The sequence below is a fragment of the Mycolicibacterium agri genome (genome assembly GCF_002553505.1).
Lineage (GTDB): Bacteria > Actinomycetota > Actinomycetes > Mycobacteriales > Mycobacteriaceae > Mycobacterium > Mycobacterium agri.
Map to the genome: position 1 here is coordinate 56,254 of NZ_PDCP01000006.1, position 85,232 is coordinate 141,485.

The following is an 85,232-nucleotide window of genomic DNA, read 5'->3' on the forward strand; positions in this document are numbered from 1 at the left end:
CGCGCCCGCTCCACCTGGGCCGCTAAGTCGCTCAACCGTCGTCGGCACCCTGTTCGGCAGGCAGCGGAGCCGGAAGCGGTGTCGTGGATGTCGGCGTGGCAGGTGCAGGCGCCTGCGGGCCGTGGTAGTCGACCATTGTTTCCTCGCGCACCACCTTGCTGCCCTCGCTGATGACGAGCGACTTCGCGGTGACCATATAGCTGACCGGGCCGTTGTCGGCGACGAAGGTTCCGTCGGTGGACTCCTCGGCGGGCACGATCAGCTTGGCGCCGTCGCTGACACGAACGCCGCGGTACTCGAAATCGCCGTCCGGCGTCTTGCAGATCGCCACCCGTGAATTGCCCGTAGCGCCAAACACCACAACGGATTTCGGCGCGGGGCAGCGTGCCGTCGAATTCACATAACCGCCTTCGTCAGAGGCGGGTGCAGCCGCCGCAGACGGCAGCGCGGCGGCCACCGCTGCGCCAGCCGCCACCATTGCCATCAGGCCATGAAACTTCAAGCTGGACATCGCGTCTCTAGCGCACCACGGCCGCCCCGTACGGCGAAGCACCAACGCCGGGTCACACGAAATCGTTAGCTGGCCGAGACCGAAGGCAGATCCGTCAGCCGGCCGCAGTGATCTCCTTCAACTCGTCGACCGCCTCGCGAATGTACCGCGCGAGGTCATCTGGGTGCTCCTCGGTGGCCCATCGCTCGAACGCCACCCGAAACACGGCGACACCGGCCTCGGCGATCAGCTTTGCCGCGGTCTCGCCGACACCGCGGGCGCGCAGAGCATCGGCCATCGCCGAGGCCATCGCCGCGAGCTTGCTCAATTCCCGCTCGTGCAAGCCGGGGTTGGCCGCGATGACGGCTTGGCGCCGTCGCGCCTGGCGGTGGCGGTCCGCGAACACCGGCGCTGAGGCCTCGAGAGCGGCGGCCACCGCGTCCAGTGGCGCCACCGAGTCCGGAGCCTCGGCGATGGTGGTGACGAACAGTTCGAGCAGTGCGTCCTGCCCGCCGAAGAGCACCTCGCGCTTGTCGGCGAAATGGCGGAAGAACGTCCGCTCGGTCAGGCCCGCCCGTTCGGCGATCTCGGCGACCGTCGTCTGGTCGAAGCCGCGTTCGGTGTACAGGTCGAGCGCGGCCTCCTCCAGACGACCACGAGCGTTCGGCTGCCATCGACCCATGCGCGGGATCCTACGGGATGACAGTAACTGACATCGCGTGTTACCCGTCATGTCAGTCACTGTCATCACAAGGAAGGGTCTGGAAATGCGCATCTTCGTCACCGGCGCGTCGGGTTTCATCGGATCGGCAGTCGTCGCCGAGCTGCTCGGGGCAGGCCACCAGGTCGTCGGGCTGGCCCGGTCCGAGGCGTCGGCACGGGCCATAGCGGAAGCGGGCGCCGAGGTGCACCGCGGCAGCCTTGAAGACACCAACAGCCTGCGTCAAGGCGCCGAATCCACCGACGGCACAATCCATCTGGCGTTCCGTCACGATTTCGAGGATTTCGACATCGCCGCTGGCTCCAAATTCGACCGGCGTGCCATCGAAGCCCTGGGTGACGCGCTGGCTGGGTCCGACCGGCCGCTGGTGGTCGCCGCGGGCATTTTCGGAATCGCGCCGCCAGGGGCCGTCGCCACCGAGGACCAACCCGCCCCGAACGAGTCGTTGCGGGCCTCCGAGCCCGCAACGCTGGCTTTCACCGACCGCGGTGTGCGCACCGCGGTGCTGCGGCTGCCGCCGAGTGTGCACGGCGAGGGTGACCACGGATTCGTGCCGCATCTGATCGGGATCGCCCGCAAGACCGGTGTGTCGGGGTATCCCGGCGACGGAACGAATCGCTGGCCGTCGGTGCACCGCCTCGATGCCGCGCGCGCCATTAGGTTGGCCACGGAATCGGCGCCGCCGGGAACCATCGTCCACCCGATGGACGACGAGGGAATTCCGGTACGGACCATTGCCGAAGTCATCGGCAGGCACCTCGGTCTACCGGTCAAGTCGATCCCCACGGAGGACGTATTCGGCCACTTCGGCTGGATCGGTCCTCTCTTCGCGCTCGACGCCGCGGCGACGAGCCTGCGCACCCGCGAGCTTCTCGGCTGGCAGCCCACGCACGGCGGCCTGCTCGACGACCTCGAGGCCGGCCACTACTTCAAAGAAGCCTGATGGCCTCGGTGCTTTTGCCGACGGTCTGCGCCGCGTCTACGACGTCGCCGCCGTGCTCGAAACCGACTGACTCACAAGGTAACTCTCGAGTCCTTCACGGCCGAGTTCGCGACCGTAGCCGCTCTGCTTCACGCCGCCGAACGGCGCAGCGGGATCCATGATGTAGCCCTGGTTGACGCCGAACGTCCCCGACCGGACCCGGCCCGCGACCTCGAAGCCGCGGTCCAGGTCGGGGGTGAACACCGCACCCGCCAGGCCGTAGTCCGAGTCGTTGGCGATGCGCACCGCATCGTCCTCGCTGTCGTAGGGGATGACGGTCAGCACAGGGCCGAAGATCTCTTCGCGGGCGATCCGCATCCCGTTGTGCGCGTCCGCGAACAACGTCGGCCTCACATACCAGCCCGTGTCGAGCCCGTCGGGCATCCCGGTGCCGCCGGTGACCAGCCGCGCACCCTCGCGCTGACCCTCCTCGATGTAGCCGCGGACCCGGGTCTGCTGTCGCTCGGCGACCAGCGGACCAAGGCGCGTCTCGGGATCGCTGGGATCGCCCACCGACATCGACGCCACTCCGGCGGCCAGCGCGTCGACGAACTCGTCCTGGCGCCGGGCGGGTACGAGGATGCGGCTGAGCGCATTGCACACCTGGCCGCTGTTGGCCAGGCTCGCCGACTGGATGGCCGGTGCGACGAAGGAAGGATCGGCGTCGTCGAGCACGATCGCCGCCGACTTTCCGCCCAGCTCCAGGCTCACCTGCTTGAGCCCCTCGGCGCAGGCCATCGCGACCTGGCGGCCTGCCGCCGTCGACCCGGTGAACGAAACCTTGTCCACCCCTGGGTGTTTCACCAGGGCCTCGCCGACATCTCGATCACCAGGGACGACGTTGAAGACGCCTGGCGGCAAGTCCGCCTTGGCGACCAGGTCGGCGAGCAGCTGGGCGTCGAGCACCGACTCCGGTGACGGCTTCAGCACCACAGCGCAGCCGGCGAGCAGCGCGGGCACGACCTTGCCCACGGTGAGGAACTGCGGCATGTTCCACGGCACCACCGCAGCCACCACACCAACCGGTTGCTTGTTGATGCGAATGTCCTTGCCGTAGAGGCCTGCTCGCGCCTCCTGCCAGTCGAATTTCAGCGCAAGATCGGTGAACGCGGTGAACAGCATTGACGGCAGGCCGACCTGCGCTCGCTTGGAAAACGCTATGGGCGCGCCGATCTCGGCGGTGATCAGTTCCGCCATCGCGTCGCGGTTCTGGTTGTAGTGCTCGGCCAGCCGCTTGACCGCCTCGACGCGCTCGGCCGGCTGCATCCGCGGCCACGGTCCCTCGTCGAACGCCGCCCGCGCGGCGTGCACGGCCCGATCCACGTCCGCAGGCCCGGCCAGGGTGACGGTGCCGATCACCTGCTGGCTGTGCGGCGAGACGACGTCACGCGCGGTGCCGGACTCCGGCGGCGACCACTGCCCGTCGATGAAAAGTTTGTCGCTGATATGCACGCCGTAGAGACTAGCCGATCGGCTAGCAGCTCAGTGCAGCGGACCCACCACGCTTTCCGCGGCCCGCACCAGCGCGCCGGTCCTCGCGAGTTCGACGACGGCGCCGATCTCCGGCGCGAGATAACGGTCGGCACCCGGTCCCCCGGCGTGCTCCCTGACCGCCGTGATGACGGCCGCGGTGCCGGGGGCCGGTGTCAGCGGCGCCCGCATCTCGATGCCGCGTGCGGCGTTGAGCACCTCGATCGCAAGGACCCGGGTCAGCCCGTCGATTCCACGGCGCAGCTTGCGCGCGGCCGACCACCCCATCGACACGTGGTCTTCCTGCATGGCCGACGAAGGGATGGAGTCCGCGCTTGCGGGGGCGGCCAGCCGTTTGAGTTCGGAGACGATGGCGGCCTGGGTGTACTGCGTGATCATCTGACCGCTGTCGACGCCGGGATCGTCGGCGAGAAATGGGTTCAGACCGTGGTTGCGGGCGACGTCGAGGAAGCGGTCGGTGCGCCGTTCGCTGATGCTGGCCAGGTCGGCCACCACTATCGAGAGGAAGTCGAGGACGTAGGCCACCGGCGCACCGTGGAAGTTCCCGTTCGACTCGACCCGCCCGTCGCGGGTGATGACGGGATTGTCGATGACGCTTGCCAATTCACGTTCGGCGACCGCCCGCGCATGATCGGCGGTGTCCCGCGCGGCGCCCGCGACCTGCGGTGAGCATCGCAGCGAGTAGGCGTCTTGTACCCGCGGGCAGTCGTCCCCTCGGTGGCTGGCGACGATCGGCGAGCCGGCCAGCATGCGGGTGATGTTGGCGGCGGAGACGGCCTGGCCGGGATGCGGCCGCAGCCGCTGCAGATCGTCGGCGAAGACGCGGTCTGTGCCGAGTTGGCCCTCGACGCTCATCGCGGCGGCGACGTCGGCCAGCTTGAACAGGTTCTCCAGGTCGGTGAGCGCAAGCACCAGCTGGCCGAGCATCCCGTCGGTTCCGTTGATCAGCGCGAGACCTTCCTTCTCGGCGAAGGTCACCGGCGCGAGCCCGCGCTCGGCCATCGCCTCCCGCGACGGCTTCAGAGTGCCGTCGGCGGTGCGGACGTGCCCTTCACCCATGACGGCGAGCGCGACGTGCGCAAGCGGGGCGAGGTCACCGGAGCAGCCGAGGCTGCCGTACTCGTAGACGACCGGCGTCAGCCCGGCCGACAACAGGTCGGCGTAAAGCTGCGCGGTCTCAGTGCGGACGCCGGTGCGGCCGGTGGCGAGCGTCGAGAGCCGCAACAGCATCATGGCGCGGATCACCTCACGCTCGACCTCGTCGCCTGTGCCCGCCGCGTGTGACCGAATCAGACTGCGCTGCAACTGTGCCCGCTTCTCGTGCGGGATGTGGCGGGTGGCCAGCGCACCGAACCCGGTGGATACCCCGTACACAGGCGTCGCCTGCTCGGCGAGCGCCTCGATGTGAACGCGGCTGGAAGCAACGACCTCGAGGGCTTCGGCGGAGATAACCACCTGGGCATCGCGACGCGCGACGGCGACCACGTCGTCGAAGCTGACCGGGCCAACTCCGACAACGACTTTCGAGTCACTCATTGATTGCTGCTTTCCTTCATTCGGGTGCCACCGACCACGACCGTATCGATGATCGGAACACCGGGCCGGTAAGCGAGGTGGATGTAGGAGGGCGCGTCCAGCCTGACGAAGTCGGCCCGCATCCCCTTAGCGAGGGCGCCGATGTCGTCGCGCCGCAGGGCCGCCGCCCCGCCCGCGGTGGCAGCGCGAAGCGCCTCGGCGGGCGTCAAATGCATATCGCGCACCGCGAGCGCGATGCAGAACGGCATGCTGGTCGTGTAGGACGTTCCGGGATTGCAATCGGTCGCAAGCGCGATCGTCACGCCTGCCGCCACGAACCGCCGCCCGTCCGGCCACCGTGCGCGGGTGCAGAATTCGGCGCCGGGAAGCAGCGTGGCGACGGTCGAACTCGACGCCAGCGCCTCGAGATCGCTGTCGTCGGCGAAGGTGCAGTGGTCCACCGACGCGGCGCCCAACTCGACGGCGAGCTTGATCCCCTGCCCAGGGCCGAGCTGCGAGGCGTGCAGCCGCAGGCCGAGGCCAGCATCCGCGCCCGCTTCGAGGATCGTCCTCGACTCGTCGATGTCGAACGCGCCGCGATCGCAGAACACGTCGATCCACCTTGCCCTCGGCGCACACGCCGCGAGCATGTCGCCGGCCACCAGGTTGACGTAGTCGTCGCGGCGGTCCCGGTATTCGACGGGGACGACGTGCGCGCCGAGGAACGTCGTCTCATCGGTGACGTGGCCCGCGATCTCCAACGCCCGTCGTTCGTCGGCGACGGTCAGGCCGTATCCGCTCTTCGTTTCGAATGTCGTGACACCGCTTCGCAACAGCTCGGCGGCCAGCCTTGCGAGGTTGTCGGCCAGCTTGTCGTCGCCCGCCGCCCTGGTCGCCGACACCGTCGTCGCGATGCCGCCGCCGTCGTACGGCGTCCCGCTCATCCGTGCGGCGAACTCGGCAGACCGGTCGCCGGCGAAGATGAGATGGGCGTGGCTGTCCACGAAACCCGGTATCACGCTTGCCTTTCGGCAGTCCACCCTGTCGTCGACCGCGGGGGCGTGATCCGATGGGCCGATCCAGGCGATGCGATCACCGTCGACGACGATGGCGGCGTCGTCGATGATGCCGAGCGGTGACCCGTCGCCGTGGGACGGATCGTTGGTCACCAGCTCGCCGATGTTGTCGTACACAACGCTCATCGGCACCCCTCGATGGCCGATGCGAGTGCTTTCCCGACATCCGGCACGGCGGTGTGCTGCCGGTCGGCCACCACCCGGTGTCCGTCGACGATCACGTCCGTCACGTCGGCCGCGGACGCCGCGAACACCAGGTTCTCCACGGTCGCTCCCCCTCCTGCGGTCCGTATCGAGCCGATGTCGACGGCCACCAGGTCGGCGCGCGCGCCGACCGTCAACGCACCCGCGTCAGTCCAGCCGAGCGCGCGCTGCCCTGCGCTCGTCGCGGCATCGAGCAGCGTTGTCGCAGAGATGATCCCGCGTTCACGCCGGGCCAGCCGCTCGTCGAGCTCGACCGCGCGGGCCTCCTCGAGCATGTCGATCACGGCGTGACTGTCGGAGCCGAGGCTGAACAGTCCGCGGCCCGCGAGCAGTGCGGTCGCGGGGCCGATACCGTCGCCGAGGTCGCGCTCGGTGGTCGGGCAGAAACAGGTGCCGGTGGCGGTGGCGTCCATGTCGGCGATGTCTTGGTCGGACAGGTGGGTGGCGTGCACGGCCGTGGTCCGTGGGCCGAGGACGCCGTTGTCGCGCAGCAGCGCGGTCGGCGTGCGGCCGTGCACGGCGAGGCATTCGTCGACCTCGGCCGTCTGTTCCGACGAGTGCACGTGCAGGGGTGCTTCGTGGGCGTCGGCCCAGTCGACCACGGCGGCCATCTCGGCGGGCGGCACTGCGCGAACGGAATGTATTGCCGCCCCGACGATTACCTGTTCCGATCGGGCGTCGGAGACGAGCTGGTCGACCCGCTGCGCCCACTGGGCTGCGGTGCCGTCGCCGAACCGCTGCTGCGGCCCCTCGCACAGCGGCGCACCGTTGATGCCGGATCGCAGGTAGCAGGTGTCCAGCAGGGTCAGCCGCACACCGGCGTCGGCTGCCGCGGCGATCAACGCCTTGCCCATCTCGTTGGGGTCCGCATAAGGGCGCCCGCCCGTGTCATGGTGCAGGTAGTGGAACTCACCGACCGCGGTGATTCCGGCCAATGCCATCTCGGCGTACACGGCGGTGGCGAGCGCGCGGTAGCTGTCAGGTGTCAGTTGACCCGCCGCCTCATACATCAGCTTTCGCCACGTCCAGAAGCTGCCGCGGTCCCGCTGCGTGCGCGCCCGCAGCGCTCTGTGGAAGGCGTGCGAGTGCGCATTCGCCAGTCCCGGAATGACCAGCCCGCGAAGCACTTCCGCGGTATCCGCGGGTCGCGTCGATTGCTCGATACCGATGATCCGGCCCTCGTCGACGGTGATCTGCACCCCGTTCGAGACGTCGCCGTCACACCACGCGTGTTCGCACCAGAAGGTCTTGTGAGTCATGGCGCCACCCAGTCGGCCATCACGTCGGCCAGCGCCTCGGCGCCGGTTCGGCAATCGGAGATCTCGGCGTACTCGTCGGGTGAATGCGAGATCCCGGTGGGGTTGCGCACGAACAGCATTGCCGTCGGCACCTTGGCCGACAGGATCCCCGCGTCATGGCCCGCGGCGGTGGCGAGAACCGGGACGTCGCCTAGGCGCGACAGCGCCGCCTGGACTCTGCGCCGAGGGGCGTCCGGGAACGCGACCGTGGGCGTGACGGATTCGGCTTCGAACTCCAGCGTGATGCGGCCGTCGCGGGCGTATTGCGCTGCCGCGTCCCTGACCGCCTCGACGACCGTTGTCAGGGTGGCCTCGTCGGCCGCGCGGGCGTCCAGCCATGCGTCGACGCGGGACGGAATCGCGTTGGCCCCGTTCGGTGTGACCCGGACCTTGCCGAACGTCGCGACGCTGTCGTGCCGCGCGGCCTCGATGCGCGCGGCGTGCACCGCAGAAGCGAACGGCAACATGGGATCCCGCCGGTCGATGAGCCTGGTGGTGCCCGCGTGGTTGGCTTCGCCGCGGAAGGTCAGATGCCATCTGCCGTGCGGCCAGATCGATGATGCGACGGCCACCGGCCGTTTCATGTCGACCAGCGCCCTGCCTTGTTCGACGTGGAGCTCGACGTAAATGCCGACGCGATCGGTGAGTGTGTCGTCGACGCCGAGGTGCTCCGGCCGACGGCCCGCGTCGCGCAGCGCGTCGGCCAGCGTCGTGCCGTCGTTGTCCGTCAACGCGAGCGCGCGCTCCGGGTTCAGCGCACCGGTGCTCAGCTGAGAGCCGACGCAGGCGACGCCGAATCGCGCTCCTTCCTCGTCGGCGAAGGCGACGACGGCGATCGGGACAGCCGGGTCCACACCGCGGGCGCGGAGCAGATCGACGGCGTGAAACGCCGACACCACACCGAGCGGGCCGTCGAAGGCGCCGCCGTCGGGAACGGAGTCGAGATGGCTTCCGGTGACGAACGCGCCCTTCGGGTCTCCGCTCCAGCCGGTTGGCATCCACCAGGCCCATGTGTTGCCGTTGCGGTCCTCCTCGACGGTCATGCCGCGGCTCGCGGCCTCACCTGTGAACCATTCACGCAGCGTCAGGTCCGCGGCGTTCCATGCGAACCGGCGGTAGCCACCGGTGGACGGTTCGCGACCGACGTCAAGGATCGATTCCCATAGCGAGTCGAACGTCGTCATGCGTTCTCTCGCATCGGAATACGCACACCACGCTCAGTGGCCACCTGGGCGGCGTGCTCATAGCCCGCGTCGACGTGGCGGATGACACCCATCCCCGGGTCGTTGATCAGCACCCGTTCCAGCTTCTGCGCCGCGAGCTCGGTGCCATCGGCCACACACACCTGGCCCGCGTGGATCGACCGTCCCATCCCGACGCCGCCGCCGTGATGGATCGACACCCAGGACGCGCCCGACGCGGTGTTCACCAATGCGTTCAGCAGCGGCCAGTCGGCGATGGCGTCCGATCCGTCGGCCATGGCCTCGGTCTCCCGGTAGGGCGATGCGACCGAGCCCGAGTCGAGGTGGTCGCGGCCGATGACGATCGGGGCCGAGAGCTCACCTGATGCCACCATCTCGTTGAATTTCAGACCGGCCCTGTGCCGTTCGCCGTATCCCAGCCAGCAGATCCGGGCGGGTAGGCCCTGATAGGCGACCTTCTCCTCGGCCATCGTGATCCAGCGCCGCAGGTGGTCGTTGTCTCCGAAGAGTTCGAGGATCGCGCGGTCGGTCGCCTCGATGTCCTTCGGGTCACCTGACAGGGCCGCCCACCGGAACGGCCCCAGCCCCTCCTCGAACTGAGGGCGGATGTAGGCGGGAACGAAGCCGGGGAAGTCGAAAGCCCTGTCGTAACCGGCCTTTCGCGCCTCGTCACGAATCGAGTTGCCGTAGTCGAAGACCTCCGCGCCCTTGTCCATGAAACCGACCATCGCCTTCACGTGCCTGGCCATCGACAAGCGCGACTGTTCGGTGAAGTACACCGGATCCTTCTCGGCCATCTTCTTCATGTCCTCGAATGCCACGCCGACAGGCAGGTAGGTCAGCGGGTCGTGCGCCGATGTCTGGTCGGTGACGATGTCGATCGGTGCGTCACGATCGAGCAGTTCGGGAAAGACCTCGGCGGCGTTGCCGACAAGCCCGATCGACAACGCCCGCTTGGCATCTCGGGCATCGACCGCCAGCGCAAGGGCCTCGTCGACGCTGCTTGCCTTGGTGTCGAGGTAGCGGTGCTCGATCCGCCGGTCGATTCGGGACTCGTCGCAGTCGACGCAGATCGCCACCCCCTCGTTCATTGTCACCGCCAGCGGCTGCGCCCCGCCCATGCCGCCGAGCCCCGCCGTCAGTGTGATCGTGCCTGCAAGGGTTCCGCCGAACCGTTTCTTCGCAACGGCACCGAACGTCTCGTACGTGCCCTGCAGGATGCCCTGGGTGCCGATGTAGATCCACGAGCCCGCGGTCATCTGGCCATACATGGTCAGCCCCGCCGCCTCCAGCTCGCGGAACTTCTCCCAGTTCGCCCAGTCGCCGACGAGGTTCGAGTTGGCGATCAGCACGCGGGGCGACCAGACGTGGGTGCGGAACACGCCGACCGGCTTGCCGGACTGCACGAGCAGCGTCTCGTCGTCTTCGAGGGTCCGCAGCGTCGCGACGATCGCGTCGAACGCGGGCCAACTGCGGGCCGCCCGACCGGTGCCGCCGTACACGACGAGGTCCTCCGGGTGTTCGGCGACCTCCGGGTCGAGGTTGTTCATCAGCATGCGCAGCGCCGCTTCCTGCTGCCAGCCCTTGCACGAGAGAGTGGTCCCGCGCGGCGAGCGGACGGTGCGCGGCTCGGTCGTCGAAGTCATGCCATCAGCACACCCGATCACCGATCACCACATCCAGAGCCGGACGGGGAGTAACGTCTCGTATCCGAGACTTCTCCAGTAGGAGGTGCGAATGTCGAGCACCTCGCCGGCCGTCGGGCGGGCTCTGGACGTGCTGTTGTATCTGGCAGGACGCCCCGGCCCGGTGTCAGCCGCCGCGATCATGCGCGATCTCGGGATCCCCCGTTCGTCGGGATATCACCTGCTCGACGTGCTCACCGAGCGCGGGTTCGTGGTGTACGCAGCCGACCAGCGCGCCTACGGGCTCGGGGTGGCGGCGTTCGAGGTGGGCTCGGCATACCTGCGGCACGGGCCGCTCGAACTGCGCGCCCGCCCGATCCTCAAGAAGCTGGTCGCCCAGGTGTACGAGACATCGCACCTCGGGATCCTGCACGGCGCCGAGACGCTGTATCTACTTCGCGAGCTGCCGACAGCGATGCACATGGCGGTGACAGTCACCGGGATCGGCGTCCGGATGCCCGCGCACCTGACCGCCAGCGGCCGTGCGATCCTCGCGCATCTGCCCGCCGCGCAGGTGCGCGGGCTGTTCCCGTCGACTCGGGCGTTCGTGAACCGGACCGGTGAGGGCCCGGCGTCGCTGCCGGAGCTGCGGCGTGTGCTGCAGGCCGAGCGCAACCAGGGCTGGGCCGAAGAGGTCGGGCTCATCACCCCGGGGCTGCGGTCGGTGGCCGCGTGCGCGTTCGACCACACCGGTTATCCGTGTGCGGCGTTCAGCGTCACGCACCGCGTCGAGGGATCCCGCACGCCTGCAACAGAATTGGTGCGCGCGGTGCGCTCGGCGGCCCAGCAGTTGACGTGGGCGTTGTCCGGACGGCCGCCGGACGGATGGTTCGCGACCTAGGCGGGCGGTTCGGCCGGCTGTTCGGCCGGTCGCTCGGCGGGCAGCGGCGGCGGCAACTCCGTCGGCGACGTCGGCGTCGTCTCCTCGGACTCCGACGCACCTGGGCCGTGGAACTCAACCATCGGTTCCTCGCGCAGCACGTCGTTGCCCTCGCTGACCACGAGGGACTTGGGGGTCACCAGGTACTCGATTCCGTCGTTGGCGGCGATGTACCCGTTCGTGGTCTCCTTTGCGGGGGCGATCAGCTTGGCACCGTCGCTGATTCGCACGCCCCGTACTCGAACGTGCCGTCTTCCAGCTTGCAGATCGCGAGGCGGGAGTCCGCAGTGCTTCCGAACATGACCGCCGTCGCGGGCGGGGCGCAGCGGGCCGTCGAGTTCAGATAGCCCGCGTCGTCGGTCTCGGGGGCGGCGCCGGCGTTCGGCATCGTGACGACGGCCGCCGTCGCCATCGCGGCTATCACAAACACCGTGCGAAACACGCGTACAGATTAGCCGGTCGAGACGGCTCCGAGTTCATCGAAGGAGTCGTTGATGACGCACCGTTCTTCGCCGGCACCAACATGTCGCGTCTGAAGGGCAGGCAGGTGGAATTCTTCGCCGCCGCCCTCGGCGGGCCGCTGCCCTACACCGGAGCACCCATGCGTCAGGTGCATCAGGGACGAGGAATCACAATGCACCACTTTGACCTCGTGGCAGGCCATCTCGCCGCCAGCCTGGGCGCCGCGGACGTGTCCGAAGACACCACCGCACAGATCCTGGCCGCGATTGCGCCGCTGGCCGAGGACATTGCGACCAGTGCGGCCTGAATTGCGCTATTGCATTAGCGGCCAGGCCCGTTGGGCCACTTGAGCATCGAGCCGGCATCGACACGGATGTGCTGGCCGGTGATGTAGCGGCTTTCCTCGCTGGCCAGGAACACGGCCAGGTTGGCGATGTCCTCGGGCTCGACGTACGGAATCGGCATGGCGTTGAAGTAGGCGAATGCCGGCTCGGCGTCCTCGCGGGTCGGTTTCTTGCCTTCTGCCGTCATGTCCGGGCGGAACACGCTGTAGATGCCGTCGTTGTGCAGCAGGTGGGTGTTGACGTTGGTCGGGTGCATGGCGTTGACGCGAATCATCTTGGGCGCCACCTGAAGACACAGATGGTCGACGTAGTCGATCAGCACGCGCTTGCTCCAGCCGTAGCCGGCGCCGCCGGGGCCCATCATCGGGTTGTCGCTGGTGCCCTTGATCATGCCCGCGGTCGAACCGGTGATGATGACCGAAGCGCCGTCGGGCAGATGCGGCAGCGAGACCGCGACGGTGTTCATCACGCCGAGGAGGTCGACGTCGGTGGCGTCGACGAAGTGCATCGGGTCGAACTCCTTGCCGAACGCCATCGGCAGAATGCCCGCGTTGGCCACCACGATGTCGAGCTTGCCCATATCGGCGACGCCCGCCTCGAGCGCGTCGCGCAGTTCGTGGCGCTCGCGCACATCAGCAATCCTTGCGAACACCCGCCGGCCGAGCGCCTTGACCTCCCGCTCGACTTCCGCCAGGTCATCGGGGGTGGAGAGCGGGTAGGGGTTCGATTCGATGTTGCGGCAGATGTCGATGACGATGATGTCGGCGCCTTCCTTCGCCATCGCCAGCGCATGTGCGCGCCCCTGCCCACGAGCACCGCCCGTGATGAAAGCAACCTTGCCTTCGAGCCGTCCAGCCATCTGTCCTCCGCGCCAGAATGTGATTCTCTTAAGACGCGAACCTAATTTACGTACCCCGTTTAAGCAACGCTTGGCTCGCGATTCCACAGGTTCTCGCAGCTCATTCCCAGTCCGCGCTCCTACCGTCGGCTTGGGGGATCGCTTAGCGGAGGTAACGAAATGAACATCAAACGAGGCGTCGCAGCCACCCTGATCGCCGGCGCAGTCGGACTGTCCAGCCTGGGGCTGGGCAGCGGCGTCGCCAGCGCTGCCACACCTACGCCGACCTGGGCCGCGAGCCATGCGGTCGATGCGCCGACGGTCCAGACCGTGGGCTGGCACGGCCGAGGAGGATGGGGCCACCACGGGCACGGATTCCGGGGATTCAGAGGATATGGCCCCGCCCACTTCCCGGGCTGGCACCCGTGGGGCTTGCGGCACTGGGGCTGGTAGCCGGGGATACCGCGCTGATCGCCCGGCCTTTTCGGCGTTGCCGCACTGGCATTTTCGCCCCGCAGCGCCACGAGCGTATGGCCTATGGATGTAAAACGGCCGATGCACGTACGTAGCCCATACGCTCGCGGATCAGGGCGCTAAACGACGCTAGGACAGTACAAGTTTGGCGGCTGACCGCACGGCGGCCGTGACACGCTCGACCGTAGGGCTGTCGAGCTTCCAGCACTGCCAGAACAGCGGGACGTCCAGGGTGACGTCCGAGATCTGGACGAACGAGCCCTCATCGAGCTGCGCGGCGGCCAGGGTCGACGGGAACATCCCCCATCCCAACCCGGCGTGGACCGCGGCGGCGAACCCTTCGGCGGTCGGGACGTAGTGCACCGGGCGGGTGACGGCGCGTCGGAATACCTTGCGTACCAGCAGGTCCTGCAGCGCGTCGTCGCGGTTCCATGCCAGCGACGGTGCCGCCGCCACGTCAGCCGCGGTGAAGCCGTCAGGAAGGTAGCGCCGGACGAAGTCCGAGCTGGCCACCGGTACGTAGCGCATGGTCCCGAGCGGTTCGACTCGACACCCGGCCACCGGTGCGCGCTCGGTCGTGACGGCTCCCATCACCGTGCCCTCGCGCAATAGCCGCGCCGAGTGGTCCTGGTCCTCGATGCGGATGTCGAACAGCATGTCGTCGAGGTCGCCGAGGACCGCGGTGAACCAGGTCGCCATCGAATCGGCGTTGACCGCGATGGCGATGCGGGTCCGCTGGCCCGAGCCGCCGCCCATCTCGGCCAGCGTCTCGGCCTCCAGCAGGGCGGTCTGCGCGGCGAGCCGGAGTAGAGGCGCACCCGCCGGCGTCGCCGTACAGGGCTTCTCCCGACGGACCAGGACTTGACCGACACTTTGCTCCAGCGCCTTGATCCGCTGACTGACCGCCGAGGGCGTGACATGCAGGCGCGCCGCCGCCGCGTCGAAGCTGCCGTGCTCGATCACGGCGGCGAAGGCGGAAAGTTGCTGGCCGTCAATCTCCACATTAGAAATGTTAAGCCGCCGTCGATAGTGATTAGCGTCACTTCACGGCAAGCCTGGATGTGGTAAGGCAACAAAACGCGTTGTTCATGTTGTCGGCTCGCTGCAAGCTCAATCTCAGCTGACGGTCGCATCATCGGAAGTGAGCTTGAGCGCGCGCAGGAAGACACAGTCCCCCGCGCGCCAGCGCAAACGATACAGACCATCGCGGATAGGGGATCGTGATGACGACACCACGGCCAGGCGGCAGCGGGGTGAGCGCCGACACAGCGCTCACCGACCCTGCCATGGAAACCTTTGAACTACGTATGCCGGGCGGCGTTCTCGGTCGGTTGTTCGACCGCAACGGGCTGATACGAAGAACCGACCGGATCGAAGCAGCCGTCCTGGCGCTGGTGATGATCATTTCGCTGGTGGCTCTGCCGTTCGCCGCGGCCTTCGGCACCGCGGTCTACGACTCGCGTCGCGACGCCCTACTGTCAGAGGCACAGAGCAGGCACGTCGTCACGGCGACGATCACCGAGGGACAGCCGGACAAGCGGCCCCCGGCCCGTATCGGCGCCGAGCCGACCGACACCAAACCGGTCGAGGCTCGATGGTTCGTCGACGGGATGGAGCGGACGGCGACGGTTTCGGCCCCGGAGACCGCAAAACCCGGCGATCCGATCGACATCTGGGTCAACGATGCCGGTGAGGTCGTCGGTCCCCCGCCGGCCAGCGTCCAGGCTGCTGTGGACGGTGTGACGACGGCGGTCGTGCTCTGGGCGGGCGTCTGTGCCGCAGGGGCGGTGGTGTTCGCGCTCACTCGGATGGTGTGTGACCGCATCCGTTCGGCTGCGTGGGAGCACGACATCGACCGGTTGAGCCAGGCGCTCTAGGGCCGCTTCAAAGGCGTTGTCGCATTCCGACAACCGCGCCGGTGCCGGTTGTGTGAGCCGGGCAAGCCGGCGCATCGCCGCCGCCACCACCATAGAAGACGAAAGGACACGAACATGAGCACCCACAGCGTCGAGATGAGGCGTCGCGCCGGCGTCCGTCGGCGGCGCGACGTGGCCTCGCGGCGTCCTTATCCCGGCATCGAAGTCCCCGACGACTTGATGGATCACCGCCCGAAGGCGGCAGCGCCCGGTTGCCAAACAGCGCGGCGACCGACGGCGCGAGCTCGCCGCCACGGCATGACAGGCACACAGGAGGATCGAATGTCACCTACAGCACCGACTTTGAGCACCCTGCACAGGCGACTGAAAAAGGCGCACAGCAAGATTCGGGAACTGGAGGCGCGGCAGGCCGACCTGCTCGCCCGGCTCAACGCGCTCGATGATGCTGACCGCCCAGCCAACAAGGAGCCCGTCGACGCATAAGCCGTTTCCCGGCCTAACCGGTCATCCCGTGCGCGACCCCACGGTGATGGTCACCTCCTGACGCTGGCCGCCCCGCTCGAGCACGAGCGGCTGCTGCGAGCCAGGGGCAGTCCTACGGAGTGCCGCGAGGAGGTCTTCCACCGACTTGATGGGCTGACCGGCGAACTCGACGATGACGTCGCCGGGCCGGACGCCCGCTTCGGCGGCGGGTGCGGCCCGGTCCAGGGCAAGCACCAGCGCCCCCTCTTCGCTGCGGACGCCAAGGCTGCGCCGCACCGACGGAGTGACCGGGCTGAGCGACAGGCCGAGATATGGATGGGTGGCCACCCCCTTGGCCAGCAGTTGCTCGGCCACATCCAGCACCGTGGCCGACGGGATCGCGAATCCTATCGACACCGCGCCCACTTCGGGCGGGATGTAGGCCTCGTTGATTCCGATCACGCGACCATTCGAATCCAGAAGCGCCCCTCCCGAGTTCCCGGGAGAGATGGACGCGTCGGTCTGAATCAGATCCACCAGCGACGCGCTCTGTGCGGCCGCACCCGGGATATCGCGGTGCAGGCCCGAAACGACACCCACGGTCACCGAATTCTCGAATCCCAGCGGACTGCCGATGGCGATGGCGATTTCGCCCGCCCTCGGCAGCTCAGCGCGGTACTCGGGCACCGGCAGGTTCTTGCGCTCCGAGCGCACCACCGCGAGATCGGTCACGGTGTCGGTGGCCAGCACCTCTCCGCGCGAGCTGGTGCCGTCGGCGAATTCCAGAGTGACCTCGCCGGCGTTGCCGACCACGTGCGCGTTGGTGACGACGACGTCGTCGCGCAGCACGACCGCGCTGCCGACACCCCCATCCCGGCGTACGGTCGCCACGCTGGGGCTGAGCCGCTCCACCAGATCGGCGAAGCCGGCGATCGAAGGCGGGGCGGGCGACGTGGTGGTCGTGGTCGCCTGGCGCTCAGAAGTGGGCTCGGGAGATCCCGAGGGCTGCTCTGCTGTGCTGCACGACGTCACGCCGAGCGCCGTCACCAGCGCGACGGTTGCAAAGTGAATGCGGTTCATGAGCCGTATTTACCCCACCACGACGGCCTTAGACCACCACCTCGCCATTCCGAATGTCGATGCGCAGTCCTACACATAAGAACGGCTAATGATCCTTCAACATCTTTAGCTTTACTGATCAGCGCTTCGTTTTTAACGTCGATGGCATGACCTCGCCGCTGATCGTGGGCTTCATCGCCTCCTTCACGCTGATCGCCGCCATCGGAGCGCAGAACGCCTTCGTGCTGCGTCAGGGCATCCGCGGCGAGCACGTGCTGCCGGTGATCGCGTTGTGCACGGTCAGCGACATCGTGTTGATCTCCGCCGGCATCGCGGGCGTCGGCGCGCTCATCAACGCGCACCCGGGCGCAGTGCACATCGCCAAGTTCGGCGGCGCGCTGTTTCTGTTCGGCTACGGCCTGCTGGCGGCGCGCCGGGCCTGGCGTCCCTCGTCGCTCAAGCCGTCGGACGACGCCCCCGCGCGCCTGACCGGAGTTCTGTTGACCTGTGCGGCAATGACTTTCCTCAACCCGCACGTCTACCTCGACACCGTCGTGCTGCTGGGCACCCTGGCCAACGAACACCAGGACGGCCGCTGGCTGTTCGGCGTCGGGGCGGTCACCGCAAGCGCGGTCTGGTTCTTCAGCCTCGGCCTCGGCGCGCGACGGCTCGCGGGGTTGTTCGCCACACCGATGACATGGCGCATCCTGGACGGGATTATCGCGGCGACGATGGTCGGACTCGGCGTCGCGATGCTCGCCTCGTGATCCGTCAGGGTGTTTCCGGCGGCACTCCGCAGCGATTCCGGAAGTCGACCGACGGCTGCCTGATCGCCTGAAGATCACTTCGGACAGTCGGATTGGCGTCCAGGTAGGTACGCACCTGCTCACCGAGCTGATCCTTCGGTTGTCCCTTGAGGCTGGTGAAGAAGTCGTTGACCTCGGGATGAGTGGTGAGGTAGTTCGACGTCTCGAACGTGACGCCTGACATCACCCGCGCCAGTTCAGCGGCCGTGCAAGGCGGCGGCTCCGGCGGCTGCGCGGAAGCGACGGCGGCGCCGGAAAGCAGCGCGCCGACAACGGCTCCGGTGCCGATCACTCCCGCGATCACGGGGCGTGTTGAGAGCAACATGTTGGCTCCTTCATCGTTTGGTTGACGGTTCGCCGCTTCTCAACGACGCGGTCCAATGCCTCCGCCCCCGCCGGGGCGATCTGGCCTGTCGGGCCGGCCAGGATCCCAGGAGATGTCGAGATCCCATTCGGTGCCGCAGTACCAGTCGTATTCGCATGGATACGGCACGACGGGTGTGGCGGCCCTCGGCACGCCGTCGGCGCCGCGCACGGTGCCCTGCGCACAGACCGTGGACCCGCCCGCGTAGTTACAGTCAGCCGCGGCCGGCGCCGCGCCGACAACAATCGCGATCGGAGCCGCTACCGTAGCCAGCCCCATCGTCATTAGACACCTCGAGGTCCACATCGCGGCCCCCTTTCGGAGCATGGCCGATATCGGCGAACACTATGCGCATGCGTCGGCGGCCGAGGCAAATCCGCAATTTAAGACGTTGCATAGTTTGCATTCATATGGCGGTAATGACAGCCTCTCCTTCCTGTCGTGGCAACGGTTTTGAAGACGGCGAAAATCACCGCTGCCCCTTCGCCAATCGCCATTAATGCACTTGCCCCGGTGCTAACGTCGTGCTCCACATGGGGGCCGAAAAAGGGATGATCATGGCCGCGAATGAAAATGACTGGAGCAAGCCAGCGGCGATGGCCATCCCCGAGGAGGGCTACTTCAAACTCGAGCGGGGACGATACGGTCCCGTCTTCCCAAGGACACCGGCCTGCCACGGGTTCTCGATCATCGCCAAGGTGAAAGAGGGCCGCGAGGAGGCGGTGCGCGCCTACGGCAAGCAGATCGAAGATGCCATCAAAGCCAGCCCTGATGTGCTCGCACCGTTGCGGCTGCACTATCTGCGGTGGGTACTGTTCGACGTCGGCTCGGGCTTGCATTTCCAGTACCAAGGCATCTTCGACACCGACTTCGACAAATACACCGAAGACGCCGTTCAGTTGTTCAGCCAGACCGGAATCACCACGGTGTTCACCAACCTCGAGGGCTTTCCGGAAGATTGGAAGGAAAATCCCGAGGCGTTTATCGCGTTCGTCCGTGACCACCAGGTGCCCAGTTTCCTGGAATACGGCGAATACCCGTATGTGACCGCCGACGAGATCAAGAAGGCGCTTCGCCTGAAGGCAGCCTTCTCCGACATGCTCGACCAGATGCAATGAGCCGGCACCGGTGCTTGAACTCGACGACATCCAGCACATCCTGCTGACGAGAACACCAGCCCTCACAGGCCGCTACGAGTTCCTGTCCTTCGAGACGCCCGCGGGCGGGCAGGCGTGGTTGTCTGAACTGCTCGACAAGACGCAGTCGGCCGCCGACGCCGTTGACACGATGGACGACACCCACCGTTGGGTCACGTTGGCGTTCACCTGGACTGGGCTCAAAGCCCTCGGTGTCCCCGACGAATCGCTGCAGACATTTCCGGAGGAGTTCCGAACCGGCATGGCCTCGCGCGCCGACATCCTCGGCGACACCGGAGCCAGCGCGCCAGAGCACTGGGTCGGCGGCCTCGCAGGAAATGACCTGCACGCGATCGCAATCCTGTTCTCGCGCAGCGAGGAACAATGCCGGCGCTCCGTCGACGAGCACGACAAGCTGCTGGCCAGAACGCCCGGAGTGCGCAGCATCTCGCACCTCGACCTGAACGCGACACCGCCTTTCAACTACGCCCACGACCACTTCGGCTTCCGCGACCGACTGTCCCAGCCGGTGATGAAGGGTTCCGGTGAAGAACCGACTCCCGGCTCGGGGGCGGCGTTGGAACCCGGCGAGTTCATCCTCGGCTATCCCGACGAGAACGGTCCGGTCGCCAATCTTCCCGAGCCAACGGTGTTGTCCCGCAATGGCAGTTACATGGCCTACCGGCGCCTGCAAGAACACGTCGCGGCCTTCCGCGACTATCTCAAACAACACGCCGACACCGCCGAAGACCAGGAACTCCTGGCGGCGAAGTTCATGGGCAGGTGGCGCAGTGGCGCGCCACTGGTCTTGGCGCCGGGCAAAGACGATCCGGTGCTCGGATCGGACCCGTTGCGCAACAACGACTTCAACTACAAGGAGATGGACCCGTTCGGGTACGCGTGCCCGCTCGGTTCGCATGCGCGCAGGCTCAACCCCCGCGACACTGCGCACTACATCAACCGTCGTAGGATGATCCGCCGGGGTGCGACCTACGGGCCCGCACTGCCCGAGGGCGCGCCCGACGATGGCGTCGACCGCGGCATCGCCGCCTTCATCATCTGCGCCGACCTCGTGCGTCAGTTCGAATTCGCGCAGAACGTGTGGATCAACGACAAAGCCTTCCACGAACTCGGCAACGAGCACGACCCGATCTGCGGCACCCAGGACGGCACCCTCGACTTCACCGTTCCCAAACGCCCTATTCGCAAAGTGCACAAAGGCATTCCGGCTTTCACGACACTGCGTGGCGGCGCGTATTTCTTTCTTCCCGGGATGAACGCGATGCGCTACCTGGCCTCGCTGTAGAAACTGAAAGGTCATCATGCGCGCTCGCACCTACAACCAGAGCCATATCCCCCGACCCCACACCGGTGGGCGCCGCGTCAGCATCTACTGGACGTGGAGCTATCCCTGGGAGTCGCAACGCGATCCCGCGGTGATCGAGAACCGCTTCTCCACCATCACCGAGGTCCGCAACGTCTTATGGCCGGCCTACGAAACCCCCGAGTACGACGCCGCCAACTTCCTGCAGGGGATCGCGGGCACGCTCGAGCTGTTTCATCGGTCGACGCTGGCGTTCCAACAACTTGTCGAGGAAGCCACCGGCCAGCCCGTCGCAGTCTTCCAGCGCATCGATCAGGCCGGCTACAAGCTGCCGATCGACGAGCGGATCCTGGCCGACACCGACACGCTCATGGTGTTCGGCCTCGACCATCTGCTCTCCGAACAGGAGGCCTCCCCCGAGGAAGTCGACGCAATCACCGAGTGGCTCAAGCGCGAGGGCACCTGCCTGCTGCTGGCGCCCCACCACGATGTCGGCTTCACCGACGACTTCGCGCAACGGCAGGTCGAGTACGAACACCATGGCGACCGTCTGGTGCCCCGGCAGCAGCGGTTCGGGCAGTACACCCGCTCACTGATGAAGGCGCTGCGCGTGCCCGTGCACAACACGTGGGGATTGCGCCCCGCCGTCGTGGAAGGCACCAAGCAGATCGCGCCGCTGACGGCGATCCGCGACCTCGACACCCCGCGACTGTTGGACAACGTCACCACTTTCAACTTCCACCCCCACCTGCCGCACTACGCGCTCACCGCTCCCGAGGGCGACGGTCTGCACGTGCTCGGCCGCCAACGCGTCGACCCCAACCGGCCTCATCCGTTCACCGACGCGGGTGACACCGAATTCAATGCGCTGATCTGGATGCCGCCGACCGGGCAGCGCGCAGGTGACATCCTGCTCATCGACTCCACCCACTTCACCACGCTGTTCGGCGGCACCGACAGCCTGAAGAGCCTGTGGCAGAACCTGGCCACGATGCGATGATGAGGCATGCCCACCGCCAAGGCTGTCTTCATCACCGGTGCAGCCGCCGGGATCGGCCGCGCCACCGCGCTGACCTACGCCGCAAAGGGTTACACCGTCGGCGGCTATGACATCGACGAGACGGGCCTGCAGTCGTTGGCCGACGACGTCGCCGCGCGCGGCGGGACACCCGTCGTCAGCCATCTCGACGTCACCGATTCACGCGAGATGGCGCAGCGGGTAGGCGAATTCGCCGATGCGGCCGGCAATCGTCTCGACGTGATGATCAACAACGCGGGCATCCTGCGAGCCGGGCGCTTCGAGGACATCGCGCTCGAGGCCCAGCTGGCCGAGATCGACATCAACGCCAAAGGCGTCGTCAACGGGCTGCACGCCGCCTTCCCGTACCTGCGGTCGACGCCCGGCTCGGTGGCCGTCAATCTCGCGTCGGCCTCCGCGATCTACGGGCAGCCCGAACTCGCCACCTACAGCGCCACGAAGTTCTTCGTGCGCGGCATCACCGAGGCGCTCGATCTGGAATGGAGCCGCTACGGCATCCGCGTCATCGCCATCTGGCCGCTGTACGTCAACACCGCAATGACCGAGAACGTCCACACCGGCACCACCGAGTCGCTCGGCATTCGGTTGACCGCCCAGGACGTCGCCGACGCGATCGTCGCCGCCGTCGACCCGCCGCTCCTGCGCCGCGTCATCCATCAGGTGCACTTCCCGGTGGGCGCGCAGACGAAAGCGTCGGCACTGTCCGCCCGGCTCCCGCTGTGGCTGCAGCGGCTGCTCAACAAGCACGTCTCGGGCATGTAGCGCCGTTTCGATTCTGGCTGATCGCAACCCTTCCCGACCGCGGCACGCCTCCCTAGCGTTTGCCCGCATGAATGAGGACTGGCTCGCGGTCATCGTCGGCCTGACGTTGTTGGCGCTGGTGCTTGTCGGCGCGATTCCGGGGAGCGTGATCCCGTGACCGAGCGGACCGACGAGCGGGCCGGCGCGGCCGAAACCACCGAAGGCAAACCCGTCCTCGGATACGCGATCGCAGGCGTGGCCGTCGTTGTCGCGCTCGGCGCGCTGACTCGGTTCCTGGAGGCGCAGGTGCCGGCGTGGGCGGCGGGCACACGGCTTGCGGGCGTCGCCAAGTCGATCGAATTTCCGGTCTACGCCATCGCTTTGGGCCTGCTCGGCAACGTCATCGTGACCAAGCTCGCCCTGCGCGACGCGCTGGCTCGCGGGTTCCGCACGGAATTCTTCATCAAGACGGGTCTGGTGCTGCTCGGCGCGTCGATCAATCTCAAGGTGCTGGTGACCGCGGCAGCACCGGCGATCGTTCAGGCCCTGCTGCTGATCACGATCGTGTTCGGCTTTACGTGGTGGCTCGGTGGGCGGCTCGGGCTCGACGACAAGCTGCGGGCGCTGCTCGCCTCCGCGGTGTCGATCTGCGGGGTGAGCGCCGCGATCGCCGCAGCGGGCGCGGTCCAGGCCAAGAAGGAGCAACTCGCCTACGCGGCGTCGCTGGTGATCGCGTTCGCGCTGCCATCGATCTTCCTGCTGCCATGGCTGGCCGACGTGTTCGGACTGTCCGACGCGGTGGCGGGCGCGTGGATCGGCGGCAACATCGACACCACAGCCGCCGTCGCGGCCTCGGGCGCCATCGCCGGAGAGAACGCGCTGCAGATCGCCACCATCGTCAAGACCACGCAGAACGCCTTAATCGGTGTGGTCGCCATCGCGCTGACGGCGTACTTTGCGTTGAAGGTCGAGCGCCGAAGCGCGCAGGAGGCCCGTCCAACGCTGGGCCAGTTCTGGGACCGATTCCCGAAGTTCGTGCTCGGCTTCATCGCCGCCTCGATCATCGGCACGCTGTATCTGCAGTGGGTCGCCGACGGCAAGGCCCAGATCGCGACGGTCAACGATCTGCGGACGTGGTTCTTGAACTTCGCGTTCGTCTCGATCGGTCTCGAGTTCTCGGTGAAGGGCCTGCGCGAGGCGGGATGGCGGCCGATCGCGCTGTTCGCCTCGGCCACCGTCGTCAACATCGTGGTCGCGCTCGGCCTGGCCACCGTCCTGTTCGGCAACTTCACCGTGGGATAACGGCTACTCCTGGATGTCGAGCACCGGTGTGGGCCGTTGGAATCCGCGAGTCACCGCGAGCAGCCACATGAATCCGGCGGCCAGCCAGATCAGCCCGACCACCAGCGTCACGCTCGAGAGGCTGAACCACAGGTAGGCGGTGAGCAGGAAGCCGATACCCGGAAGCACCACGTTGTTGAACACGCCGGCACCACCGCGCTCGCCCGCCTCGACGAAGTAGTGCTTGATCACCGTCAAGTTCACCGCCGAAAACGCCACCAGCGCACCGAAACTCACGATCTCCGCCAGCCTCGACAGACCGAGGACGAGGGCCAACAGCGAGATGACGGAAACCACCAGGATCGCGTATGCCGGGGTGCCGAACCGCTGCGCGACATAGCCGAAGATCTTGCGCGGCAAAATGCCGTCGCGCCCCATCGCATACAGGATGCGAGCCACCGAAGCCTGCGACGTGATGGCAGAACCCAGCGCGCCCGCCACATACGCCGCGGTGAAGAAGGTGTCCAGGAACTTGCCGCCCGCTGTCATCATGACATCGAGCGATCCGGCGTCGACGTCGGCGAAGTGATTGGACGGGAACACCAGCTGCGAGACGTACGACAGGATGATGAAGATGATCCCGGACGCGACGGTCGCGATCATGATGGCCCGCGGCACCGTCCGTTTCGGATCCTTTGCCTCCTCCGAAAGGGTTGAGACCGCGTCGAATCCGAGGAACGACAGACACAGGATGGCCGCACCCGCAAGGACGGGGTGGAAGCCACCGGCGGTGCCGTCTCCGCGCAGCGGAGCCATGAAATCCACTGTGCCGTACCCGGACAGCTTGATGCAGGCCAGCGCGATGAATACCGCGATGAAGATGGCTTGCACCGCGATGATCACAAAGTTCGCCCGCGCCACGTTGACGATGCCGACGATGTTGAGCACCGTGACGATCAAGATCGTGACGAGGACAATCACCCACTGGGGAATTTCGGGGATCGCAGCGTTGAGATAGATGCCTATGACGAGGTAGTTCAGCATCGGCAGGAGAAGGTAGTCCAACAACAGCGACCACCCGGCGAGGAAGCCGATGGGCGCGCCGAAGGATTTCTGCGTGTAGGTATATGCCGAGCCCGCAATAGGATACGCCGTCGACATGCGGGCATACGAACGCGCCGTGAATACCATCGCGGCCAGGGTGACCACATACGCCAGCGGCACCCGCCCGCCGGTGACCTGCGTGACGATGCCGTAGGTGGTGAACACGGTGAGCGGCACCATGTACACCATCCCGAACAGCACGAGCGACGGTGTGCCGAGGACTCGAAGGAGTTGGCCCTCCTGCTCCGATGACGGCGGCGGGACCGTGGGATCCACTGACGCGGTTGACGACATCGACTCTCCTCTACTTGGTGGCGGTGTACACCGGCCTGCCGCGCAGATACGTGGCACGAACATTCAGCGCCGGGAGTTCCAGCGCTGCAACGGTCCTGGGGTCACGGTCCAGCCAGACCAGATCGGCGCTCGCGCCGCGCACAAGCTCGCCCCACTGCGCGTCGGCGAACGCCTGGTAGGCCACGGCCGCCGAGTAGGCGCTCAGCGCCGGCTCGATCGGCAGTATCTCGTCGGGCGTCCAACCGCCGTCGGGCTCGCCGTCGACGGTCTGCCGCGACACAGCCACCGAGATGCCGTCCAGCGGTGCACCCGACGACACCGGCCAGTCGGAGCCGAATGCCAAAGGCGCGCCGGACTCTTCGAGGCTGCGGATGCGGTACTGCTTGGCGGTGCGTTCGGGGCCGAGCCGCGGCTCCGTCAGCACCGTCATCAACGCGTCGAGCTGCGCCCACAGCGGCTGCATGTTCGGAATGACGCCGAGCGCAGCGAATCTGCCGATGTCGGCGTCGTCGACCAGTTGTGCGTGTGCGATCACGGGTCGGCGGTCGCGCGGGCCGTTGCGTCGCCTGACATGTTCGATCGCGTCCAGCGCTTGACGCACCGCCGCGTCACCGATCGCGTGGATGTGGATCTGGAAGCCCAACTCGTCGACCTGGCGCGCCGCCTCCGCCAGCGAGTCACCCTCCCAGTTCTGCATCCCGTGGTTGTGCAGCGCGGTGCAGTACGGCTGCAGCAGCGCACCTGTCTCGTTCTCGATGACGCCGTCGGCGAAGAACTTCACCGTCTGCGCCGTCAACAGCGGCGATCCGGCCTCGTCGACGCGGCGTCTCGCGTCGGCGAAAGTCGTTACCTGCGAGTCGAAGTAGCGTGGATCGGCATAGAACGCGAGGTTGAACCGCATGCGAAGCGCATCGCGGCGCGCCGCCTCGATGTAGGTGTCGACATCGGCGGGTTCGACCCAGGCGTCCTGCACCCAGGTCACGCCGCGCGCCAGGTAGTAGTCTGCGGCGGTACCCAGCGCCGCGACCCGGACGTTCTCGTCGCGCGCGGGCATGACGGCCTTCATCAAATCCATCGCGCCCCATTCGCGCAGCGTGCCGAGCACCGAACCGTCGTCACGACGCGGAATCTCGCCGAGCACCGGATCGGGCGTGTCCGCGGTGATGCCTGCGCGCTGCAGCGCAACCGAATTGCACCACATCGTGTGGTAGTCCCAGGCCCCCAGCACTACCGGCCGGTCGGGCACCGCGGCGTCCAGCCATCGCGCGTCGAACAGCCCGCCCGGTGCCAGACTGCTTTCGTAGGACGCCCCGATGATCCACTCGTCGTCGGGATGCTCGGCAGCGAATTTGGCTACCGCCGAGACGATTTCGTCGACAGATTGACACGGCCGCACCTCGGGGCCGGCTTTCTCCAGACCGCCGTAGAGCGGATGCGCGTGGCCGTCGCCGAACGACGGTCCCAGAAAGCCGCCGCCGAGATCGATTTCGTCGGCATCCTTGGCCAACGCCACCGCGTCGTCGCCGAGCGCCTGCACCACCCCGTCATCGATCAGCAGCGCGGTCGTGTCGCCGGCCGATCCGGTCCAAATCACACCGTTTTTGAATATCGTCGCGCTCACCAGCGGCACCCTACGTGCGAATCACTTGACGACGCATGTCGGCGCGTGGCCTGTGCCGTACGGCCGGGCCGGATCGACGGGGGCGGTCAACGCGGCGTAGCTGTCGGGCCGGCGGGTCAGCAGGAACGGAAACAGCGCCAGCCAATCGCGACGCTGGTCGAGATCGAGGTCGGCGACGAGGATCGCCTCCTCGTCGCGGGGCACCTGCACCAGCACGCGGCCGTAGGGATCGGAGATGAACGACGAGCCGTAGAAGGACAGCGCGCCCTCGTCACCGGTGCGGTTGGGCACCACCATGAACAGGCCGTTGCTGATGCCGTTGGCCACGATCACCTGCTGCCACAGCGGCTGGGTGTCGAAGCTCGGGAACTTCGGCTCCGAACCGATTGCCGTTGGGTAGGCCACGATTTCGGCGCCGCCGAGCGAGTAACAGCGGGCCACCTCGCCGAACCACTCGTCCCAGCACGTCGGCATGCCGATGCGGGCGTCGAGACCGTCGGGCGCGTACACCGGGTACGGGTCGTCCTCGGCGGGACCCGGGCGGAAGTAGGTGTCTTCGTAGTAGCCGGCCGAGATCGGAATGTGCATCTTGCGGGTGCGGCCGACCAGTTCGCCCGCCGGCGACACCAGGATCGCGGTGTTGTAGCCCAAACCGTCTTCGGCGGGCGCCTTCTCGTAAAGCGAGGCGTGCACGTAGATGCCGTTGGCGACGGCGGCATCGGCGGCAAGCGCGAAGGTCGGGCCGCCGGTCAGGTCCTCGGCCGCGGCGCCGGGATTGGGTCCGGCGGGGCGGTCGGCGGGATAGCGCAGCAGGGTGATTTCGGGCAGGAAGACGATCCGGGCCCCTTCGGCCGCCGCACGGTCGATGCCGCTGCGCAGCGCGTGCGCCAGCTCCTCGGCGTCGGGGCGCCATCGGTGCTGAACGAGTCCGACCCGCAGCGGCGCGCGCTGCGACGACGTGCTGCGCGACAGGGGTTCAGCGGCATCAGACGTCAGTGTGATCACGGATGAACGCTCCTAAAGCGAAAAGGCGTTCGTTAGTTTGACCCCGCATTCTTCCGTTCGCAAGCAGATGCGAAAAACCCCGGCGGTAGCTACCGCCGGGGCCTTCGTCAGAGGAGGTCAGTTGATGCCGACGACGTCCTTGGCGATGTCGGCAAGGCGTGTCTGAGCTGCAGAGATCACTCCCTGCCGGTTCTTGTGCGCCTCTTCGTACGCGATGATCGTGCGGATGTCGGCCGGGTCGTCGAGATCCTTGATGGCGGCCACGGCCTGACCCACGTTCAGGTCGGCGTAGTCGGCGATCGGCAGTTCGTCGGCGTCGAGCACGCCGGTGGCGCTGCGCACGGTGTGCAGTGCATCGGCGGTGCCGTCGGCCCCTTCACCGCGAACAACCTTCTCGGCGGTCTCCAGCGCCGCGTCCCGCGTCGCCGTCAGCGTCTTGCGTGCCACGTCGCGGGCCTGCGCACTGCGGTTCAGCAGCTCGCTGACCGTCGGCGGCCCCGAGCGCACGGTGTCGATGGCCTTGTCCAGTCCGCGCACCGACCACGTCATCGGCACATACGCCAGCCGCACGGCCGCACCGGTCGCGGCCTGCAGCGGCGTGCGTCGCAGCGCGGCAGGGCCACCGAGAGCGTCCTCGGCCAGCACCGTCGTCAGCCACTCAACGGTTGCGCTATGCGCAGTGATCAACCGCTCGGCCAGCGCCTGCACGTCCTTCTTGTCGGCGGCGACCGCGAGCGCCTTCAGGTAGCGGGCGCGGTCGAGCAGCTGGTGCTCGAGCGCCAGATCCCCGAGCAGCGCCTCGTCGAACGGCTGCGCCTGCTCGGTGAGCGCCTTGACCGCCGCGGCCGCACGGCCGATGAACGGCCCGATCACGTCGGGGTAGCCGCCGAGATCGCGGATCGCCTGTTCGATGGCCTCGGCGCGTTCGCGGCCGTTTTCGGCGTTCTGCGAGAGTTCACGTCGCACCGCCTCGGTGCGCGCCTGCACCAATCGCGTTTCGGCGACCTGGATTTCGGTATTCGTCAGATCAAGGATGGCGCGCAACTGCGCCAACAATGTCGATGTCGTGGTTGTCATATACGTCTTTCTTCCTCAGCGTTGACTTGAAGTGTCGGCGCGAGGTGCACCACTGTCTGGCTACCCGAACGGCGTTGGCCGCTAAACGCGTAGACGTGTCGGGTTGGTCACCCCAGCGATCTTGAAAATGTCGGGGATTACGGGGTTTTCGCTGCGCGACGGCTGTCAGACCAGCGCGCGGCGGCGAACAGGACGGCGCCGACGGCCAGCAGGATGGCCGCGAACAGCCACACCTGCGCGCTCTGCTGGCTGAGCAGCAGGAGGCACGAGATGACGCCGAGCACGGGGACGAACGTCCAAACCCGGTAGTGATCATGCTCGACGGTCTGTCGCCGCAGCACCAACACCGCGAGGTTGGTGGCGATGAAGACGAAAAGCAGAAGCAAGACAACGGTTTCGGCGAGCGTGGCCAAACCACTCACAGTGGTGAGCACCATGGCCACCGCGGTCGTCGCGAGGATGGCCACCCATGGCGTGCGCCGGTTCGGCAGCACCCTGCCCAGCACAGCGGGCAGCAAGCGCTGCTCGGCCATGCCGTAGGCCAGCCGGCTGGCCATCACCATCGTCAACAGAGCGCCGTTGGCGACCGCGATCAACGCGATCAAACTGAACGCCCACTCCGGTATTCCCGCCCCGGCCGCGTTCACCACCGCCAGCAGCGGGCCGGACGACGCCGATAACTCACTGGGCGGCAATGCAATTGAGCTGGCCAACCCGACCAGCACGTAGACCGCGCCCGCGGCCGCCAGGCTGCCGAACAGGGCGCGGGGGTAGACCTTGCTGGGCTGACGGATCTCCTCCACGACATTGGCCGAGGTCTCGAAGCCGACGAACGAGTAGTAGGCGATGATGGCGCCGCTGAGAATGGCGATGGCCGGCGCGGTGTCGGTCGGAAACTCGACGACGCGTCCCACGTCGCCTCTGCCGCGGCCGAGCATGATCGCCACCACGACGACGACGAGCATCAGACCGCTGAATTCGATGACGGTCATCACCATGTTGCTGCGCAGAGATTCCTTGATGCCGCGGGCGTTCAGCGCGGCGACCAGCGCGAGGAAGACCAGCGCGGCGGGCACTGCGGGCACGTCGATGAACGTCGCGAGGTACTCGCCCGAGAACGCCAAAGCCAAACCGGCAGCGCTGGTTACGCCGGCGGCCAGCATGCAGAACCCCACGAGGAACGACACGATCGGGAGCTTGAAGGCGCGCTCGGCGAACACCGCGGCGCCACCGGCCTTCGGATACTTGGTCACCAGTTCGGCGTAGGAGCCCGCGGTCAGCAGGGCCAGCAGCAGCGCCAACAACAGCGGCGCCCACAGCGCACCGCCGACCTTCTCCGCGAGCACGCCCATCAACGCATACACGCCCGCGCCCAGGACGTCGCCGAGAATGAACAGGAACAGCAGCGGACCGGTGATGTCCCGCTTGAGCTTGTCTTCGGAAGCCGTCTGAGTCGCGGTCATCGGCCGGTGCGGGGCGGTTGTTTCCTCGGCGCCTTGACGACGCTGACGGCTTTGGAGGCTTTGGTTGCCTTGGTGGCCTTCTTCGCCGCCTTCTTCACGGGCGCCTTACTCGTCTTGCTCGTTGCTTCGTTCTTGATCGGCGCCACCTTGACGGCACCCTTCTTCGCAGGCGCCTTCTTGGCGGCGGCTTTCTTCGCAGGCGCCTTCTTGGCGGCGGCTTTCTTCTCAGGTGCCTTTTTGGCGGGCGCCTTCTTGGCCGGAGCTTTCTTCGCAGGCACCTGCCCGGCTTTCGGCTGCCCGATGCCGATCCGCTCGGCGGCGCGCTCCCCGATGCTGCGGGTAACGCGTACTACGCGGCCGACGACTTTCGCGCCGGACGAGGCCGCCTCCATCGCGCGCTGGCGGGGGTCAGGCATCGTCGGACTCGCTTTGGCGCCGTTGCTTTTCCACGTCGGCCAACTGCTCGGCGCGGTCGGCCTGCGCGATCTTGCTCGCCGCGTCGCTGCGCTTGTCCGCGGCATCAGACGCCTTCGCCTGCGCGACGGCCTCGGCGCTGCGCTCGGACGCCCTGATCCTGTCCTTCTGCTGCTGTTCGGCCGATTCGACGGCCTCCTTGCGCTGCGCGGCGACGTTGTCGGCCTGCTTCTTGGCGGCCCTCTCGCGTTCTTCGGCGTCCTTGATGGCCGCGACTTTCTGATGTGCCGCGGCGACGCGCGCCTGCTTGACGGCTTCCTCCTTCTCGGCAGGAGCCTCCTCGCGCACCTGCGCCGCAGCGGCGCGGGCTTCGTCGAGTTCTTCATCGGCCTGCGCCTCGGCCCGGTCGGCGGCCTCATCCAGCGTGGCGGCCCGCGCCAGTGCATCACTGCGCTGCAGCAGCGCCGAGCCGCGTCGCTCCAGATCCGGAGCGCCCAGCGCACCGCCGACCATCAGATCGAGCTTGCCCATCGAGCGCTCATACAGCAGCCGCGCCGGCGCATCGGAGTCCAACCGGGCTACGACCCGGTCCTCGATCATCTGGAGTGGAAAGCGGGCCAACTCGTATTGCACGCGCAGTACCGCGAACGGAACGTCGGTGATTTTCATCGCTGTGCTCTCCTTTCGCTCTCGTTAACGATCTCGCGGGACGTCGGCAACATCGGACAGTCCGTCGGCCTGCCGCCTGATGCGCTCGGCCTCCGCGCGCGCGGCCGCCGACTCGCGGCCTGCCTGCTGATGTTCGTCGAGAGCTTCGGCGACTTCGACCTGTGCCGCGGCGACCTCGGTGCGCGCCTCGGCTTTCGCCTGCGCTTCCCGCTGCTGCGCCGTCTGCTCGGCCGCCGCCTGGCCCCGCGCGGCGTCCTGCGCCGCGGCCTGCTCGGCCTCGCGCTCGCGGGCCGCCTGGTCGCGGCGGATCTCCTGCTCGCGGGCGCCGGCTTCGGCGGTCACCGCGCTGCGCTCCTGCGCGCCCTCCAGCCGGGCCTCGTCGGCCTGCTGCTTGGCCTCCGCGGCTTCCGCGTCGGCGACAGACTGCAGCCTGCTGGCCTCCTGCCGCTTCTTGGCCTCTTCCTGCTCGATCTGGCCCTCGGCCGTCAGCGAATCGTTCTTGGTCAACGACCCGACGACTTCCTTCGCCTTGCCCTTGACGGCGCCGAACAATCCCCTGCGCGCCTGGTCAGACTTCTTGTGCTCGGTCATCTGGTCCTTTCCGACATGAGCCCGAAACTGGGTTCGGATGTCGGATGTCTCTGTTCCACATATCGGCGTTTTCAAACGTCTTCGCCGGCCGCAGTGGCTGCGCGAGCAGGCGATGTCGGAGGTCGAACTGCCCGACGACGACCCCGACCGGCCCTGGACCGACACCGTCGCCGACATCCTGCGGTCCTACCGCCGCAGCTTCGCCCGCTCCCCGCAGCTGATTCCGCTGCTCACCGCCCACGCCGTGAACAGCAGCCATGCCTTCACGAAGTACAACGCCCTGGCCGCACTCCTGCGTCGCGCCGGTTTCACCCCCGCCGACACGCTGCGCGTCATCACCCTGATGGACTGTTTCGTGCTCGGCTCGGCGTTGGATCTGGCCGCGCCCGTGAAACCGTGGGAGCGCGGCCCCGACGTCGGGGCCGAACTCGCGGCGGCGCTGGCCACCGGCGGACCCAAACCGGCCCGCGCCGACGACGCGTTCGAGTTCGGGCTCAAGGTGCTTCTGCACGGCCTCTCCAGTTAGCCCCGCCGGCTCAAGAGGGCCGGAGCAGGTGCGTATTAGGCTCCACCAGTGCCCAAAGTGTGGTCGCGCCGACGGTTTCTCGCGCTATCGGCGACCGTCGCTACCCTCGCCGCCGCATGCTCGAAAGAGGAGCCAGGAGCGGTGGCCAGGGACGGCTCCGTCACCGTCAAGCACGCCTTCGGTGAGACGAAGGTGCCCGGCCCGCCGCAGCGGGTGGTCAGCGCCGGCTTGACCGGGCAGGATGACCTGCTGGCCGTGGGGATCGTTCCGATCGCGGTGACCAACTGGTTCGGCGATCAGCCGTTCGGCGTCTGGCCGTGGGCGCAGCCCAAACTCGGGCAAGCGCAACCGGAGGTCCTCGACCTGGGCGGCGGCATCCAGATCGACCGGATCGCCGCGCTCAAACCCGATTTGATCGTCGCCACCAACGCCGGCGTCGACCAGGAGACCTACGACAAGCTGACGGAGATCGCGCCGACCATTCCGCAGTCCGGCCAGGACGCCTTCTTCGAGCCGTGGAAGAAGCAGGCCGCCGCCATCAGCCAGGCCGTGTTCAAGTACGACGAAATGGCCGCGATCGTCAAAGGCATCGAGGACAAGTTCAGCGCCGTCGCGGACAACAACCCGCAGTTCTCCGGCAAGAATGCGCTGCTGCTGGAAGGCACGCTGTCCGGCGATGCGGCGCACGTGCTCAACCCCGACTGGCGCAGCGAGTTTCTCACGCAGATGGGCTTCACGATCCCCGACACCGGCGGCAGCGTGATCACCCGCGACCGAATGGAATCGGTGCTCGGCCAGGCCGACGTGCTGATCTGGACGACGGAGGGCGACGACCAACAGGGTGCGCTGCTCGCCGATCCGGTCATCACCAAGCTCGAGCAGCGAAATGTGTTCACCGGCAAGGATTTGGCTGGCGCCATCGCGTTCTCGTCGCCGCTGTCGCTGCCCGTGGTGGCCGACCAGTTACCCCCGATGTTGACGAGGGCGCTCGGGTGACGCAGGAGGCTTCCGCGCGACCGCAGCGCGCGGCGTTCGCCCAGGTCGGGTCCGTCTACTACCCGGTCTTGGCCGCCGTGTTCACCGCACTGATCATCATCTCGAACGTCACCGCGACGAAGGGCGTCGCGTTCGGGCCGATCATCACCGACGGCGGCTTCATCGTCTTCCCGCTGACCTATGTGATCGGCGACGTGCTCAGCGAGGTGTATGGATTCAAGGCAGCACGCCGCGTGATCTACGTCGGCTTCGCCATGAACGCCCTTGCCGCACTGGCGTTCTGGGTCACCGTCTACCTCCCGGCCGCCGACTTCTACACCAACCAGGAACACTTCGAGAACGTCGTCGGCGCCTACACCCAACTGATCGTCGCGGGCCTGGCGGGGTTCATCGTCGGTCAGACCCTCAACGCGTGGGTGGTCGTGTTGATCAAGGAGCGCACGAAGGAAAAGCATCTGTGGGCGCGGCTGGTCGGCTCCACGTTCGTCGGCCAGCTGGGCGACACGGTGGTGTTCTGCAGCATCGCCGCCGGCGCGATCGGCATCACCAGTTTCGCCGACTTCGCCGTCTACACCGCGCTTGGCTGGTTCTACAAGACCGCCATCGAGGTGGTCATGCTGCCGGTGACCTACCGCGTCATCGCCTTCATCAAACGCCGCGAGCCCACGTACGGAGCCGACGTCTGAGGCTTCGGTAAGGCACCTCTGGCAACCCTCACAGAGCAGCGGCGACGCACCTTACTCGGCGGTAGCTTTGGGTTATGACTGTCACAACCGATGCGATGGTGATCGGAACTGTCACCGATTACGGTGACCAGGCGCTGCTGCTGCAGTTCGACAGCTCCGCGGAGGTATTGGCATGGAGCGATGCCGTGCGCGAGGCCGCCCTGCCCGGCGTCGTCGACATCGTTCCCGCTGCTCGCACGGTGCTCGTCAAGCTCGACGGCCCGCGCTATCAGGGTGTCGTCCGGCAACACCTCAGCAAGCTGCGGTTGGCGCCAGAGGCGATCAGAGAGGCCGTGTCACCGGCGGACGGCCACATCGATGTCGTCATCGACGTGGTCTACGACGGGGCCGACCTCGACGAGGTCGCCACGCTGACCGGGCTAACCCCCCAGCAAGTCATCGCCGCACACACCCAGACCCCGTGGCGGGTGGGCTTCGGCGGCTTCTCACCGGGTTTCGCCTACCTGGTCGGCGGTGACGAACGGCTCAACGTGCCGAGGCGCTCGGAACCGCGCACGAAGGTGCCCGCGGGTGCGGTGGGGTTAGCCGGCGAGTTCAGCGGCGTCTATCCCCGTGAGTCGCCCGGGGGTTGGCAACTGATCGGCCACACCGATGCACGCATGTGGGACGTCGACCGCGACCCGCCCGCGCTGCTGCTGCCCGGTCAGTGGGTGCAGTTCCGGGAGGTGACGCGATGACGACGACATTGGAGGTGTTGCGCACCGGCCCGCTGGCGCTCGTCGAAGACCTCGGCCGGGCGGGCATGGCCCACCTCGGCGTGTCGCGATCGGGGGCCGCCGACCGCCGCGCGCACACGCTGGCCAACCGGCTGGTGGCCAACCCGAACGACCGCGCCACCATCGAGGTGACCTTCGGCGGGTTCAGCGCCAGGGTGCGCGGCGGGGACATCGCGATCGCGGTGACGGGCGCCGACACCGACCCTGCCGTCAACGGAGTTCCGTTCGGTATCAACAGCATTCATCACGCCCACGACGGTGAGGTGATTTCGCTTGGCTCGCCGCACGCCGGGCTGCGCTCGTATTTGGCGGTGCGCGGCGGCATCGACGTCGAGCCTGTGCTGGGCTCGCGCAGCTTCGACGTGATGTCGGCGATCGGCCCGAAACCGCTGCAACCGGGCGACGTGCTGCCCATCGGCAACCACACCGAGGAGTTTCCCGAACTCGACCAGGCGCCGGTCGCTGCGATCGAGGACGACATCGTCGAACTGTCGGTGGTGCCCGGGCCGCGCGACGACTGGTTCACCGACCCCGACGTGTTGGTCCGCACCAACTGGCAGGTCACCAACCGCAGCGACCGGGTCGGCATGCGGCTGGTCGGCATGCCGCTGGAGTACCGCTACGGCGACCGGCAGCTGCCAAGCGAAGGCGCCACCCGCGGAGCAATTCAGGTGCCGCCGAACGGTTTTCCCGTCATCCTCGGGCCCGACCATCCGGTCACCGGCGGTTATCCGGTCATCGGGGTGGTCGTCGAGGAGGACATCGACCGGATCGCTCAGATCCGGCCGGGGCAGACCGTGCGGCTGCATTGGTCGCGCCCGCGCCGACCATTCCACAACGGCCTCTGAGCTGGCCACTGAACCGGGCACCGAGCCCGACTTTTGCGACCGGTTTCTGAACCGGCCCGAGTTTGGTAGACACAGGGTGTGCATGCAGCGGATATCACTGCCTCTCGCGTGCGCGGCATTCACACCGCCCGCCTGATCCACACCTCCGACCTCGACGCGGAGTCCCGCGAGGACGCGCGCCGGATGGTCATCGAGGCCTTCGGCGGCGACTTCAGCGACGCCGACTGGGAGCATGCCCTCGGCGGGATGCACGCCCTGATCAGTCACCACGGCGCGCTGATCGGTCACGCCGCGGTGGTGCAACGGCGGCTGCTGTACCGTGGCGCGGCGCTGCGCTGCGGCTACGTCGAAGCCGTCGCGGTGCGCGAGGACTGGCGCGGCCAAGGGCTGGCCACCGCCCTTCTGGACGCCGTCGAACAGGTGGTGCGCGGCGCCTACCAACTCGGCGCGCTCAGCTCCTCGACTGGCGGTAAGCAGATCTACACCGCGCGTGGCTGGCTGCCGTGGCGCGGGCCGACGTCGGTGATCGCCCCCTCCGGCATGCAGCGCACACCCGAGGACGACGGCTCGGTGTACGTCCTGCCGGTCAGCGTCGAACTCGACACCAGCGAGGCGATCGCCTGCGACTGGCGCGACGGCGACGTGTGGTGACGCGCGGGTACGTTAGATGAAATGAGCACGCCCAAGGCATTTCAACCGACACCCGAATCATTCGACAAGCTCTACCGCGGCGAACCGGCGATGGAGGGTGGCCCCAAGCCCGACGGGGTGCCGTGGGACATCGGCCAGGCCCAGCCCCGGGTGATGGAACTCGAGGCGCTCGGCGGCTTCTCCGGCGAAGTGCTCGACATCGGTTGCGGTCTCGGCGACAACGCCATCTATCTGGCCTCGCGCGGACACTCCGTCACCGGCCTCGACGGATCGCCCACCGCGATCGAGCAAGCCCGCAGCCGCGCCGCCCAGGCGGGCGTCTCCGTGACGTTCGCCGTCGCTGACGCCACCAACCTGACCGGTTACGACGGCCACTTCGACACCGTCGTCGACAGCGGGCTCTACCACTGCCTCGACGACGACGGCCGCGAGGCCTACGCCGCGGGCCTGTACCGGGCCACCCGGCCCGGCGCCCGATGGCACCTGTACTGCTTCTCTGATGGCAACGTCAACGGCATCGTGGCGCCCATCAGGTCGGTCACGGAGGCCAGCCTGCGCGACACGCTCACCGCGAACGGGTGGCGGATCGACTTCATCGGCCCGACAACCTATTTGGCGAACACTTCCGCGTTCCGCAGCGCAGACGACCTGCCGGAGGAGATGCAACAGCAATTAGCGCACGAGACGCTGGAGCAGATGCGCGACATGGCGGCCCGCTTCGAAACCATCGCCCCGCTGCTCGACGGCGACCGGGTCCATCTGCCCTTCACCGTCGTACACGCGCACCGGGTGGACTGACGGAACCGACCTCACAGCGGGCCGTCGCCGCGGGTGAGCGGAATTTCACCGGTCCAGTTGCGGCGACATGCCCGGGCAATGGCTGGTTAATCGGCCGGAAACACACACTGCAAAGACTGGACGACATGAGTGCGCCCGACTGGGCACCGCTCACCGGGTTTCGGGTGGCGGTGACCTCCGCCCGCCGCGCCGACGAGCTGAGCGCGCTGCTGCGCAAACGCGGGGCGGCTGTGACCAGCGCGGCGGCCATCGAGATGGTTCCCCTTCCGGACGACCACGAGCTGCGGATGCACACCGAGCGGCTGATCGACGCGCCGCCCGACATCGTCATCGCGACCACCGGCATCGGCTTTCGGGGCTGGGTCGCCGCAGCCGACGGCTGGGGGCTGGCCAACGAGCTGATCGCCTCGCTGCGCGCCGCCCGGATCGTGTCCCGCGGACCGAAGGCCACCGGCGCGCTGCGGGCGGCGGGCCTGCCCGAGGAGTGGTCGCCGGAGTCGGAGTCGTCCCGCGAGCTGCTGCAGTACCTGCTCGAAGGCGGCATCGCAGGTCGGCGCATCGCCGTCCAGCTACACGGCGCCACCGACGACTGGGACCCGTTCCCCGAGTTCCTCGACCGCCTCCGCGCGGCGGGCGCCGACGTGGTGCCGATCAGGGTGTACCGCTGGCATCCCGCGCCCCGCAACGGCGACTTCGACCAGCTGGTGGCCGACATCGCCGAGCAGAAGTTCGACGCCGTCAGCTTCACCTCGGCACCCGCGGTCGCCGCGGTGTTGATGCGCGCTGCCGAAATGGGCATCGAGGATCGGCTGCTGTCGGCGCTGCGCACCAACGTGCACGCCATGTGCGTCGGGCCGGTCACCGCCCGCCCGCTGGTCCGGCTCGGCGTGCCCACCTCGGCGCCGGAGCGGATGCGGCTGGGCGCGCTGGCCCGCCACATCACCGACGAGTTGCCGCTGCTGCAGTCGCGCACCCTGCAGGTCGCCGGCCACAAGCTCGAGATCCGCGGCACCTGCGTGGTGGTCGACGGCGTGGTCAAGGAGCTGTCACCGGCCGGAATGGCCACGATCCGCGCGCTGGCCCACCGGCCGGGCACCGTGGTGTGCCGGGCCGATTTGCTTCGCGCGCTACCCGGCAGCGGCACCGACACCCACGCGGTGGAAACCGCTGTGCTGCGGCTGCGAACGGCGTTGGGCGACAAGAACATCGTCTCGACCGTGGTCAAACGCGGCTACCGGCTGCCCGTCGACGAACCGCTGGCGCGGGCGCAATGACTCATCTGCTGGTCGCCCACGGCACCCGCAAGCCGAACGGCGTGACGATGGTCGGTGACCTGGCCCTGCGGGTGTCGGAATTGCTCGACCAGCAGGTGCGGGTCGCCTTCGTCGACGTGCTGGGGCCGACGCCTGCCGAGGTGCTGACCGCGTCGACGGTCGTCGTGCCCGTGTTCCTGTCGCGGGGCTACCACGTCAACACCGACATCCCGGCCGCCGTCGCGGCCAGCGGCTGCGCCGACGTCGTGCTCACCCCACCGCTCGGCCCCAGCCCGCAGATCGTGCGGGTGCTGGCCGACCGGCTCGTCGAAAGCGGTTGGCTGCCCACTGATTCCGTGCTGTTAGCCGCGGCGGGCACGTCGGATGCGGTGGCGATGGGCGACCTGCACACCACGGCGACGTGGCTGTCGGCGGTGATCGGCTCGCGCGTCGAACTGGCCTTCGCCGCCACCGGCGCCCCTCGGGTGAGCGACGCCGTCGCCGGGCTGCGCAGCCGTGGCGCCGACCGGGTCGTGGTGGCGTCATATCTGCTGTGCGACGGCTTGTTTCAGGACCGGCTTGAGTGCAGCGGCGCCGACGTCGTCACCGCGCCGCTCGGCGCTCACCCGGGCACAGCGCAGCTGATCGCCAGCCGATTCCGACGGGCTCGCGTGCCGCTCGCGGCATGATTCACCCCGCCGGCGGGTACTTCGAAACGATGAATATTCATCGGGTTCTGCAAAGTGTGGAGTCGGTCGAGGCGCTCGACGGCCCGGCCGACGCCGGCGCCGCGGTGGCGAGTCGGCTCGTCGGTGGCGATCGGGTGGCACCGCTGCTGCGCGGCTCGTGGCTCGGCCATCCCGTGCACCCCCTGCTCGTCATGCTGCCGCTGGGGGCGTGGATGAGTTCGCTCGTCTTCGACGTCGGGTTCGGTGACCGGACCACCGCCCGCCGGCTGGTCGGCCTCGGCCTGTTGGCCACACCGCCCACCGTGGTCGCGGGGTGGGCCGACTTCCCACTGCTGACCAAGCGGCAACGGCGGGTCGGCGTCGTGCACGCGGCGAGCAACGTCGTCGGGGTGACGTGCTTCGCGCTGTCGTACCGGGCGCGGCGGCGTGAGCACCATCGCACCGCGACATGGCTGAGCGTGCTCGGCCTGCTGGCGGTCAGCGTCGGCGGCGCGCTCGGCGGCCATCTGTCATATGCCCAGGGCGCTGGGATGTACCGCTGGCAGACCGGACGCGCGCTGACTCACCTTCGCGCGGTCGAGCGGTACCGTTCGGCGGCCTGAGACGGATCAGGCGCCGGGCTACGGTCAGGCGCCGATTTCGACGACACCGTCGACGGTGATCCTGGTGGCATACACCGGCACCGTGACCGCGGGGTCGTCCAGGCAGACGCCGTCGTCGAGGGCGAACGCCTGCTTCTTGATCGGCGACTGCACGACGGCGCGCCCGCCGCGGTCGCCGACGATGCCGCGAGACAACACCGCGGCGCCGGAGAACGGGTCGATGTTGCCGACGGCGTGCACGCTGCCGTCGTCGAGGCGGAACAACGCCGCCTGCTCACCGTCGGGCAACAGCACCCCGACGCCGCGGCAGGGCAGCAGCCGGTCGTAGGCGCACGCCGCGGTCCAGATCTGGATGTCGTGAAGCAGAGTCACTTCTGATGTACCTTTCGAATCTCGGGCATGCCGATCGGAACGATGCGGCCCGATCTCTTGGTGAATTCGACGGTGGGGTCGGGCACTTCGGGCGCGTTGACGAACGACACGAACCGCGACAGCTTGTCGGGGTCCCCCAGCACGCCCTTCCACTCACAGGCGTAGCCGGCGACGTGACGTGCCATCGCCTCTTCGAACTCCGCCGCCAGGCCTAGGGAGTCGCGGCACACGACGTCGCGCACGTGGTCCAGACCGCCGTCGAGGGCCTCGAGCCAGGACGCGGTGCGCTGCAATCGGTCTGCGGTGCGGATGTAGAACATGAGGAAGCGGTCGATGTAGCGGACCAGGGTTTCGCCGTCCAGGTCGCCGGCCAGCAGCTCCGCGTGCCTTGGCGTCATGCCGCCGTTGCCGCCGACGTAGAGGTTCCAGCCGTGTTCGGTGGCAATGACGCCGACGTCCTTGCTTCGCGCTTCGGCGCATTCGCGGGCGCAGCCGGACACTCCCATCTTGATCTTGTGCGGTGCGCGCAGTCCCCGATAGCGCAGCTCGAGGTCGACCGCCATCTGCACGGAATCCTGTTGCCCGTAACGGCACCAGTCGCTGCCGACGCAGCTCTTCACGGTGCGCAGCGCCTTGCCGTAGGCGTGGCCGGACTCCATTCCGCCGTCAACTAACCGCCGCCAGATTTCGGGTAGCTGGTCCACCCGCGCGCCGAACATGTCGATGCGCTGACCGCCGGTGATCTTGGTGTAAAGGTTGAAATCCCTTGCGATCTCCCCGATCAGGATGAGCTGCTCGGGGGTGATGTCGCCGCCGGGCACCCGCGGCACCACCGAGTAGCTGCCGTTGCGCTGGATGTTGGCCAGGAAGTGGTCGTTGCTGTCCTGCAGCGAAGCCTGCTCGCCGTCGAGGATGTGGTCGGAGCTCGTCGACGCCAGGATCGACGCGACGACGGGTTTGCATATGTCGCAACCTTTTCCGCGTCCGAACTTCTGGATCAGTCCGGAGAACGTGCGGACGCGGGTCGCCGAGACGATCTCGAACAACTCGGCCCGCGACTGGTCGAAGTGTTCGCACAGCGCCTTCGACTGTTCGACGCCTTCGGCCTCCAGCAGCTTCTTGAGCAGCGGCACACACGAGCCGCACGAGGTGCCCGCCGCGGTGCAGCGCTTCAGTGCGGGCACGTCGGCGCACCCGTCGGCGATGGCTTTGGTCAGCTGGTCTTTGGTGACGCTGTTGCACGAGCAGATCTGCGCGGCGGGCGGCAGTGCGCCCACACCCAAACCGGCACTGCCGCTGTCGGTTCCGTTCGGGGCGATCAACGCCAGCGGGTCGCCGGGCAGCGGTTCGCCGACCATCGGCCGCAGGATTCCGTACGCCGACGCGTCGCCGACCAGGATGCCGCCCAACAGGGTCGTCGCGTCATCGGAGAGCACCAGCTTGGCGTAAGTCTGGTTGACGGCGTCGTTGACCACCACCTCGAGACAGTCCGGTGTGACTCCTTGCGCGTCACCGAAACTCGCGACGTCGACCCCGAGCAGCTTGAGCTTGGTGGACATGTCGGCCTCGGGGAACTCGGCGGCCCCGCCGAGCAGGCGGTCCGCGACGACCTCTGCGCTGGTGTAGCCCGGCCCGACCAGCCCGTAGCAGCGGCCTTCGATGGCGGCCACCTCGCCGATGGCATAGATGCTGCGATCCTCTGTCGCGCAGGATGTGTCGGTCAGCACCCCGCCGCGTGGCGCGATCTCCAGTCCGGCGTCGCGGGCCAGCTCGTCGCGCGGGCGTACCCCAGCCGCGAAGATCACCAGCCCCGATTCGATGACGGTGTCGTCGGACAACGTCACCGCGACGGTGCCGTCCCCCGTGGCCGCGATCGCCGACGTGCCGACCCCGACGTGGACGTCGATGCCGAGCGCGGTGATCATCCGCCCGAGCAGCGCGCCGCCCGCCTCGTCGAGTTGCTGGGCCATCAACCGGGGCGCCATCTCCACCACGTGCGCGTGCAGGCCGAAGCTGCGCAGCGCGTTGGCGGCCTCCAGGCCCAACAGGCCGCCGCCGATCACGACCCCGACCGGCGCGCTGCCCGCCGACGCGGCGGTGGCGTCGGCCCGAATCGCGTCGAGGTCGTCGAGCGTGCGATAGACGTGGCAGGCGGGCAGGTCGTGGCCGGGCACCGGCGGCACGAACGCATACGAGCCGGTCGCCAGCACCAGCGCGTCGTAGTCGATCCGCTCGCCGTGCGCGGTGACGACGGCCTTGTCGGCCCGGTCGATATGGGTCACCCGCACACCCAGGCGCAGCCGGACCAGGTCGTCGCCGGCGTAGTCGTTGCCGGGTAGGGCGAGCCTGCTGCGGTCCCAGTGCTCGGTGTAGGCGGTCAGGCCCACCCGGTCATAGGCGGCGTCGGCCTCTTCGGCGAGCACGGTGATGCGCCATCGGCCCTCGTTGTCGCGGGACCGCATGGCTTCGACGAACCGGTGCCCGACCATGCCGTGGCCGACCACGACGACGTGCCCGCCCCGGGCTGAATCTGAGCGCATGGCGCGAGGCTAAGCAGCCGATATTGCCGAGATGTCGCGCCGTGTGACGCCGCCATCACGGTGTTCTCACCGGTGCTCGGCGGCCGGTGTGAGCCGTTCTCTGTGGGCGTAGCCACACCCTGGAACACCGCCGGGAATATGAGCGGGGTCGACTCAAGTTTAGAGGGGTAGAAAACCGGCGAAGAGCCGGTGACGACGAAGCGAGGAGGAGGTGAAGACCATGACCAACCTGACGTTGTGGAATCGACCGGCTTTCGACATTGACCGCTGGGTTCGCGACTTCTTCGCCCCGGCCACCGCGGACGACTGGTTCAAGGGTTTCCGACCCGCCGCCGAGATCCTTCGCGACGGCGAGGACGCAGTCATCCGCGTTGAGCTGCCCGGCGTAGACGTCAACAAGGACGTCAATGTCGAGATCGAGAATGGCCAGTTGGTCATTCATGGTGAACGTCGCGACGAGCGGACGGAGGAGCGCAACGGCCGCACCCTGAGCGAGGTGCGCTACGGCTCGTTCCGTCGGTCGTTTGGGCTGCCCGCCCATGTCACCAAGGACGATATCTCGGCGACCTATGAGGCCGGGGTGCTCACCGTTCGGGTGGCCGGTGCCTACAAGGGCGATGAAACCCAGCGGATCGCGATCGAAGCCAAGTAACCGGTCATAACCAACACTCTCGGAATCCGGTGGAGCCCAGACGGTTCCACCGGATTCGTCGCATTCCGGGCCTGTCGGCCTAGTTGATGGCCGTGAGGATCTCGGAAGTGTAGAACTCGCCGCGGATCTGGCCGGGGTCCGGCGGCCCCTCCATGAACACCCACGCGTTCTTGGCCCAGGGCTCGATGGTGTCGGTGACGGTCACCGAGCCGGTGCCGTTGCGGTCGGTGTGCAGCACCGCGCTGGCCACCCCCGGATCGCCCGCAATGCATTTCTGCGTCCCGGGTCGAGGCCCCTGGATCAGCCGCACCTGATAGGCGGTGTTCGGGGTCCCGATCGCGAAATTCACCTGCGCGGTGACGGAGTTGCCGCTGCTGTGGATGGTCGACTGGCCGGAGCCGAATCCGGTTGCCGCGACAAACTGCAGGACGGTGAAGTCGCAGGACCGGTAGAACGCGGTCAGCGGCACCATCACACCGTTGGCGGCCTCGGCGCCCGCGGTTGCGGCGCTCATGCCCGTCATCCCAATTGCGGCGGCAACGGCAGCTGTCATGCGCGTCGAGATGTTCATCGGCCAAGCCTATGTGAGCGGAGCGCCGTTTTCCGGAAGCTGGCTAAGGCGGTGGCAACAACGTCGCCGTCTCGGTGACGGTGCCGGGATCGGGTGTCTCCTCGGTCGTCGTGGGTGGACTCGTCGGGAAAGACGTTTCCGGTGTGGCCGTCGACGACGGCGGCGGCAAATTCTCTTCGGTGGTCTGCACGCTCGGCGTGGGGTAGCTCGTCGTGGTCGTCGACGACGGCGTATAGGTCGCCGACGGGGAGCTGCTCGTCGGCGGCGCCAGCGGTGCCGGCGGGACGGTCGAGTCCTCCGCCGTGCGCAGCACCGCGACGATCAGCACCACCACCAGGACCACTGCGGCGGCGCCCGCCGCGAATACCGTCGCCGGCCGGTTGACCCAGTGTTGGGGGTCGTGTTGGTCCGCGGGCACCCCGGGAATGCTAGGCCCAGCGGGCGAGCAGATCCTTGGCGTGTGCCGAAAGGGCCGCCTGCAGGAAGGGCCCGAAGCTGATGCGCGCGACGCCGAGCGGACCGAACGAGGCCGGGTCGTCGCGATCGGGGAACGCGATCGCGTTGACGGGCCGCGGAAGTTCAGATGTCATGCGGCGCAACGCTTCCGGTTCGTGGAATCCGATCGGGTACAGCACGTCGGCGCCCGCGTCCGCCGCCTCGGTGAGCCGCGCGACGGCCCTGTCGACGCGATCGGCCTCATCGCCGTCCTTACGCAGGAACAGGTCGGTGCGCCCGTTGATCACCACGTGCACCCCTGCGGCGTCGGCCGCGGAGCGCAGCGCGCCGACGAACTCGGCGTGCTCGGACGACGACCGCAGCCTGCCGCCTTCGCCGTGCACGGTGTCTTCGATGTTGAGGCCGACCGCGCCCGCCTCCAGCAGCCCGTCGATCAGCCGGGCGGGGTCCTCGCCGTACCCGGATTCGATGTCGACCGAAATCGGCACGTCGACCGCCGCGGTGATCTGCGCGACGCGGGTCACCACGTCGTCGAACGTCATGCCCTCGCTGTCGGACTTGCCGACCGAATCCGCCAACGGATGGCTGCCCACCGTCAGCGCCGCGAAGCCGGCATCGGTCGCCAGTTTCGCCGACCACGCGTCCCACACGGTCGGCAGCACCACCGGATTACCGGGCCGGTGCAACTCGAGGAACGCCTCCGCACGCTTGGAAAGAACTTGCTTGTCCGCCATTCCGACATCCTTGCCGACCTGCCGCTGCAGCGCTATGGCGTGATCTGTCTCACGCCGCATCCGCGTGATGTAACTAGCCTCGGTTGTCGTACTGTGATCCGAGACACCCTTCAGCCCAAGGAGGTCTGATGTCGAGTCCAACCGAATTTGCCGAACTTCACGAACTGATCGGCGGGCTGCGGCGGTGCGTCACGTCGCTTGCGGCGAAATACGGCGACAGCCCGGCCATGCGGCGCATCGTCAACGACACCGAACGCATCCTCAACGACATCGACCGCCTCGATATCGACGCCCAGGAACTGGAGCTCAGCCGCGGGGTGACACTCCAGCCGATGTCGACCGAGAAGATCGCCATCCCCGACACGCAATACGACACCGACTTCTGGCGGGACGTCGATGACGAGGGTGTCGGAGGTCACAGTAGGGGCTGAATTAGGCTTCGTCGCACTGCGGAGCACAACACTGGAGAGGCTGGAAAGCTACTGTGAGCGCACCCACAGCTGACCGTCAGGGCACCGGCGTTTTCTCGGAGACCCGTGCGCGAATCCCAGAGCGCACACTGCGCACCGACCGGTGGTGGATGCAGTCGCTGTGGACCAATCTCGGTTTCGCGGCCTTCCTCATCTACGGCTTGGTGCGGGCCTCCTGGCAGGCCGCGTATTACGTGCCGGAGTACCACTACCTGACGCCGTTCTACTCACCGTGCATCAGCGCGTCGTGTGTTCCGGGCTCAAGCCATCTCGGTGTGTGGCTGCCGGAGTTCCCGCCGCTGGTGCCGCTGGCGATCGTGACGCTGCCGTTCCTGCTGCTGTTCCGGCTCACCTGCTATTACTACCGCAAGGCCTACTACCGTTCGGTGTGGCAGTCGCCGCCGGCATGCGCTGTGGCCGAACCGCATTCGCGCTACACCGGGGAAACCCGGATGCCGCTGATCGTGCAGAACAGCCACCGGTACTTCTTCTATGCGGCGCTGCTGATCTCGCTGTTGAACACCTACGACGCCATCGTGGCGTTCCAGTCGCCGTCGGGCTTCGGGCTCGGTCTCGGCAACATCATCTTGACCGGCAACGTCATTCTGCTGTGGATCTACACGTTGTCCTGCCACTCGTGCAGGCACATCGTCGGCGGTCGGCTCAAGCACTTCTCGAAACACCCTGTGCGGTACTGGCTCTGGAGCCAGGTCAGCGTCCTGAACACCCGGCACATGCTGTGGGCGTGGATCACGCTGGGCACGCTGGTGCTGACCGACTTCTACATCATGCTGGTCGCCAGCGGCACCATCTCCGATTTGCGATTCATTGGCTGACAAGACGATTGGCCGACTAGTACAGATTCGAGCGAGGACTAATGCCTGAAGTAGAGCGGCACGAGTACGACGTGGTCGTCATCGGGGCCGGCGGCGCCGGTCTGCGGGCGGTGATCGAGGCGCGTGAGCGCGGCCAGAAGGTCGCTGTCATCACCAAGTCGTTGTTCGGCAAGGCCCACACCGTGATGGCCGAGGGTGGCTGCGCGGCGTCGATGGGCAACGCCAACCCCAAAGACAACTGGCAGGTGCACTTCCGCGACACCATGCGCGGCGGCAAGTTCCTCAACAACTGGCGGATGGCCGAGCTGCACGCCAAGGAGGCGCCCGACCGGGTGTGGGAGCTGGAGACCTACGGCGCGCTCTTCGACCGCACCAAGGACGGCCGGATCAGCCAGCGCAACTTCGGCGGCCACACCTATCCGCGGCTGGCCCACGTCGGTGACCGCACGGGCCTGGAGATCATCCGCACCCTGCAGCAGAAGATCGTCTCGCTGCAGCAGGAGGACCATGCCGAGTTCGGCGACTACGAGGCCCGCATCAGGGTCTTCCACGAGACCACGATCACCGACCTCATCAAGGACGGCGACCGGATCGCGGGCGCGTTCGGCTACTACCGCGAAACCGGCAACTTCGTGTTGTTCCAGGCGCCCGCGGTGGTGCTGGCCACCGGCGGCATCGGCAAGTCCTACAAGGTGACGTCGAACTCGTGGGAGTACACCGGCGACGGGCACGCGCTGGCGCTGCGGGCCGGGGCGACGCTGATCAACATGGAGTTCGTCCAGTTTCACCCGACGGGCATGGTGTGGCCGCCCAGCGTGAAGGGCATTCTGGTCACCGAGGGTGTCCGCGGCGACGGCGGCGTGCTGAAGAACTCCGAGGGCACCCGGTTCATGTTCGACTACATCCCGCCGGTGTTCAAAGGGCAGTACGCCGAGACCATCGAGGAAGCCGACCAGTGGCTCAAGGACAACGACTCGGCGCGACGCACCCCCGACCTGCTGCCCCGTGACGAGGTGGCCCGCGCCATCAACTCCGAGGTGAAGGCCGGCCGCAACTCCCCGCACGGCGGGGTGTTCCTCGACATCGCGTCGCGGTTGCCCGCCGAGGAGATCAAGCGCCGGCTGCCGTCGATGTATCACCAGTTCAAGGAGCTGGCCGAGGTCGACATCACCAAGGAGCCGATGGAGGTCGGCCCGACCTGCCACTACGTGATGGGCGGGGTCGAGGTCGACCCGGACACCGCGGCGGCCACCACACCGGGGCTGTTCGCCGCGGGCGAGTGCGCGGGCGGCATGCACGGTTCGAACCGGTTGGGCGGCAACTCGCTGTCGGACCTGCTGGTGTTCGGGCGGCGCGCCGGGCTCGGCGCGGCCGACTACGTGCGGGCGCTCAAGGACCGGCCGAAGGTCACCGAGGAAGCGGTCGAGACGGCCACCAAGCGTGCGTTGCTGCCCTTCGAGACCCCGACCAACGGGGACTCCCCGGAGAACCCGTACACCCTGCAGCTCGACCTGCAGGACACGATGAACAGCCTGGTCGGCATCATCCGCAAGGCCGACGAGATCACCGAGGCGCTGGACAAGCTGACCGAGCTGCGCGAGCGCTACAAGCGGGTCCGCATCGACGGCGACCGGGCGTTCAACCCCGGCTGGCACCTGGCGATCGATCTGCGCAACATGCTGCTGGTCAGCGAGTGCATCGCCAAGGCGGCGCTGGAGCGCACCGAGAGCCGCGGCGGGCACACCCGCGACGACCATCCGTCGATGGAGCCGGGCTGGCGCAAGACGCTGCTGGTCTGCCGCGCCGAAGGCGACGGAAGCGATCTGGTGCCCCACGTCAGCGTCACCCGCCAGGACCAGATCCCCGTGCGTCAGGATCTGCTCGACCTGTTCGAGCTGTCCGAACTGGAGAAGTACTTCACCGACGAGGAACTGGCCCAGCATCCCGAACGGAGCAAGTGATGGCCTACCAGGCGAACATGCGCGTGTGGCGGGGTGACCTCGCCGGCGGCGCGCTGCAGGACTACAAGGTCGAGGTCAACGAGGGCGAGGTGGTGCTCGACATCATCCACCGCCTGCAGCAGACCCAAACCCCCGACCTCGCGGTGCGCTGGAACTGCAAGGCGGGCAAGTGCGGCTCGTGCTCGGCCGAGATCAACGGCAGGCCGCGGCTGATGTGCATGACCAGGATGTCGACGTTCGGCGAGAACGAGACCATCACCGTGACGCCGCTGCGCACCTTCCCGGTCATCCGCGACCTCGTCACCGACGTGTCGTTCAACTACGAAAAGGCGCGCGAAATCCCGTCATTCACGCCGCCGAAGGATCTGCAGCCCGGCGAATACCGGATGGCGCAGGAGGACGTGAACCGGTCGCAGGAGTTCCGCAAGTGCATCGAGTGCTTCCTGTGCCAGAACACCTGCCACGTGGTGCGTGATCACGAGGAGAACAAGAAGGCATTCGCAGGCCCGCGCTATTTGATGCGTCAGGCCGAACTCGACATGCATCCGCTCGACGTGCTGGAGCGCCGCCCCGAGCAGGCGCAGGAGGACAACGGCCTGGGCTACTGCAACATCACCAAGTGCTGCACCGAGGTGTGCCCGGAAAACATCAAGATCACCGACAATGCCTTGATCCCGATGAAAGAGCGCGCCGTCGACCGCAAGTACGACCCGGTGGTGTGGCTGGGCAACAAGCTGTTCCGGCGATGAGCGCTTGCGCGAAGAGCAAACAGCACCGATGAGCGCTTGCGCGAAGAGCAAACAGCACCGATGAGCGCTTGCGCGAAGAGCAAACAGCACCGATGAGCGCGCCTAGGTAGCGGTTTCAAGCACGTTGAGCTGATCCACTTCTCGGGTAACCTTTCGTTAAGAGCGGCCAATCAATGACGAAAGGTTGCATCGATATGTCACATGTGCACAGCATCAACGACATTCGTACCGCGATTCGCGAGCTCTCCGCCCGCGCCGATCTGGCGCGCAAGGAGGGCAGGCTCGATGACGCCGCCGAACTCGAGAAGCGGATTCAGGGCTATCGCGAGGAACTAGCCGCGCGGCCCTAGACTCACGCTCCCAACCGGCGAAACGTGCTGCGGTGGAACACGATCGGCGGCACGGCCGGATGGACTTTGATGTCGGCCACGCGCAATATGACGATCGTGTGGTCACCGGCCGGAACCAGCTGTTCGATTGCGCTTTCCACCCACACGCTGGTGCCTTCGATGAACACGGCACCGCTTTCAGTAGACACCGTCGACAGACCGGCGAACCGGTCGCCGGTCTTGGCGGCGAGCGTGCGCGCCGCCTCGTCATGCGATTCGCCGAGCACACTGATGCCCAGCCGGGGCAGGTCCCGCAGCTTGGGCCAGGTTTCGGAGGCGTTCTGCACGCAGAACGACACCAGCGGCGGATCGAGCGAGACGGGGACGAACGTGCTGGCCGCCAGCCCGATCAGGGCGCCGTCCACCTCGGCTGCGATGGCGATGACTCCGGAAGGGAAGTGACCGAACGCCTCACGCAGCGTTGATGGGCTCAGATCGGTGGCGCTCATATCGGTGTCCATACTCCCACGCGGCGTGCAGGGCCCGCCAACGCCGACTTCTGCACCAGGGTTGTGATCAGCTGGGTGCAAGCGACCCTGGTGCAGAAATCGCGGTGAGCAAAAGGGGCGGTAACCTCAACGCTCGATGTGGATAACGCTCCTGGCCATGGCCGTCGCGGTCAGCCTCGAGCCGTTTCGAATCGGCATGACCGTATTGATGGTGAACCGGCCTCGGCCACTGCTGCAGCTGACCGCGTTCCTCGCCGGAGGCTTCACGATGGGCATCGCGGTCGGCATGGTCGTGCTGTTCGTTCTGCGGCCCGCGATGGGGTCCGGCCATTTCACGCTGCCCCGGGTGCAGATCGTGGTGGGGGCGGTGCTGTTGCTCAATGCTGTCGTGGTGGCCAGCGGCCTGCTGGAGAAGATGCGCGGGCGCAGCCCGGCGGGCCGCGTCGAGCGGTACTCCGGAGCGGTCGCGACGCGCACCCGGCGGCTGCTGGACGGCCGCTCGCTGTGGACAGCCGGGGCAGTGGGCCTCGGCATCGCACTGCCGTCGGTCGACTATCTGGCCGTACTCGCCTTGATCGTCGCGTCGGGTGCGGCCGCGGCCACCCAGATCGGGGCCCTGGTGGTGTTCAACGTCGTGGCGTTCGCGCTGGTGGAGATCCCGCTGATCGCCTACCTGGTCGCGCCGGGCCGCACGCGCTCTGCGCTGGCGGTCGTACACGACTGGCTGCGCACGCGCCGCCGCCGCGCCGTCACCGTCCTGCTGACGGTGGTCGGGTTCGTGCTACTCGGCGCGGGCGTCGCCGGACTCTAGCCGCCGCCCTGGTTGTTGAGCACGTACTGGAAGCCGGCCAGCAGTTGCGACAGCGGATCGGCGCCGCCGCCGAACGCCGCCTGGGTGGCTGGAGCGGTGACGGCCGCGGGGTCGTAACCGTGCACCGGATCCACCGTGATCGGCGCGGTGGCGGGGTCGTCGTTGCGTGAATATCCCGCATCCACCATCGGCTTGAGCACGGCATCCAGCCGGTTCAGCGTGTTCTCGTCGACGCCGAGATACTTGAAGGGCAGCACCAGCGGGAGGTGCTGCTCGGGAATCAGGTACGTCGTCGTCTTCGCGCCCTTGGAGTTGACGGTGGTCCTGATGTTCTGCGGCGGCACCATGCTGGGGTTGGTGAACGCCACGGCGGTGTGGCCGGTGGCAAGGCCGACGACGGCGTTGGCCAGCGACATCCAGTTGTCCGGCCGGTCCGGCCAGTCGGCAATGCTGTCGTAGGCAGAGACGAACTGATAGGTGTCGTACTGGCTTTCCACCGGCGGTGGAATGCGGTAGTCGAGCGACGGAACGACGCTTCCCACCGGGAACATCTGCGTCAGGAAACTCTCGCCGAACGCATGTTTGGCGACCGGGTCGCCATACATCGCGAAGCTCAACTGATCCCGCGGCGGCGCGGTCGGATCGTTCGCGAGCCGCGCCTGCACCTCGTTGAGCACCATCGCACCCTCCGACAGGCCGATCACCGTGCCGGGACCGCCCTCGCGGATCGCCTGGATCGTGTTCGGCGCGCCTACGTCGACCGACTCGCCGACGCTGGGGCCGTCGATGCCCAATCCGGGAAAGCCGTCATCCAGCCGCCCGACGCCGGGGAAGAGCCGTTCCAGGGTGTGGCCCTGAACCTGACCCGCCGGATAGTCGACGATCTGACGATCCAGCCCCGGAAACCATTGGGCGCCGGTGCGTTTGATGTATTCGTCGTAGGGGATGCCAAGCACGTGCGCGCCGCCGAGTGCGTACCCTCGGCCGGGTGTGCCCAGCGGCGGCGGCGCACTGTTGTCCTGGTAGCCGTGCTCCGGCGTCCAGCCTGAATCGTCGGCGGTCGCGGTTCCGACACCGAAACACGCTGCAGCACCGACAGTTACGGCTGCGGTCATCGAGGCGAACAGTCTGCGCATAGGCACTCCTAGACGTCCAACCGATCGAATCGGTTCTGGCGGTACTGCTCGGCGCAGGCGGCGCGCCTGATCTTGCCGCTCGTCGTGGTGGGAATCGAGCCGGGTGCTACCAGCACAACATCGGACACGTTGAGGCCGTGGGTGTTGGATATCGCCGCGGTGACACCGGTTTTGACCGAGTCAAGCCAACCTGCGTCCGTTCGCATCTTCACCTCGATGACGGTGACCAACTCCTCGGTGCTGTCCACCGGAACCGATATCGCCGCCACCCGGCCGCGGGTGACCTCCTGGACCGTCGCCTCGATGTCTTCGGGATAGTGGTTGCGGCCGCGGATGATCAGCAGATCCTTGATACGGCCGACAATGAACAACTCGCCGGCGTGGATGAAGCCCAGGTCGCCGGTCCGCAGCCATGGCCGCTCGGGTGTGCCCGGAGACGGATCGAGAAGTTCTGCCCCGAAACGGCTCTGCTCCTCCGGGGGTTTGCGCCAGTAGCCGTCGGCGACGTTATCGCCGTGCACCCAGATCTCGCCGACTACATCGGCGGGGCACTCGCGGCGGGTTTCGCTGTCCACGATCCGCAGCGACGGCGATTGCGGCACAGAGTATTTCACCAGGGCCGTGTCTTTGCCCGGTTGGCACGGCTTGGCCCGGCCCTCGCCCAGCTCGGCGGTGTCGAAGTGAACCGCGGGCGACATTTCCGACCATGTGCTCGACGTCACGAAGACGGTCGCCTCGGCCAGGCCGTAGGACGGGCGCATCATGTCGTCGCGGAAGTTGAAGTGCGCGAACCGGTCGACGAAGCGTCGCAGCGTGGCGGGTTCGACGCGTTCGGCGCCGCTGATGATGCCGAGCACCCCGCCGAGGTCGAGTCCGTCCAGGTCGTCGTCGGTGGTCTTGCGCGCGGCAAGGTCGAATGCGAAGTTCGGCGCCGACGACCATGCGTGCGGGTTCTCGGCCAGCGCGCGCATCCACCGGGCGGGCCGTTCCAGGAATGCGACGGGACTCATCAACTCGGCACGCCGACCGCACAGGATCGGTGCGCAGACCCCCAGCACCAGACCCATGTCGTGATAGAACGGCAGCCACGACACCACCGTGGCGTCCGTCGGCAGCGGCGAGCCCGCGAAGAAGCTGCGCATCAACTGCTCGAAATTCACCGTGAGATTGCGGTGCGACAGCATGACTCCGGTCGGCGTCCGTGTCGAGCCCGAGCTGTACTGCAGATAGCCGATGGCCGGCAGTTCGACCGGCGCGACGCTCGGCGCGTGTGAGGTGTCCAGATCCAGCGAGTCACCCAGCAAGTCGATGTCGACGAGCTTGGGCACCGCGCCCAGATCGGACTGGTCCAGATATCCGCCGACGTCTTCGGCGGCCTCCGAGGTGGTGAGCACAACCGAGGGCGCGGTGTCGGCGAAGACCGCGTCCACCCGGTCGTAGCTCGATCCGCGGTGCGGCAGCGGAAGCGGCACCGCGACGAACCCGGCCTGCATGGACGCCAGGAAGGCCAGGATGTACTGCAGGCCCTGCGGTGCCAGTATCACCGCACGGTCGCCGACCGACCCGTGCAAGCCGATCTCGCGCGCCAGGTTGGTCGTTCGCCGGGCCAGCTGTGACCACGTGAGCGTTTCGGCCACGCCCGCCGGATCCTTGCCGTAGTCGGTGAACGTGAAAGCCACGTCGTCGGGGCGCAGGCTGGCGCGCCCGTGCAGCATCGACAGAATCGACGACTGCTCGCCCTCGGTGCGAATGTTGTTCACCGGCATCACCGCTCTGCGCCGCCGGTCGTGCGACCGACGCGGGACGGCCACCAGTTGGCCCGCCCGATCAGCGCCGCGATGGCGGGCACCGTGATGGTGCGCACCACGAAGGTGTCCAACAAGATTCCCACCCCGATCACGAAACCACCTTGCACCACAATGCCGATGCTGGAGAACAACAGACCGCCCACCGACGCCGCGAAGATCAGGCCGGCGGCGGTGATCACACCGCCCGTCGAGCTCAACGTGCGGATGACACCCAACCGCAGGCCCTGCGGCGCTTCGTCGCGCATCCGCGACACGAACAGCATGTTGTAGTCGGCGCCGACCGCGACCAACACCACGAACGCCAACGGCGGCACGCTCCAATGCAGTTGCTGGCCGAGCAGATATTGGAACGTCAAGACACCGATGCCGAGCGCGGCGAAGTATGACAAGACCACCGACCCGATCAGATAGAGCGGCGCGATCAGCGAACGCAGCAGCGCCATCAGGATCAGCAGCACGACGACCAGGGTGACGATGATGATGAACCCGATGTCGTGTTCGTAGTAGTCGCGGGTGTCGCGCAGCGCGGCGGGAAATCCGCCCATCGTGATCGTGGCGTCGGCCAATTGTGTGTTCGGCTGGGCGCTGCGGGCGGCGTTCAGGATGTCGTTGACCTGGTCCATCGCCTCGGGGCTGAACGGGTTGCGGGTGGTCTGCACCAGGTACCGCGCCGAATGGCCGTCCGGCGAGATGAAGATCTTGGCGGCCTTCTTGAAATCGTCGAGTTGCAGGATCTGGCTCGGAATGTTGAACCCCGCCATCGACGGGTTCGCCGCGTCGTGGCGCATCGCCAACAGGAACGCGGCGGCCTCATCCAGGCCTGCGCCCATCAACTTGATCTGGCCGACGAGTTGGTCCACGCCGCCCGCGACCTGCTTGCTGCCGTCGGCCAAGCGGTTGGCGTTCTGCTTGACCTGGCTCAGGCCCGCCTCGAGGCCGCCCGGCCGGTCCAGTCCCATGGACCGCACCGCGGCACTGAAGTTGTTGAGCGCGTCGTTGAGTTGCTTGATCGTCGAATTGAGGCTCTGCCGGTCCCCGAACCCCTCCAGCCGGCTGGCCAGGGTGTTGATCTCGTTCAGGCGTCCGTCGTTGCGCGCGTCGGCCAGTTTCTGGAACTGGGCGCGGGTTTGGCTGCATGAGGGATTGGCGTCGCAGACGGCGTTGCCGTTGAGCGCTGCCAGCACCGGGCCCACCCACGCGAACATGTCCTTCACGGCGGCGAAGTTCACGCCCATCGAGTTGCCGAGCTGATTGATGCTCTGCACCAGCTGGGCGGCGGTCTCGACATCGCGGACCAGCCTGTCGCCACCCATCTCGCTGCGCATCGACGAGAACGTGTCGATGAGACGCTGCAGGCTCGGCGCGATGCGGTTGATCTGGGCGCGCACGTCGCTCAGGCTGTCGGCCAACGTGCCCGCCCCGTTGGCGAGCCGATTGAGGTCGTCGGAGTTCTCGTTGATCACCGCCGACCCCTGGGCCATTCGGTCGCCGACGATGCCCGCCTGGAAGGTGGCGCGGAACTCCTGCGGCACCACCCCTGTGGGTCGGGTGATGCCGCTGACCAGCCCGATGTCGGGCAGCTGGCTGACCCGCTGCGCCATCTGCTCGAGGTCGGCGAGGGCCTGTGGGGTGCGCAGATCGCGGGGCGACTGCACGAGGATGTATTCGGGGACGGCTTGGCTGATCGGGAAGTGCTTCTCCAGCGCGGCGTAGCCGATCGAGCTCGGCGCCGACGGTCCGAGCGCCTTGCGATCGTCGTAGTTGAAGTGCACCAGGCTGGCGCAACCGGCGAGCAGCGCCAGCACGAGCACGCTGGCGACGAGGTGCACCTTCGGCCGGCGCACGATGCGCGCACCGGAACGCCGCCAGAACCGCGCGGTCAGTTCGCGCCGCGGTTTGATGCAGCCACGCGGCCCGGCCAACACGAGAATCGCAGGAAGAAGTGTGACCGCGGCAAGATAGGCCACCGCGACCCCGATCGCGCACGCCACACCGACGGTGGAGAACACGCCCATCCGGGCGAAGCTGATCCCGACGAACGTGACCGCCACAGTCGCGGCGGATGCGGTGATCACCTTGCCGATCGAGATCAACGCCCGCCGCACCGCGTCGTCGAGGCTGGCGCCTTGCCGCAGATAGTCGTGATAGCGGCTGATGAGGAACACGGCGTAATCCGTGCCTGCCCCGGCGATCATCGCGGACAGGAATACGACGGATTGGTTGGACACACCCAGCCCGAAAATGTCGGAGACGCCTGCCACCACGGCCTGCGCGGTCACCAGCGACGTTCCGATCGCCGCCAACGGCAGCAGCATGGTGATGGGATTGCGATAGACCACCAGCAGAACGAGCAGCACGAGCACCGCGATGGCGATCTCGATCGGCATGCGGTCGTTCTCACCCGCGACGGTGAGGTCGGCGACTGTTGCCGCCGGTCCGGTGATGTAGGTCTTGAGTGGTCCGTCGACCGCCGACGAGTGGTTGATGATGTCGGAGACGCGGTTGAACGACTCGTAGGCACGCGGCGTGCCCAGTTCCCCCTCCAGGCCGACCGGCAACACCCACGTCGTCTTGTCTTCACTCGTCAGAAAGGGACGCAACTGCGGTGTGGTGAAGAAGTCCTGCACCATCACCACATCGGTCGCGTCGTCGCGCAGTGCGTCCACCACCTTGCGGTAGGTGGCTTCGTCCTGCGGCTTGAGGCCGTCTTCGTTGATGAACGTGACGACGAGAAGGTTGTCCGAGCCGGCCTCGTGGAAGGCGTCGGTCATGTGCCGGGCCGCCACGCTGGAGGGCGCGTCGGCGGGCAGGATGGACAGCGGATTGCGCTGGGCCATCTCGTTCAGGCTGGGAAACGTCAGCGGCAGCGCGACCGCGATCGCGACCCAGACTCCGATCACCGCCCAGGGCCACCGCACCACAAGATCGGCTAGCCGCCGCATATCGTCCTCACCCTCGCGTGCATGTCCGTGTCGCTATGCGACGCGTCTCCAGTCGCCGCTGTCTGCGACCCGCGCAGCAACCGACTTCACCGCCTCCATGTATCGGGTGACCGACTTGCGGGCGACCGGATTGTCGGGATGCAGGATCGCCATGACGGTGCCCTCCCCGTACCGGAATACGTAAATGGTCAATTGGTACGAGTAGCGGCCGTCGGGATAGATGCCGATGTTGTTCGCAAGGCCCAGATCGGCCGCCGCAAGGATTGCGTTCAGTGGCGCTGCGCCGCCGTGCAGGAAATTCGACACCGGGAAGTTCGGTCGTGGCCAGTTCAACCACGGCGCCAACTCCAAAACGCGGTAGTAGGGCACCCTCGCCATGTCCAAACCGGAATCAAACGATGCCTGCGCAGACCATGCGGCTTCCCCGAAAGAAGATGCCCCGATCGGGACGGTGATCGGAATCAATCCGGTGAACCATCCCTGCGTCATGAAATTGTCCGTTGCGGTGCGCGAATCCCTCGGCGTCAGGCCGTAATACGTCAGCGCGCCAGTTAACTCGTGCTCGACCTGCGCAAGGCAGGCGAACAAGCCGCCGACGAAACGGGCACCCGCAGCGGCGCACGCCGATTCGAAGCGCCCGGTCTGCGCGGCATCCATCAGCGCTTCCGAGGTCATGTCGCTGCCGGTGGATTTCAGCGGATTGCCCAAAGGAAGGGGGAATTCCGGAAACCCGTCGGAATTCTCTGCGGCGAAGTCGAGCCACGCCCGTACCCCGGGTGAATCCAGAGTCAACTCGGAGGTGTAGGAGGCTTCACGGACACAGAAGTCGTCGAAGCTGCCCGCATCGGGGAGTTCGAGCGCCTGACCGCCTCCGCTCAACGCCGAATACATGCCGTTGGCTTCCAGCATCGTCGTGCCGATCAGCGTCGCGTCGCCGTGCACGTGATCCATCGCGGCGAAAAACGTGAAATGGTGCTCGTTCTGGACTATTCCGAACGTGAAACAACCCCACTTGAGCGGACTGGGTATCGCCACCGCGTGGGCGCGTATCTCGTCGGCGGTCATGACGCCGTGATTCACCGGCGCGAACTCGATATCGGCGGGATCGGTGATGGCGTGCCGGATGAAATCGCCGTCGTCGGTCGGTTCGAACCAACTACGGAAAGTGTCGTGTCGCCGCAGGTAAGCGTTCACGGCGTGATCCATCGCGGCTATGTCACACTGTCCGGCCACCTCGCAACTCGCGATGATCTGCCGAGAAAAGTTCAGTCCCGCAGAGTTGCGATCACAGAAATTGCGAAGGTGTTGACGCTGCATATAACTGATCGGCACCGAACTGACCGGCGCCCGTCCCGCCTTCTCGGCGGAGGGCGCCGTCGGATGCCAGGAAGTGACCGAGCCAGGTTTTACCGCCCAATTGTCAAGTGCGCCAACGGTTATCTTGCCAATGCGCAATACCTCGCCCTCCCCTTCGGCCAGCTGTCGGTGCCAGCACCAAATGCGGCAAGGCTCAACTTACGCTGTCCCCCGAGCGCCGGCACCACCCCGTGAGCGGGACCCCGCGGCACAGGTGCACATGCCATAGTGTGCGTCGGGGTCGCTCATCAACGCTATAGGTATCGCAGCGCAGCGCAGGTAATTTTGACGCCGATGCAGGGAGGGACAATGGCATGGGATCCGACACACACCTGATCGAGCCCACGCCTCGGTTCGCGATCGTCGGCTATGCAGCGCGTTTTCCGGGCGCACCGGATGCCGACGAGTTCTGGAATGTGCTTCGCGACGGACGCGACGCAGTTTCGGAGGTGCCCGAGGACCGTTGGGATGCCGACGAATTCTTCGATCCGGAGCCAGGCGCACCGGGCAAAGTCGTGACGCGGCGCGCAGGTTTCGTCGATGACGTGACCGGCTTCGACGCGCCGTTCTTCGGCATGTCCACACGCGAAGCCAGATTGATGGATCCCCAGCATCGGCTGTTGCTGGAGACGGCGTGGCGTGCGGTCGAGCATTCGGGCACAGCTCCAACCGCGCTGGCCAACAGCAACACCGGCGTGTTCGTCGGGCTGGCCACACATGACTACCTCGGAATGGCATCCGACGAACTGACCTATCCCGAGATCGAGGCCTACATGGCGATCGGGACGAGCAACGCCGCGGCCGCAGGGCGGATCAGCTATCGGTTGGGGCTGCAAGGTCCCGCCGTCGCCGTCGACACGGCGTGCAGTTCGTCGCTGGTGGCGATCCATCAGGCCTGTCAGGCGCTGCGGCTTGGCGAATGCGATCTCGCGTTGGCTGGTGGAGCGAACGTCCTGCTCACTCCGGCGACGATGATCACGTTCTCCAGCGCGCACATGCTCGCGCCGGACGGCAAGTGCAAGACGTTCGATGCGGCCGCCGATGGCTACGTACGCGGCGAGGGTTGCGGCGTGATCGTCATCAAGCGGTTGGAGGACGCCCTTGGCGACGGCGACCACATTCGCGCGGTCATCCGCGGCAGCGCCATCAACCAGGACGGCGCATCCGGTGGTTTGACGGTGCCGAATGGCGTTGCCCAGCAACGGGTTATCGCTGAGGCGCTGCAACGCGCCGGAGTGGCGCCCGCCGACGTCAATTACCTGGAAGCGCACGGTACGGGCACTTCACTGGGCGACCCGATCGAGGTTCAAGCGGCAGGCGCGGTGTTCGGCGCCGGGCGCGCACACGATCAACCGTTGCTGATGGGCTCGGTGAAGACCAACATCGGCCACCTGGAGGCGGCCGCAGGTGTCGCGGGCGTCATGAAGGTCATCCTGTCGCTCGAGCACGAGCTGCTGCCGCGGCACCTGCACTTCCAGAACCCCTCGCCGCACATCCCGTGGGACCGCCTTCGGGTGCAGGTGGTGAGCGATCCCACCGCGTGGGAGCGCAACGGCAGGGCGCGCATCGCGGGGATCAGCTCCTTCGGCTTCGCCGGAACCAACGCGCATGTCGTCCTCGAAGAGGCCCCTGCTGCGCAGGAACCCGCGGTCGCTCCGCCGGCGCCGCCCGAGCGGCCCGCTCGCCGCCGGTTCAACATCCTGCCGTTGTCTGCCCGCACGCCCGCCGCCCTGGTGCGGCTCGCCGCCGACTACCGCAACTGGTTGAACGACCGCCAGGAGGCCGGCCTCGCGGATGTGTGCTTCACCGCCGGGACGGGGCGCGCGCACCTGGAGCACAGGGCGGCACTGGTGGTCGATTCACGGGAGTCGGCTGTCGAACTGCTCGGCGCGCTCGCCGATGACCGGCCGGCGCCCGGCCTGGTGCGCGGCGATTCGCATGACGCCCCGAAGACCGCGTGGCTGTTCACCGGCCAGGGCAGCCAGTACCCGGGCATGGCGCGCGAGCTGTTCGACACCGAGCCGGTGTTCGCCGATACGGTGAAGGAATGCGCGGCAGCGGTTGCCGACGTTCTCGAAAAGCCGTTGCTCGACGTCATTTTCGATGTCGACGGCCCCGATGCCGAGGAAACGCTGCGGCAGACGTCGTACGCGCAGCCCGCCTTGTTCGCGGTGGAGATGGGGCTGGCGCGGCTGTGGCAGTCGTGGGGCTTCGAGCCCGACGTGGTGCTGGGACACAGCGTCGGCCAGTACACGGCCGCATGCGTCGCGGGGGTCGTCAGCCTTGCCGACGGCGCGCGGCTGATGGCCGAGCGCGGTCGCCTGTTCGGCAGCCTGCCCACGGGCGGTCGGATGGCCGCGGTGTTCGCCGCCGCCGAACAGGTCGACGCGCTCACCGACCAGTTCCCGACGCTGTCGGTCGCCGCCTACAACGGCGCCAACACCGTGCTGTCGGGGCCCGGCGCCGACCTGGAAGACGCGGTCGCGCAATTGGTCGCCGACGGTGTCCGGTGTGATTGGCTGGACACCAGCCACGCGTTCCACTCCGCGCTGCTCGATCCCATCCTCGACGACTTCGAGGCCGCCGCCGACCAGATCAAATACGCTGCCCCGCAGCGCATTCTGATAGACAACCGCACCGGTGAGGCCCTCGGCAGGAGCGTCAAACTCGACGGTGCCTATTGGCGTCGGCACGCACGCCAGCCGGTGCAGTTCGCCAAGAGTGTGCGCACACTCGCCGACCTCAACTGCAAAGTGCTGGTCGAGATCGGCCCGCAACCGGTGCTGACCGCCGCCGCGCTGCGGGCGTGGCCCGATCCGGCCACTACACCCAGGGCGATCGCGTCCCTGCGGCGAAACACCGCCGACCACCGCCAGATCACTGAGGCGCTCGCCGAGGCGTACGTGCTCGGCCACACGCCCGACTTCGGCGCCTTCGGGCAGCGACAGGGGCGCAGGCTCGACCTGCCCACTTATCCGTTCGAACATCGCCAGTACTGGTACCGCGACAATCGGCAGCGTCCCGAGCAACGTGGTGCCGCGAACGGTGCGCGCACCGAGGCCATCCGTCTTCTCGAGGACGGCCGCATCGACGAACTCGCGGCGCTGCTCGACGGCGGCGACGACGGCCGGACCGTCGATGTGCTGACCAGGCTTGCCGCACAACATAATCGGCAGCGCGGCAGCCAGTCGATCGCCGACGACCGCTACGAGTTCGTCTGGCAGCAGTCGTCCGCTGGGACCGTCGACGCGCGAACCGACCTGACCTGGATCCTCGTCTCCGACGACCAGCAGGCGATCGCGGGCCTGGTCGACGTGCTGACGGCGCGCGGTCAGCGGCATCAGGTCGTCGGGGTGCCGAGGTCGGACGCGCAGCAGGAGGAACTCACCGCCGCGCTGCGGACCGCGGTGGCTGACGGCGCGGATCTTCGCATCGTGAATGCGGCTGCCCTCGACGCGGATTCGGCCTCGATGCGGTCGCTGCTGCGGATGCAGCACCAGGTCCTCGGTGGAACGCGGCGGCTGTTCCGCGCCGCGGCGGCCGCCGAATCACGGAGCCCGATCTGGTTGCTGACCCGAGGCGCGCAACGTGTCACCGACGCCGACACCGTCGCGCCGGAGCAGAGTTGCCTGTGGGGTTTCGGTCGCGCTGCGGCGCTTGAGCTTCCGCAGGTGTGGGGCGGGTTGGCCGATCTGGCCGAGGGCAGCGGCGCCGAGTGGTCGGGGCTCATCGACCGGATCGCTGGGCAGGCGGACTCGGCCGCGCGGGAAGACCAGATCGCGATGCGCGGTCAGGCGGTGTACGTGCCCCGGCTGGTGCGGCGGACCGCTCCGCCGAGCGGCGCTCCGCTGCAGATCCGCGACGACGCAACGTATTTGGTGACCGGCGGGCTCGGATCGGTCGGCCTTGAGGTCGCAGGGCGCCTGGCTGCGCAGGGCGCCAAGCATCTGGTGCTGACCAGCAGGCGCGCGCCGAGCGACGCCGTGCAGCAGCGCATCGATGCCCTCGGCGAGAAGTTCGGCTGCGATGTCGTGGTGGTCGCCGCCGACGTCGCCGACGCGCACGACGTCGAGCGGCTGCTGGCCCTGGTGAGGGCCGACCTGCCGCCGCTGGCGGGCATCGTGCATGCCGCGGGCGAGGTCGGGACCACCCCGCTGAGCAACCTCGAGGACGACGAAGTGGACCGTGTCTTCGCCGGGAAGGTTTGGGGTGCTTGGCATTTGAGCGTCGCAGCCGAGCTAAAACTGGACTTCTTCATCAGCACTTCGTCGATCGCCTCCGTGTGGGGTGGGTTCGGGCAGACGGCGTACGGCGCAGCCAACGCCTTCCTCGACGGGCTGGCATGGCACCTGCGCGAACGTGGCGTCCCGGGGACCAGCGTCAACTTCGGCCCCTGGTCGGCGGGTATGGCCGACGCGGAATCCCGAGCGCGGCTGGCGCAGCGCGGCGTCGCGACACTGTCACCCAACGACGCGCTGGCGGGAATGGCCGACGTGGTGACGGCTTCGTCCGCGCAGGGAGCGGTGGCCCGGATCGACTGGTCCCGCTTCCTTCCGCTCTACCAGCAGACCGGACGGCGGGCATTTTTGGCGGAGTTGGAACGCGAGGTGTCACCGACGGCCGCGGCCGTGGTCACGCCGTCCGGAAAGACCGAGTTGGTGGAGCGCCTCACGCACGCCCCGGTGCAGCAGCGCAAGAAGCTGCTGACCGACTATCTGCGTGCCGCGGTCGCAGAGGTCACCCGTGTCGACGCCAGCGAGATCCGAGAGGACGCAGGGTTTTTCGACCTCGGCATGGATTCGCTGATGGCCGTCGAACTGCGGCGCCGCATCGAGCAGGGCGTGGGCAGCGAGATTCCCATCACCCTTGTGATGGACTACCCACGCCTGTCCGACGTGGCCGACTACCTGCTCGGCGATGTGCTCGGGCTGCTCGAACCGGCCAAGGCGGCGACCGCACCGGTGTCGACGACCGCGACACCTGCGAACGAACCGATCGCGATCGTCGCGGTGTCGTGCCGCTTCCCCGGCGCGCCCAACCCGGAAGCCTTCTGGGAGTTGCTCTCCGGCGGCGTCGACGCCATCCGCGAGGTGCCGGAGGACCGCTTCGACATCGACGAGTTCTACGACCCCGATCCGGAGACGGCAGGCAAGACCTACACCCGGTTCGGCGGCTTCCTGGACGGAATCGACGGCTTCGATCCGGAGTTCTTCGGCATCTCGCCGCGTGAGGCCGTCTGGATCGAGCCGCAGCAGCGGTTGATGCTTGAGACGGTCTGGGAGGGCCTCGAGAGGGCCGGATACGCGCCATCGACCCTGCGCGGCAGTCGAACCGGCATCTTCGCCGGGGTGGCCGCCAACGAGTACGCACACCTGCTGTCGTCGGAGTCGGTCGACAAGATCGAGCCCTACTTCATCACCGGCAACGCGCTCAACGCCATCTCAGGCCGGGTGGCATTCGCGCTCGGTTTCGAGGGGCCGGCGGTGGCGGTGGACACCGCGTGCAGTTCGGCGTTGGTGGCCGTGCACCAGGCGTGCCAGGCGCTGCGCTCCGACGACTGCGACATGGCGCTGGCAGGCGGTGTGAATGTGCTGCTGAGTCCGGTGACGGTGATCGCGGCGTCACGCGCCAGGATGCTGTCCCCCGTCGGCCGCTGCAAGACATTCGACGCCTCCGCCGACGGCTATGTGCGCAGTGAGGGCTGCGGCATGCTGGTGCTCAAGCGGATGAGCGACGCAGTGCGCGACGGCGATCGGGTGTGCGCGGTGATCTCGGGCAGCGCCGTCAACCAGGACGGCGCCTCCAGTGGCCTGACCGTCCCTAACGGTGGTGCGCAACAACGGCTTATCCGCACCGCGCTTGCGCGCGCCGGCTTGTCGGGCGGCGACGTCGACTACCTGGAGGCACACGGCACCGGCACCCCGCTGGGCGATCCAATCGAGGTGCAGGCCGCGGCGGCCGCGTTCGGCACGTCGCGCGACCCTGATCGGCCGTTGCTGATGGGCTCGGTCAAGACCAACATCGGTCACCTCGAATCCGCCTCGGGCGCAGCGGGGCTGATCAAGGTGGTGTTGTCGATGCAGCGCGAGGTGCTGCCGCCGAGCCTGCACTTCGAGAACCCGTCGCCGCACATCCCGTGGGACGCGCTGCCGGTGCGGGTCGTCAACGAGGCCAAGCCCTGGCAGTCCAACGGCAGGCCGCGCCGGGCAGGCGTGAGTTCGTTCGGCTTCACCGGCACGAACGCCCACGTGTTGCTGGAGGAGGCCCCGGCGTCGGCCACCGCGGACGAATACTCGCCGGAAGACGCAGGCGCCGAGCCGAATGTCGCCGGCGGTGAGCCGGATGGCAAGGAGCCGCTAGCCGTGCTGCCGCTGTCGGCGCGTACCCCTGAGGCGCTGGTCGCGCTGGCGCAACGGTACGCGGACTGGCTCGACGCCAATCCGAAAGTCGACATCGCCGACGTGTGCTACACGGCGGGCGTCGGTCGTTCCCATTTCGAGCACCGTGGCGCCCTGGTCGTCGACTCTGTGCAGGGCGCACGGGAACTGCTGACCGAGTTGGCCGAGAACCGGCTCCGTCCAGGGGTCGCGCGGGGCGAGTGCACCGAAGCGCCGACGACCGCGTGGCTGTTCACCGGCCAGGGCAGTCAGTATCCCGGGATGGCGCGCGAATTGTTCGACAGCGAACCGGTTTTCGCTGAGACGGTAAAGCGGTGCGCCGATGCGGTCGACGGTATTCTCGCCCGCCCGCTGCTCGAGGTGATGTTCGCCGTCGACCGGGAGGCCGGCGAGGCGTTGCGGCACACCTCCTTTGCGCAACCCGCGCTCTTCGCCGTCGAGATGGGGTTGGCCCGGCTGTGGCAGTCGTGGGGCATCGAACCCGACGTGGTGCTCGGGCACAGCGTCGGCCAGTACGCCGCGGCCTGCGTGGCCGGGGTGTTCAGCCTCGAGGACGGGGCCCGACTGATCGCCGAACGCGGCAGGCTGTTCGGCAGTCTGCCCGAAGGCGGGCAGATGGCCGCGGTGTTCACCGACGCCAAGCAGGTCGAGGAGGTGGCAAGCGAATACCCGCGGGTGTCGGTGGCCGCCTACAACGGGCCCAACACCGTGGTGTCGGGTCCGGGCCTGGACGTGGCTCAGATCGTCGAGAGGTTCAGCGACGACGGTATCCGTTGCACGCCACTGGAAACCAGCCATGCATTCCACTCCGAACTGCTGGATCCGGTGCTCGACGAATTCGAGTCGTTCGCGGCGCAGCTGCAGTTCGCGCCGCCGACGCTGCCGCTGGTGTGTAACCGCACCGGCGCGGTGCTGACCACGCAGGCCCCGATCGATGCCACGTACTGGCGGCGACATTCCCGCCAGCCGGTGCAGTTCGCCGAGAGCGTGCGCACGGTGGCGGCGCTGGGCTGCACCGTGCTGATGGAGATCGGCCCGCAGCCGGTGCTGACCGGGGCCGCCGTGCAGGTGTGGCCGGAGCACCTGGCCGCGCCGCGCGCGATCGTGTCGCTGCGCAAGGGCGTAGACGATCGACGGCAGATCGCCGACGCGCTGGCCGCCGCCTATGTCAGCGGTCATCGGCCCGACTGGGCCGGGCTGCACCGGCGTCCGCGCCGCAGGCTCGAGCTGCCGACCTATCCGTTCCAGCGCCGCCGCTTCTGGCCGAAGACGTCCAGCATCGCGCTGGACGGCCCTGCGGTGTCCGGGATTCTCGGCAACGCCAAGGATCTCGCCTCCGGCGACTCTGTGTACACCAGCAGGCTGTCGGTCAGATCGCAGCCGTGGCTGGCCGACCACGTCATCTACGGCACGGTCGTCGTTCCCGGCGCCACCTATGCGGCGATGGCGCTGGCCGCTGTCGGCACGCCCGCGCACGTCAAGGATGTGTTCTTCTACGAGCCGATCATCCTGCCGGAGAAGAGTTCTCGCGAGGTGCAGCTGACCCTGCATCCGTCCGACACCGGCGATGAGTGGCGCTTCCAGGTGCACAGCCGCCCGTACGGCGATCGTGAGTCCGACTGGTCGCTGAATGCCGACGGAACCGTGGTGAAGGGCACCGACGGGACCGTCGTGAAGGGCACTGCCGATCCGGCTTCGGCGGGGGACGACCCGGTCGATGCGGCGATCGAGCGGATGGAGCGCCTGCGTCCGCAGGAGCTGTTCGACACCTTCGCCGACATGGAACTGGCGTGGGGGCCGAACTGGTCGGGTTCGCTGAAGTCGTTGTGGCTGGGCGACGGTCAGGCGATCGGGGACATCACCGTCGGCGACGAACTCGCCGAGAACCTCGGTGCCGAGCCCATGCACCCGGTCCTGATGGATCTGTGTACCGGCGTGGCGTTCCCCGCTTTCCCCGCGCTGCTGGCCGCCGAGCAGGGCGTCAACGACCTGTTCCTGCCGTTGCGGTACGGGCGGGTGACGCTGCGCGAGAAGATGCCGCGGCGGTTCTACTGCCGTGCGCGCTGGCACCAGAGCGCGCTGGACAGCGAGACGCAGGTCTTCGACCTCGATTTCATCGATCGCAGCGGCAGGCCGCTGGGCGGAATCCGCGAGTTCACGGTCAAGCGTGCGCCGCGAGAGGCGTTGTTGCGCGGGCTCGGCGGGGACGCCACCCGGCTGCTGTACACGGTCGGCTGGCACGAGGTGCCGCCGCCTGCTGACAGCGATGACGTCGAAACCGTCAGCGGCACCTGGCTGATCGCCGGGTACGACTCCTTGGCTGCCGCGGTGACCGGCTGCATTCCGTTCGATCCATCCGCGGATCCGCAGCCGCTCGGCGACGTGCTGACCCAGGCACACGACCGTGGCCTGCCGTTCGCCGGTGTGGTGTGGCGCAGTGCCGCGCCGTCGGCCGACGAGTCCACTGCTGACGTGGGCGAGCGGCTGGAAGCCGAGATCGCCCACCTGCTCAGCGCCGTGCACGCCGTGCAGGGCGGTCAGCTGAAGCTGCCCGGCGGCTTGTGGATCGTCACGGAGCGGGCCGTGGCGTGCGAGTCCGGTGAGCCGGTCGATCCTGTGCAGTCGGCGCTGTGGGGCTTCGCGCGCACCGCGATCAACGAGGAGCCTGCGCTGCGTTGCAGACTCCTCGACTCCGACGGCTCCGACGATGTCGTGCGCACGCTGACCCGGCTGCTTGCCACACCGGTCGACGAGCCGGAATTGGCGCTGCGGCAAGGCAAGCTGTTGGCGTCGCGGTTGCTGCCGTGGTCGCGCAGCGGTCATCTGACGGTGCCGCGGTCGACCGACTACGTGCTGGCGCCGACCGAGCGCGGCGCGATCGACAACCTTCGCATCGTCGAGGCGGACGTCCCGCCGCCCGGCGAGGGCTACGTCCAGGTCCGCGTCGAGGCCGCTGGACTCAACTTCCGCGATGTGCTCAACGTGCTCGGCCTCTATCCGGGCGATCCGGGTCCGATCGGGGGAGACTTCGCAGGCGTCGTCACGCAGCTTGGTGACGGCGTCACCGGCCTCGAGGTGGGCCAGCGCGTCTACGGCTTCATGCAGGGTGCGTTCGCCAGCCGGTTCAATGTGCCCGCCCAGCTGGTGGCGTCCGTGCCCGATAGGTTGAATCCCGTTGCGGCGGCGACTATTCCCGCCGCGGCGTTGACGGCGCGCCTCGCGTTCGACTGGGCGCAGCTCAAGCCGGGTGACCGGGTGCTCATCCACGCCGCCAGCGGCGGTGTCGGGCTGGCCGCGATCCAGATGGCACAGCAGCACGGCGCCGTCGTCTTCGCCACAGCGAGCACCTATAAGCGCGCGACGCTGCGCAAGATGGGCGTGCAGTACGTCTATGACTCGCGCACAACGGATTTCGCCGACCAGATCCTTGCCGACACCGGCGGCGCCGGCGTCGACGTCGTGCTCAACAGCCTGACCAACGAGGGCTTCCTCGAGGCGACCGTGCGGGCCACTGCGCAGAACGGTCGATTCGCTGAGATCGCCAAGCGCGACATCTGGACCCACGAGCAGATGGCGGCGGTCCGCCCCGACATCGCCTACGAGATCGTCGCGCTGGACACGGTGGCCTTCGGCGAACCCGAACGCATCCGCGGCCTGCTGACCGAAGTGTCCGACGGCTTGGCCACCGGCGTGTGGACGCCGTTGCCCGCCGAGATCTACCCGCTGACCGAAGCGCGGGCGGCGTTCCGGCGCATGCAGCAGGCGCGGCACATCGGCAAGATCGTGCTGCAGATGCCGCAACCGCTGCAGCCCAAACCCGATCGCAGCTACCTGATCACCGGAGGGCTGGGCGCCATCGGCCTGCACACGGCGTCGCATCTCGCGCAACTGGGCGCCGGTGACATCGTGTTGACGAGCAGGCGTGAGCCCGATGCGGACACGCAACAGGTGATCGACGAGATCACCGACCAGTACCGCTGCCGCATTCACGTGTTCAGCGCCGACGTCGGCGACGAGTCCGCGGTGGCCGGGCTGCTGGAGCGGATTCACGCCGAGTTGCCGCGGCTGGCAGGAGTGGTCCATCTGGCCGGCGTGCTCGACGATGCGCTGCTGTCGCAGCAGAGCATGGAACGGTTCCGAACCACATTGCGGCCCAAGGCGTTCGGCGCCTGCCATTTGGACAGGTTGCTGGCCGACGCCGACCTGGACTTCTTTGTGCTCTCCTCGTCGGTGTCCAGTGTGTTCGGGTCGCCCGGACAGTCGAACTACGCGACCGCCAACGCGCTGCTCGACGGCCTGGTTGCCCGCCGACGCGCGCACGGGTTGCCCGCAACCGGCATCAACTTCGGCCCGTGGGCCGAGGGCGGCATGGCCTCGTCGGAGGCGGCCAAGGCGAATCTCAATGCGCAGGGCCTGATTCCGCTTCAGCCGTCGGCGGCACTGAGCGCACTGGCCGCGGTGGTCGCGAACGGCACCGGGCAGGCAACGGTGGTCAACGCCAACTGGCAACGCGCCGCGAAACTGTTGGGCGCGTCGCGGCCGCCGATCCTGGATCTCGTGTTGCCCAGTGCCGCAGGGGAAGCCACCGGCGACAGCGAGCTGCTGAAGCAGTTGATGGAGATCCCGGTGCCGCAGCGCGCGGGTTTCGTCACCGAGTTCCTGCAGCGCGAGGTACAGAACTTCCTGCGGCTCGCACAACCACCCGCCGCGTCCAGCCGGTTCCTGGACCTCGGCACCGACTCCTTGATGGCGATCGAACTGCGCAACCGACTGCACAGCCAGTTCGGCGGGAAGTTCACCATCAACGCGACCGCGGTGTTCGACTACCCGACCATCGGTGGCCTCGCCGAGTACCTGGTGAGCCAGCTGCCGGACGCCGAGCCGGAAGAGCCCCGAGCAGAGCCCCAACCCGAGGCCGAGACGACGAGCGGTTAGTCGCCCGCTAGTCGATCGCCCACCGCTGCGCCTCCACGTCGGGCGGCAGCGGCGGGTGCAACGGCACCTCGAGCCCGTCGTAGATGCCGGGCTTCTGCGTCGCCAGCCACCCGATGGCGCCGAGCAGCCGGTTCGTCGCGGTGGTGTTGCCGCCGTCGGCGCGCGTCCCACCGGGCACGTCGGCGCGCACCACGATGCTCAGTTCGGGATCGCCGTCGATGATCACGCGGTGATCGCCCGCGCCCTGGTCGGGCTGCGGCCAGTCCGGCGCGCAGGACGGATGGATGCGGGTGATGTGGTCGATGACGACGCGCTCGCGTCCGCCCGATTTGCCGATCACCTTCAGCCAGAAGGCGCCCTGGGTGCCCTTCTCGAACCGGCCCATCACGGTGTCGACGGACTCGTCGAGCGGGCGGCGCTCCACCTCTTCGGTGATCTCGTCGATCTCCATGCCCAGGCCGCGGCCGATAAGCCGCACGTTGCCGCCCCACACCATGGTCGGGATCGACGGCAGCAGCATCATCGGCACGGGGTCGTCCGGTCCCATGGGAGCGCCGAAGCCGCACAGCACCTTCACCGCGTGCGGTTGGTTGTAGGTGGAGTAGTCGAAGATCTCCTGGCAGTGGATCGACCGGATCCGGGTGCACAGGCCGGCCGCGGTGACGGCCAGCGCGTCGTTGCCCCACCCCGGGTCGACGCCGCTGACCAGCAAGGTGGCGCCGCCCTCCTCGGCGGCGGTCAGCCGCTCGACCCACTCCGTGGGCGCGGAGCGCGGGTCGTAGAGCGAGTACAGCGACGGCGTGACGACATGCCTGCCCGCGCGCAGGCACCGCTCGATGTCGGCGACGGCCTCGTCGGGCCGGATGTCACCGGAGGCCATGTAGGCGACCGCGTCGCAGTCGGCCAGCGCGGCGTCGACGTCGGTGGTGGCCACCACGCCGGTCGGGGTGTCCAGGCCGACGAAGTCGGCGGCGTCCATGCCCACCTTCGACTCCGACGACGTGATGATGCCGGACAGCCCCAGACCCGGAAATGCCAGCGCCGACCGGATGGCCGTCGACCCCATGTTGCCCGTTCCCCAGACGACTATGCGCTGTTGCATAAGGTCACCCTAGTGGTTGGTGTGACTGGCCTGTGGCGGGTATCACAAACTGGTAAAGCGCGACGTCAACGAGCGTTTTCGCCGGTTATCCGGGGCCCAATCAACCACCCGGTTGCTTAGCTGATGGAAATTGCTCGCGCCCGCTTTGTGTTGAAGTTACCGAGCGGTATATTGGGTCCAGTTACTGGTGGGTAACTTAGCCCGAAGTACCCAACCGCAGGTGGCGTTCTCATCGAGGAGGAATCGTGAGCCACTACAAGAGCAATGTCCGCGATCAGGAATTCAACCTGTTCGAGGTACTCGGCGTCGACAAGGCCCTGGGCGAAGGTGAGTACGCCGACCTGGACAAGGAAACCGCCCACGAAATGCTGGGTGAGATGGCTCGGCTGGCCGAAGGCCCGATCGCAGAATCGTTCGCCGACGCCGACCGCAACCCGCCCACCTTTGATCCTGAGACGCACTCGGTGACCCTCCCTGAGGGCTTCAAGAAGTCGGTGCGCGCCGTGCTCGACGCCGGCTGGGACAAGGTCGGCCTGCACGAAGAGCTCGGCGGCATGCCGATGCCAAAGGCGCTCATGTGGGCGCTGCACGAGCACATCCTCGGCGCCAACCCTGCGGTGTGGATGTATGCCGGCGGCGCGGGATTCGCCAACATCCTGTACCGCCTCGGCACCGACGAGCAGAAGAAGTGGGCCAAGATCGCCGCAGAGCGCGAGTGGGGCTCCACGATGGTGCTGACCGAGCCCGATGCCGGCTCGGATGTCGGCGCCGGCCGCACCAAGGCCATCAAGCAGGAGGACGGCTCCTGGCACATCGACGGCGTCAAGCGCTTCATCACCTCGGGCGACTCCGGCGACCTGTTCGAGAACATCTTCCACCTGGTGCTGGCCCGCCCCGAGGGCGCAGGCCCCGGCACCAAGGGGCTGTCGCTGTTCTTCGTGCCGAAGTTCCTGTTCGACTTCGAGACCGGTGAGCTCGGCGAGCGCAACGGTGTGTTCGTCACCAACGTCGAGCACAAGATGGGCCTGAAGGTTTCGGCCACCTGCGAGCTGTCGTTCGGCCAGCACGGTGTGCCCGCCAAGGGCTGGCTGGTCGGCGAGAAGCACGACGGCATCGCGCAGATGTTCGACGTGATCGAGCAGGCCCGAATGATGGTCGGCACCAAGGCGATCGCCACCCTTTCGACCGGTTACCTGAACGCGCTGGACTACGCGAAGAACCGCGTGCAGGGCGCAGACATGACGCAGATGACCGACAAGACCGCGCCGCGGGTGACCATCACGCATCACCCCGATGTGCGTCGCAGCCTGATGACCCAGAAGGCCTATGCCGAAGGGTTGCGGGCGCTGTACCTCTACACCAGCACCTATCAGGACGCCGCGGTCGCCAAGGCCGTTCACGATGTGGACGCCGAGCTGGCCGAGCGGGTCAACGACCTGATGCTGCCGGTGGTCAAGGGTGTCGGCTCGGAGCAGGCCTACGCCAAGCTCACCGAGAGCCTGCAGACCTACGGTGGCTCCGGCTTCCTGCAGGACTACCCGATCGAGCAGTACATCCGCGACGCCAAGATCGACTCGCTGTACGAGGGCACCACGGCCATCCAGGCGCAGGACTTCTTCTTCCGCAAGATCGTCCGCGACAAGGGTGTGGCGCTGGCGCACGTCGCCGGCCAGATCGAGCAGTTCGTCAAGAACGAGGCCGGCAACGGCCGGCTCAAGGCCGAGCGTGCGCTGCTGGCCACCGCGCTGGAGGACGTCCAGGCGATGGCGGCGTCGCTGACCGGCTATCTGATGGCCGCGCAGGAGGATCCGACCCAGCTCTACAAGGTGGGCCTCGGGTCGGTGCGCTTCCTGATGAGCGTCGGCGACCTCGTGATCGGCTGGCTGCTGGCCAAGCAGGCCGCCGTGGCCATCGATGCGCTCGACGCCGGTGCCAGCGGTGACGACCGCGCCTTCTATGAGGGCAAGGTCGCGGTGGCGTCGTTCTTCGCGAAGAACTTCCTGCCGCTGCTCACCAGCACGCGCCAGGTGATCGAGAACATCGACAACGACATCATGGAACTCGACGAGGCGGCCTTCTAGCCTTCTGAACCGCCTCGCCAAAAGGCCCCCGGGACTCTTCCCCGGGGGCCTTTTGCGTCGCTCGAAAGTTCTGGCTCCGGAGCTCAGGCCCCGGAGTTCAGGTAGGTGACCACCGCCATCACCCGCCGGTGCTGCGCCTGCGACGGCGCCAACCCCAGCTTGGTGAAGATGGCCGACACGTGCTTCTCGACGGCCCGCTCGGTGATCGAAAGATGCTGCGCCAGCGCGGTGTTGGAGTGCCCCTCCGCCATCAGTGCGAGCACCTCGCGTTCGCGTGCGGTGAGCCGGTCCAGCGTCGACGAAGTCCGCTGCCTGCCGAGCAACTGGCGCACCACCTCGGGGTCCAGCGCCGTGCCGCCTGACGCGACGCGCCGCACCGCCGCGTCGAATTCGGCGATGTCGGTCACCCGGTCCTTGAGCAGATAGCCGACGCCCTCCGCGCGGCCCGCGAGAAGTTCGGTGGCGTAGCGGGTCTCGACCCACTGCGAGAACACCAGCACGCCGACGTCTGGATGGGACCGGCGCAGCGACACGGCCGCCACCAAACCCTCGTCGGTGAAGCTCGGCGGCATCCGAATGTCGACGACGGCGACGTCGGGGGTGAGATCGCTTACCGCGTCCAGCAATTCGTCGGCGGTGCCGACCTTGGCGACCACGTCGTGACCGCGCTCGACAAGCAGCTGCGCCAGGCCGTCGCGCAGGATGGCGCTGTCCTCGGCGATCGCGATGCGGGTCACTGACCGTCTCCCGGCGGCACCACCACGGTGACGACGGTCGGCCCGCCCTCGGGACTGTGGATCTGCAGCCGGCCGTCGAGCATCGCCAACCGGTCCCGCAGACCCGTCAGCCCGGACCCCTTACCCATCTGCACTCCGCCGGAGCCGTTGTCCGACACGGTGATCCGCAATTCGTTCGCGTCTCCGGTGACCCGCACGACGGCTTGGCTGGCATTGGCGTGCCGCGACACGTTGGTCAGCAGTTCGGCCACGCAGAAGTACGCCATGGTCTCCACCCCGATCGACGGCCGCACCACCAGGTCGACATGCACCTCGACCGGGACCGGGTTGCGGGCCGCAAGCGTCTCGATCGCCGCGCCGAGGCCGAGATCCAGTGCCGGCGGCCGGATTCCGCGCACCAGATCGCGCAGCTCGGTCAGGGTGTCTTTGGTGTTGGCCAGCGCGTCGGAGACCAGCTCGCGTCCGCGCGCCACATCGGCCGACGCCAGATGCTCGTCGGCGCGCGCCAGCGTCATCGCCACCGAGATCAGCCGCGCCTGGGTACCGTCGTGCAGGTCGCGTTCAACGCGCTGCAGCGTGGCGGCGGAGTCGTCGACCACGCCGGCGCGGGCCCGCTCCAGTTCGACAACCCGCCGCTCACGTTCGGTCGGGCCGAGCAGGGTGCGGGTCAGCCAGATGTGCGCGCGGCTGATCCCGAGCATCAGCCACCCGATCGCATACAGCGCGACGGCGCCGCCGACGGCGAGCAGCAGGTAGGCCCCCAGCGAGTCGACCGGCTGGCCCAGCGTGACAAACGGCTCCCCCATCGCCAGCCAGATCACTGGGGACGCCATCAGCACCACGGACACCGCCAGCCCGACGATGACCCAGTAGCCGATCGGCGTCATCAGAACCGCCTGCAGCGTCAGGTAGCCGAGGCTGCGCCAGCCCACCACGTCGGTGAGCGCGGCGACGATCGTCTGCAGGCGGCCCGCCGGTCGTTTAAAGCGCGGCGGCGCGTCGATCGTCGCGCCGGTCAGCCGGGCCAGCGACCGGTGCAGATGGTTCCATCCGCGCCCGCTCATCACCACCAGCGCCAGCAACGGGATCCCGACCAGTGTGACCAGCAGCAGTCCCGACGCGAGCCCGGCGCCGAAGAGGAAGACGACACCGACCACGGCGAGCACGCTGATCAGCACGAAGTACAGGTAGGTTCGCCAGGATTCGCGCCGGAAGGGCGTGAGAAGCGTTGCGGCCCAAGTCGATTCGGCCGACAAGTCGGGAGAGGAAGTCATCGTTGCGGTCACAGCAACCATAGTCGTCCGGCGGCGGCGCCGCGCGCCATGGTGGTGGCCCGAGCTTTCATGGTGTGGCTAGCCACACCACCGGGCACAAAAAGGCGGGTTCGGGAGGACACTTGAGGCGCGTCACATTAGTCTCGCGCGGTCGGCTTTCACCTCTTGCCGACTCTTCGGATCAGTCACTCCCGAACCCGTCGTGCGAACGATCGTACGCCTGTGATGGCCGCCACACCAGAGGGAATTTCGGCGCCGAATACACCGGCTGCCGGCGGCGAAACGCAGGCAAAAGTAGTCGCCCCGTGTTGCCGTCGGGTCGGGGGGTCAGACGACAACACGGAGCTATCCGGTGTATCGACCGAGGCGGCGGGGCCGTTACAGCCGCGTCGGAAATTTCTCCTACGCCTCGAGGATGGCGGCGACGCCCTGGCCGCCGGCCGCGCAGATGGAGATCAGGCCGCGCACCGGCTGGCCGGTCTCCTTCTTCTTCTCGGCTAGTTGCTTGGCCAACTGCGCGACGATCCGCCCGCCGGTCGCGGCGAACGGGTGCCCCGCGGCCAGCGACGACCCGTTGACGTTGAGTTTGGAGCGGTCGATGCTGCCCAGCGCCTTGTCCAGGCCCAGCCGCTCCTTGCAGTACTCCTCGGACTCCCAGGCCTGCAGGTGCGCCAGCACCACCGACGCGAACGCCTCGTGGATCTCGTAGAAGTCGAAATCCTGCAGGCTGCACCCGTTGCGGGCGAGCAGCCGGGGCACGGCGTAGGTGGGCGCCATGAGCAGGCCGTCCTTGCCGTTGACGTAGTCCACCGCGGCGGTCTCGGCGTCGACGAAGTAGGCCAGCGGCTCGATGGCGTGCGCCGACGCCCACTCCTCGGTGGCCAGCAGCGCCACCGACGCGCCGTCGGTCAGCGGCGTTGAGTTGCCCGCGGTCATCGTGGCGTCGCCGGACTTCACCCCGAACACCGGCTTGAGCTTGGCAAGCTTCTCGGCCGACGAATCGGGCCGCAGGTTGTTGTCCCGGTACAGCCCGAGGAACGGGGTGACGAGGTCGTCGAAGAAGCCGCGGTCGTATGCGGCGGCCATGTTCCTGTGGCTGGCGGCGGCCAGCTCGTCCTGGTCGACCCGCTTGATGCCCATCTGCTTGGCGGTGATGGCGGCGTGCTCACCCATCGACATGCCGGTGCGGGGCTCGCTGTTGACCGGGATCTCCACGCCCAGCGCCGCGGGCAGCTTGCCCACCAGCTTGAGCCGGTCCACGTTGGACTTGGCGCGCCGCAGCCCGAGCAGCACCCGGCGCAGGTCGTCGCCGAACGCGATGGGCGCATCGGAGGCGGTGTCGACGCCGCCGGCCGCCGCCACCTCGTAGCGGCCCGCGGCGATCCCGTCGGCAGCGGCGATGGTGGCCTGCAGGCCGGTGCCGCACGCCTGTTGGATGTCGAAAGCGGGCGTGTAGGAGGACAGCGAGCTGCCCAGCACACATTCGCGCATCAGGTTGAAGTCGCGGCTGTGTTTGAGGACGGCGCCGCCGATCACGGCGCCGAGCGTCTCCCCGGCCAGATTGAAGCGGTCGATCAGGCCGCCCAGCGCGGCGGTGAACATGTCCTGGTTGGAGGCGTTTGCGTACGCGCCGTCCGAGCGTGCGAACGGGATTCGGTTGCCGCCGAGAATGGCGACCCGCCTGCTCGATGTGTTGGCCATGGGGCCATCTTACGCACCTTATTACTCAGGAGTAAGTTTGATGTCATGGCTACCGACCTGTACTCACAGATCGTTCATTCGGCGCCGGGAAGCTTCCTCGCCAAGCAGCTTGGCATCCCGCAACCGGAGAACCTGCGCCGCTACCGGCCCGGCGATCCGCCGCTGGCCGGTTCGCTGCTGATCGGCGGCGAGGGCCGCGTCGTCGAACCGTTGCGCACCGCGCTCGCCGAGGACTACGACGTGGTGTCCAACAACATCGGCGGGCGTTGGGCGGATTCGTTCGGCGGGTTGGTGTTCGACGCCACCGGCATCACCGAACCGGCCGGGTTGAAGGCGCTCTACGAGTTCTTCACACCGGTGCTGCGCAACCTCGGGCCGTGCGGTCGCGTCGTCGTCGTCGGCACGACTCCGGAGGAGGCTGGCAACCCGCACGAGCGGATCGCGCAACGCGCGCTGGAAGGCTTCACCCGGTCGCTGGCCAAGGAGATGCGCCGAGGCGCCACGGTGTCGCTGGTGTACCTGTCGCCGGACGCGAAGCCCGCGGCGACGGGCCTCGAGTCGACGATGCGGTTCATCCTGTCCGGCAAGTCGGCCTACGTCGACGGTCAGGTGTTCCGCGTCGGACCCGCCGATGCGGCGCCGCCCGCGGACTGGGACAAGCCGCTGGAGGGCAAGGCCGCGCTCGTCACCGGCGCGGCGCGAGGGATCGGCGCCACCATCGCCGAGGTGTTCGCCCGGGACGGTGCGAAGGTGATCTGTGTCGACGTCGAGGCGGCCCATGAGGCGTTGGGCAACACCGCCTCCAAGGTGGCCGGCACCGCACTGACGCTCGACGTGACCGCCGACGACGCCGTCGAGCGCATCACCGAGCATGTCCGCGACAACTACGACGGCCGGCTCGACATCCTGGTCAACAACGCGGGCATCACCCGCGACAAGCTGCTGGCCAACATGGACGAGGCGCGGTGGGACGCGGTGATCGCCGTCAATCTGCTTGCGCCGCTGCGCCTTACCGAGGGCCTGTTCGACAACGGCACGCTCGCCGATAACGGCAGGGTGATCGGCCTGTCGTCGATGGCCGGTATCGCGGGCAACCGCGGCCAGACGAACTACGCGGCCACCAAGGCCGGGATGATCGGCCTGACCGAGGCGCTCGCGCCGAAGCTGGCCGAGAGGGGCATCACGATCAACGCCGTCGCGCCCGGGTTCATCGAAACCAAGATGACCGAGGCCATCCCGCTGGCCACCCGGGAAGTCGGTCGCCGGCTGAACTCGCTGTACCAGGGCGGCAAGCCGGTGGACGTCGCCGAGACGATCGCCTATTTCGCCAGCCCCGCCTCAAACGCCGTCACCGCGAACACGATTCGGGTGTGCGGGCAGGCGTGGCTCGGGGCGTAGGAGGCACCGTGTCACAGCCAAGCGGCTTGCGAAACCTGGTCCGTGCGGCGGCCGGAGCGCTGCCGTTCATCCCGCGCGGCGATTCGCTTCCCGACCGCACGCTGACCGTCGACGAATTGGCGATCGACCCCGCCAACGTCGCGGCCTACGCGAACGTCACCGGGCTGCGGTTCGGCGACACGGTGCCGTTGACGTACCCGTTCACGCTGACGTTTCCGACCGTGATGGAACTGGTCACCGGCTTCGACTTCCCCTTCGCGGCGATGGGTGCGGTGCACGTCGAGAACCACATCACGCAGTACCGGCCGATCGCGGTCACCGACACCGTCAGCGCGGCCGTGCACGCGGAGAACCTGCGCGAGCACCGCAGGGGGCTGCTGGTCGACATCATCACCGACGTCAAGGTCGGCAACGACGTGGCCTGGCATCAGGTGACGACGTTCCTGCACCAGCAGCGCACCAGCCTGTCCGACGAGCCCAAGCCGCCGCCGGAGAAGCTGCCCAAGCTCGGCCCGCCGAACGCGGTGCTGCGCATCACGCCAGGCCAGATCCGGCACTACGCATCCGTCGGCGGTGATCACAACCCGATCCACACCAACCCGGTCGCGGCTAAGCTGTTCGGCTTCCCGACCGTCATCGCCCACGGAATGTTCACCGCTGCAGCGGTTTTGGCGAACATCGAGGGTCAACTGCCCGATTGCCGTGAAGTATTCGGTGCGGTTCATCAAGCCGGTGGTGCTGCCTGCGCGGGCCGGCCTGTATGTCGACCGGGTCGACGGCGGTTGGGAGTTGACACTGCGGCATCTGACCAAGGGTGAACCGCATTTGAAGGGCACGGTGCATACCCTCTAGGTGTCGGCGTTCTGTGCCTCGTACAGCCTTTTGTAGAGGCCGCCCTGAGCCATCAGCGTGCGATGGTCGCCGACCTGCCCGATGCGCCCATCTTCGAGAACCAGTATCCGATCCGCCACTGCGGCAACGAAATCCATGTCATGGCTGATGACGACGCAGGTGCGGTCGCGTGCGCCGCGGATCACGTCGGCAAGCCTGGCGCGCTGGTCTGCGTCGAGGTTCTCCGTGGGCTCGTCGAGGAGTAACACCTCTGGTTTACGCAACAGGCAGCGCGCCAGCGCGATCAGCCGCTTCTGTCCCCCCGACGGCACCTGTACGTCCACCACGGTGTCGTAGCCCGCGGGCATCGTCCTCGGATCGACGATGATCGAGTGCACGTGCGCTTGTTGGCAGGCTTCCACAATCTCGGCGTCGCCGGCGTCTGGGCGTGCCACGCGGATGTTCTCGCGGATCGTATCCTTGATGAAGAACGGGAACTGAGACAACTTGCACACACCATCGCGCAGTGACGCAATTGTGACGCGCGTAATGTCTTTGCCGTCCAGCGTAATTCGGCCGCGCTGCGCGTCCACGAACCGCAGCAGCAGGTTGAAGACGGTCGACTTGCCTGATCCGATGCCGCCGACCAACGCCACCGTCTCACCTTCTGCGATCGAAAACGACAGCCCGTCGAGCACCGTCTGCCCCAGCACATAGCCGAACGCCACATCGTCGAATGTCAGGTTTCCGTGCACATTTCCGAGTGCGATGGCATCTGCCGATTCCTGGACCGTCGACTGGGCATCGAGCAATTCATAGGTCGATGCCGCGCTCGGCGACAGCGACTTATAGGTGGTGTAGGCGCCCATAACCCGTTGTGCCGCACCGAACATCATGGGCACCATGGCGGTGAATACGATCAAGCCGGCGAATGTGAGGCCAAAGGTCGCACTGAAACCGATACCGACGAGCAGCACCACCACGGTGCTGAGGGCGACGAACACCTGAGAGCCATTCGCCGTAGCCTGCATCCATACCACCGAGGTCGCCGCGCTCTTCGCGGCGTGTTCCGACACCTCGCGGAACCGCTTGCTGCGCAGCGGCTGCGCGTTGAACATTTGGATCTCGCCGATACCGTTCACCGTCTGCTCCAATTCGGCGGCCATGGCGCGGTCGGCGTCCATCACCCGCCGCATCGCCTGTTGGACACCGCGGCCGGCGTATCGCAGCGTGACCAAGGCCATCGGTACGAGCGCCAACGCGGCGACAGTCATCTGCCAGGAGATGGCCAGCAGGTAGCCGACGGCCACGATCAACACCACCATGTCGATCAGCGGCGGCAGCAGACAGTCCGTGAGAAGGCGTTGCAAACCGGCGGGTTCGGCCGTCACACGTTGTATCAACTCACCGCTGCGCGACTTGCTGAAGAAGTCCAGCGACAGCGACTGCAGATGGTCGTGTACGCGTTGCCGGATGTCGACGAGAAGTACCCGATCTACGTTGGTTCCGACCCACGCGTTGACGAAGTACATCATCTGGGTCAGCACCAGCGAGGCAGCCCATGTCGTGAGTAACACCCCGAACGGCACCGGTCCGGCCAGCGCACTGAGCAGGCCGTCCTCGCGCGCGACGAGCGGACCTCGATGATCCCAAACTCTGCTGAGGTCGCCCTCTTCCCCTGCATCGGCGATCACTTGCACCATCGGCCCGAACGCGGCTGCTGAAACATAGGGCAGCGCCGACGAGGCGACGCCAAGCATCAGCGAGATCACAATGGGCCCCCGCACCGTCCGCAGCATTGGCAGACTGCGCCGGACCAAACCACGACTGGTCATGGGTAGAGAATGCGGTAGCCGGGCATCTCCCGTCCTAGAGTCGAGCCGTGAGCACCCGGAAAGTTCCGCACGCACGACTCGTCGACGCCGTCGAGCGCGTCCGGTACCTGCTCAGCCGCATCCATCGACGCAGCGCACGCCCGTCGTCGACGGTGCTGGAGATGATCTTCGGCGCCTGGGTCGCCCAGGCCATCGCCGCCGCCGCGCAACTGAAGATCGCCGACGCACTGGCCGACGGCCCACTGCGCATCGACGCATTGGCCGATCGTGTGGGCGCTGACCCCGACGCGCTCGCCCGACTCATGCGCGCCCTGATCAGCGAAGGCATCTTCCGGCAGCGCCGCGACGGCCGCTATGCGCTCAACGCCCTCGCCGAGACCCTGCGCTCCGAGCACCCGAATTCCATCGCAGGCATGGCCAAATTCGTCGGAGCACCCGAACACCGCGAGCACTGGACACTTCTGGCCGACGCCGTGCGCACTGGCGAGGCCGTACCGCACCGACTGCGCGGCATGAGCGGATGGGACTTCCTGAAGCAACGTCCTGACTTCGCCACGATCTTCAACGACGCCATGACGAACATGTCGGAGATGGCCGTCGATCCCATCATCGCCGCCTACGATTTCGCGCCGTATCCGACGATCGTCGACGTCGGCGGCGGGCACGGCAGGCTGCTCGCCGCGATCGTCAAGGCGACACCGGGTGCGTCGGGTCTGCTCTACGACCTGCCGGAGGTCGTCGAAGGGGCCCAGGAACTGTTGCGCCGCCACGGTGTGGCCGACCGGGTGCGCACCGCGGGCGGGTCGTTTCTCGACGCGGTCCCCGAGGGCGGTGACAACATTGTTGTTGGTGGAGTTTGTGATTCCCGCACACCACCGGCCATTCGCCGGCAAGTGGACCGACCTGGAGATGCTGGTGCAGGCCGGAGCCCGCGAGCGGACGGAAGGCGAATTCCGAAAGCTCTACGAGCGGGCGGGCTTCCGGCTGATGCGGGTGGTGCCGACCGCGTCAGGGCTCAGCCTCATCGAGGGCAAGGCGGTGTGAGCCGCAGGCCCGTTATTGAGCGTTCTGCTGCAGGCTCAGCGAGCTGCCGTCCTTCTCCTTCTCCGACGGCGTGCCCTTCAGGCCGCGCCAGAACAGGTTGATCATCAACTCGGCGGCCTCGTCGACGTCGGCGTCGCCGGTGCTGACCCTGTTGGCCACCGCCTCACCGGCGCCCACCAGCGCCACCGCCATCATGTTGAAGTCGGTGTCGGGCTCGGGGTGACGGGTGCCCGACTGCAGCAGCCGGGCGACCAGGTCGATGATCCGCTCGCGGCCCTCCCGCACGGTGTGGGCGAACGCCTGCGAGCTGGTGGCCTGGGTGTACAGCACGATCCACGACGCTCGGTTGGCGTCGATGTAGTTCAGAAATGCCAGCACCGCGTTGCGCAGCAGGTCCTTGGGGCTCTGCCTGAAGTCGATCTCGGCGCGCACGGTGTCGACGAACCGGGTCAGTTCGCGGTTCAGACAAGCGCCGAACAACTCCTCCTTGGAGCCGTAGTAGAGATACAGCATCGGCTTGGAGATCTCGGCCTGCGCGGCGATCGCGTCCATCGACGTCTCGTGATAGCCGTTGATCGAGAACATCTGCACCGCGGCGTCGAGCATCTGCTGCTCGCGCACGGCACGTGGCAGCCGCTTGGTACCACCTGCCATTACTCCAGGGTAACTGGTCTAAGGCAGCAGTTCGGCTCGCCGCTGCTCCTCCCACAGCGCCATCCGGGTGCGTGCCGGCTCGCCGAGCGCGTCCATGACCAGCGGAATCAGCAATTCGGTGAGCAGAAATCCGGCGGCCATGCTCTGGTACGTGGTGCCGACGGTGCTGGACGCGGCGAGCACCACCTCGGCCTCCGGCGCCACCGGGCACGCGAGGTCGTCGGTGATGAGCAGCACGGTCGCCCCGACCCGGTGCACCCGGCCGGCCAGTTCGGCGGCGCTGCGCTGATACCGGTGGTAGTCGAACAGGACGACGACGTCGGCGCGCGCCAGCTCCAGCATCGCGCCCATGTCGCTGCCTGCCGGGTCGGCGAGCACCCGGACGCCGGGGCGCAACTGTTCGAGATGGGCGGCCAGGTGCTCGGCCAGCAGATGGGAGAACCGTCCGCCGTGCAGATACACCGACCTGCGAGTGTCCGACAGCAACGCCACCGCCGCCTCGAGCGCCGAAGCCGGCAGGGCCGCAAGCGTTTCCAGCGCCCGCTCGTTCTGCGCACGCGCCTGTTGCAGCAGCCGATCCAGCGGGCTTCCGGCCTGCGGCGCGTCCGGCAATCGGGTGATCGGGCCGCTGGACTGGGCCGACAACTCGGCCCGCAGCGCGACCTGGAGGTCGGTGAACCCGTCGTAGCCCAGCGACTGCGCGAACCGCAGCACCGTCGGGGGACTCACCTCGGCCCGCTCGGCCAACCGGGCCGCGCTGGCCAGGCCCGCGCTCGGATAGTCGGCTAGCAGCGCTCGGCCCACCCTGCGCTCGGCCTTGCTCAACGTCGGCAAAGCATGCCCCGTCCGCTCGGCAACCGTCTCGCCGGTCATGGTCTGTTCGTCATCAGCGGCAGCGTCGTCATGGACATATCGTGGACCGAAATGGCCGTGACACTCTCCTCGGCCAGCGGTTGCCAGTCGAGGTCGCCGAAGCCCGTCGAGGCCACCACGATCTTGTCGTCGACCCGTGCCCACCGCATTCCGAAGTAGTCCTCGAGGTGCTCGGCGGGCAGATCCGCCGCGGTGATCTCCGCGATGTCCTCGTCCGGCAGGCGACTGCGGGCGTGGGCATGCACGGCGATCAGTTGGTCTTCGCCGAGGATCACCGCGTTGAGGCTCGCATCAGGAAACACCTCACGCAGCCGTGACACGGCCCGGCGAACCGCCTCCGCCAGGTCCCGGCTCGACGCACGATGCTGGCGAATCATCGCGAAGTAGCGCTCGCTGTCGGTGGACCCGCGCAACGTCGTCGCGACGTCAGGGGTCAGCAATGCATCCAGCGTTTCGATCGGTTTGACAGACCCGTTGTGCGCCATAGCAATTCGATCAGCCAGAAAGGGATGGGAATTCTCTGGCGCCACGGCGAGGCCTGTCGTCGCCCAGCGAAGGTGCACGAGGCTCGCCGTCGAGGTGTGCGCACGCATCGCCGCATCGAACTGCGGATCGTCCAGCGCGCTGCCCGCCGACACCTCGACTTGCGGATCGTCACCCGGGCGGTCCACCCGGGCCAGGCCCCAGCCGTCGCCGTGGATCTTGGTCAGCGCGACGAAGTCCTTCAGCACATGCTCACCGACCGCCTGGGCAACCGACACCGGGGTGGCGGACACGACTCCCAGCAGTCGGCACATGGCGACCCCTTCCGACGAGACGAAATTTTATGAATGATTCCTCTAGCGCAGATCTTAGAGATTATGAAACATTTATGACATAAATGGCGCGCACACTTCGTGACGTGCGAGGAGGACGAATGCCGCTATCCACCGAGGAGGAACTGCGCGCCGCGGGCGTCGCCCTGGTCGCCGGCTCGATCACCGACCTTGCGGGCGTGACCCGCGCGAAGTACGTGCCGCTGCGAAGGCTCGAGGCGTTTGCGCGGTCCGGCATGGGTGTTTCACCGTCGTGGAGCGTGTTCTGCGTCGACAACGGGATCGCCTTCACTCCCAACGTCGGCGTCGAAGGCGACCTGCGGATCCGCATCGACCCGGCTGACCTCCGGATCGTCGACGACGGCGTCGCCTGGGCACCCGGCGACCTGACCGATCAGTACGGCGAACCGGCGGACCTGTGCACCCGGTCGCTGCTGAAGGGTGTCGAAACATCGCTGCGTGCAAGGGGTTTGACGGCGCTGGTCGGCGCCGAACTCGAATGCACGATATTGGCGCCCGACGCGGGCCATGCGACGACGGATGCCTGGTCGCCCTACGGCGTGCGCACCTCGCTGGACCGCTCGGCGTTCCTGGTCGACCTCACCGAATCCGCCGAACGCGCCGGGCTCGGCATCGAACAGATCCACACCGAGTACGGCCATGACCAGCTCGAGGTCTCCCTCGCTCCGGCCTCCCCCGTCGCCGCCGCCGACTCGGTTGCGGCAGCACGCATCCTCATCGGCCGTGCCGCCGCACGCCATGGCCTGCGAATCTCCTTCTCGCCCGTCCCATTCGACGGCGAGGCCGGAAACGGCGCACACCTGCACCTTTCGCTGGCCGACGACGACGGGCCCCTCTTCTCCGGCGGCCAAGGCCCCCACGGCATGCGCCCGGCCGGCGAATCCGCGATCGCCGGAGTGCTGCAGACGCTGCCCGACCTGCTCGGCGTCTACGCCGGTTCGGTGCTCTCGCCCGCGCGGCTGAAACCAGGAAACTGGGCGGGTGCCGCGCAATGCTGGGGGCTTGAAAACCGGGAAGCTGCAGCACGTTTCATCGCCGCGACGCCCGGTGTTCCGCACGGCGCGAACATCGAGTGCAAGCTCATCGACCCCAGCGCCAACCCGTACCTCGCAGCGGTGGCGTTCATCGGGAGCGCGCTGCGCGGGATCGACCAGCAGCTCGCTTTGCCCGCAGAAGTCCCCAAGGATCCCGCCAAGGCGGCTCAGCCGCCGCCGATGCTGCAGACCGACCAGGAGACGGTGATCAAGGCGCTGGAGACGTCCCCTGTGGCAGCAGAGTTGTTGGGCGAGGCGGTGATCGAGGGTCTGGTCGCGGTCCGGCGCTACGAGATCGCCACGTTCGGTGCGCTGCCGCTGGCCGACACCACCCGCGCGCTTCGGCTGGCCTGGAGCTGCTGACCGATGACGAAGGAGATTCTCAATGACGTTGTCAAGCGGCCGCAGCAGTAGTTGTGGGCTGGTAGACGGCGTGGTCGCGGAGCATTGCCC

75 protein-coding genes and 2 pseudogenes (1 of these 77 running past the window's edge) are annotated in these 85,232 nt (G+C 67.5%); 37 read left to right on the forward strand and 40 right to left on the reverse strand.

Annotation, left to right across the window (positions count from 1 at the left end):
• Positions 1–26, forward strand: the end of a protein-coding gene (locus CQY20_RS05105; RefSeq protein ID WP_097938667.1) for a putative quinol monooxygenase. Its footprint begins 280 nt before the window's first position; 26 of the gene's 306 nt are visible here — the last part of the coding sequence; the start codon falls outside the window, past its left edge; it ends in the stop codon at positions 24–26.
• Between the two features lie 5 nt (positions 27–31).
• On the opposite strand, the gene CQY20_RS05110 is transcribed toward CQY20_RS05105, so the two are convergent.
• Both CQY20_RS05110 and CQY20_RS05115 read right to left on the reverse strand, forming a co-directional pair.
• On the reverse strand, positions 32–484 hold the full coding sequence (locus CQY20_RS05110) for a hypothetical protein (protein ID WP_234816105.1): 453 nt from the start codon (positions 482–484) through the stop codon (positions 32–34).
• Positions 485–605: 121 nt separating this feature from the next.
• Positions 606–1,172, reverse strand: a complete 567-nt coding sequence (locus CQY20_RS05115) for a TetR family transcriptional regulator (RefSeq protein WP_097938671.1) — start codon at positions 1,170–1,172, stop codon at positions 606–608.
• A gap of 85 nt (positions 1,173–1,257) precedes the next feature.
• Here CQY20_RS05115 and CQY20_RS05120 point away from each other — a divergent pair, with 85 nt between their 5' ends.
• On the forward strand, positions 1,258–2,154 hold the full coding sequence (locus CQY20_RS05120; protein ID WP_097938673.1) for an SDR family oxidoreductase: 897 nt from the start codon (positions 1,258–1,260) through the stop codon (positions 2,152–2,154).
• 36 nt (positions 2,155–2,190) lie between these two features.
• On the opposite strand, the gene CQY20_RS05125 is transcribed toward CQY20_RS05120, so the two are convergent.
• From CQY20_RS05125 to hutU, 6 genes are read right to left on the reverse strand one after another with little or no spacing between them, the layout of a single operon-like run.
• Entirely contained in the window at positions 2,191–3,645 is a 1,455-nt protein-coding gene (locus tag CQY20_RS05125) for an aldehyde dehydrogenase (protein WP_097938675.1), read from the reverse strand.
• A 30-nt stretch (positions 3,646–3,675) separates the two neighbouring features.
• Complete coding sequence (hutH, locus tag CQY20_RS05130) at positions 3,676–5,220, reverse strand: histidine ammonia-lyase (RefSeq protein ID WP_097938677.1); 1,545 nt, start codon at positions 5,218–5,220, stop codon at positions 3,676–3,678.
• On the reverse strand, positions 5,217–6,401 hold the full coding sequence (gene hutI / locus CQY20_RS05135) for an imidazolonepropionase (RefSeq protein ID WP_097938680.1): 1,185 nt from the start codon (positions 6,399–6,401) through the stop codon (positions 5,217–5,219). Before hutI ends, hutH begins: the two co-directional genes overlap by 4 nt.
• Positions 6,398–7,738, reverse strand: a complete 1,341-nt coding sequence (locus tag CQY20_RS05140; protein ID WP_097938681.1) for a formimidoylglutamate deiminase — start codon at positions 7,736–7,738, stop codon at positions 6,398–6,400. Before CQY20_RS05140 ends, hutI begins: the two co-directional genes overlap by 4 nt.
• Positions 7,735–8,961 carry an allantoate amidohydrolase gene (locus CQY20_RS05145; protein WP_097938683.1) on the reverse strand — a complete coding sequence of 409 codons (1,227 nt, stop codon included), beginning with the start codon at positions 8,959–8,961 and terminating at the stop codon, positions 7,735–7,737. Before CQY20_RS05145 ends, CQY20_RS05140 begins: the two co-directional genes overlap by 4 nt.
• On the reverse strand, positions 8,958–10,625 hold the full coding sequence (gene hutU / locus CQY20_RS05150; protein WP_097938685.1) for a urocanate hydratase: 1,668 nt from the start codon (positions 10,623–10,625) through the stop codon (positions 8,958–8,960). The genes CQY20_RS05145 and hutU overlap by 4 nt, the downstream gene beginning before the upstream one ends.
• Positions 10,626–10,716: 91 nt before the next feature.
• Between hutU and CQY20_RS05155 the strand changes: the two genes are divergently transcribed.
• The gene (locus tag CQY20_RS05155) at positions 10,717–11,505 is read left to right on the forward strand and encodes an IclR family transcriptional regulator (protein WP_097938687.1); all 789 of its coding nucleotides are present in this window, start codon (positions 10,717–10,719) and stop codon (positions 11,503–11,505) included.
• Here CQY20_RS05155 and CQY20_RS35375 read toward each other — a convergent pair.
• Together CQY20_RS35375 and CQY20_RS35380 are read right to left on the reverse strand one after the other, a co-directional pair.
• A complete protein-coding gene (locus CQY20_RS35375) occupies positions 11,502–11,774 on the reverse strand; it encodes a hypothetical protein (RefSeq protein ID WP_234816106.1) in 273 nt (90 codons plus the stop codon). The genes CQY20_RS05155 and CQY20_RS35375 overlap by 4 nt on opposite strands.
• Entirely contained in the window at positions 11,747–11,986 is a 240-nt protein-coding gene (locus tag CQY20_RS35380; protein WP_234816107.1) for a hypothetical protein, read from the reverse strand. Before CQY20_RS35380 ends, CQY20_RS35375 begins: the two co-directional genes overlap by 28 nt.
• 36 nt (positions 11,987–12,022) lie before the next feature.
• Here CQY20_RS35380 and CQY20_RS05165 point away from each other — a divergent pair, with 36 nt between their 5' ends.
• A complete protein-coding gene (locus tag CQY20_RS05165; protein ID WP_371871111.1) occupies positions 12,023–12,313 on the forward strand; it encodes a group I truncated hemoglobin in 291 nt (96 codons plus the stop codon).
• A gap of 14 nt (positions 12,314–12,327) precedes the next feature.
• Here CQY20_RS05165 and CQY20_RS05170 read toward each other — a convergent pair whose 3' ends face one another.
• Positions 12,328–13,209, reverse strand: coding sequence for a mycofactocin-coupled SDR family oxidoreductase (locus CQY20_RS05170; RefSeq protein ID WP_097938691.1), 882 nt, complete (start codon positions 13,207–13,209; stop codon positions 12,328–12,330).
• Positions 13,210–13,368: 159 nt separating this feature from the next.
• On the opposite strand from CQY20_RS05170, the gene CQY20_RS34425 reads away from it, so the two are divergent.
• Entirely contained in the window at positions 13,369–13,641 is a 273-nt protein-coding gene (locus tag CQY20_RS34425; RefSeq protein WP_133119021.1) for a hypothetical protein, read from the forward strand.
• A 150-nt stretch (positions 13,642–13,791) separates the two neighbouring features.
• Here the strand turns inward: CQY20_RS34425 and CQY20_RS05175 are convergent, their stop codons facing one another.
• The gene (locus tag CQY20_RS05175) at positions 13,792–14,664 is read right to left on the reverse strand and encodes a LysR family transcriptional regulator ArgP (protein WP_097938693.1); all 873 of its coding nucleotides are present in this window, start codon (positions 14,662–14,664) and stop codon (positions 13,792–13,794) included.
• Positions 14,665–14,885: 221 nt separating this feature from the next.
• Here CQY20_RS05175 and CQY20_RS05180 point away from each other — a divergent pair, with 221 nt between their 5' ends.
• Positions 14,886–15,539 carry an Rv1733c family protein gene (locus tag CQY20_RS05180; protein ID WP_133119022.1) on the forward strand — a complete coding sequence of 218 codons (654 nt, stop codon included), beginning with the start codon at positions 14,886–14,888 and terminating at the stop codon, positions 15,537–15,539.
• Between the two features lie 342 nt (positions 15,540–15,881).
• Positions 15,882–16,022, forward strand: a complete 141-nt coding sequence (locus CQY20_RS34755) for a hypothetical protein (protein WP_163700992.1) — start codon at positions 15,882–15,884, stop codon at positions 16,020–16,022.
• Positions 16,023–16,043: 21 nt separating this feature from the next.
• On the opposite strand, the gene CQY20_RS05185 is transcribed toward CQY20_RS34755, so the two are convergent.
• Positions 16,044–17,081, reverse strand: a complete 1,038-nt coding sequence (locus CQY20_RS05185; protein ID WP_097938695.1) for a S1C family serine protease — start codon at positions 17,079–17,081, stop codon at positions 16,044–16,046.
• A gap of 146 nt (positions 17,082–17,227) precedes the next feature.
• Here CQY20_RS05185 and lysE point away from each other — a divergent pair, with 146 nt between their 5' ends.
• Positions 17,228–17,827 (forward strand): L-lysine exporter, encoded by a 600-nt coding sequence (gene lysE / locus CQY20_RS05190; protein ID WP_097938696.1) that lies wholly within the window; start codon positions 17,228–17,230, stop codon positions 17,825–17,827.
• A gap of 4 nt (positions 17,828–17,831) precedes the next feature.
• Here lysE and CQY20_RS05195 read toward each other — a convergent pair whose 3' ends face one another.
• Positions 17,832–18,191, reverse strand: a complete 360-nt coding sequence (locus CQY20_RS05195; protein WP_097938697.1) for a heme-binding protein — start codon at positions 18,189–18,191, stop codon at positions 17,832–17,834.
• A gap of 112 nt (positions 18,192–18,303) precedes the next feature.
• Here CQY20_RS05195 and CQY20_RS36165 point away from each other — a divergent pair, with 112 nt between their 5' ends.
• From CQY20_RS36165 to CQY20_RS05230, 6 genes are all read left to right on the forward strand, one after another.
• The gene (locus CQY20_RS36165) at positions 18,304–18,438 is read left to right on the forward strand and encodes a hypothetical protein (protein WP_371871032.1); all 135 of its coding nucleotides are present in this window, start codon (positions 18,304–18,306) and stop codon (positions 18,436–18,438) included.
• 349 nt (positions 18,439–18,787) lie between these two features.
• Entirely contained in the window at positions 18,788–19,348 is a 561-nt protein-coding gene (locus tag CQY20_RS05205; protein ID WP_097938803.1) for a hypothetical protein, read from the forward strand.
• A gap of 10 nt (positions 19,349–19,358) precedes the next feature.
• Positions 19,359–20,672 (forward strand): Dyp-type peroxidase, encoded by a 1,314-nt coding sequence (locus CQY20_RS05210; protein WP_097938698.1) that lies wholly within the window; start codon positions 19,359–19,361, stop codon positions 20,670–20,672.
• A gap of 16 nt (positions 20,673–20,688) precedes the next feature.
• Positions 20,689–21,690, forward strand: coding sequence for a hypothetical protein (locus CQY20_RS05215; protein WP_097938699.1), 1,002 nt, complete (start codon positions 20,689–20,691; stop codon positions 21,688–21,690).
• A gap of 6 nt (positions 21,691–21,696) precedes the next feature.
• Positions 21,697–22,491: an SDR family oxidoreductase gene (locus tag CQY20_RS05220; RefSeq protein WP_097938700.1), complete on the forward strand. Its 795-nt coding sequence runs from the start codon at positions 21,697–21,699 to the stop codon at positions 22,489–22,491.
• A 153-nt stretch (positions 22,492–22,644) separates the two neighbouring features.
• Positions 22,645–23,772, forward strand: a complete 1,128-nt coding sequence (locus CQY20_RS05230) for a YeiH family protein (protein WP_097938702.1) — start codon at positions 22,645–22,647, stop codon at positions 23,770–23,772.
• Between the two features lie 3 nt (positions 23,773–23,775).
• On the opposite strand, the gene CQY20_RS05235 is transcribed toward CQY20_RS05230, so the two are convergent.
• From CQY20_RS05235 to CQY20_RS05270, 8 genes are all read right to left on the reverse strand, one after another.
• The gene (locus tag CQY20_RS05235; RefSeq protein WP_097938703.1) at positions 23,776–25,149 is read right to left on the reverse strand and encodes an APC family permease; all 1,374 of its coding nucleotides are present in this window, start codon (positions 25,147–25,149) and stop codon (positions 23,776–23,778) included.
• A gap of 10 nt (positions 25,150–25,159) precedes the next feature.
• Entirely contained in the window at positions 25,160–26,770 is a 1,611-nt protein-coding gene (locus tag CQY20_RS05240; protein WP_097938805.1) for an amidohydrolase, read from the reverse strand.
• 21 nt (positions 26,771–26,791) lie between these two features.
• Positions 26,792–27,775: a nitrilase-related carbon-nitrogen hydrolase gene (locus tag CQY20_RS05245; RefSeq protein ID WP_097938705.1), complete on the reverse strand. Its 984-nt coding sequence runs from the start codon at positions 27,773–27,775 to the stop codon at positions 26,792–26,794.
• Positions 27,776–27,892: 117 nt separating this feature from the next.
• Positions 27,893–28,852 carry a DUF8129 domain-containing protein gene (locus CQY20_RS05250; protein ID WP_097938707.1) on the reverse strand — a complete coding sequence of 320 codons (960 nt, stop codon included), beginning with the start codon at positions 28,850–28,852 and terminating at the stop codon, positions 27,893–27,895.
• 137 nt (positions 28,853–28,989) lie between these two features.
• On the reverse strand, positions 28,990–30,315 hold the full coding sequence (locus CQY20_RS05255) for an APC family permease (protein ID WP_097938709.1): 1,326 nt from the start codon (positions 30,313–30,315) through the stop codon (positions 28,990–28,992).
• Positions 30,312–30,731, reverse strand: a complete 420-nt coding sequence (locus CQY20_RS05260) for a hypothetical protein (protein WP_176604221.1) — start codon at positions 30,729–30,731, stop codon at positions 30,312–30,314. Before CQY20_RS05260 ends, CQY20_RS05255 begins: the two co-directional genes overlap by 4 nt.
• Positions 30,724–31,398: an IF2 family translation initiation factor gene (locus tag CQY20_RS05265; protein WP_097938711.1), complete on the reverse strand. Its 675-nt coding sequence runs from the start codon at positions 31,396–31,398 to the stop codon at positions 30,724–30,726. Before CQY20_RS05265 ends, CQY20_RS05260 begins: the two co-directional genes overlap by 8 nt.
• A 24-nt stretch (positions 31,399–31,422) precedes the next feature.
• Entirely contained in the window at positions 31,423–31,989 is a 567-nt protein-coding gene (locus CQY20_RS05270; RefSeq protein ID WP_097938713.1) for a CsbD family protein, read from the reverse strand.
• 37 nt (positions 31,990–32,026) lie between these two features.
• On the opposite strand from CQY20_RS05270, the gene CQY20_RS05275 reads away from it, so the two are divergent.
• The 10 genes from CQY20_RS05275 to CQY20_RS05320 all read left to right on the forward strand — a co-directional run bounded on the left by CQY20_RS05275 (position 32,027) and on the right by CQY20_RS05320 (position 39,814).
• On the forward strand, positions 32,027–32,515 hold the full coding sequence (locus CQY20_RS05275) for a TetR/AcrR family transcriptional regulator C-terminal domain-containing protein (protein WP_097938715.1): 489 nt from the start codon (positions 32,027–32,029) through the stop codon (positions 32,513–32,515).
• Positions 32,516–32,563: 48 nt separating this feature from the next.
• Complete coding sequence (locus CQY20_RS05280) at positions 32,564–33,511, forward strand: ABC transporter substrate-binding protein (RefSeq protein WP_097938717.1); 948 nt, start codon at positions 32,564–32,566, stop codon at positions 33,509–33,511.
• Complete coding sequence (locus tag CQY20_RS05285) at positions 33,508–34,197, forward strand: queuosine precursor transporter (RefSeq protein WP_097938719.1); 690 nt, start codon at positions 33,508–33,510, stop codon at positions 34,195–34,197. Before CQY20_RS05280 ends, CQY20_RS05285 begins: the two co-directional genes overlap by 4 nt.
• A 74-nt stretch (positions 34,198–34,271) precedes the next feature.
• Positions 34,272–34,934, forward strand: coding sequence for a 5-oxoprolinase subunit B family protein (locus CQY20_RS05290; protein WP_174814700.1), 663 nt, complete (start codon positions 34,272–34,274; stop codon positions 34,932–34,934).
• Positions 34,931–35,821 carry a 5-oxoprolinase/urea amidolyase family protein gene (locus CQY20_RS05295; protein WP_097938720.1) on the forward strand — a complete coding sequence of 297 codons (891 nt, stop codon included), beginning with the start codon at positions 34,931–34,933 and terminating at the stop codon, positions 35,819–35,821. The genes CQY20_RS05290 and CQY20_RS05295 overlap by 4 nt, the downstream gene beginning before the upstream one ends.
• Positions 35,822–35,899: 78 nt before the next feature.
• Entirely contained in the window at positions 35,900–36,472 is a 573-nt protein-coding gene (locus CQY20_RS05300) for a GNAT family N-acetyltransferase (protein ID WP_097938722.1), read from the forward strand.
• A 21-nt stretch (positions 36,473–36,493) separates the two neighbouring features.
• Complete coding sequence (locus CQY20_RS05305; protein WP_097938724.1) at positions 36,494–37,270, forward strand: class I SAM-dependent methyltransferase; 777 nt, start codon at positions 36,494–36,496, stop codon at positions 37,268–37,270.
• Between the two features lie 125 nt (positions 37,271–37,395).
• Positions 37,396–38,544 (forward strand): uroporphyrinogen-III synthase, encoded by a 1,149-nt coding sequence (locus CQY20_RS05310; RefSeq protein ID WP_097938726.1) that lies wholly within the window; start codon positions 37,396–37,398, stop codon positions 38,542–38,544.
• Positions 38,541–39,212 carry a sirohydrochlorin chelatase gene (locus CQY20_RS05315; protein ID WP_097938728.1) on the forward strand — a complete coding sequence of 224 codons (672 nt, stop codon included), beginning with the start codon at positions 38,541–38,543 and terminating at the stop codon, positions 39,210–39,212. The genes CQY20_RS05310 and CQY20_RS05315 overlap by 4 nt, the downstream gene beginning before the upstream one ends.
• Before the next feature lie 29 nt (positions 39,213–39,241).
• Positions 39,242–39,814: a DUF2231 domain-containing protein gene (locus CQY20_RS05320; protein WP_097938808.1), complete on the forward strand. Its 573-nt coding sequence runs from the start codon at positions 39,242–39,244 to the stop codon at positions 39,812–39,814.
• A gap of 24 nt (positions 39,815–39,838) precedes the next feature.
• Here the strand turns inward: CQY20_RS05320 and nirD are convergent, their stop codons facing one another.
• Together nirD and nirB are read right to left on the reverse strand one after the other, a co-directional pair.
• Positions 39,839–40,186, reverse strand: coding sequence for a nitrite reductase small subunit NirD (gene nirD, locus CQY20_RS05325; protein WP_097938730.1), 348 nt, complete (start codon positions 40,184–40,186; stop codon positions 39,839–39,841).
• Positions 40,183–42,726: a nitrite reductase large subunit NirB gene (gene nirB, locus CQY20_RS05330; RefSeq protein WP_097938732.1), complete on the reverse strand. Its 2,544-nt coding sequence runs from the start codon at positions 42,724–42,726 to the stop codon at positions 40,183–40,185. Before nirB ends, nirD begins: the two co-directional genes overlap by 4 nt.
• A gap of 220 nt (positions 42,727–42,946) precedes the next feature.
• Here nirB and CQY20_RS05335 point away from each other — a divergent pair, with 220 nt between their 5' ends.
• Entirely contained in the window at positions 42,947–43,378 is a 432-nt protein-coding gene (locus tag CQY20_RS05335) for an Hsp20/alpha crystallin family protein (protein WP_097938810.1), read from the forward strand.
• 79 nt (positions 43,379–43,457) lie between these two features.
• On the opposite strand, the gene CQY20_RS05340 is transcribed toward CQY20_RS05335, so the two are convergent.
• The 3 genes from CQY20_RS05340 to CQY20_RS05350 are packed head-to-tail and all read right to left on the reverse strand — an operon-like array spanning position 43,458 to position 45,139.
• Entirely contained in the window at positions 43,458–43,949 is a 492-nt protein-coding gene (locus CQY20_RS05340) for a hypothetical protein (protein WP_133119023.1), read from the reverse strand.
• Positions 43,950–43,992: 43 nt separating this feature from the next.
• Entirely contained in the window at positions 43,993–44,367 is a 375-nt protein-coding gene (locus CQY20_RS05345) for a hypothetical protein (RefSeq protein ID WP_097938736.1), read from the reverse strand.
• 10 nt (positions 44,368–44,377) lie between these two features.
• Complete coding sequence (locus CQY20_RS05350) at positions 44,378–45,139, reverse strand: isocitrate lyase/PEP mutase family protein (protein ID WP_097938812.1); 762 nt, start codon at positions 45,137–45,139, stop codon at positions 44,378–44,380.
• Between the two features lie 128 nt (positions 45,140–45,267).
• Between CQY20_RS05350 and CQY20_RS05355 the strand changes: the two genes are divergently transcribed.
• The 5 genes from CQY20_RS05355 to CQY20_RS05375 all read left to right on the forward strand — a co-directional run bounded on the left by CQY20_RS05355 (position 45,268) and on the right by CQY20_RS05375 (position 49,505).
• Positions 45,268–45,570, forward strand: coding sequence for an Rv0250c family protein (locus CQY20_RS05355; protein WP_097938738.1), 303 nt, complete (start codon positions 45,268–45,270; stop codon positions 45,568–45,570).
• A 53-nt stretch (positions 45,571–45,623) separates the two neighbouring features.
• Complete coding sequence (locus tag CQY20_RS05360; protein WP_097938740.1) at positions 45,624–46,445, forward strand: succinate dehydrogenase subunit SdhC; 822 nt, start codon at positions 45,624–45,626, stop codon at positions 46,443–46,445.
• Between the two features lie 41 nt (positions 46,446–46,486).
• Entirely contained in the window at positions 46,487–48,406 is a 1,920-nt protein-coding gene (locus tag CQY20_RS05365) for a fumarate reductase/succinate dehydrogenase flavoprotein subunit (protein WP_097938742.1), read from the forward strand.
• Positions 48,406–49,155, forward strand: coding sequence for a succinate dehydrogenase/fumarate reductase iron-sulfur subunit (locus tag CQY20_RS05370; RefSeq protein ID WP_097938814.1), 750 nt, complete (start codon positions 48,406–48,408; stop codon positions 49,153–49,155). The genes CQY20_RS05365 and CQY20_RS05370 overlap by 1 nt, the downstream gene beginning before the upstream one ends.
• A 194-nt stretch (positions 49,156–49,349) precedes the next feature.
• Complete coding sequence (locus CQY20_RS05375; RefSeq protein ID WP_097938744.1) at positions 49,350–49,505, forward strand: hypothetical protein; 156 nt, start codon at positions 49,350–49,352, stop codon at positions 49,503–49,505.
• A gap of 2 nt (positions 49,506–49,507) precedes the next feature.
• On the opposite strand, the gene CQY20_RS05380 is transcribed toward CQY20_RS05375, so the two are convergent.
• Positions 49,508–49,993 (reverse strand): flavin reductase family protein, encoded by a 486-nt coding sequence (locus CQY20_RS05380; protein WP_097938816.1) that lies wholly within the window; start codon positions 49,991–49,993, stop codon positions 49,508–49,510.
• 136 nt (positions 49,994–50,129) lie between these two features.
• Here CQY20_RS05380 and CQY20_RS05385 point away from each other — a divergent pair, with 136 nt between their 5' ends.
• The gene (locus CQY20_RS05385) at positions 50,130–50,804 is read left to right on the forward strand and encodes a GAP family protein (RefSeq protein ID WP_097938746.1); all 675 of its coding nucleotides are present in this window, start codon (positions 50,130–50,132) and stop codon (positions 50,802–50,804) included.
• Here CQY20_RS05385 and pe read toward each other — a convergent pair.
• From pe to CQY20_RS05405, 4 genes are read right to left on the reverse strand one after another with little or no spacing between them, the layout of a single operon-like run.
• Positions 50,801–51,940: an acyltransferase PE gene (gene pe, locus CQY20_RS05390; protein ID WP_097938748.1), complete on the reverse strand. Its 1,140-nt coding sequence runs from the start codon at positions 51,938–51,940 to the stop codon at positions 50,801–50,803. The two genes, CQY20_RS05385 and pe, sit on opposite strands and share 4 nt — an antisense overlap.
• Before the next feature lie 8 nt (positions 51,941–51,948).
• On the reverse strand, positions 51,949–53,655 hold the full coding sequence (locus CQY20_RS05395) for an AMP-binding protein (RefSeq protein ID WP_234816113.1): 1,707 nt from the start codon (positions 53,653–53,655) through the stop codon (positions 51,949–51,951).
• A 50-nt stretch (positions 53,656–53,705) separates the two neighbouring features.
• The gene (locus CQY20_RS05400; RefSeq protein WP_097938750.1) at positions 53,706–56,690 is read right to left on the reverse strand and encodes an MMPL/RND family transporter; all 2,985 of its coding nucleotides are present in this window, start codon (positions 56,688–56,690) and stop codon (positions 53,706–53,708) included.
• Positions 56,691–56,723: 33 nt separating this feature from the next.
• The gene (locus CQY20_RS05405) at positions 56,724–58,145 is read right to left on the reverse strand and encodes a condensation domain-containing protein (protein ID WP_097938751.1); all 1,422 of its coding nucleotides are present in this window, start codon (positions 58,143–58,145) and stop codon (positions 56,724–56,726) included.
• Positions 58,146–58,360: 215 nt separating this feature from the next.
• Here CQY20_RS05405 and CQY20_RS05410 point away from each other — a divergent pair, with 215 nt between their 5' ends.
• Entirely contained in the window at positions 58,361–69,379 is an 11,019-nt protein-coding gene (locus CQY20_RS05410; RefSeq protein ID WP_097938753.1) for a type I polyketide synthase, read from the forward strand.
• Positions 69,380–69,386: 7 nt separating this feature from the next.
• Here the strand turns inward: CQY20_RS05410 and CQY20_RS05415 are convergent, their stop codons facing one another.
• Positions 69,387–70,481 (reverse strand): NAD(P)H-dependent amine dehydrogenase family protein, encoded by a 1,095-nt coding sequence (locus tag CQY20_RS05415; RefSeq protein WP_097938755.1) that lies wholly within the window; start codon positions 70,479–70,481, stop codon positions 69,387–69,389.
• Between the two features lie 245 nt (positions 70,482–70,726).
• Here CQY20_RS05415 and CQY20_RS05420 point away from each other — a divergent pair, with 245 nt between their 5' ends.
• Complete coding sequence (locus CQY20_RS05420; protein WP_097938757.1) at positions 70,727–72,562, forward strand: acyl-CoA dehydrogenase; 1,836 nt, start codon at positions 70,727–70,729, stop codon at positions 72,560–72,562.
• Positions 72,563–72,645: 83 nt separating this feature from the next.
• Here the strand turns inward: CQY20_RS05420 and CQY20_RS05425 are convergent, their stop codons facing one another.
• The 3 genes from CQY20_RS05425 to CQY20_RS05435 form a co-directional block, all read right to left on the reverse strand.
• Positions 72,646–73,299, reverse strand: a complete 654-nt coding sequence (locus tag CQY20_RS05425) for a response regulator transcription factor (protein WP_097938759.1) — start codon at positions 73,297–73,299, stop codon at positions 72,646–72,648.
• On the reverse strand, positions 73,296–74,594 hold the full coding sequence (locus CQY20_RS05430) for a sensor histidine kinase (protein WP_371871034.1): 1,299 nt from the start codon (positions 74,592–74,594) through the stop codon (positions 73,296–73,298). Before CQY20_RS05430 ends, CQY20_RS05425 begins: the two co-directional genes overlap by 4 nt.
• A gap of 381 nt (positions 74,595–74,975) precedes the next feature.
• The gene (locus CQY20_RS05435) at positions 74,976–76,274 is read right to left on the reverse strand and encodes an acetyl-CoA C-acetyltransferase (protein WP_097938763.1); all 1,299 of its coding nucleotides are present in this window, start codon (positions 76,272–76,274) and stop codon (positions 74,976–74,978) included.
• 45 nt (positions 76,275–76,319) lie between these two features.
• On the opposite strand from CQY20_RS05435, the gene CQY20_RS05440 reads away from it, so the two are divergent.
• Together CQY20_RS05440 and CQY20_RS05445 are read left to right on the forward strand one after the other, a co-directional pair.
• Positions 76,320–77,672 carry a 3-oxoacyl-ACP reductase gene (locus tag CQY20_RS05440; protein ID WP_097938765.1) on the forward strand — a complete coding sequence of 451 codons (1,353 nt, stop codon included), beginning with the start codon at positions 76,320–76,322 and terminating at the stop codon, positions 77,670–77,672.
• Between the two features lie 8 nt (positions 77,673–77,680).
• Positions 77,681–78,524: pseudogene (locus tag CQY20_RS05445) on the forward strand (MaoC/PaaZ C-terminal domain-containing protein).
• Here the strand turns inward: CQY20_RS05445 and CQY20_RS05450 are convergent.
• Complete coding sequence (locus CQY20_RS05450; RefSeq protein WP_097938767.1) at positions 78,521–80,338, reverse strand: ABC transporter ATP-binding protein; 1,818 nt, start codon at positions 80,336–80,338, stop codon at positions 78,521–78,523. The pseudogene CQY20_RS05445 and the gene CQY20_RS05450 sit on opposite strands and share 4 nt — an antisense overlap.
• Positions 80,339–80,499: 161 nt before the next feature.
• Here CQY20_RS05450 and CQY20_RS05455 point away from each other — a divergent pair.
• A pseudogene (locus tag CQY20_RS05455) lies at positions 80,500–81,382 on the forward strand (methyltransferase).
• Between the two features lie 12 nt (positions 81,383–81,394).
• Here the strand turns inward: CQY20_RS05455 and CQY20_RS05460 are convergent.
• The 3 genes from CQY20_RS05460 to CQY20_RS05470 are packed head-to-tail and all read right to left on the reverse strand — an operon-like array spanning position 81,395 to position 83,706.
• A complete protein-coding gene (locus CQY20_RS05460) occupies positions 81,395–82,036 on the reverse strand; it encodes a TetR/AcrR family transcriptional regulator (RefSeq protein ID WP_097938768.1) in 642 nt (213 codons plus the stop codon).
• Positions 82,037–82,054: 18 nt separating this feature from the next.
• A complete protein-coding gene (locus tag CQY20_RS05465) occupies positions 82,055–82,909 on the reverse strand; it encodes a MurR/RpiR family transcriptional regulator (protein ID WP_097938770.1) in 855 nt (284 codons plus the stop codon).
• A complete protein-coding gene (locus tag CQY20_RS05470; protein WP_097938772.1) occupies positions 82,906–83,706 on the reverse strand; it encodes a class II glutamine amidotransferase in 801 nt (266 codons plus the stop codon). Before CQY20_RS05470 ends, CQY20_RS05465 begins: the two co-directional genes overlap by 4 nt.
• Before the next feature lie 119 nt (positions 83,707–83,825).
• On the opposite strand from CQY20_RS05470, the gene CQY20_RS05475 reads away from it, so the two are divergent.
• The gene (locus tag CQY20_RS05475; RefSeq protein ID WP_097938774.1) at positions 83,826–85,142 is read left to right on the forward strand and encodes a type I glutamate--ammonia ligase; all 1,317 of its coding nucleotides are present in this window, start codon (positions 83,826–83,828) and stop codon (positions 85,140–85,142) included.
• Positions 85,143–85,232: the final 90 nt, after the last annotated feature.

Coding starts and splice junctions, on each gene's coding strand:
- pe (WP_097938748.1), bottom strand. CDS start 51,940: ATGCGCAGACTGTTCGCCTCGATGACCGCAGCCGTAACTGTCGGTGCT.
- CQY20_RS05275 (WP_097938715.1), top strand. CDS start 32,027: ATGTCGGATGTCTCTGTTCCACATATCGGCGTTTTCAAACGTCTTCGC.
- CQY20_RS05220 (WP_097938700.1), top strand. CDS start 21,697: ATGCCCACCGCCAAGGCTGTCTTCATCACCGGTGCAGCCGCCGGGATC.
- CQY20_RS05155 (WP_097938687.1), top strand. CDS start 10,717: ATGTCGAGCACCTCGCCGGCCGTCGGGCGGGCTCTGGACGTGCTGTTG.
- CQY20_RS05400 (WP_097938750.1), bottom strand. CDS start 56,690: ATGCGGCGGCTAGCCGATCTTGTGGTGCGGTGGCCCTGGGCGGTGATC.
- CQY20_RS05315 (WP_097938728.1), top strand. CDS start 38,541: ATGACTCATCTGCTGGTCGCCCACGGCACCCGCAAGCCGAACGGCGTG.
- CQY20_RS05170 (WP_097938691.1), bottom strand. CDS start 13,209: ATGGCTGGACGGCTCGAAGGCAAGGTTGCTTTCATCACGGGCGGTGCT.
- CQY20_RS05140 (WP_097938681.1), bottom strand. CDS start 7,738: ATGACTCACAAGACCTTCTGGTGCGAACACGCGTGGTGTGACGGCGAC.
- CQY20_RS05375 (WP_097938744.1), top strand. CDS start 49,350: ATGTCACATGTGCACAGCATCAACGACATTCGTACCGCGATTCGCGAG.
- CQY20_RS05435 (WP_097938763.1), bottom strand. CDS start 76,274: ATGGCCAACACATCGAGCAGGCGGGTCGCCATTCTCGGCGGCAACCGA.
- CQY20_RS05265 (WP_097938711.1), bottom strand. CDS start 31,398: ATGAAAATCACCGACGTTCCGTTCGCGGTACTGCGCGTGCAATACGAG.
- hutU (WP_097938685.1), bottom strand. CDS start 10,625: ATGACTTCGACGACCGAGCCGCGCACCGTCCGCTCGCCGCGCGGGACC.
- CQY20_RS05380 (WP_097938816.1), bottom strand. CDS start 49,993: ATGAGCGCCACCGATCTGAGCCCATCAACGCTGCGTGAGGCGTTCGGT.
- CQY20_RS05415 (WP_097938755.1), bottom strand. CDS start 70,481: ATGCAACAGCGCATAGTCGTCTGGGGAACGGGCAACATGGGGTCGACG.
- CQY20_RS05350 (WP_097938812.1), bottom strand. CDS start 45,139: ATGGCGGACAAGCAAGTTCTTTCCAAGCGTGCGGAGGCGTTCCTCGAG.
- CQY20_RS05305 (WP_097938724.1), top strand. CDS start 36,494: ATGAGCACGCCCAAGGCATTTCAACCGACACCCGAATCATTCGACAAG.
- CQY20_RS05255 (WP_097938709.1), bottom strand. CDS start 30,315: ATGACCGCGACTCAGACGGCTTCCGAAGACAAGCTCAAGCGGGACATC.
- CQY20_RS05470 (WP_097938772.1), bottom strand. CDS start 83,706: ATGTGCCGACTGCTGGGAGTCGTGTCCGCCACCCCGGTGTCGGTTGCC.
- CQY20_RS05250 (WP_097938707.1), bottom strand. CDS start 28,852: ATGACAACCACGACATCGACATTGTTGGCGCAGTTGCGCGCCATCCTT.
- CQY20_RS05395 (WP_234816113.1), bottom strand. CDS start 53,655: ATGCTGCACGGGCGCGCCAGCCTGCGCCCCGACGACGTGGCTTTCACG.
- CQY20_RS05440 (WP_097938765.1), top strand. CDS start 76,320: ATGGCTACCGACCTGTACTCACAGATCGTTCATTCGGCGCCGGGAAGC.
- CQY20_RS05215 (WP_097938699.1), top strand. CDS start 20,689: ATGCGCGCTCGCACCTACAACCAGAGCCATATCCCCCGACCCCACACC.
- CQY20_RS05195 (WP_097938697.1), bottom strand. CDS start 18,191: ATGTTGCTCTCAACACGCCCCGTGATCGCGGGAGTGATCGGCACCGGA.
- CQY20_RS05260 (WP_176604221.1), bottom strand. CDS start 30,731: ATGCCTGACCCCCGCCAGCGCGCGATGGAGGCGGCCTCGTCCGGCGCG.
- CQY20_RS34425 (WP_133119021.1), top strand. CDS start 13,369: ATGAACATCAAACGAGGCGTCGCAGCCACCCTGATCGCCGGCGCAGTC.
- CQY20_RS05110 (WP_234816105.1), bottom strand. CDS start 484: ATGGCAATGGTGGCGGCTGGCGCAGCGGTGGCCGCCGCGCTGCCGTCT.
- CQY20_RS05475 (WP_097938774.1), top strand. CDS start 83,826: ATGCCGCTATCCACCGAGGAGGAACTGCGCGCCGCGGGCGTCGCCCTG.
- hutI (WP_097938680.1), bottom strand. CDS start 6,401: ATGAGCGTTGTGTACGACAACATCGGCGAGCTGGTGACCAACGATCCG.
- CQY20_RS05385 (WP_097938746.1), top strand. CDS start 50,130: ATGTGGATAACGCTCCTGGCCATGGCCGTCGCGGTCAGCCTCGAGCCG.
- CQY20_RS05335 (WP_097938810.1), top strand. CDS start 42,947: ATGACCAACCTGACGTTGTGGAATCGACCGGCTTTCGACATTGACCGC.
- CQY20_RS05235 (WP_097938703.1), bottom strand. CDS start 25,149: ATGTCGTCAACCGCGTCAGTGGATCCCACGGTCCCGCCGCCGTCATCG.
- CQY20_RS05460 (WP_097938768.1), bottom strand. CDS start 82,036: ATGGCAGGTGGTACCAAGCGGCTGCCACGTGCCGTGCGCGAGCAGCAG.
- CQY20_RS05355 (WP_097938738.1), top strand. CDS start 45,268: ATGTCGAGTCCAACCGAATTTGCCGAACTTCACGAACTGATCGGCGGG.
- CQY20_RS05450 (WP_097938767.1), bottom strand. CDS start 80,338: ATGACCAGTCGTGGTTTGGTCCGGCGCAGTCTGCCAATGCTGCGGACG.
- CQY20_RS05365 (WP_097938742.1), top strand. CDS start 46,487: ATGCCTGAAGTAGAGCGGCACGAGTACGACGTGGTCGTCATCGGGGCC.
- CQY20_RS05465 (WP_097938770.1), bottom strand. CDS start 82,909: ATGACCGGCGAGACGGTTGCCGAGCGGACGGGGCATGCTTTGCCGACG.
- CQY20_RS05115 (WP_097938671.1), bottom strand. CDS start 1,172: ATGGGTCGATGGCAGCCGAACGCTCGTGGTCGTCTGGAGGAGGCCGCG.
- CQY20_RS05120 (WP_097938673.1), top strand. CDS start 1,258: ATGCGCATCTTCGTCACCGGCGCGTCGGGTTTCATCGGATCGGCAGTC.
- CQY20_RS05185 (WP_097938695.1), bottom strand. CDS start 17,081: ATGAACCGCATTCACTTTGCAACCGTCGCGCTGGTGACGGCGCTCGGC.
- CQY20_RS05270 (WP_097938713.1), bottom strand. CDS start 31,989: ATGACCGAGCACAAGAAGTCTGACCAGGCGCGCAGGGGATTGTTCGGC.
- CQY20_RS36165 (WP_371871032.1), top strand. CDS start 18,304: ATGTCGAGATCCCATTCGGTGCCGCAGTACCAGTCGTATTCGCATGGA.
- CQY20_RS05370 (WP_097938814.1), top strand. CDS start 48,406: ATGGCCTACCAGGCGAACATGCGCGTGTGGCGGGGTGACCTCGCCGGC.
- CQY20_RS05320 (WP_097938808.1), top strand. CDS start 39,242: ATGAATATTCATCGGGTTCTGCAAAGTGTGGAGTCGGTCGAGGCGCTC.
- CQY20_RS05295 (WP_097938720.1), top strand. CDS start 34,931: ATGACGACGACATTGGAGGTGTTGCGCACCGGCCCGCTGGCGCTCGTC.
- lysE (WP_097938696.1), top strand. CDS start 17,228: ATGACCTCGCCGCTGATCGTGGGCTTCATCGCCTCCTTCACGCTGATC.
- CQY20_RS05340 (WP_133119023.1), bottom strand. CDS start 43,949: ATGAACATCTCGACGCGCATGACAGCTGCCGTTGCCGCCGCAATTGGG.
- CQY20_RS05410 (WP_097938753.1), top strand. CDS start 58,361: ATGGGATCCGACACACACCTGATCGAGCCCACGCCTCGGTTCGCGATC.
- CQY20_RS05180 (WP_133119022.1), top strand. CDS start 14,886: ATGACGACACCACGGCCAGGCGGCAGCGGGGTGAGCGCCGACACAGCG.
- nirB (WP_097938732.1), bottom strand. CDS start 42,726: ATGCGCTCAGATTCAGCCCGGGGCGGGCACGTCGTCGTGGTCGGCCAC.
- CQY20_RS05145 (WP_097938683.1), bottom strand. CDS start 8,961: ATGACGACGTTCGACTCGCTATGGGAATCGATCCTTGACGTCGGTCGC.
- CQY20_RS05310 (WP_097938726.1), top strand. CDS start 37,396: ATGAGTGCGCCCGACTGGGCACCGCTCACCGGGTTTCGGGTGGCGGTG.
- hutH (WP_097938677.1), bottom strand. CDS start 5,220: ATGAGTGACTCGAAAGTCGTTGTCGGAGTTGGCCCGGTCAGCTTCGAC.
- CQY20_RS05290 (WP_174814700.1), top strand. CDS start 34,272: ATGACTGTCACAACCGATGCGATGGTGATCGGAACTGTCACCGATTAC.
- CQY20_RS05430 (WP_371871034.1), bottom strand. CDS start 74,594: ATGGTTGCTGTGACCGCAACGATGACTTCCTCTCCCGACTTGTCGGCC.
- CQY20_RS05205 (WP_097938803.1), top strand. CDS start 18,788: ATGGCCGCGAATGAAAATGACTGGAGCAAGCCAGCGGCGATGGCCATC.